The sequence below is a fragment of the Dorea sp. D27 genome (genome assembly GCF_001185345.1).
GTDB lineage: Bacteria > Bacillota > Clostridia > Lachnospirales > Lachnospiraceae > Extibacter.
On sequence record NZ_KQ236743.1, the window covers coordinates 1,136,932 to 1,252,274 of the forward strand.

The 115,343-nt window shown below is 49.4% G+C and carries 107 protein-coding genes, 1 tRNA gene, 1 pseudogene and 2 riboswitches (2 of these 111 only partly in view); of the genes and pseudogenes, 17 read left to right on the forward strand and 92 right to left on the reverse strand.

All coding sequences use genetic code 11. The features are described 5' to 3' along the window. The 8 genes from kdpA to mgtE all read right to left on the reverse strand — a co-directional run. Window positions 1–769 carry the 5' portion of a potassium-transporting ATPase subunit KdpA gene (gene kdpA, locus HMPREF0980_RS05370; protein ID WP_049728060.1) on the reverse strand. It extends 959 nt beyond the left edge of the window, so 769 of the gene's 1,728 nt are visible here — the first part of the coding sequence; the start codon lies at window positions 767–769; its stop codon lies beyond the left edge, outside the window. A 43-nt stretch (window positions 770–812) separates the two neighbouring features. Then, on the reverse strand, window positions 813–929 hold the full coding sequence (gene kdpF, locus HMPREF0980_RS20020) for a K(+)-transporting ATPase subunit F (protein ID WP_084002655.1): 117 nt from the start codon (window positions 927–929) through the stop codon (window positions 813–815). Between the two features lie 10 nt (window positions 930–939). Further along, a complete protein-coding gene (locus tag HMPREF0980_RS18865) occupies window positions 940–1,080 on the reverse strand; it encodes a hypothetical protein (RefSeq protein ID WP_157039363.1) in 141 nt (46 codons plus the stop codon). A gap of 157 nt (window positions 1,081–1,237) precedes the next feature. Next, window positions 1,238–1,417: a 50S ribosomal protein L32 gene (gene rpmF / locus HMPREF0980_RS05375; protein WP_005332600.1), complete on the reverse strand. Its 180-nt coding sequence runs from the start codon at window positions 1,415–1,417 to the stop codon at window positions 1,238–1,240. Between the two features lie 3 nt (window positions 1,418–1,420). Continuing rightward, on the reverse strand, window positions 1,421–1,954 hold the full coding sequence (locus HMPREF0980_RS05380; RefSeq protein ID WP_049728061.1) for a YceD family protein: 534 nt from the start codon (window positions 1,952–1,954) through the stop codon (window positions 1,421–1,423). A gap of 103 nt (window positions 1,955–2,057) precedes the next feature. Further along, window positions 2,058–3,248, reverse strand: a complete 1,191-nt coding sequence (locus HMPREF0980_RS05385; RefSeq protein ID WP_049728062.1) for an acetate kinase — start codon at window positions 3,246–3,248, stop codon at window positions 2,058–2,060. A gap of 35 nt (window positions 3,249–3,283) precedes the next feature. Continuing rightward, window positions 3,284–4,285: a phosphate acetyltransferase gene (gene pta / locus HMPREF0980_RS05390; protein ID WP_049728063.1), complete on the reverse strand. Its 1,002-nt coding sequence runs from the start codon at window positions 4,283–4,285 to the stop codon at window positions 3,284–3,286. 165 nt (window positions 4,286–4,450) lie between these two features. Further along, window positions 4,451–5,788 carry a magnesium transporter gene (mgtE, locus tag HMPREF0980_RS05395; RefSeq protein ID WP_198146199.1) on the reverse strand — a complete coding sequence of 446 codons (1,338 nt, stop codon included), beginning with the start codon at window positions 5,786–5,788 and terminating at the stop codon, window positions 4,451–4,453. 214 nt (window positions 5,789–6,002) lie between these two features. On the opposite strand from mgtE, the gene HMPREF0980_RS05400 reads away from it, so the two are divergent. Further along, on the forward strand, window positions 6,003–7,286 hold the full coding sequence (locus HMPREF0980_RS05400; RefSeq protein WP_049728064.1) for a nucleotidyltransferase: 1,284 nt from the start codon (window positions 6,003–6,005) through the stop codon (window positions 7,284–7,286). Window positions 7,287–7,319: 33 nt separating this feature from the next. On the opposite strand, the gene HMPREF0980_RS05405 is transcribed toward HMPREF0980_RS05400, so the two are convergent. Genes HMPREF0980_RS05405 through polA form a run of 6 tightly spaced genes read right to left on the reverse strand, consistent with a single transcriptional unit; the run spans window position 7,320 to window position 13,948 of the window. Beyond that, a complete protein-coding gene (locus HMPREF0980_RS05405) occupies window positions 7,320–8,177 on the reverse strand; it encodes a DegV family protein (RefSeq protein ID WP_049728065.1) in 858 nt (285 codons plus the stop codon). Between the two features lie 12 nt (window positions 8,178–8,189). Then, window positions 8,190–9,554, reverse strand: a complete 1,365-nt coding sequence (locus HMPREF0980_RS05410) for a PFL family protein (RefSeq protein ID WP_049728066.1) — start codon at window positions 9,552–9,554, stop codon at window positions 8,190–8,192. A 30-nt stretch (window positions 9,555–9,584) separates the two neighbouring features. Then, on the reverse strand, window positions 9,585–9,857 hold the full coding sequence (locus HMPREF0980_RS05415) for an ACT domain-containing protein (protein ID WP_049728067.1): 273 nt from the start codon (window positions 9,855–9,857) through the stop codon (window positions 9,585–9,587). 18 nt (window positions 9,858–9,875) lie between these two features. Then, window positions 9,876–10,673: an MBL fold metallo-hydrolase gene (locus HMPREF0980_RS05420; RefSeq protein ID WP_049728068.1), complete on the reverse strand. Its 798-nt coding sequence runs from the start codon at window positions 10,671–10,673 to the stop codon at window positions 9,876–9,878. 51 nt (window positions 10,674–10,724) lie between these two features. Next, window positions 10,725–11,318, reverse strand: a complete 594-nt coding sequence (gene coaE / locus HMPREF0980_RS05425; protein ID WP_049728069.1) for a dephospho-CoA kinase — start codon at window positions 11,316–11,318, stop codon at window positions 10,725–10,727. A 14-nt stretch (window positions 11,319–11,332) separates the two neighbouring features. Then, complete coding sequence (gene polA / locus HMPREF0980_RS05430; RefSeq protein ID WP_049728070.1) at window positions 11,333–13,948, reverse strand: DNA polymerase I; 2,616 nt, start codon at window positions 13,946–13,948, stop codon at window positions 11,333–11,335. A gap of 228 nt (window positions 13,949–14,176) precedes the next feature. On the opposite strand from polA, the gene HMPREF0980_RS05435 reads away from it, so the two are divergent. Then, entirely contained in the window at window positions 14,177–16,462 is a 2,286-nt protein-coding gene (locus tag HMPREF0980_RS05435; protein WP_049728071.1) for a bifunctional diguanylate cyclase/phosphodiesterase, read from the forward strand. A gap of 66 nt (window positions 16,463–16,528) precedes the next feature. On the opposite strand, the gene HMPREF0980_RS05440 is transcribed toward HMPREF0980_RS05435, so the two are convergent. The 8 genes from HMPREF0980_RS05440 to HMPREF0980_RS05475 form a co-directional block, all read right to left on the reverse strand. Then, on the reverse strand, window positions 16,529–17,164 hold the full coding sequence (locus HMPREF0980_RS05440) for a CatB-related O-acetyltransferase (RefSeq protein WP_049728072.1): 636 nt from the start codon (window positions 17,162–17,164) through the stop codon (window positions 16,529–16,531). A 140-nt stretch (window positions 17,165–17,304) separates the two neighbouring features. Next, a complete protein-coding gene (locus tag HMPREF0980_RS19655) occupies window positions 17,305–18,159 on the reverse strand; it encodes a collagen-like domain-containing protein (protein ID WP_049728073.1) in 855 nt (284 codons plus the stop codon). Between the two features lie 129 nt (window positions 18,160–18,288). Further along, window positions 18,289–18,371: transfer RNA gene (locus HMPREF0980_RS05450), tRNA-Leu, on the reverse strand. 65 nt (window positions 18,372–18,436) lie between these two features. After that, on the reverse strand, window positions 18,437–19,075 hold the full coding sequence (locus HMPREF0980_RS05455) for a hypothetical protein (protein WP_049728074.1): 639 nt from the start codon (window positions 19,073–19,075) through the stop codon (window positions 18,437–18,439). Window positions 19,076–19,146: 71 nt separating this feature from the next. Then, on the reverse strand, window positions 19,147–20,418 hold the full coding sequence (locus HMPREF0980_RS05460; protein WP_049728075.1) for a diaminopimelate decarboxylase: 1,272 nt from the start codon (window positions 20,416–20,418) through the stop codon (window positions 19,147–19,149). Next, window positions 20,415–21,131 (reverse strand): TrmB family transcriptional regulator, encoded by a 717-nt coding sequence (locus tag HMPREF0980_RS05465; RefSeq protein ID WP_049728076.1) that lies wholly within the window; start codon window positions 21,129–21,131, stop codon window positions 20,415–20,417. The genes HMPREF0980_RS05460 and HMPREF0980_RS05465 overlap by 4 nt, the downstream gene beginning before the upstream one ends. A gap of 123 nt (window positions 21,132–21,254) precedes the next feature. After that, entirely contained in the window at window positions 21,255–22,691 is a 1,437-nt protein-coding gene (gene pyk, locus HMPREF0980_RS05470; RefSeq protein WP_049728077.1) for a pyruvate kinase, read from the reverse strand. Between the two features lie 37 nt (window positions 22,692–22,728). After that, the gene (locus HMPREF0980_RS05475) at window positions 22,729–23,598 is read right to left on the reverse strand and encodes a hypothetical protein (protein ID WP_049728078.1); all 870 of its coding nucleotides are present in this window, start codon (window positions 23,596–23,598) and stop codon (window positions 22,729–22,731) included. 223 nt (window positions 23,599–23,821) lie between these two features. Between HMPREF0980_RS05475 and HMPREF0980_RS05480 the strand changes: the two genes are divergently transcribed. Beyond that, entirely contained in the window at window positions 23,822–28,063 is a 4,242-nt protein-coding gene (locus tag HMPREF0980_RS05480; RefSeq protein WP_049728079.1) for a 2-hydroxyacyl-CoA dehydratase, read from the forward strand. A gap of 105 nt (window positions 28,064–28,168) precedes the next feature. On the opposite strand, the gene gpmI is transcribed toward HMPREF0980_RS05480, so the two are convergent. The 9 genes from gpmI to HMPREF0980_RS05525 form a co-directional block, all read right to left on the reverse strand. Next, window positions 28,169–29,710, reverse strand: a complete 1,542-nt coding sequence (gene gpmI, locus HMPREF0980_RS05485) for a 2,3-bisphosphoglycerate-independent phosphoglycerate mutase (RefSeq protein ID WP_049728080.1) — start codon at window positions 29,708–29,710, stop codon at window positions 28,169–28,171. Between the two features lie 189 nt (window positions 29,711–29,899). Next, window positions 29,900–30,649 carry a triose-phosphate isomerase gene (gene tpiA, locus HMPREF0980_RS05490; RefSeq protein WP_049728081.1) on the reverse strand — a complete coding sequence of 250 codons (750 nt, stop codon included), beginning with the start codon at window positions 30,647–30,649 and terminating at the stop codon, window positions 29,900–29,902. Between the two features lie 41 nt (window positions 30,650–30,690). Beyond that, window positions 30,691–31,884, reverse strand: a complete 1,194-nt coding sequence (locus HMPREF0980_RS05495; RefSeq protein WP_049728082.1) for a phosphoglycerate kinase — start codon at window positions 31,882–31,884, stop codon at window positions 30,691–30,693. Between the two features lie 142 nt (window positions 31,885–32,026). After that, window positions 32,027–33,040, reverse strand: coding sequence for a type I glyceraldehyde-3-phosphate dehydrogenase (gap, locus tag HMPREF0980_RS05500; protein WP_049728083.1), 1,014 nt, complete (start codon window positions 33,038–33,040; stop codon window positions 32,027–32,029). Between the two features lie 137 nt (window positions 33,041–33,177). Continuing rightward, entirely contained in the window at window positions 33,178–33,981 is an 804-nt protein-coding gene (locus tag HMPREF0980_RS05505) for a histidinol-phosphatase HisJ family protein (protein ID WP_049728084.1), read from the reverse strand. Window positions 33,982–33,988: 7 nt separating this feature from the next. Next, on the reverse strand, window positions 33,989–35,074 hold the full coding sequence (gene mnmA, locus HMPREF0980_RS05510; RefSeq protein WP_049728085.1) for a tRNA 2-thiouridine(34) synthase MnmA: 1,086 nt from the start codon (window positions 35,072–35,074) through the stop codon (window positions 33,989–33,991). A gap of 14 nt (window positions 35,075–35,088) precedes the next feature. After that, a complete protein-coding gene (gene nifU / locus HMPREF0980_RS05515) occupies window positions 35,089–35,532 on the reverse strand; it encodes a Fe-S cluster assembly scaffold protein NifU (protein ID WP_049728086.1) in 444 nt (147 codons plus the stop codon). A 26-nt stretch (window positions 35,533–35,558) separates the two neighbouring features. Next, window positions 35,559–36,740 carry a cysteine desulfurase NifS gene (gene nifS, locus HMPREF0980_RS05520; RefSeq protein ID WP_049728087.1) on the reverse strand — a complete coding sequence of 394 codons (1,182 nt, stop codon included), beginning with the start codon at window positions 36,738–36,740 and terminating at the stop codon, window positions 35,559–35,561. Between the two features lie 21 nt (window positions 36,741–36,761). Continuing rightward, entirely contained in the window at window positions 36,762–37,220 is a 459-nt protein-coding gene (locus tag HMPREF0980_RS05525; protein ID WP_049728088.1) for an RrF2 family transcriptional regulator, read from the reverse strand. Between the two features lie 129 nt (window positions 37,221–37,349). On the opposite strand from HMPREF0980_RS05525, the gene HMPREF0980_RS05530 reads away from it, so the two are divergent. Then, on the forward strand, window positions 37,350–38,687 hold the full coding sequence (locus tag HMPREF0980_RS05530; RefSeq protein ID WP_049728089.1) for a polysaccharide biosynthesis protein: 1,338 nt from the start codon (window positions 37,350–37,352) through the stop codon (window positions 38,685–38,687). A gap of 345 nt (window positions 38,688–39,032) precedes the next feature. Further along, window positions 39,033–39,740, forward strand: coding sequence for a flavodoxin family protein (locus HMPREF0980_RS05535; RefSeq protein ID WP_049728090.1), 708 nt, complete (start codon window positions 39,033–39,035; stop codon window positions 39,738–39,740). Between the two features lie 395 nt (window positions 39,741–40,135). Here the strand turns inward: HMPREF0980_RS05535 and HMPREF0980_RS05540 are convergent, their stop codons facing one another. From HMPREF0980_RS05540 to HMPREF0980_RS05570, 6 genes are all read right to left on the reverse strand, one after another. Further along, complete coding sequence (locus HMPREF0980_RS05540) at window positions 40,136–40,675, reverse strand: stage II sporulation protein M (protein WP_242847343.1); 540 nt, start codon at window positions 40,673–40,675, stop codon at window positions 40,136–40,138. Window positions 40,676–40,776: 101 nt separating this feature from the next. Then, on the reverse strand, window positions 40,777–41,316 hold the full coding sequence (locus HMPREF0980_RS05545) for an NUDIX domain-containing protein (RefSeq protein WP_049728092.1): 540 nt from the start codon (window positions 41,314–41,316) through the stop codon (window positions 40,777–40,779). Window positions 41,317–41,348: 32 nt separating this feature from the next. Continuing rightward, window positions 41,349–42,545: a pyridoxal phosphate-dependent aminotransferase gene (locus tag HMPREF0980_RS05550; RefSeq protein WP_049728093.1), complete on the reverse strand. Its 1,197-nt coding sequence runs from the start codon at window positions 42,543–42,545 to the stop codon at window positions 41,349–41,351. 208 nt (window positions 42,546–42,753) lie between these two features. Continuing rightward, window positions 42,754–44,145, reverse strand: a complete 1,392-nt coding sequence (zwf, locus tag HMPREF0980_RS05560; protein WP_049728095.1) for a glucose-6-phosphate dehydrogenase — start codon at window positions 44,143–44,145, stop codon at window positions 42,754–42,756. Beyond that, window positions 44,138–45,553 (reverse strand): NADP-dependent phosphogluconate dehydrogenase, encoded by a 1,416-nt coding sequence (gene gndA / locus HMPREF0980_RS05565; RefSeq protein WP_049728096.1) that lies wholly within the window; start codon window positions 45,551–45,553, stop codon window positions 44,138–44,140. The genes zwf and gndA overlap by 8 nt, the downstream gene beginning before the upstream one ends. After that, window positions 45,553–46,623 (reverse strand): lactonase family protein, encoded by a 1,071-nt coding sequence (locus HMPREF0980_RS05570; RefSeq protein WP_242847344.1) that lies wholly within the window; start codon window positions 46,621–46,623, stop codon window positions 45,553–45,555. The genes gndA and HMPREF0980_RS05570 overlap by 1 nt, the downstream gene beginning before the upstream one ends. Before the next feature lie 195 nt (window positions 46,624–46,818). On the opposite strand from HMPREF0980_RS05570, the gene HMPREF0980_RS05575 reads away from it, so the two are divergent. Genes HMPREF0980_RS05575 through HMPREF0980_RS19580 form a run of 6 tightly spaced genes read left to right on the forward strand, consistent with a single transcriptional unit; the run spans window position 46,819 to window position 51,425 of the window. Further along, window positions 46,819–47,532: a lantibiotic protection ABC transporter ATP-binding protein gene (locus tag HMPREF0980_RS05575; protein ID WP_049728098.1), complete on the forward strand. Its 714-nt coding sequence runs from the start codon at window positions 46,819–46,821 to the stop codon at window positions 47,530–47,532. Continuing rightward, a complete protein-coding gene (locus tag HMPREF0980_RS05580; RefSeq protein WP_049728099.1) occupies window positions 47,520–48,287 on the forward strand; it encodes a lantibiotic immunity ABC transporter MutE/EpiE family permease subunit in 768 nt (255 codons plus the stop codon). The genes HMPREF0980_RS05575 and HMPREF0980_RS05580 overlap by 13 nt, the downstream gene beginning before the upstream one ends. After that, window positions 48,284–49,066 (forward strand): lantibiotic immunity ABC transporter MutG family permease subunit, encoded by a 783-nt coding sequence (locus HMPREF0980_RS05585; protein ID WP_242847345.1) that lies wholly within the window; start codon window positions 48,284–48,286, stop codon window positions 49,064–49,066. The genes HMPREF0980_RS05580 and HMPREF0980_RS05585 overlap by 4 nt, the downstream gene beginning before the upstream one ends. Before the next feature lie 45 nt (window positions 49,067–49,111). Continuing rightward, window positions 49,112–49,828, forward strand: a complete 717-nt coding sequence (locus HMPREF0980_RS05590) for a response regulator transcription factor (protein WP_049728101.1) — start codon at window positions 49,112–49,114, stop codon at window positions 49,826–49,828. Further along, on the forward strand, window positions 49,825–51,252 hold the full coding sequence (locus HMPREF0980_RS05595) for a sensor histidine kinase (RefSeq protein ID WP_049728102.1): 1,428 nt from the start codon (window positions 49,825–49,827) through the stop codon (window positions 51,250–51,252). The genes HMPREF0980_RS05590 and HMPREF0980_RS05595 overlap by 4 nt, the downstream gene beginning before the upstream one ends. Before the next feature lie 41 nt (window positions 51,253–51,293). Beyond that, the gene (locus HMPREF0980_RS19580; protein WP_255351347.1) at window positions 51,294–51,425 is read left to right on the forward strand and encodes a hypothetical protein; all 132 of its coding nucleotides are present in this window, start codon (window positions 51,294–51,296) and stop codon (window positions 51,423–51,425) included. A gap of 126 nt (window positions 51,426–51,551) precedes the next feature. On the opposite strand, the gene rny is transcribed toward HMPREF0980_RS19580, so the two are convergent. From rny to HMPREF0980_RS05620, 4 genes are all read right to left on the reverse strand, one after another. Beyond that, window positions 51,552–53,105 carry a ribonuclease Y gene (gene rny / locus HMPREF0980_RS05600; RefSeq protein ID WP_049728103.1) on the reverse strand — a complete coding sequence of 518 codons (1,554 nt, stop codon included), beginning with the start codon at window positions 53,103–53,105 and terminating at the stop codon, window positions 51,552–51,554. A 72-nt stretch (window positions 53,106–53,177) separates the two neighbouring features. After that, the gene (locus HMPREF0980_RS05605; RefSeq protein ID WP_049728104.1) at window positions 53,178–53,792 is read right to left on the reverse strand and encodes a regulatory protein RecX; all 615 of its coding nucleotides are present in this window, start codon (window positions 53,790–53,792) and stop codon (window positions 53,178–53,180) included. Window positions 53,793–53,794: 2 nt separating this feature from the next. Beyond that, a complete protein-coding gene (gene recA, locus HMPREF0980_RS05610) occupies window positions 53,795–54,871 on the reverse strand; it encodes a recombinase RecA (protein ID WP_049728105.1) in 1,077 nt (358 codons plus the stop codon). Between the two features lie 386 nt (window positions 54,872–55,257). Further along, entirely contained in the window at window positions 55,258–55,725 is a 468-nt protein-coding gene (locus HMPREF0980_RS05620; RefSeq protein ID WP_049728107.1) for a YbaK/EbsC family protein, read from the reverse strand. 166 nt (window positions 55,726–55,891) lie between these two features. Here HMPREF0980_RS05620 and HMPREF0980_RS05625 point away from each other — a divergent pair, with 166 nt between their 5' ends. Beyond that, on the forward strand, window positions 55,892–56,758 hold the full coding sequence (locus HMPREF0980_RS05625; protein ID WP_049728108.1) for a LysR family transcriptional regulator: 867 nt from the start codon (window positions 55,892–55,894) through the stop codon (window positions 56,756–56,758). Between the two features lie 289 nt (window positions 56,759–57,047). On the opposite strand, the gene HMPREF0980_RS05630 is transcribed toward HMPREF0980_RS05625, so the two are convergent. From HMPREF0980_RS05630 to HMPREF0980_RS05650, 5 genes are all read right to left on the reverse strand, one after another. Further along, on the reverse strand, window positions 57,048–58,265 hold the full coding sequence (locus HMPREF0980_RS05630; RefSeq protein WP_084002657.1) for a D-alanyl-D-alanine carboxypeptidase family protein: 1,218 nt from the start codon (window positions 58,263–58,265) through the stop codon (window positions 57,048–57,050). Between the two features lie 87 nt (window positions 58,266–58,352). After that, the gene (gene scpB, locus HMPREF0980_RS05635) at window positions 58,353–58,931 is read right to left on the reverse strand and encodes an SMC-Scp complex subunit ScpB (RefSeq protein WP_198146169.1); all 579 of its coding nucleotides are present in this window, start codon (window positions 58,929–58,931) and stop codon (window positions 58,353–58,355) included. A gap of 20 nt (window positions 58,932–58,951) precedes the next feature. Then, window positions 58,952–59,695 (reverse strand): segregation and condensation protein A, encoded by a 744-nt coding sequence (locus HMPREF0980_RS05640; RefSeq protein WP_049728110.1) that lies wholly within the window; start codon window positions 59,693–59,695, stop codon window positions 58,952–58,954. Window positions 59,696–59,725: 30 nt separating this feature from the next. Beyond that, a complete protein-coding gene (locus HMPREF0980_RS05645; RefSeq protein ID WP_049728111.1) occupies window positions 59,726–60,628 on the reverse strand; it encodes a metallophosphoesterase in 903 nt (300 codons plus the stop codon). After that, window positions 60,629–61,435 (reverse strand): HAD-IIA family hydrolase, encoded by an 807-nt coding sequence (locus HMPREF0980_RS05650; RefSeq protein WP_049728112.1) that lies wholly within the window; start codon window positions 61,433–61,435, stop codon window positions 60,629–60,631. Between the two features lie 110 nt (window positions 61,436–61,545). Between HMPREF0980_RS05650 and HMPREF0980_RS05655 the strand changes: the two genes are divergently transcribed. Continuing rightward, window positions 61,546–63,333 carry an aminopeptidase P family protein gene (locus HMPREF0980_RS05655; protein ID WP_049728113.1) on the forward strand — a complete coding sequence of 596 codons (1,788 nt, stop codon included), beginning with the start codon at window positions 61,546–61,548 and terminating at the stop codon, window positions 63,331–63,333. 155 nt (window positions 63,334–63,488) lie between these two features. Next, complete coding sequence (locus HMPREF0980_RS05660; RefSeq protein ID WP_049728114.1) at window positions 63,489–64,760, forward strand: D-alanyl-D-alanine carboxypeptidase family protein; 1,272 nt, start codon at window positions 63,489–63,491, stop codon at window positions 64,758–64,760. A 68-nt stretch (window positions 64,761–64,828) separates the two neighbouring features. Here HMPREF0980_RS05660 and HMPREF0980_RS05665 read toward each other — a convergent pair whose 3' ends face one another. Together HMPREF0980_RS05665 and HMPREF0980_RS05670 are read right to left on the reverse strand one after the other, a co-directional pair. Continuing rightward, window positions 64,829–66,535, reverse strand: coding sequence for an ABC-ATPase domain-containing protein (locus HMPREF0980_RS05665; protein ID WP_049728115.1), 1,707 nt, complete (start codon window positions 66,533–66,535; stop codon window positions 64,829–64,831). Window positions 66,536–66,579: 44 nt separating this feature from the next. After that, on the reverse strand, window positions 66,580–67,116 hold the full coding sequence (locus HMPREF0980_RS05670; protein ID WP_049728116.1) for a prolyl-tRNA synthetase associated domain-containing protein: 537 nt from the start codon (window positions 67,114–67,116) through the stop codon (window positions 66,580–66,582). Between the two features lie 135 nt (window positions 67,117–67,251). Between HMPREF0980_RS05670 and HMPREF0980_RS05675 the strand changes: the two genes are divergently transcribed. Further along, the gene (locus tag HMPREF0980_RS05675) at window positions 67,252–67,833 is read left to right on the forward strand and encodes a Maf family protein (RefSeq protein WP_049728117.1); all 582 of its coding nucleotides are present in this window, start codon (window positions 67,252–67,254) and stop codon (window positions 67,831–67,833) included. After that, window positions 67,823–68,752: a cation diffusion facilitator family transporter gene (locus HMPREF0980_RS05680; protein ID WP_049728118.1), complete on the forward strand. Its 930-nt coding sequence runs from the start codon at window positions 67,823–67,825 to the stop codon at window positions 68,750–68,752. The genes HMPREF0980_RS05675 and HMPREF0980_RS05680 overlap by 11 nt, the downstream gene beginning before the upstream one ends. A 4-nt stretch (window positions 68,753–68,756) precedes the next feature. Here the strand turns inward: HMPREF0980_RS05680 and HMPREF0980_RS05685 are convergent, their stop codons facing one another. The 31 genes and pseudogenes from HMPREF0980_RS05685 to spoIIIAA form a co-directional block, all read right to left on the reverse strand. After that, the gene (locus HMPREF0980_RS05685) at window positions 68,757–69,992 is read right to left on the reverse strand and encodes an aspartate aminotransferase family protein (protein ID WP_049728119.1); all 1,236 of its coding nucleotides are present in this window, start codon (window positions 69,990–69,992) and stop codon (window positions 68,757–68,759) included. A 186-nt stretch (window positions 69,993–70,178) separates the two neighbouring features. Next, entirely contained in the window at window positions 70,179–70,772 is a 594-nt protein-coding gene (locus tag HMPREF0980_RS05690; protein WP_049728351.1) for a putative ABC transporter permease, read from the reverse strand. Between the two features lie 99 nt (window positions 70,773–70,871). Further along, entirely contained in the window at window positions 70,872–71,048 is a 177-nt protein-coding gene (gene rpsU, locus HMPREF0980_RS05695; protein WP_004054229.1) for a 30S ribosomal protein S21, read from the reverse strand. 97 nt (window positions 71,049–71,145) lie between these two features. After that, on the reverse strand, window positions 71,146–72,510 hold the full coding sequence (locus tag HMPREF0980_RS05700; protein WP_049728120.1) for an APC family permease: 1,365 nt from the start codon (window positions 72,508–72,510) through the stop codon (window positions 71,146–71,148). A 122-nt stretch (window positions 72,511–72,632) separates the two neighbouring features. Beyond that, window positions 72,633–72,703, reverse strand: a riboswitch (glycine riboswitch). Between the two features lies 1 nt (window position 72,704). After that, window positions 72,705–72,815: riboswitch (glycine riboswitch) on the reverse strand. 97 nt (window positions 72,816–72,912) lie between these two features. Next, window positions 72,913–75,552 carry an alanine--tRNA ligase gene (gene alaS / locus HMPREF0980_RS05705; protein WP_049728121.1) on the reverse strand — a complete coding sequence of 880 codons (2,640 nt, stop codon included), beginning with the start codon at window positions 75,550–75,552 and terminating at the stop codon, window positions 72,913–72,915. A gap of 183 nt (window positions 75,553–75,735) precedes the next feature. Next, a complete protein-coding gene (locus HMPREF0980_RS05710) occupies window positions 75,736–77,247 on the reverse strand; it encodes a 4Fe-4S dicluster domain-containing protein (RefSeq protein ID WP_049728122.1) in 1,512 nt (503 codons plus the stop codon). A 108-nt stretch (window positions 77,248–77,355) separates the two neighbouring features. Continuing rightward, window positions 77,356–79,749 carry a homocysteine S-methyltransferase family protein gene (locus tag HMPREF0980_RS05715; protein ID WP_049728123.1) on the reverse strand — a complete coding sequence of 798 codons (2,394 nt, stop codon included), beginning with the start codon at window positions 79,747–79,749 and terminating at the stop codon, window positions 77,356–77,358. A gap of 28 nt (window positions 79,750–79,777) precedes the next feature. Then, the gene (locus tag HMPREF0980_RS05720; RefSeq protein ID WP_049728124.1) at window positions 79,778–80,419 is read right to left on the reverse strand and encodes a vitamin B12 dependent-methionine synthase activation domain-containing protein; all 642 of its coding nucleotides are present in this window, start codon (window positions 80,417–80,419) and stop codon (window positions 79,778–79,780) included. A 20-nt stretch (window positions 80,420–80,439) separates the two neighbouring features. Beyond that, window positions 80,440–81,309, reverse strand: coding sequence for a methylenetetrahydrofolate reductase [NAD(P)H] (gene metF / locus HMPREF0980_RS05725; protein WP_049728125.1), 870 nt, complete (start codon window positions 81,307–81,309; stop codon window positions 80,440–80,442). 35 nt (window positions 81,310–81,344) lie between these two features. After that, entirely contained in the window at window positions 81,345–82,787 is a 1,443-nt protein-coding gene (gene glgA / locus HMPREF0980_RS05730) for a glycogen synthase GlgA (protein ID WP_049728126.1), read from the reverse strand. A 64-nt stretch (window positions 82,788–82,851) separates the two neighbouring features. Further along, window positions 82,852–83,643: a sporulation transcription factor Spo0A gene (spo0A, locus tag HMPREF0980_RS05735; protein ID WP_049728127.1), complete on the reverse strand. Its 792-nt coding sequence runs from the start codon at window positions 83,641–83,643 to the stop codon at window positions 82,852–82,854. A 118-nt stretch (window positions 83,644–83,761) separates the two neighbouring features. Next, on the reverse strand, window positions 83,762–84,826 hold the full coding sequence (gene spoIVB, locus HMPREF0980_RS05740; protein ID WP_049728128.1) for a SpoIVB peptidase: 1,065 nt from the start codon (window positions 84,824–84,826) through the stop codon (window positions 83,762–83,764). Window positions 84,827–84,954: 128 nt separating this feature from the next. Next, window positions 84,955–86,646, reverse strand: coding sequence for a DNA repair protein RecN (recN, locus tag HMPREF0980_RS05745; RefSeq protein WP_049728129.1), 1,692 nt, complete (start codon window positions 86,644–86,646; stop codon window positions 84,955–84,957). 8 nt (window positions 86,647–86,654) lie between these two features. Beyond that, window positions 86,655–87,104, reverse strand: coding sequence for an arginine repressor (gene argR / locus HMPREF0980_RS05750; protein ID WP_049728130.1), 450 nt, complete (start codon window positions 87,102–87,104; stop codon window positions 86,655–86,657). Window positions 87,105–87,108: 4 nt separating this feature from the next. After that, window positions 87,109–87,942 (reverse strand): NAD(+)/NADH kinase, encoded by an 834-nt coding sequence (locus HMPREF0980_RS05755; RefSeq protein ID WP_049728131.1) that lies wholly within the window; start codon window positions 87,940–87,942, stop codon window positions 87,109–87,111. Window positions 87,943–87,965: 23 nt separating this feature from the next. Continuing rightward, the gene (locus tag HMPREF0980_RS05760; protein ID WP_049728132.1) at window positions 87,966–88,775 is read right to left on the reverse strand and encodes a TlyA family RNA methyltransferase; all 810 of its coding nucleotides are present in this window, start codon (window positions 88,773–88,775) and stop codon (window positions 87,966–87,968) included. Next, window positions 88,772–90,646 carry a 1-deoxy-D-xylulose-5-phosphate synthase gene (dxs, locus tag HMPREF0980_RS05765; RefSeq protein ID WP_049728133.1) on the reverse strand — a complete coding sequence of 625 codons (1,875 nt, stop codon included), beginning with the start codon at window positions 90,644–90,646 and terminating at the stop codon, window positions 88,772–88,774. Before dxs ends, HMPREF0980_RS05760 begins: the two co-directional genes overlap by 4 nt. 15 nt (window positions 90,647–90,661) lie before the next feature. Beyond that, window positions 90,662–91,564, reverse strand: a complete 903-nt coding sequence (locus HMPREF0980_RS05770) for a polyprenyl synthetase family protein (protein ID WP_049728134.1) — start codon at window positions 91,562–91,564, stop codon at window positions 90,662–90,664. After that, a complete protein-coding gene (gene xseB, locus HMPREF0980_RS05775; RefSeq protein WP_049728135.1) occupies window positions 91,554–91,778 on the reverse strand; it encodes an exodeoxyribonuclease VII small subunit in 225 nt (74 codons plus the stop codon). Before xseB ends, HMPREF0980_RS05770 begins: the two co-directional genes overlap by 11 nt. Beyond that, window positions 91,771–92,979, reverse strand: a complete 1,209-nt coding sequence (gene xseA, locus HMPREF0980_RS05780) for an exodeoxyribonuclease VII large subunit (RefSeq protein ID WP_049728136.1) — start codon at window positions 92,977–92,979, stop codon at window positions 91,771–91,773. The genes xseB and xseA overlap by 8 nt, the downstream gene beginning before the upstream one ends. A gap of 17 nt (window positions 92,980–92,996) precedes the next feature. Then, the gene (gene nusB / locus HMPREF0980_RS05785; RefSeq protein ID WP_049728137.1) at window positions 92,997–93,395 is read right to left on the reverse strand and encodes a transcription antitermination factor NusB; all 399 of its coding nucleotides are present in this window, start codon (window positions 93,393–93,395) and stop codon (window positions 92,997–92,999) included. Next, window positions 93,396–93,779, reverse strand: a complete 384-nt coding sequence (locus tag HMPREF0980_RS05790) for an Asp23/Gls24 family envelope stress response protein (protein ID WP_049728138.1) — start codon at window positions 93,777–93,779, stop codon at window positions 93,396–93,398. Window positions 93,780–93,879: 100 nt separating this feature from the next. Beyond that, a complete protein-coding gene (locus tag HMPREF0980_RS05795; protein ID WP_049728139.1) occupies window positions 93,880–95,481 on the reverse strand; it encodes a peptide chain release factor 3 in 1,602 nt (533 codons plus the stop codon). A gap of 205 nt (window positions 95,482–95,686) precedes the next feature. Then, a complete protein-coding gene (locus tag HMPREF0980_RS05800) occupies window positions 95,687–96,325 on the reverse strand; it encodes a SpoIIIAH-like family protein (RefSeq protein WP_049728140.1) in 639 nt (212 codons plus the stop codon). 28 nt (window positions 96,326–96,353) lie between these two features. Next, a complete protein-coding gene (locus tag HMPREF0980_RS05805) occupies window positions 96,354–96,959 on the reverse strand; it encodes a stage III sporulation protein AG (RefSeq protein ID WP_049728141.1) in 606 nt (201 codons plus the stop codon). After that, window positions 96,946–97,305, reverse strand: coding sequence for a stage III sporulation protein AF (locus tag HMPREF0980_RS05810; RefSeq protein WP_049728142.1), 360 nt, complete (start codon window positions 97,303–97,305; stop codon window positions 96,946–96,948). The genes HMPREF0980_RS05805 and HMPREF0980_RS05810 overlap by 14 nt, the downstream gene beginning before the upstream one ends. 9 nt (window positions 97,306–97,314) lie before the next feature. After that, on the reverse strand, window positions 97,315–98,541 hold the full coding sequence (locus HMPREF0980_RS05815; RefSeq protein WP_049728143.1) for a stage III sporulation protein AE: 1,227 nt from the start codon (window positions 98,539–98,541) through the stop codon (window positions 97,315–97,317). Then, complete coding sequence (gene spoIIIAD / locus HMPREF0980_RS05820) at window positions 98,538–98,924, reverse strand: stage III sporulation protein AD (protein ID WP_049728144.1); 387 nt, start codon at window positions 98,922–98,924, stop codon at window positions 98,538–98,540. Before spoIIIAD ends, HMPREF0980_RS05815 begins: the two co-directional genes overlap by 4 nt. Before the next feature lie 22 nt (window positions 98,925–98,946). After that, window positions 98,947–99,141, reverse strand: coding sequence for a stage III sporulation protein AC (gene spoIIIAC, locus HMPREF0980_RS05825; RefSeq protein ID WP_049728145.1), 195 nt, complete (start codon window positions 99,139–99,141; stop codon window positions 98,947–98,949). Between the two features lie 11 nt (window positions 99,142–99,152). After that, window positions 99,153–99,671 (reverse strand): stage III sporulation protein AB, encoded by a 519-nt coding sequence (locus tag HMPREF0980_RS05830; protein ID WP_049728146.1) that lies wholly within the window; start codon window positions 99,669–99,671, stop codon window positions 99,153–99,155. A gap of 6 nt (window positions 99,672–99,677) precedes the next feature. Then, a pseudogene (gene spoIIIAA, locus HMPREF0980_RS19905) lies at window positions 99,678–100,629 on the reverse strand (stage III sporulation protein AA). A gap of 147 nt (window positions 100,630–100,776) precedes the next feature. On the opposite strand from spoIIIAA, the gene HMPREF0980_RS05840 reads away from it, so the two are divergent. Further along, window positions 100,777–101,955 carry a metallophosphoesterase gene (locus HMPREF0980_RS05840; RefSeq protein ID WP_049728147.1) on the forward strand — a complete coding sequence of 393 codons (1,179 nt, stop codon included), beginning with the start codon at window positions 100,777–100,779 and terminating at the stop codon, window positions 101,953–101,955. A gap of 14 nt (window positions 101,956–101,969) precedes the next feature. Here the strand turns inward: HMPREF0980_RS05840 and HMPREF0980_RS05845 are convergent, their stop codons facing one another. From HMPREF0980_RS05845 to HMPREF0980_RS05905, 13 genes are all read right to left on the reverse strand, one after another. After that, window positions 101,970–102,767, reverse strand: coding sequence for an ABC transporter permease (locus tag HMPREF0980_RS05845; protein ID WP_198146171.1), 798 nt, complete (start codon window positions 102,765–102,767; stop codon window positions 101,970–101,972). Further along, window positions 102,767–103,663, reverse strand: coding sequence for an ABC transporter ATP-binding protein (locus HMPREF0980_RS05850; protein ID WP_049728148.1), 897 nt, complete (start codon window positions 103,661–103,663; stop codon window positions 102,767–102,769). The genes HMPREF0980_RS05845 and HMPREF0980_RS05850 overlap by 1 nt, the downstream gene beginning before the upstream one ends. Then, window positions 103,650–104,282 (reverse strand): TetR/AcrR family transcriptional regulator, encoded by a 633-nt coding sequence (locus HMPREF0980_RS05855; RefSeq protein ID WP_049728149.1) that lies wholly within the window; start codon window positions 104,280–104,282, stop codon window positions 103,650–103,652. Before HMPREF0980_RS05855 ends, HMPREF0980_RS05850 begins: the two co-directional genes overlap by 14 nt. Before the next feature lie 215 nt (window positions 104,283–104,497). Then, window positions 104,498–105,268, reverse strand: coding sequence for a phosphonoacetaldehyde hydrolase (phnX, locus tag HMPREF0980_RS05860; protein ID WP_049728150.1), 771 nt, complete (start codon window positions 105,266–105,268; stop codon window positions 104,498–104,500). Then, entirely contained in the window at window positions 105,268–106,377 is a 1,110-nt protein-coding gene (locus HMPREF0980_RS05865) for a 2-aminoethylphosphonate--pyruvate transaminase (RefSeq protein ID WP_049728151.1), read from the reverse strand. Before HMPREF0980_RS05865 ends, phnX begins: the two co-directional genes overlap by 1 nt. Window positions 106,378–106,408: 31 nt before the next feature. Next, a complete protein-coding gene (locus HMPREF0980_RS05870; protein WP_049728152.1) occupies window positions 106,409–107,404 on the reverse strand; it encodes an extracellular solute-binding protein in 996 nt (331 codons plus the stop codon). Then, window positions 107,322–109,043, reverse strand: a complete 1,722-nt coding sequence (locus tag HMPREF0980_RS05875) for an ABC transporter permease subunit (protein ID WP_084002658.1) — start codon at window positions 109,041–109,043, stop codon at window positions 107,322–107,324. Before HMPREF0980_RS05875 ends, HMPREF0980_RS05870 begins: the two co-directional genes overlap by 83 nt. Before the next feature lie 3 nt (window positions 109,044–109,046). Beyond that, complete coding sequence (locus HMPREF0980_RS05880) at window positions 109,047–109,823, reverse strand: ABC transporter ATP-binding protein (RefSeq protein ID WP_049728153.1); 777 nt, start codon at window positions 109,821–109,823, stop codon at window positions 109,047–109,049. 745 nt (window positions 109,824–110,568) lie between these two features. Then, window positions 110,569–111,267 carry a hypothetical protein gene (locus tag HMPREF0980_RS05885; RefSeq protein ID WP_049728154.1) on the reverse strand — a complete coding sequence of 233 codons (699 nt, stop codon included), beginning with the start codon at window positions 111,265–111,267 and terminating at the stop codon, window positions 110,569–110,571. Next, window positions 111,248–111,427: a hypothetical protein gene (locus HMPREF0980_RS05890; protein ID WP_049728155.1), complete on the reverse strand. Its 180-nt coding sequence runs from the start codon at window positions 111,425–111,427 to the stop codon at window positions 111,248–111,250. The genes HMPREF0980_RS05885 and HMPREF0980_RS05890 overlap by 20 nt, the downstream gene beginning before the upstream one ends. A gap of 30 nt (window positions 111,428–111,457) precedes the next feature. Further along, complete coding sequence (locus HMPREF0980_RS05895) at window positions 111,458–112,357, reverse strand: ketopantoate reductase family protein (RefSeq protein ID WP_049728156.1); 900 nt, start codon at window positions 112,355–112,357, stop codon at window positions 111,458–111,460. A 107-nt stretch (window positions 112,358–112,464) separates the two neighbouring features. Further along, on the reverse strand, window positions 112,465–114,552 hold the full coding sequence (locus HMPREF0980_RS05900; RefSeq protein WP_049728157.1) for a polyribonucleotide nucleotidyltransferase: 2,088 nt from the start codon (window positions 114,550–114,552) through the stop codon (window positions 112,465–112,467). Window positions 114,553–114,833: 281 nt separating this feature from the next. Beyond that, window positions 114,834–115,343, reverse strand: the final stretch of a protein-coding gene (locus HMPREF0980_RS05905) for a [FeFe] hydrogenase, group A (protein WP_049728158.1). Its footprint extends 1,173 nt past the window's final position; only the last 510 of its 1,683 coding nucleotides appear in the window; the start codon falls outside the window, past its right edge — the gene reads right to left on this strand; its stop codon occupies window positions 114,834–114,836.

The following is a 115,343-nucleotide window of genomic DNA, read 5'->3' on the forward strand; positions in this document are numbered from 1 at the left end:
TCATGGATATAAGCTCTACGATATTCGTGATGATTGTAGGGTTTTCAAACGGTGTCGTAGAGTTTGCCCCCAGGAAGCCTCCTCCGTTTGTTCCGAGATGCTTGATGATTTCCAGCGCAGCCACGGGGCCTGCCGCAAAATCCTGAAGCTTTCCCTGAATCGTCTCTACCGTAATATTGGCTCCGAATGTCTCCGGACATCCCTGCCAGATCAATATAAGGCCGAAGACCATGGACCATGGAATTAAAATACGTGTCGTTATACGCACCATATCTTCATAGAAGTTGCCGAGATCTTTCCTCTTCCCTGCAAGCCCTCTGCAGAATGCCATACACGCCGCATAACCGGATGCTGCTGAAGTGAACATCATAAAGATGATGACGAGCATCTGGCTTAAGTAGGAAAGCCCCGACTCACCCGAATAGTGCTGGAGATTTGTATTTGTCATAAAACTTATTATTGTATTGAAGGATAGAGTCGGTTCCATTCCTTCTATTCCGTTTGGGTTCAGAAACAATGCATGCTGTAATCTTAATACGAGATACCCCGCCAATACCATGACAGCATTGGTCATAAGAAGGCTTAATGCATATGTCTTCCAGCTCATTCCTTTTCTGTCGATCCGGCAGACTTTGTATATGCCATTGTCTACTCTGTCGAATAATGGATCTGCGAACGTTCTTTTATTGGTCGTGATATGGTACATATATTTCCCCATAGGTATCACGGCTAATACGAAAATCGCTAAAGTCAGCGCAATCTGTAACATGACTTTCTTGTCCTCCTGTTTATTACTCTTAACTCAGTTGATATCATAATTTCTCCGGATGAACCAGAGCATAGATCAGATATGCCGCAAGCAGCAGTATAATTATTCCCAGTAATATCATTTTGCTTCTCCTTCCTTCACGTATGTCCATCCTCTGCATCTGTTAAGCGTCATTCAGCCCGGACGTTTTCCGCGGTATCTGTATCCACTTGTCTGCTGCACCATTCGGTAAATGCCTTCATCAGTCCAAAGCATGCAAGCAGGATACCCGCCATAGCGATATCCATCATCACTTTAACCCCCTTTTCCATTGAACTGGACTCATTCTAACATGCCCTGTCTTAAAGCTGTGTTAAAACGCCGGGCCATATATTAAAATGGTGTTAAAATGGTATCAGAATCTGATAAGTTCCGGATACGCGAAAAAAGCTCCCCGGTAAACCGGGAAGCCTTTTTTGCTTTCACTTATTAGTCCTGAGCTATGATTTCTTTTTTGTTGTAAGAGCCACAAGCCTTGCACACTCTGTGAGGCATCATTAATTCACCGCACTTGCTGCACTTTACCAAGTTTGGAGCGCTCATCTTCCAGTTAGCTCTTCTTTTGTCTCTTCTTGCTTTAGAAGATTTATTCTTTGGACAAATTGACATAGGTTACACCTCCTTAAAATTCTTAAACACATCGCGGATAACTGACATTCTAGGGTCAAGACCTGGGTCTTCACAGTCACAGGTTCCCTCATTTAGGTTCTGACCACATACGCTGCACATTCCTTTACAGTCCTCACAGCATAGAACTTTCATCGGCCATCCTACTAATATCTCATTATAGAGTAATTTGTCTACGTCAAGATGATATCCGTCAATATAATTCGCTTCGTCATAATCTTCTGTCTGTCCGCTGTCCTCTTCTGACTCAGACACTTTGACCTGCTTCGTAAATTCCAGGTCAAATTCCTCCGGCACCTCTGTGAGACAGCGGTCGCACGGAATAAGCACCTTAAGCCTGCACGTACCTTCAATCAGAAGCTTTCCGCCTCTTTTGTACTCTGCAGCTATATGGACATCCGTCTCCGGCATGACCGTATACGTGCCTGCATCTCCCTGAAACGTACGCATCGTACAAGCTGCCGTCACGTCAAGCGGCTTATGCGGTTCAGACAATACTTCGGATAGGTCAATCAACATATAGTCACCCCTATTCATACCTAGACTATTATATCCGTGCAAAAGAGGTTTGTCAACCTATAATTCGTCATTTTGTATAGATATTGTGCCACCGTGCGGCTTACTATACAAGCGCAACTGTTTCACGGGCAATCGCAAGCTCTTCGTTCGTCGGTATCACCATCACCTTAACCTTGGAATCCGGAGTGGAAATCGTAATCTCTTCCCCACGCGTATTGTTTGCTTCTTCTTCAACCTCAATTCCAAGATAGCCGAGATAGCCCAGTACATCGGCACGTACCGGACCAGAGTTCTCTCCCACCCCGGCCGTAAACGCGATAACATCCACGCCATTCATGGCAGCTGCATAAGCACCGACATATTTTGCGACTCTGTAGGCGAATACCTGAAGCGCGACAGCCGCCTGCTTATTTCCTTCTTTTGCCCCGGCATCCAGATCCCGGAAGTCGCTGGAAAGGTTATTGGAAAGACCGAGCACACCTGATTTCTTGTTCAGCATGTTCATCAGACCGGCAATGTCGAGCCCTTCCTTTTTCGCTATAAATTCCATGATAGCCGGATCGATGTCACCGGAACGGGTTCCCATCACGAGCCCCTCCAGAGGGGTAAGCCCCATGGAAGTGTCCACGGATTTCCCGTCCTTGACGGCACAGATGCTGGCACCGTTCCCAAGGTGGCATACGATGGTGCGGAGTTCTTCATAAGGCCTGCCCACGATTTCCGCCGCCCTCCTGGATACGAAGCTGTGGCTTGTCCCATGGAAACCATAGCGTCTTACTTTGTATTTTTCATAATACTCATATGGAAGGCCGTACATATAAGCCTTTTCCGGCATCGTCTGGTGGAATGCAGTATCAAATACCGCCACCATCGGGGTGCCTGGCATCAGTTTCTCGCATGCATTGATTCCAATCAGGTTGGCAGGATTATGAAGCGGTGCCAGGTCATTACATTCCTCGATTGCCTGGAGCACTTCATCCGTAATCACGACAGAGCTTGCAAACTTCTCGCCGCCATGTACGACACGGTGCCCTACCGCCCCAATCTCATCCAGGCTCTTTACGACACCTGTCTGTGCATCGGTCAGGGCATCGATGACATACTGGATTGCTTCCGTATGTGTCGGCATAGGCTTGTCTGACTTGACCTTTTCCCCGCCCGCCGGCTGATAGGTAAGGCTTCCGTCGATTCCTATCCTCTCGCAGAGCCCTTTTGCCAGCACCTGCTCCGTGTCAGAGTTGATCAGCTGGAACTTTAAAGATGAACTTCCGCAGTTGATTACTAATACATTCATTTGAAATTACCTCTCTTTTATTCTTTTTTAGCCTTCTAGTTTTCAGCCATGCACTGAACAGCCGTGATTGCCACTACCCCTTCGATGTCCTTCGCGCTGCAGCCGCGGGACAAATCGTTGACCGGTGCGGCGATGCCCTGTGTCAGCGGTCCGTACGCTTCCGCTTTGGCAAGTCTCTGAACGAGCTTATAACCGATATTTCCTGCATCCAGATCAGGGAATACGAGTACGTTGGCCTTTCCTGCCACCGGGCTTCCCGGCGCCTTTGATGCGCCTATTTCTGGTACGATGGCAGCGTCAAGCTGGAATTCACCGTCAATCATAAGACCCTCTGGTGCGTGTTCCTTCGCGATACGTGTAGCTTCCACTACCTTGTCCACATCGGCATGCTTTGCGCTTCCTTTCGTGGAATGTGAAAGAAGCGCCACCACCGGCTCTTTTCCTGTCAGGAGTCTGAACGAATCCGCTGAGGACAGCGCGATTGCCGCCAGCTTCTCGGGATCTGGGTTCTGCTCAAGTCCTGCGTCCGCAAATACGAACGTCCCATCCGCCCCCATATCACAGTCCGGAACGACCATTATGAAAAATGCCGACACAAGCTTGGTACCTGGTTTCGTCTTCAGTATCTGAAGGCAGGGCCTAAGCGTATCTGCCGTAGAGTGGCATGCACCTGATACCATGCCGTCCGCGTCTTTCATCTTCACCATCATGACCCCGTAGTACAGATAATTCGTAAGGAGCAGTTCTCTTGCCTGCTCTTGCGTCATCCCCTTCTTCTGCCTCAGTTCTACCAGTTTGGCAATATAGCCATCCGTCTTTTCGCTCGTGGCCGGATCTACAATCGTCGCTTTGCTGACATCGAAAGAACCTCTGTTTTTTTCAATCTCTTCCTTGCTTCCCACAAGTACCACATGTGCCGTGCCTTCCTTTAACACAGCTTCTGCCGCTTCATATGTTCTGATATCCTCTGTTTCAGGAAGCACGATTGTTTTCATGCTTGTCTTGGCTTTTGCCTTGATTTCATCTATAAATCCCATGATTGATAGACTCCTTTCCATTTATTCTCAGTATTTCTATTATAATACAAAGAGACCTTGTAAACAAGGTCTCTTCCTGTAATCTTATGTCTATTTTTCAATACAATAAGCGTTATTTATTTAACATCTTGGTAAATATGACCAATCTATGCAAAAACGCCCCGGCTATATGGAAAATATAAGGCTGACAATCGCAAAGTATACCGTCACTGTGCTGATATCCACGAGCGTAGAAATGAGCGGAGTAGCCATTATAGCAGGGTCGAGCCCGATTTTCTTGGCAATCAGAGGAAGCGTGCAGCCTACGATCTTCGCCAGTATTATGGTGCATGCCATCGTCAGACCGATGGCAACCGCAATCATCACGTTCCCCTGTCCCATGACAAGTATACGTATTCCATTCACGGCAGACAGTATGATACTGACGAGAAGTGCCACTCTGATCTCCTTGAAAATAACTTTTACGATATCTCCGAATTCAATCTCTCCCACAGCAAGACCGCGTATCACGAGCGTAGAGCTCTGGGAGCCGCAGTTGCCGCCTGTCCCCATCAGCATCGGAATAAAGCCTGCAAGCTGGGGCATGACAGCCAGTGCAGATTCATAGTGGTTCATGATCATCTGGGTAATTGTTGCGGATAGCATAAGGAACATCAGCCACGGCAGCCTGTTCTTCACATGGCTGATGACACTCGTCCCGAAGTAAGATTCTTCGTTGGGGCTTACGCCGGCCATTATGCTGATATCTTCTGTCGTCTCTTCCTGTAATACATACATGGCATCATCGACCGTGACGATACCGACCATGCACATTTCATGGTCCACGATGGGAAGTGCTATCAGTCCGTACTTCGTTATCGTGCGGGCCACTTCCTCCTGATCATCCGTCGTATGGGCATAGAGCATATTCGTATCCATGATCTCTTCCACGGTCTTGGACTCGCTTGTCGTGAGCAGCTCTTTAACATCCACAACGCCAATCAGCCTGCGCTTTTCCGTCACATAGCATGTATATATCGTCTCCTTGTTCAGACCTACCTGTCTGATCTTCAGTATGGACTCTGCCACTGTCATCTCTTTCCTGAGCGCGATGTAATCCACGTTCATCACGCTTCCGGCACTGTCCTCCGGATACTGGAGCAGCGCATTGATCTGCTGCCTCGTCTCCTCGTCTGTCGCCATGAGAAGGCGGTCTACCACATTGGCCGGCATCTCTTCCAGCACGTCTACCGTATCATCCAGATACATCTCTTCCATGACCTCTTCCAGTTCGGAATCGGTGAGCGCGTTGATAAGCAGTTCCCTCATATCGCTGTTCATGTAAGTAAATGTCTCTGCCGCCTCTTCTTTTGCCAGGAGGCGGAATACCATCACAAGCTGCTTCTGCTCGAAATCCTCCAGGATATCTGCCAGGTCGATCGGGTACATATTATTTTCAAGCTCTTCCTTGAGCTCTTTATACTGGCGGTTTTCAAGCATTTCCAGAATACGTTCTTCTGTCAGCTCTTCCCGCTCTTCCAGATAATCTTCCGCTTCTCCCGGTACATCATACGGCGCTTCTGCATTTTCGCCAAAATCTGCATCGCCGCGGCTGGATTCTTCGCTCATCGTACCCCTCCTCTCCCAAGGCTTTCTCCCTTAAAACACGTAATTCGTTTTGCGAACCCGGTCTTTTTATAGTATAATCAATTTCAGAAGGATATACAAGGAGATTCTCATGAAAATAGTAGGTTTGATTACGGAATACAACCCGTTTCACAACGGGCATTTATACCATATAGAGAAGGCGAAAGAAATCACGGGAGCAGACGCCGCGGTCGTCGTCATGAGCGGTAACTATGTACAGAGAGGAGCGCCTGCCATCATGCCAAAGCATCTGCGCGCCGAAGTCGCGCTGGAAGCAGGTGTGCCCGTCGTGATGGAACTGCCGGTCTGCTTTGCGACAGGCAGCGCAGAATACTTTGCGGCAGGTGCCGTATCCCTGTTTGAACAGCTTGGCTGTGTCGATTCCATCTGCTTTGGAAGCGAATGCGGCGATTACGCCAGACTGGAACAGATTGCGCACGTAGTCGCGGATGAGCCGGAAGAATATAAGTTTTCACTGCAAGAAGGGCTGCGGAAAGGTCTTTCCTTTCCGCGCGCCCGCCAGCTGGCGCTGAAATCTTACCTCAGGGATGATTCCCTTGACGCCGTGCTGGAACAGCCGAACAATATTCTCGGCATAGAATATATCAAGGCACTGTATCTGAAGAAGAGCCCTATAAAGACATATACGATCAAGCGCATGGTATCCGGGTACCACGACGAATCCCTTTCTGAGAGTTACAGCTCCGCATCAGCCATACGAAAGCTCCTTGCCTATGCAAGCAACTCCATCCACCTTGAGGATGAAGGCATGTTTGACGAGCCGGTAATGTCAGAAGTGCTGACCCGGCTGGAAGGTCAGGTTCCCCCTACCTGTATAAAGCTTCTGGAGGAGACCCACCGTACGCGGTATCCGATATATTCCAACGACTTTTCTCTCTTGTTAAAGTATAAGCTGCTGACGGAGACGAAAGACACGCTCGTCAAATACGTTGATATCACAGAAGACCTGGCAAACCGCATCATGAACCATGCCAATGATTTTATCACCTTCGACCAGTTCTGCGACCTTCTGAAGACGAGAGATATGACTTACACACGAATCAGCAGAAGCCTGTTCCACATACTGCTCGGCATAACGAAATACGATATGCTCTCCTGCAGGGAAGACGGATACTGCCATTATGCACATATCCTCGGATTCCGGAAAGACGCGGCGAATGTCCTTACCCACATGAAAGCCCACTCCCGGGTCCCTCTGGTTACAAAGCTGGCCCAGGCGGATTCCCTGAGCGGTACCGGCAGCCGGATGCTGGAGCAGGACATCTTTGCATCCAACCTGTATGAAGCAATCATAACAAATAAGTTCAAGCTGCCCTTTGTAAATGAATATGAGCAGTCCATCGTCATCCTATAGATGCACGTGTGATGAGCGCCGTGCAATAAGGCTCTATAACTCTGTCACCCTGCTGCAGGCGACCGCAAGCGCTCCTGGTCCGATATGGCAGGCTACGCTTAAGGACAGTCTGTCCATGTGGACGTCATACCCCGGGAACCTTGCCTCAATCTCTTCCTTCCACGCAAGTGCCTCTTCCTCCTGGCACGTATAGGCGGCTTCCAGATTGACCCTCTTGCCTTTGAAACGCTCCTCTATATCCTTTTCCATAGCGTTCAGCATCGTACGCTTCGCTGCTTTTATACCGCGTACTTTTGCAAACGCGTCCAGCTTCTCTCCCTGAATCTGAAGCACCGGCTTCAGGTTCAGCACTGTGCCGAGCGCTGCCGCCGCTGGGGTTATACGCCCGCCTTTCCTCAAATATTTCAGCGTGTCCACCGTGATATAGATGCTCGCCTCCAGCCTTTCCCTCATGAGCACGTCCTCTATCTCAGATGCCGTCATGCCGCGGCGTACCATCTCCATCGCATCCAGCGCAGACTGGCGCTGCGTGACAGATACCCTCTGGTTATCAACGACGTGCACCTTGCCGTCAAATTCCTTGGACAGCATCTTTGCCGTCTCACAGGAACTGCTCAGTCCGCTGGACATAGGTATATGGATGATCTCATCGTACTCGGACAGCAGTTCCTCCCACAGCTCCATCACATCTGCAGGAGACGGCTGCGAAGTGGATATCTCCGCATCCTCTCCAAGCCTCTGATAGAACTCTTCCTGGCTGAGCGTTATATCCTCATAGAACAGCTCCCCGCTGATATAAAATGGCATCGGCAGTATGCGGATGCCCCGCCTTTTCCCTTCTTCCTGTGTTATTCCACTGTTGCTGTCTGTCACAACTGCTACTTTTCCCATTTATTTACCTCTCTAATTTTTGAAACTGTGTATCGGTGCCGGAATCCTCCCTTTTCGGTTCACGAACCCGCTGCAGTCAAATTCATTGACCGGCATTATCGGGGCATAGCCAAGCAGTCCTCCAAATTCCGCCGTATCTCCTACATCCTTGCCGATTACCGGTATGAGGCGGACCGCCGTCGTCTTCTGGTTGACCATCCCGATAGCCATCTCATCCGCGATGATTCCGGAGATGGTAGAAGCTTTCGTCTTGCCGGGGACGGCTATCATGTCAAGACCCACGGAACAGACGCACGTCATTGCCTCCAGCTTCTCCAGCGTTAGGGCTCCTGCATTTACCGCATCAATCATCCCCTGGTCTTCGCTCACCGGTATAAAAGCACCACTTAAGCCTCCCACATAAGAAGATGCCATAACACCTCCCTTTTTAACCTGGTCATTGAGCATGGCCAGCGCCGCCGTCGTACCTGGCGCCCCGGTCCGCTCCAGACCAATTTCTTCCAGGATCTCCGCTACGCTGTCCCCCACGGACGGCGTCGGCGCCAGAGACAGATCTACGATGCCGAACGGGACGCCCATCCGTCTGGATGCCTCTCCCGCGACAAGCTGGCCGACCCGCGTCACCTTGAACGCCGTCTTCTTGATTGTCTCGCACAATTCTTCAAATCCCCTGCCGCGCACCTGCTCGATGGCATGTTTCACTACTCCTGGCCCGCTGACTCCTACATTGATAACCGCATCACCTTCTGTCACACCGAGAAACGCCCCTGCCATGAACGGATTGTCATCTGGCGCGTTGCAGAAAATGACGAGTTTGGCGCAGCCGAGGGAGTCGTGTTCTTTTGTCGCCTCCGCCGTTTCCTTGACCATCTCTCCGCACAGGCGGACCGCATCCATATTGATTCCCGTTCTCGTAGAACCGACATTCACAGAGCTGCATACCCGCTCCGTACATGCCAGTGCCTGCGGGATGGAACGTATAAGAGCCTCATCGCTTTTTGTCATCGCTTTAGATACAAGGGCGGAATATCCGCCTATGAAGTTGACTCCCACTTCCTTAGCAGCTTTGTCCAGCGTACGGGCCAGCGCCGCAAAATCTTCCTCTGTCTTACAGGCCGCACTGCCGACCAGCGCCGCAGGTGTTACAGATATTCTCTTATTAACGATTGGTATCCCATATTCCCTCTCGATCTGCTCCCCGGTAGAGACGAGGTTCTCCGCCGTGGAAGTAATCTTCCTGTAGATTTTTTCGTTGAGCGCCTCCAGATTGGAATCCATACAATCCATAAGGCTGATGCCAAGCGTAATCGTCCTTACGTCCAAATTTTCCTGTTCTATCATCTGGTTCGTCTCATTGACTTCATATATGTTTATCATGGGCCGTCTTCCTGTCCTTTCTGCCTTTGCTTATAAACGATGCATCTTTTCAAATATCTCTTCTCTCTGACAGTGGATCGTCACTCCAATCCCAAGCCCTACTTCTTCCAGCTCTTTCGAGACCGCGGCAATCTCTTTTGTAGCAGTTGTCACGTCAACGACAGCCATCATATTAAAATACCCGTTGACAATCGTCTGGGAGATGTCGAGCACGTTGATGTTCGTCTCTGCAAGGTAAGTGCAGACTCTGGCTATGATACCCACGGTGTCCTTTCCAACTACTGTAATGATACATTTCTTCATGATCTTCCTCCTGTCTTCCTACACTGTTATGATTTCTGATACTGTATCCCGCTTGGCTACCATCACCGGAATATCTTCTCCTTTATAAGGATTGTCCCCAAGGCTGACTTCAAGTTTGACCGTCTCATAGGCAAGTTCTTCGTAATTGTTTTCCTTGCTCAGATGTCCAAGCATTACATATTTGAGATTGTCATGAAGTATATCACAAAGAAGCCGCCCTGACAATTCATTGGATAGATGCCCCTTTTCTCCCATCACCCTGCGTTTCAGCGGGTAAGGATAAGGGCCTACTTCCAGCATGTGGATGTCGTGGTTTGCCTCAAGAAGCACTGCGTCAAGCTCTTTCAGATGCGCTACCGTGTATGCGTCATATTTGCCGAGGTCAGTAGCTACCGCGACCGCCTTGTCGCCATCTTCTATACGGTAGCCGGACGGCTGCCGCGCATCGTGGGAGATGGCGAATGGCTGTATGTCCAGACTGCCGAGCGAAAATGACTCGTCTATATTAATCTCATGCAGCAGCCCTTCGGGCATCCTGCCGATACTGTTCGTGCATCGGATTCCCTCTATCGTCCCACCCGTGGCATAGATTGGCACTTCGTACTTCCTGCTGAATACGCCAAGCCCCTGTATATGGTCGATATGCTCATGGGTAATCAGGATGCCCTCAATCTCGTCGCCCTTGATTCCAAGCGTATGCAATCCCGCATCTATCCTTTTTTTACTGATTCCGGTATCTACGAGCAGATGCGTGTCGTCATCCCCCACATAGATACAGTTTCCGCTGCTCCCGCTAGCTATGCTGCATAGTCTCATGTATGTATACACTCCTGTCCTTTATATATGTCTGAACTTTAGATGTCCAGATTACCAAAGATTCCGGACCATCTCGTCCAGCTGCATCTTTGTCTCCTCGAAAAGGCCGCTGTTATCGATAACTCTGTCACAGTTCCTGAGGAAGACTTCTTTGGGAAGCTGCGATGCGATAATATCATCCACCTTCTCCGCGTCATATCCTCTTGCATAGATCAACCGCTTTTTCCGGATGGCATCCTCCACATAGACGTACCATATCTCATCGCAGATCTGCTCATAATGATCGTCTATGAGAAGGGCCGCCTCCAGGATAAAAAGGCTCGTATGCTTTCTCTCTTCTCGTTTTATTATCTTTCGTACTTCTTCTTTTACCGCAGGATGGACGATTTCATTGAGAGCGGCACGTTCCTTTTCATCGGTAAATATGATTTGAGCCAGCCTCTCCCTGTCCAGCTCTCCTCTGCTGTCCAGTATCTTCTCCCCGAAATGCCCGGCAATCGCCCTGTGGCAGTCTGTCCCCTTCTTCTGGAGCTTCCTCGCCACCTCGTCGGCCTGGCATATGGTAGCACCGTACCTGTCATTCAAGTATTCCAGTATCTGTGTCTTTCCAGCTCCCACACCGCCTGTGATGCCAATAATCTTCATATGTTATCCCTCTGCTATTTTGCTTCGTACCAGTTGTCTCCTGTATGCATATCTATTTCCAGCGGAACTTCCAGAGACGCTGCATTCTCCATCTCTTCCCTGAGTATCACCTTCACATCCTCCAGCTCCGGCCGGAACGCCTCTATGAGCAGCTCATCGTGTACCTGCAGGACGAGCCGCGACTTCATATGGTTCTCTTTCAGGCGCCTGTTCACCCCTATCATCGCTATCTTCATGATGTCTGCCGCAGTGCCCTGGATCGGGGCGTTCATTGCCACCCGCTCACCAAATGACCGCTGCATGAAATTGCTGGAAGACAGCTCCGGAACCGGACGCCTTCTCCCGAAAAGGGTCACAACGTAGCCCATCTCTTTGGCATGTGCAACCGTATCGTCCAGAAATATCTTGATACCCGGATAGGTCTTAAAGTAATCGTCAATGTATGTTGCCGCTTCTTTCCTCGTGATGCTCAAGTCCTGGCTCAGCCCGAACGAGCTGATTCCGTATACGATGCCGAAGTTGACTGCTTTTGCGTTCCTTCTCTGAAGGTCTGACACCTCCTCGAACGGTACATGGAATACCTGGGACGCAGTAATGCGGTGGATATCTTTCTGCTCTTTGTATGCATTGATAAGCTGTTCATCACCGGAGCAGTGCGCCAGGACACGCAGTTCTATCTGGGAATAGTCCGCGTCGATAAACACATAACCGTCCTCTGGTATGAACACTTTGCGGATCAGCCTGCCAAGCTCCATCCGAATCGGAATATTCTGCAGGTTCGGCTCTGTGCTGCTGATTCTTCCGGTCGCCGTAATCGTCTGGTTGAACTTGCCGTGGATCCTCCCATCCTCGCTGATATAATTCGCAAGCCCGTCAGCATAAGTCGATTTCAGCTTCGTAAGCTGGCGGTATTCCAATATCTGAGCCACGACTGGATAATCCGGCGCCAGCTTGTCGAGCACGTCAGCTGCGGTCGAATAGCCAGTCTTTGTCTTTTTGCCGCCTTTCAGCCCCATCTTGTCAAACAGGATAACGCCAAGCTGCTTCGGTGAATTGATGTTGAATTCCTCTCCGGCCGCTTCGTAGATCTCTTTTTCCAGCTCTTCAATTTTGATTCCAAGCTGCTCGCCATAAAATTTGAGTGCTTCAGCCTCAATCCTGACGCCACTGCGTTCCATATCGTACAAGGTGAATACGAGAGGCATCTCTATATCGGTGAACAGATGTCCCATCAGCTCTTCTTCCATCTTCTGGCGGAGCGGCTCCACAGCGGCGTAAGCCGTGTACGCCTCATAGCATACCTTTACATAATCGTCCACCTTCTCTTCCAGCATAAGTCCAAGCTGCTCGCGCGCGACGTCCTCGTACGTATAGTCGTTCTTCAGCGGATTTAGAAGATAGGCCGCTATCGTCACGTCAAAACATGTCAATGGGTCTGCAACCGAGACATATTTCATCGATTCTTTGATATCGAACATAGAGAACGTCTTCACGCTTCCGGACACTTCTTCTAGCTCTGCAAGCAGATATTCCATCGTGATGCCGCTGCCGGCCCTGATACAGAATATCTTGTCTTCCCCGTAGCAGAGTCCGATTCCTCCCGCAACTGCCTGTCCGGCAAAAAGCGGCAGGGTCCCCTTCGTATCTTTGAACACCGCGGCTCCTGCAAGTGCTGCATGCTTCGCCTCTTCCAATACCCTGCCGGCTTCCGCCAGTTCAGTAATCTCTCTGAAACTGTCCTCTACAGTGTTTGACGGTGCTTTCACATCAAATTTGCCGAGCAGGTTCTTAAACTGCAGCCGCTGGAACCATCCATAAGCTTCTTCTGTAAATACGTTGCCAAGCTCAGCCTCATCCAGCTTGAATTCGACCTCCGCATCTACATCTATCTCCGCCAGCTTCCTGCTCATGACCGCCATATCCCAGTGCTCCTTGAGCGCTTTGGCGGCCCGCGGCGGCTTCAGCTCATCCACATGCTCATATGCATTCTCAATGGAATGGTATTCGCTTATGATTTTTGTGGCAGTCTTTTCCCCAATACTTGGAACGCCCGGAATATTATCGGAGGAATCGCCCATCAATGCTTTCAGGTCAATAAACTCCGTAGGAGTCACCTGATACCGTTCCTTTACATCCGCGGCATAATAATCTTCTATCTCTGTTCTCCCCTGCTTCGTCTTGGGGATGCGGATCTTCACATGTTCGGTCGCAAGCTGCAGAAGATCTCTGTCCCCGCTGATGACAGCGACTTCCATCCCTCGCTCCCCACAATGCTTTGATATCGTCCCGAGAAGATCGTCGGCCTCCAGCCCTGCTTTCTCAATAATATTGATGCCCATGGCTCTGAGCACGTCTTTAATGACAGGCACCTGCTGTCTGAGTTCTTCTGCCATCGGTTTTCTTGTCCCTTTGTATTCTGCGTACATTTCATGGCGGAAGGTCGGGGCATGTACATCGAAGGCAACAGTCAGATATTCCGGCGCCTCCTCGTCCAGTATCTTAAACATAATATTCAGGAATCCATAGACGGCATTCGTGTGAAGGCCTTCTGAATTGGTCAGGTCGGGAAGGCCATAGAAAGCCCTGTTCAATATACTGTGTCCGTCTATCAATACGATTTTTTCTGCCATATATCGTTCTCCAATCTGCTAAACCTACTTTACTACTATACACCAAAGTCTTATTTTTTAAAAGGCATAACCTTTTATTTCTTTCATCCATCTGATATGATCTTTTGCTCAAACAGCTTGTCACATTTCAAACAATCTTATATAATTTATATTGCAGGCATTTTCATGATACAATATTATGAAAGACAGGTTCGGAAAATAAAAAACCGTATATAAAGAAGGATATCTATGTTGAAGCAATTAAAGTCCCAGAGTCTAAGAAAGCAAATATCAGCTGCCGGTATGCTTGGCATCGTCATCGCAGTCGTCCTGTCCGTCATCAGTATCTTTTCCTATAAGAGTCTTAAGAATACGCAGGAGCAGGAAGCGAAACAATATTTGAACGAAGTCGTGTCCCAGTACAAGAACGCGATAGATATAAAAATTGACGGCAGCCTTCAGACACTGCGGGCACTGTCAACTTTTATTGAAAAAAGCGGGGATATAGGTCTGGCTCAGATATTGGAGCAGCTTCGGGCGGAAAGCAGTCAGAACGATTTCCTGCGGATGGGTTACATCCAGTCTGACGGCACGGGGTATTTCATAGATACTGACGGCGCGGAGCATTATGGTATCGATGTCGGAAATGAATCTTTCATACAGAAGACGCTCGCAGGGGAGGACACCGTATCTGATACCCTTACGGATATATTCTCAGGCGATACGGTAAACTGCTATAGTGTTCCTGTCTATCTGGACGGCGCCGTCACAGGTGCTTTGACTGCCACCACAAGCTCGACCGTGTTCTCATCCATCATTGAGCAGAAACTTTTCGGAGGAAACGCATACACACATATCATACGAAGCAACGGAGACTATGTCGTACGCTCTTCCCACGCTGTAATCCAGAAAGACATTAAAAATATCTTTGATGACGGGAATGTATCTCCTGAAGACAGGAAATATATTGAGCAGTCCGCAAAATCCGGGCAGAGCTCCTTCTCTACTTTTGAATACAGGAATCAAAAATACTGGACGACGATCCTACCAATCGGAATCAATGACTGGAATTTATTCTGTGTCGTTCCACAAGATTACCTGAGTGAAAATTTCAGTACGCTTATGACCGTCTTCCTTGTAATCATGATCTGCATTACCGCCCTTTTTTCTGTCCTCTTTTTGTATATCTATCATATTATCAAAAAAAGCAGAGAGGAGATAACAAGGCTTGCGTACACAGATGTCCTTACAGGTTCGGACAACCGCAACAAATTTATCCTCGACATGCAGCGGCTCTTTAACGACTCCAGAAATTATGCCATGGTGCTGCTGAATATAAACGGTTTTAAATTTGTCAATGAATTTTATGGCTACGATGCCGGCAACATGCTGCTGAGGCATATCGCCGCCGTGCTTGCTGCCAACATCGGCGAGCATGAGCTCTGCTACCGGGACAACGCAGACCAATTTGGCATGCTTCTGAAATGCCGCCGCCAGAAAGAGCTGGCCAAGCGGCTGAAGTTGATTCAGGAGCAGATTCATAAGTTCAGGCTGAGCCGGAACCAGGATTATCATATCCTCTGCAATTTCGGAGTAATGATTATCGATGAGAGCGAGAGCGGAAGGTCTGCAGTGAATACCGATTTTGATAGCGTAATGAACGGCGCGCTGCTTGCGCTTGAAAGCGTAAAGGGGAATGAGATGGATTCCATCGCCTTCTACGACAGGCATCTGCACGAAAAGGCCGCCAGAAGGACAGAAATAGAGAACCGGATGTGGAATGCGGTTGAAAATCATGAATTTATCATGTATCTCCAGCCAAAATTTTCGCTGAACACAGGGCTTCTGCACAGCGCAGAGGCACTTGTGCGCTGGCTGCCCGGTGACGGGAAGATGATATATCCCGATGAGTTCATTCCGGTATTTGAACAGAACGGGTTCATCACGAGGCTGGACATGTACATGTTGGAAGAAGCCTGCCGCCGCCTGGCGGACTGGGGCAAGATGGGATACCCCGCTGTGCCCATCGCGGTGAACCAGTCACGGATCTTTTTCTATGATGCGGAATACCTGAACAAGCTGGAAGAGATTGTCCGCTCCTACGCCGTCAATCCGGCGCTTATCATCTTGGAAGTGACGGAAACCGTTGCAATGAATAATCTGGAGCGGATCAAGACAGTCATCGCCAAACTTCACGCCATGGGCTTCAAGGTGTCCATGGACGACTTCGGAAGCGGCTACTCTTCCCTCAATACGCTGCGGGAACTGCATGTCGACGAGATTAAGCTGGACCGGGAATTTCTCTCTTTCCAGGCAGAATCCGGCCGGAACGAAGCCATCATACGCAATGTCATACATCTGGCAAAGGATCTGTCCGCCGCTACCGTGGCCGAGGGAATCGAGACGGAACAACAGCTTGAATTTTTGAAGTCGCTCTCCTGCGACATCGGACAGGGGTACTATTTTTCCAGACCGGTTCCGGCAGACGACTTCTTCCGGGCTGAAAAGAGCCGGAAGCAGGTACGGGGCTGTTAGATGAGACAACATCCCCTGCCTGATTCCGGCTCTTTTCATAGCAACGTCACATCGCCCGACGCAGCTTTACGAAACTTTCATTTCTTCTATACAGCCTGACTGTATTGCGCTGATCTTAGCCTCTATTTTTTCCTTCGGCCAGTCCCACCACCTGATTTCTAGCAAGTCATGGATCGTCTCCTCGGAAAACCGCTTCCTGATAGGTCTTGCCGGCACGCCTCCGACTATCGTATACGGCGGCACATCTTTTGTCACGAGCGAACGTGTACCGATGATTGCCCCGTCTCCTATGGTGACGCCTGCAAGAATCACAGCCTCATATCCAATCCATACGTCATTGCCTACCATGATATCCCCTTTGTTGTCCCAGGAACGGGAAACGTCCCTGCGGTCAAGTCCCCATTCTTCGAAGAAAAGGGGGAACGGATACGTGGACAATGAATGCATGCTGTGGTTCGCGCTGTTGAACAAAAATCTTGCACCACACGCGATGGAACAAAATTTCCCGATTACAAGCTTATCTTCGTTGATAGGATAATGGTATAATACATTGTTCTTCTCGAACAGAACCGGGTCATTTACAAAATCATTATACATCGTGTAGCTGCCGACGTTTATGTTCGGATTGGTGATTACGTTCTCTAAATATACGGTATCTTTATCCCCCGTACGTGGATAGATGAGTTTTTCTGGAATAGCCATCTGATTAACCCTCCTGTATGCTTATTCTGCCATTTCAACTATTCCAGCCATTACAATGCAACGTTTCATAGAAAACACTCCTCCGTCTTAGTATAAGGATATTATACGCCGTATTGCCCCGAAACTCAATATGGAAGCTGTTACCTGATCTTCCAGCCGCTCCAGTTTGTACCGTCCCATCGGTTTGTCGCCAGCCCGTTATCCCGGCCAAAGAGGATTATCGTAATCTGGTCGCTCGTACGCCTCAGCACGATTCCAAGTGTATATTTGTAATACTTGTTCGGCACGTTCGTCGTATATTCCCCGGATGACACGAGGGAAAGCATATGCTGCGTCTTCAATGCTTCTGCCAGGATATCATTTGACGGCTTCAGATAGGAACTGATATTTAGCACAGCACCGTCCAAGATACTGCTTACGGCCTGCAGGTCTTCATGAAGCTTCTTCCCCTGCCTCGCATCCAGCGCAAACCCTTCTTCGTCCGTATCCAGATTGTCGGCTATATTTACCGGACCTGCAGGACCCTCATCTCCTTTGTCTCCTTTCGGACCGGCAGGCCCTGCATCTCCCCTGTCTCCTTTCGGGCCCTGTGGACCGGCGGCACCTATGTCGCCTTTTGGTCCGGTAGCCCCGGTTGGACCCTGTGGACCTGCAGGGCCGGTATCTCCTTTCGGTCCGGTTGCACCCTGTGGGCCCGTGGCTCCCGTCGGACCCTGTGGGCCCGTCAATCCTTGTGGACCTGTAGCACCTTGCGGCCCTGTGGCTCCTGTCAGTCCCTGTGGGCCTCTTGGACCCTCGTCTCCTTTGTCGCCCTTCGGGCCAGTTGCCGATACTCCAGTGTCCACATCTCCTATGTACCAGCTGCCATTTTCACCGATGTGCGGCGTGATACCGTCATCCCCTCTTGCCTTGACCCCCGTATCATAATTGTTGATAAACCAGTTGCCATTTTCACCGATGTAAATTTCCGGTATAAAGTTTACGTTTCCTTCCATGTTGTGTACCTCCTTTTTTTGATAGCTGCATCTTAACAACTTGCAGCGGGACATGGAGGGACACTTTAAAATTTAATGCAAAAAAACACCGGAAACCGTTGGAATTCGGTTCCGGTGTTCTTCGTCGGCTGCGGATGGTGGGACTTGAACCCACACGAGGTCGCCCCCGCAAGATTTTGAGTCTTGTGCGTCTGCCATTCCGCCACATCCGCTCATCCCGGCCTTCTCAAGCCGAGATTTATTGTATCATATTGTTCTGATATTTACAACAATTATTTTATAAAAGTGACGCATTATCCAATGCTGTCAAATCTTCGTCTGGTATATAGTATACACCTTCCTTATCCGGCTTAACATGGATTGTAACGATCTGCTCGTCCCCATATGCAGGGTTGGCTATCTTTTCCGCCAGAATATCGTACATTTTTCCATATACCATTTCATTGATTTTGTCTTCGGCAGGAATCTCCGCCGCGTCTGCCAGTTCAGACTGAACCGCGCTCAGGACTTCGTCGTCAAGTCCCTCAAATGCTGTCAGCGGTTTTATCTTAACATCGATGGTAAAGGAATCATCGTCCGCTTCTTTGGCATCGCCAAGCTTATAGTCCACCTGTTTTCCGATGTCGAGAAATAAATTTCTGTAGTTTTCAACCATCTCCTCTGATAATGTCGACTTATCAATACCGGCTTCCGTAAGCAGCTCGTCCAGGTTGCCTTCATACAGTTCTTTCGCTTCTTTTTCGGTAGCGTCCGTCTGCTTGATATACTCTTTAAATTCTCCTTTATACTGTGCATCGAGTACGGACTGCGCATATGCTTTTGCGTCCTCTTTGGACATTCCTCCGCAGCCGCTCAGCATTACCATGGCTAGAACGAGCACCAGTGCAAGCAGGCTTATTTTCTTTGTTTTTTTCATAGTTACCCTCCTACATAAAGTATTAATGTATCCATTATATATCAGGCCCATGGAAAAAGCAAATTTTACCATTAATCCAGCAGTTTTTTACCGATATCAAAGCAGTCAAACGTTGCAAAGTAATCTGCCGGTGTCTCAGCCCGTCTTATGAGCTGCGTGCTGCCGTCTTTCTTCAGCAGCAGCTCCGCTGATTTCAGCTTGCCGTTATAATTGTATCCCATCGAGGAGCCGTGCGCCCCTGTGTCATGGATGACGAGGAGATCTCCCATCTCTATCTTGGGAAGCATACGGTCAATCGCGAATTTATCGTTGTTCTCGCAGAGGGAGCCGACGATATCATACTTATGGTCACACGGACAGTCTTCCTTCCCCATTACGGTAACATGATGGTATGCCCCGTACATTGCCGGGCGCATGAGATTTACGGCACAGGCATCTACACCGATATATTCTTTGTGGGTGTGCTTTTCATGGATTGCTTCGGTCACTAGACATCCGTAAGGCCCGAGCATAAAACGGCCAAGCTCCGTATAGATCTCCACATCCCCCATACCCGCGGGAACGAGGATTTCCTCAAATACGCGTCGTACGCCGTCACCGATGATTCTTATATCGTTCGGCTCCTGATCGGGCGTATAAGGAATGCCAATTCCTCCTGAAAGATTGATGAATTTTATATGTACTCCCGTTTCCTTCTGCAGCCTGACCGCCTCTTCAAATAATATCTTGGCAAGCATCGGATAGTATTCGTTCGTTACCGTGTTGCTGGCAAGAAACGCATGGATGCCAAATTCTCGAGCGCCTTTGGCTTTCAGAATCTTGAAAGCTTCAAACAGCTGCTCTGTTGTCATGCCGTATTTGGAATCGCCCGGATTATCCATGATATCGTTGCTGATCTTGAACAGGCCGCCCGGATTATAACGGCAGCTTATCGTCTCAGGAATATAACCAATCGTCTCTTCCAGAAAATCAATATGTGTGATATCATCCAGGTTGATGACTGCACCTAGCTTTTCCGCATATACGAACTCTTCCGCAGGCGTATCATTTGAGGAGAACATGATGTCATCCCCGGTAATCCCGACTGCCTCCGACAGCATAAGCTCTGTATAGGAAGAGCAATCGCAGCCACAGCCATATTCCCGCAGTATGTCGATGAGAAACGGGTTAGGTGTCGCTTTTACGGCAAAATATTCTTTATATCCTTTATTCCATGAAAATGCATCCCGGAGCGCCTCCATATTCCTGCGTATCCCCTGCTCATCGTACAGATGGAAAGGAGTCGGATACTCTTTTATGATTTCGTCCAGCTGCTCTTTTTTTACAAATGTCTCTTTTTTCATGATTCTTTATTCTCCTCCCGTAGCGCAAGTAATTTTATCTCATTTCCTAATGCCCTCTTATACAGCTCTACAAAGTTCTTCTGCCCGGAATACAGGCACGTGTTCATGCTGCCCTCCCCGTACTCTCCCGTGAGCACATATTTCGAATCCGTAATCAGCCCTATCTGCATCCCTCTGTCCTCTCCCATGTATACTTTCACATTGGCAAGATGGACCGGCCGGTCCGTGATAATGACGACCTTCTTTCGCGCCGCGACAAGATCTTCCAGCTCACGTACGAAAAGAAGCAGGTAATTCCGCGTACATGAGATGTACACTCTGTTCTCCGCCTGTCCGAGCAGGTTTTTCATCTTGTCCAGTATATGGCGGGCTCCTTCTATCGTAATATATCCTTCTGCGCTGCTCTTTTCATTAGGGAGATGAGAGATAAGCCAGTTTCTCGATTCCTCCAGCATCCTTATATGATTTTTACAGAACTCTCTGAGCGGTACCGGCACATACTTCCTCGTTGTACCTTCTTCCACCAGATAAGCTCCTCCTTTTTCCGTAAGGCTTGCAAGAGAATTATAAGCATTGGATCTGGATATGCCAATTAACTTGGCAACCTCATACCCCGTCGTCTTCCCCTCTCCCAGAAGGCATTGGTATATGGCCGCTTCCTGCCTCGTCAGTCCAAATTCCAGCAGACGTTCAACAAATGTCGTACTTTCCATCTTTTTGTCCTTCTCTTTCTTCTAGTAGTTCTCCATGGGAACACTATATTACAATCCCAGCCACCTGTCAATAACAAAACCGTACAATAATAGAAAAAAGCACGGTCATACCGTGCCATTCTCCTAATCTACCACTGCTATTCTCATCATATTGCTGACGCCTTCTTTTGAGCGCTTGATATTCGGGGACGGTATGCCTGCCGTCAATACGATAATGTCCCCCGGTTCCACCACCTGCTTAGCGCTGATCAGCTCGATAGCACCGGTCAGTATATCTTCAGTCGTATTGAACTCGATTGATTTGTACGGTCTTACCCCCCAGTATATCTGCATCCTTCTCAGCGTCGCTTCGTTCGGTGTCACGCCGATGATATCTGCCTTCGGCTTGAACTTGGAGACTACCCTTGCCGTAGCCCCGGAGACAGAAGGCGTTACGATACATTTGGCGCCGAGATTATCTGCCGCTGCTACGGATGCATAGCCGATAGCACTGGAGATCCCTTTTCTCTTATGTTCTGCCGCCTTTTCCAGAATCACCTCATAGTCAAGATGCTCTTCTGTATTTTCCACAATGTGCACCATCATCTGGAGCGCCTCCAGCGGATATTTCCCCTGTGCAGTCTCTCCGGAGAGCATCACGGCGTCCGTACCGTCATAGACCGCATTTGCGACATCAGTCACCTCTGCTCTTGTGGGGCGGGGATTACGAATCATTGAATCCAGCATCTGCGTGGCAGTGATAACCGGTTTATAGTAGTCATTACACTTCTGGATGAGCATCTTCTGAAGATAAGGCACTTCTTCGGCCGGTATCTCTACGCCAAGGTCACCTCTGGCCACCATGACGCCGTCCGCGCACCGTATAATCTCTTCTATATTTTTGATACCCTCCGCGTTTTCTATCTTAGCGATAATCGGAATATAAGGCGAGCCGCATTCCTTGAGCCACGCTCTGATTTCCAGTATGCACTCTGCATTCCTGACAAAGGATGCAGCGATAAAGTCAACTTCCTGTTCAACCCCGAACTTCAGATCTTCTTTATCCTTTTCCGTAATTGCCGGAAGGCGTATCGGTACGTTCGGTACATTGACACCTTTACGTTCCCCAAGCTCCCCGCCGTTATCGACAGTACAAATAATGTCTGTATCTGTCTTTTCACGTACGGTCAGCTCTATGAGCCCGTCGTCAATCAGAATCTTCTTCCCAATCTGCACATCCTCCACAAGACCTCCGTATGTAATCGAGACCCTTGTCTTATCCCCTTCTATTTCCTTCGTCGTCAGCACAAATTTATCGCCCGCGTCCAGACTGACCTTTTTGCCGCCTTTCAATACTCCTGTACGGATTTCAGGCCCTTTCGTGTCAAGCAGGATGGCAACTGGTTTCTTCTCTTCTTCCCGGATCTTCTTAAGCATATCCATTCTGGACTTCTGCTCTTCATGGTCTCCGTGGGAGAAATTGAACCTTGCTATATCCATGCCATTCTGGACAAGCCTCCTCATCAGCCCTGCGTCATTCGTATTTGGTCCCATCGTACAGATGATTTTCGTTTTCTTCATAGTCATATAACCTCTTATATATTCTCTCTTTCCTTACTTATTTTACATGCGTGTGTGTAAACAGATGATCCTGGCAGTATTCGTAATTGCCGTTGCATTTGGAGCAGTATCTGAATTCCAGGTTCGGGTCGTCAAGTTCTGTCCGGCCGCAGACCGCGCATTTGTGCCGGGCTCCATTTTCATATACATTGTCCGGCCGTTTCGCCTGCTGAACCTTTTTATAAAATTCCTTCTTCCGTTTCACCTGCTTTGGCGAATATGGCCTCATATTCCTGGAACCGAAGAAAAATATCGCGAAATTCAGGATGGAAACAGCCGCCGCAAGGGCATTCGCCTTATAGAAGATGCCGTACAAGCCTCCGCCGTAAGCGGGCAGGAACGCCTGTATAATCGCCCAGATGAAGAAAGCCCCGTCAAGCCAGGCAAGCCACTTCACCTTCACCGGTATGACAAAAAACACGAGCAGCTGTACGTCTGGATACAGCGCGGCAAATGCAAAGAACAAGGACAGGTTCAGATACCCGGTATTCAGGGTAAGCGTCACCCCTGTTATCAGGTATACTAGAATCGCAGCAATTACGTGGAACAGTAAACCTGCAAAAAAATACAGGTTAAACCGGAATGCTCCCCATGCCATCTCAAGCTGTTTCCCTATCATGTAATACAGATACAGGAAAAGTACGGCAAACAGAATGCTGGTTGATGGCGGCTGGATGATGAAGGTTACAATTCTCCAGACCTGTCCGTGAAGGATTGCCCCGGCATTCAGGCTCAGATATTGAGAATAGAACTGAGGATTCAAAAGATTCAGCACAAAACCGGCTCCATATAAGATAATAATATAATACATCAGGTTCGGAATGGCATATCTGCCGAATTTCCGTTCAAGTTTATTCAACCAATTCATATATTTGCTCCCTGCTTTCATATGTTAGACACTGTAGACATTCTACCGTTTCACACTCTGTTTGTCAATTTATACCTATGAAGTTTAACAGCAATTTTATAAATCTATTACATTTGCGAATTGTCTTTTCGCTTTTTTTGTCGTATAATGTTACAAGTTGTAAATAGCTAACTACATTTAATAAGAAGCAATACATATTTTTCCAGTATAAGGAGTACATATCATGAGTCATAGAGAATTATATACATTGGGTATTGATATTGGCTCTACGACGGTCAAAATCGCCGTTTTAGATGACAATAGCGACGTCGTCTTTTCAGACTACGAAAGACACTTTGCCAATATCCAGGAAACCCTCACCGACCTGCTTGGCAGGGCGGTCTATAAGCTAGGACCTATACAGGTGTCGCCGGTCATCACCGGCTCCGGCGGACTGACACTTGCCAAGCACCTTGGCGTTCCTTTCGTCCAGGAGGTAATTGCCGTATCGACCTCCCTTCAGGATTATGCTCCGCAGACAGACGTAGCTATAGAGCTCGGCGGGGAAGATGCCAAGATCATCTATTTTGAAAACGGCAATGTGGAACAGCGCATGAACGGCGTATGTGCCGGCGGTACAGGTTCTTTTATCGACCAGATGGCCTCTCTGCTGCAGACAGACGCTTCCGGCCTCAACGAATACGCCAGAAATTATAAAGCCCTGTATTCCATCGCGGCCCGCTGCGGCGTATTTGCCAAATCTGACATACAGCCTCTCATCAACGAAGGTGCCTCCAAAGAAGATCTGGCTGCTTCCATCTTCCAGGCCGTGGTAAACCAGACAATCAGTGGACTGGCGTGCGGCAAGCCAATCCGCGGACATGTCGCTTTTCTGGGAGGCCCCCTCCATTTCCTGTCCGAGTTAAAGGAAGCGTTCGTCCGCACGCTGAAGCTGGACGACGAACACACGATTGCACCAAAGCATTCTCATCTTTTTGCAGCTATCGGTTCTGCCCTGAATTCCAAAAAGGACCTGGATATTCCAATCCAGGAGATGCAGAATCGGCTGGCCGGAAAGATAAAGATGGAATTTGAGGTTGATCGCATGGAGCCTCTGTTTTCCAGCGAGACAGACTATACGGAGTTCAAAGAACGCCATGATAAGCATCAGGTACCGGTGAAAGACCTTGCCACATATAAGGGCAAAGCATTCCTTGGCATTGACGCCGGATCGACGACGACCAAAGCGGCTCTTGTGGGAGAAGACGGTACTTTGCTGTACTCTTTCTACCACAATAACGAAGGGGACCCGCTCGGTACGACAATCTATGCAATCAAAGACATCTACCGCCAGCTTCCGGAAGAGGTAGAGATTGTACATTCCTGCTCAACCGGATATGGGGAAGCACTGATCAAGGCAGCTCTTCTTCTGGATGAGGGGGAGGTGGAAACAGTGGCCCATTATTATGCCGCTTCCTTCTTCGAACCGGATGTCGACTGTATCCTGGACATCGGCGGCCAGGATATGAAATGTATCAAAATTAAAAACCAGACTGTGGACAGCGTGCAGCTCAATGAAGCATGCTCTTCCGGCTGTGGTTCCTTTATAGAAACATTTGCAAAATCATTGAATTATACGGTTGAAGATTTTGCACATGAAGCGCTTTTTGCCAGAAATCCCATCGACCTTGGTACCCGTTGCACCGTATTTATGAATTCCAAGGTAAAGCAGGCGCAGAAGGAAGGAGCTGAAGTAGCCGACATCTCCGCCGGTCTTGCCTATTCGGTAATCAAGAACGCTCTTTTCAAAGTCATCAAAGTGTCCAGTGCCGCAGAACTCGGGCGCCATATCGTCGTCCAAGGCGGTACGTTCTATAACAACGCCGTTCTGAGAAGCTTTGAGAAGATAGCCGGCTGCCAGGCCATACGTCCCGATATTGCAGGTATTATGGGGGCTTTCGGTGCAGCGCTCATCGCAAGGGAGCGTTATATCGGCTGTGAAGGCACTACCATGCTCTCTATCGAAGACATCAAGGCATTGGAATACAGGACAACCATGACGAAGTGCAAAGGCTGTACGAACAGCTGCCGCCTCACGATCAACCATTTCAGCGGCGGACGCAGATTCATCACAGGTAACCGCTGTGAACGTGGTCTTGGCAAGGAGAAGAATGAAAACAAGCTGCCGAACCTGTTCGATTATAAGGCCAGGCGTTATTTTGACTACACGCCGCTCAGTGATGAGGAGGCCGTACGTGGAACTGTCGGGATTCCCCGTGTCCTGAACATGTACGAAAACTACCCGTTCTGGTTTACCTTTTTTACAAAGCTTGGATTCCGGGTCGTGCTGACGCCAGCCTCTACCCGGAAGATATATGAGCTTGGTATCGAATCGATTCCAAGCGAATCTGAGTGCTATCCGGCAAAGCTGGCACACGGACATATACAATGGCTCATAAACGAGGGGATTGAACATATCTTCTACCCCTCTATCCCTTATGAGCGCAACGAGTTCTCAGATGCCAACAACCACTATAACTGCCCAATTGTAACTTCCTACCCGGAAAACATCAAAAACAATATCGACGCTATCGCCAATGAGGAAGTGGATTTCATGCACCCGTTTATATCCTTCGCCAATGAAGACACGCTGTCCCGGCGCCTGACGGATGAGCTCGCCTCTAAGTTCCTCATACTAAAGGAGGATATCAAGGCTGCCGTTCATGAGGCGTGGAAAGAGCTGGAAGCCTGCAGGGAGGACATGAGACGTAAAGGCGAAGAGACGCTTAAGTTCCTCGAGGAAACGGGCAACCGGGGAATCGTTCTTGCAGGGCGTCCTTACCACATCGATCCGGAAGTCAACCATGGGCTGCCGGAGCTCATTAATTCCTACAATATCGCCGTACTTACGGAAGATGCCATCTCACATCTGAAGCAGGTGGAACGTCCCCTGAACGTCATGGACCAGTGGATGTACCATTCAAGGCTGTATGCCGCGGCAAACTACGTAAAGACGGTAGATAATCTGGACCTGATACAGCTCAACTCATTCGGCTGCGGGCTGGATGCTGTTACGACGGATCAGGTGGCCGATATACTGACAGACTCAGACAAGATATATACTTCACTTAAGATTGATGAAGTCAATAATCTAGGAGCCGCCAGAATCCGCGTACGTTCGCTTCTTGCAGCCATCCGTGTAAGAGAGCAGCGAAACACGAAACGCAGCGTCTCTTCCTCTGCTATAGAGAAAGTGCCGTTCACGAAAGAGATGCGCAAGGACTACACGATACTTTGTCCGCAGATGTCTCCGATGCATTTTGAGCTGCTGGAACCTGCTTTCCGCGCATCCGGGTATCATGTAGATGTGCTGCCGAACGACAACAAGCAGGCGGTCGATGTAGGGTTGAAATATGTCAATAACGATGCATGTTATCCTTCTCTGATGGTGGTAGGGCAGATTATGGAAGCCATTCTGTCCGGAAAATACGACACCGGAAAGCTGGCGGTCATCATCAGCCAGACAGGCGGAGGATGCCGTGCTTCCAACTATATCGGATTTATCCGAAGGGCGCTGAAGAAAGCGGGGTACTCTCACATACCGGTCATCTCCATCAATCTGAGCGGCCTGGAGGGCAATCCAGGGTTCAAGATTACGCCCGCTCTGGCGCTGCGCGGCGTATATGCCGCCATATTCGGGGATATCTTCATGAAGTGCGTGTACCGGCTGCGTCCCTATGAGGCTGTTCCCGGTTCTGTAAATGAAATGCACAGGAAATGGGTGAAGGAATGTGCCAGATTCGTATCTGAGGGATATCCTTCCAGACGAAAGTTCAAGAAACTGTGCCGGGAGATAGTCGAGGATTTCGACACTAATATACAGTTGCTGGACGTAAAGAAGCCAAGGGTCGGCGTCGTCGGCGAGATTCTCGTCAAGTTTCTTCCGGCTGCCAACAACCATCTCGTCGAACTTCTGGAAAGTGAAGGTGCAGAGGCCGTCGTACCCGATCTGCTTGACTTCCTGCTCTACTGTTTCTACAATCAGAACTTCAAGGTGTCGCATCTTGGATTCAAAAAATCGAAGGCGACGTTCGGCAACCTCGGCATCAAAGTGCTGGAATGGTTCCGCGCTCCTGCTACAGAAGCTTTTAAAGCAAGCCGGCATTTTGATCCTCCGGCGCGTATTGAAGATCTTGGCCGTATGGCGTCCGAAATCGTCTCCCTCGGAAACCAGACGGGAGAAGGCTGGTTCCTCACCGGCGAGATGCTGGAGCTGATCCACAGCGGCGCCTCCAACATCGTATGTACGCAGCCGTTCGCCTGCCTTCCAAACCATGTCGTGGGCAAAGGCGTCATAAAAGAGCTGAGAAGGCGCTATCCGAAGTCCAATGTCGTAGCGATTGACTTCGACCCCGGCGCGAGCGAGGTCAACCAGTTGAACCGTATCAAGCTCATGCTGTCAACCGCCAATAAGAATATGGAATGATGCAAAATAGACGGGCAGGCCGAAGGTACATATCTGCATGTACCTTCGGCCTGCCCGTCTACATAAGAATAAAAACCAGGATTCTGCTTTTATTTTGGAAGTCAATTATCCCTTTACAATCAGAGACTTGCCTGACATCTCTTCAGGCTGTTCCATTCCCATCAACTCGATAAGCGTAGGGGCGATATCCGCAAGGCATCCGCCTTCTCTCAGCTTATACGCCGGGTCGGCATTCACAAGGATGAACGGGACCGGATTTGTCGTATGTGCCGTAAAAGGCTCTCCTGTCTTATCATCTATCAGCTGCTCCGCATTGCCATGGTCGGCACAGAGGAACATCTGCCCGTCTACTTCCTCCAGTGCCGCCACTGCTCTGCCCACACATTCGTCTACTGCTTCGATTGCCTTGATTGCGGCAGCTTCGACTCCTGTGTGTCCTACCATGTCGGGATTGGCAAAGTTGATGATGATAACGTCGTATCTGTCAGACTTGATGGCTTCGACAAGCTTATCGCATACTTCATATGCACTCATCTCCGGTTTCAAGTCATACGTAGCCACTTTCGGAGACTTCACGAGTATTCTGTCTTCTCCATCATTCGGCTCTTCTACGCCTCCGTTAAAGAAGAATGTGACATGCGCGTACTTTTCCGTCTCAGCGATACGGGCCTGCGTCTTTCCATTTGCTGCCAGAAATTCTCCAAATGTATTCGTAATCTCATCTTTTACGAAAGCGACCAGCTTATTTTCAATCGTCACATCATATTCTGTAAAGCACACGAACGTCGTCTTAATGCGCCCTCCTCTGTCAAATCCTTCAAATTTGTCATCGCAGAACGTTCTCGTAATCTCTCTGGCACGGTCCGGACGGAAATTGAAGAAGATGATGGAATCACCATCCTTCACAGTTGCCACGGGTGCGCCGTCCTTCACCACGACCGTGGGTAGGACGAACTCGTCTGTCGTATCTTTATCGTAGGAAGCCTGGATGCCTTCCGGTCCGTCTGGCGCAGTTTCACCCCTGCCTTCGGCCATAGCCTCATATGCCTTCTCTACACGCTCCCAACGGTTATCCCTGTCCATAGCGTAGTAGCGCCCCATTACAGTGGCAACTTCGCCGACGCCAATCTCTTTCATCTTTGCAACGAGTTCCTCCACATAGCCTTTTCCAGATGCCGGCGGCGTGTCACGGCCGTCGAGGAAACAATGTACATATACTTTTTTGATTCCTTGTCTCTTTGCCAGTTCCAGCAGCCCATATATATGTTCATTGTGGCTGTGGACACCACCGTCCGACACAAGGCCCATCATATGAAGAGAAGAGTTGTTCTTCTTCACATTTTCACAAGCTGCCAGAAGTGCCTCATTCTCAAAGAAATCTCCATCCTGAATCGCTTTCGTAATCTTCGTAAGATCCTGATATACGATGCGTCCCGCACCCATATTCAGATGCCCGACTTCAGAATTTCCCATCTGCCCGTCCGGAAGCCCGACAGCCATTCCGCTTGCATAGCCTTTTACAAACGGGCACTCCGCCATAAGCCTATCCATAATAGGAGTCCTGCCCTCTTCCACGGCATTTCCCTTTTTGCTGTCGTTTAGCCCATATCCGTCAAGAATCATCAATACTGTTGGTTTTTTACTCATAATTCATCTCCTACTATTTACTCTTTTCCAAAATTTAATTTTACATGATATCCTGCTATCTTTCAAGGCGTCCCTTCCACTTTATAACGTTTGGCACGCAGTATCCCTCAGGAGCCACTGGCATGCCGCGTTATGCCGCCGGGAAAGGAAAAGCCGCAGGAATCTGCTTCCTGCGGCTCCCGCTGTCACTTATTTATAATTGACTATTTTTCCGAAATCAGCCTTCAGGGAAGCCCCTCCTACAAGGCCGCCGTCGATGTCTGCCTGTGCAAACAGCTCCGGTGCCGTGGCAGCATTTACAGAACCTCCGTACTGGATGCGGACGGCCTCTGCCGTAGCTTCGTCATAAATCTCAGCGATACATGCCCGAATACCTGCGCATACTTCCTGTGCCTGCTCTGTCGTGGCTGTCTTTCCAGTGCCGATAGCCCAGATTGGCTCATAAGCGATAACTGCCGTCTTTGCCTGATCTGCAGTGACACCCATGAAACCGACCTTAACCTGCTGGCGGATGAAATCCATCGTAACACCCTGCTCCCTCTGCTCAAGCGTCTCCCCACAGCACATGATCGGAGTGATCCCATGCTCGAATGCCTTCAGCATCTTCTTATTGACAGTCTCGCTCGTCTCTGCAAAATACTCTCTTCTCTCAGAATGTCCGAGGACTACGTATGTTACACCTGCGTCCGTGAGCATAGCAGGAGCGATTTCACCTGTGTAGGCACCGCTCTCTTCAAAGTACATATTTTCAGCGCCTACCTGGATGTTCGTCCCTTTGCACGCCTCTACGACAGGGATGATATCAATCGCGGGGACGCAGAACACTACGTCCACATCTTCGTTTGCCACGAGCGGCTTTAATTCTTCCACGAGCGCGACTGCCTCGCTCGGTGTCTTGTTCATCTTCCAGTTTCCAGCTATAATCTTTCTTCTTGCCATCTTTTTCTCTCCTATTTCATAAATTTGATCTGCTAAAGCATTTATTTATCGTTAGCTGCGGCTACGCCCGGCAGCTCCTTGCCCTCCAGGAATTCGAGCGAAGCTCCGCCGCCTGTTGATATATGGGACATCTTATCTCCGTACCCAAGCTGGTTTACCGCAGCCGCGGAATCTCCGCCCCCGATAATCGTCGTGGCGTCTGTGTCCGCGAGGGCCTTTGCAACCTCCTCTGTACCTTTTGCAAAGTTCGGCATCTCAAAGCAACCCATCGGTCCGTTCCATACAACGGTCTTTGCATCTTTTACCGCTTCCGAAAACATAGCGGCTGTCTCAGGACCTATGTCAAGCCCTTCCCAGTCTGCCGGAATCTCTCCCGCCTTTACCACCTTAGAATTTGCATCGTTGGAAAAATCATCCGCGATAACCGTATCTACAGGAAGAAGCAGCTTGACGCCTTTTTCTTTTGCTTTATCCAACATTTCCAGCGCGTAGCTGCAGTAATCTTCTTCAAGCAGTGATTTGCCGACGCTGCCGCCTTGTGCCTTGCTGAATGTATAGGACATGCCGCCTCCGATAATCAGGGTATCCACCTTGTCCAGCAGATTTTCGATGACGGATATCTTGCTGGATACTTTTGCGCCGCCCAGAATGGCGACAAATGGCCTCTCAGGATTGTTTACTGCATTTCCGAGGAAGTCTATCTCCTTCTGCATGAGATAGCCTACGACAGCCGTGTCGACGAACCGGGTGACTCCTACATTAGAACAGTGTGCCCTGTGCGCGGTTCCGAACGCATCATTGACAAACACATCGCACAGTGACGCAAGATCCTTGGAGAATGCCTCACCGTTCTTCGTCTCCTCTGCCCGGTAGCGTGTATTTTCAAGCAGTATGATGTCGCCGTCCTTCATCTCTGCAACGGTGGCTTTCGCATTCGGCCCTACCACTTCCGGGTCAGCGGCAAACTTTACTTCCTGTCCAAGCAGCTCGCTCAGGCGCTGAGCGACCGGGGCAAGAGAAAGAGAAGGAACCGCTTCCCCCTTCGGCTTGCCTAGATGGGAACACAAGATTACCCTGCCGCCGTCCGCAACAAGCTTCTTGATAGTCGGCAGCGCCGCCACAAGACGGTTCTCATCCGTTATCTTGCCGTCGATAAGCGGCACGTTAAAATCACATCTGACAAGTACCTTTTTTCCTTTTACATTGATATCATCCACAGATTTTTTATTAAGCATTTGATGGCCTCCTTTTCATAGGGGTCAGACCCCTTTTGGGCATAGGGGTCTGACCCCTATGAAAATTCCCTCTATATTCTGATAATTTAAAAGGAATCCGGCCCAATATAGACCGGACCCCTTTGTGAGTCTTAAAGCAGATTTATGCTAATTCAGAGAAGTATTTGATTGTTCTTACCATCTGGCTCGTATAAGAATTCTCATTGTCGTACCAGGATACGACCTGTACTTCTGTTGTTCCATTATCTAAAGGCAGTACCATTGTCTGGGTAGCATCAAACAGTGAACCATATCTCATGCCGATAACGTCAGTGGATACGATTTCGTCTGTGTTATATCCGAAGGATTCTGTAGCTGCTGCTTTCATCGCTGCATTTACATCGTCAACCGTAACTGTTCCGTCTACAACTGCTGTCAGGATAGTCGTAGATCCTGTAGGTGTTGGAACACGCTGTGCAGAACCGATCAGCTTGCCGTTCAGTTCAGGAATGACAAGGCCGATAGCCTTTGCAGCGCCTGTGCTGTTCGGAACGATATTCAGAGCAGCCGCGCGGGATCTTCTGAGATCGCCTTTTCTCTGAGGTCCGTCAAGTGTCATCTGGTCGCCTGTGTAAGCATGAATCGTGCACATGATACCTGATTTGATCTTCGCGAGGTCGTTCAGTGCCTTTGCCATCGGTGCAAGGCAGTTGGTCGTACAGGAAGCAGCGGAGATAACTGTATCTTCCGGTTTCAGAATGTCGTGGTTTACATTATATACGATAGTTGGCAGGTCGTTTCCAGCCGGTGCTGAGATAACGACTTTTCTTGCGCCTGCTTTTACATGTGCAGATGCTTTTTCTTTTGATGTATAGAATCCAGTACATTCAAGAACAACGTCCACGCCGATTTCTCCCCATGGAAGTTCTTCGGCATTCGCTTTAGCGTAAATCTTGATTTCTTTGCCATCTACGATGATAGAGTCATCGGTAGATTCTACCTTGTCAGCCAAAGCATATTTTCCCTGTGAAGAGTCATATTTTAACAAGTGAGCTAACATTTTGGGAGATGTCAAGTCATTGATTGCAACTACTTCATACCCTTCTGCTCCGAACATCTGTCTGAATGCAAGACGTCCAATACGCCCGAATCCATTAATCGCTACTTTTACTGCCATGATTAATTCCTCCTAAAGTTTGTTTGTTAACTGTTACACAGCCTTTATTTTTGAAACTCCTTAACATCGTTAAAGAATCATCAACCGTTTATAATTGTACTAAATTTGATACAAAAATTCAAGGGCTTTTACCATTTTTATGGAAGTTGCTTAAAAACAGGCTTCCTGCCGGAAAATTCTGTATAATATGTGAAGCCGCATGACTTCAGGATATCTCCCGCCTTTTGGAAATCATACGCGATGTGTTGCGGGCAGTGTCCGTCTGCCCCGACGGTGACCATCTCACCGCCAAGTTCGCGGTAACGCCTCAGCACATCCGGATGCGGATGGGCGAATGGAAGCCCGTATTTGAGGCCCGCCGTATTCAGTTCCAGCCCTTTACCGCCGGCTATGAGCGTCCGGAGTATCTCATCGATGATGTCCGCAAATGCATGATATACATAGGCCTTCTCCCTGCCTGCCCCGTAGCGGACTACATAGTCGAGATGTCCAAGCACATCATAATCCTTACAGGAACGGATATCCTTCAGTATCTCCTCAAATGCAATCCTGTATGCCTCTTCGTCTGTCCTGCCCTCAAAAAGCTTCCCTGTCGCAGGATCCGCCGCATCGACGCAGTGTACGGATCCAATCACGAAGTCGAAAGGATAGCTGGCTGTAAGTTCCCTGTAATAGTCCCCCAGATACGGGCGCAGGCCGAGTTCCACGCCGATGCGGATATCGATCCTGCCCTCGTACTTTTCCTGAAGAGGACGCAGCACCTTAAAATATTCTTCCGGGTCGAAGATGCTCTCTTCTCCCCATTCCATCTCGTCTTTATCGAAATGGTCGGTGAAGCAAATCATCTCAAGACCTTTGTCTATCGCCCCGAGGATCATCTCCTCAGGCGCCGCCTTAGAATCGTGTGAAAATGATGTATGCATGTGCACATCTGCTCTCATATTCTTCCTATTCATCTCCTATAATTGTTCCCCCGCCAAGGACATATTCTCCGTCATAGAGTACAATCGCCTGTCCGGGAGTGATGGCCCGCTGCGGCTCTTCAAAAGTACAGACTATCTCGTCAGGACCTGTCATTTCTACCGTGCACCAGGCGCCTCTGTGGTTATACCGGATTTTGGCCCACACCCTCTTTTTCTCCGACAGCTCCCCGACAGACATGAAGTTCACCTTGTCCGCCCTCACACGTCTGGACATAGATTCTTCATTGCTCCCAACCACGACTTCATTCGTCCCAGGCCGTATCTCCAGAACAAAGACCGGATGCCCGAGGGACAGTCCCAGACCTTTCCTCTGCCCTACCGTATAGTGTATGATTCCTTTATGTTTACCGACTATGGTGCCGTCTGCAGTAACGAAGTTACCCGGAAGCATGCCCGTTCCGGTCTCTTTTTCTATGAACGAGGCATAATCTCCATCCGGAACAAAGCAGATGTCCTGGCTGTCCGGCTTGTCTGCCACCGCAAGGCCAAGGCCGCAGGCAATCGTTCTAATCTCTTCTTTTTCATACATGCCGACAGGCATAAGCGTACGCTTAAGCTGCTCCTGTGTCAGGTTATAGAGCGCATATGTCTGGTCTTTTGCCGCTGTGGCCGATACTTTCAGCCCATATCTTCCGTTTGGAAGCTGGTCGATTCTCGCATAGTGGCCGGTTGCGATATAATCTGCCCCGATATCTATACTTCTTTTAAGGAGAGATTCCCACTTCACATACCGGTTGCAGGCAATACAAGGATTAGGTGTACGTCCATGTGTGTACTCCTCCACAAAATAGTCGATGACATGCTCTTTAAATTCCTGCCTGAAATTCATTACATAGTACGGAATTTCCAGGCGGGCCGCCACTCTTCTCGCATCCTCTACAGCACTCAGCCCGCAGCAGCCTCCGTTTTCTTCCTGTACCGCGCGCTCCTCGTCCTGCCATATCTGCATCGTGACACCAATGACATCGTAGCCCTGCTCCTTCAGAAGATAAGCGGCGACGGAAGAATCTACGCCGCCGGACATCCCTACGACAACTTTTTTATTTTCCATCCTGCCACCTTCGCTTAATATGCTTCTTCTTCCTCTTCTTCGTCCTCATGGATATCTGATTTCGGCTTTTCCAGTCCTTCTATCTTGATACCATTTTTTTCGGCGTAATCCCAGAGTGCGGCGTGGATCGCCTCTTCCGCAAGCAGAGAGCAGTGTACCTTTACCGGCGGCAGTCCGTCCAGCGCTTCCATGACAGCTTTGTTCGTCACCTTCAGCGCCTCTTCTATCGTCTTGCCTTTGACCAGTTCTGTTGCCATACTGCTTGTGGCGACAGCCGCGCCACAGCCAAAAGTCTTGAATTTCACATCACGGATAATATGGCTATCATCTATATCAAGATACATCCTCATGATATCACCGCATTTTGCATTTCCTACCGTTCCGACACCGCTTGCGCCGTCTATCTCGCCTACGTTGCGCGGATTCTGGAAATGGTCCATTACTTTTTCTGAATACATATCTGTCTTCCTCCTTGTTCGTACGTTTAAGAATTTTTCTTTACAAAGTCTTCATAGAGTGGGGACATCTTCCTGAGATGCTCCACGATTTCCTTTAAATGGTCAACGACATAATCGATATCTTCCTTAGACGTCTCATCACTTAACGTCAGCCTCAGCGAGCCGTGTGCGATCTCATGAGGCAGGCCGATTGCAAGCAGTACGTGGGACGGATCGAGGGAACCTGACGTACAGGCGGAACCGCTCGACGCGCAGATGCCTTTCATATCGAGCATAATCAGCAGGGACTCTCCCTCGATGAAGCGGAAACTAAAATTAGCATTGTTCGGGAGACGTTTCTTCCTGTGCCCGTTCAGTCTGCAGTACGGAATCTCCTTTTCCACGCGCTCAATCATATAGTCTCTCAGGGCACTTTCTTTTTTACTGCGTTCTGACATCGTCCTCATCGCGCGTTCTACCGCGGAACCGAGACCTACGATACCTGGAACATTTTCCGTTCCCGCGCGTCTCTTCCTCTCCTGGCCCCCGCCATGGACGAAGGAACGAATCTTAACGCCTGTACGTATATACAGGAAACCGATTCCCTTAGGTCCGTTCAGCTTGTGTCCGCTGGCACTCAGCATATCTATATGGCACTCGTCGACATCGACAGGTATCTGTCCAAATGCCTGAACCGCGTCTGTGTGGAACAGTATGCCGTGTTCATGGGCGATCTTGCCAATTTCTTTCACCGGCTGGACCGTCCCTATCTCATTATTGGCATACATGACTGATATAAGGATAGTATCCGGACGAATTGCACTTTTCAGCTCATCCAGCCTGACGATACCCTCTTCATCCACATCGAGATATGTTACGTCAAATCCTTTGCTCTGGAGATACTCTCCGGTGTGAAGAATGGCATGGTGCTCTATCTTCGTCGTAATAATATGTTTTCCCTTGTCCGCATATGCTTCCGCTGTCGCTTTCAGCGCCCAGTTATCCGCCTCCGAACCTCCTGCCGTAAAGTAGATTTCATTGCTCTTGGCGCCAAGCGCGGCTGCGATGATATCCCTCTGTGCCGTTATGACTTCTTTATTTGCCGAGGCAAATCCGTACACGCTAGATGGATTTCCGAACTTCTCTGAAAAATAAGGAAGCATCGCCTCCACAACCTCTGGCGCCGTCTTTGTCGTCGCGGCATTGTCCAAATATATAAATTGTCCCATATCTTCTTCCTCCTTAAGTTTTTATTTATTGCACTGGGGATTGGCACATTCTCCTTGTGGATTGACACGCCTGCTCTCCAGAACCAATTCATCCAATTTGATTTGATCCACCGTCCGGTTGATGTTGTCATTGATCTTCTGCCATACGTATTTCGTCACGCAGCCGTCTGACGCCATACACCCGTCTTCAGTGTAGAATGCAGCACATTTCACCGGCTCAAGGCTTCCTTCCAGTGCACGCAGCACATCACCGACTGATATATCTTCCATATCCCGCGCCAGCACATAGCCCCCTCCGGCACCCCGAATGCTTTTTACAAGTCCCGCTTTCTTCATCAGGCCGACGAGCTGCTCAAGGTATCGCTCTGATATCTCCTGCCTCGCCGCTATGCTGCTGATAGAGACAGGCTCTGTCTCCGCATATCTGGCCAGATCTATGATTGCCCGCAGGCCATATCTCCCCTTCGTTGAAAGCTTCATGCTATCACCTTCTTCTTTAATTCCTAGTATTTTACTGGGATTTATCTTTCTGTAGAATAACACTTTTAATTCTGTTCTGTCAAGCATATATCCTGAATATCTTATAACGATATCCTATAGGAGTTAATTATGTCCAGAAAACGTGCCATTATCAAAGGAACTTTCATCCTTACCCTTACCGGTTTTGCCACCAGGTTCATGGGCTTTTTTTACCGGATTTTTCTGAGCCATACTTTCGGCGAAGAAGGCGTCGGGCTCTATCAGCTCATTTTCCCCATCTATGCCCTCTGCTTTTCACTTACTTCCGCCGGAATTGAAATAGCCTTATCCCGCTGTGTTGCCAAGCGCACTACGCTTGGTCAGGAAAAAGAAGCCAGAGAATTATTGTATACGAGCATCGTATTTACTGTCATAATTTCATGCATCACTACACTGCTGCTGCAGAAATACGCATGGTTCATCTCATCGGCCTTCCTGAAGGACGACCGGTGCGCCGAGCTGCTCGTCATCCTGTCCTATGCATTTCCTTTCGCCGCGATCCACAGCTGTATCTGCGGCTACTATTTTGGTCTGAAGATGACGGGAGTGCCTGCCACGTCACAGCTCATCGAACAGGTGGCCAGAATCACGTCCGTATATCTCATCTACGTATTCGGCCAGAAAAATGGTGTCACCTTCGGCATATCCATCGCAGTGGCCGGGCTGATAGCCGGGGAAGTCATCTCCTCCCTCTTCTGCCTGAAGGCTGTCACGGGAAAATCCATGTCGTTGAGGAAGATACGGCCCGCCCTGCCCTCTTTCGGCCGGAATATGAGAGAGCTTCTCTTCCTGTCCATCCCGCTCACCGGAAGCCGGGTACTCCTCAACGTCCTGCAAAGCGTGGAAGCTATCTCGATTCCGCTGCGGCTGCAGGCATATGGGATGACGAATAAAGCAGCACTTAGTACATATGGCGTACTGACCGGAATGGCACTTCCCTGCATCTTGTTCCCTTCCGCCATTACCAATTCCATCTCCACCATGCTACTTCCGACTGTCGCAGAGATACAGGCTCTTGATAACCAGAGGGAGATGTCCGCCATTATCAAGAAAGTCGTGTCCTGCTGCGTGCTGCTCGGCAGCGGCTGCTGCGCCCTTCTGCTGCTGACCGGCAGCTGGATCGGTTCCTTCCTGTTCCACAGCCCCGCGGCCGGTAGCTTCATCGTCACCCTCGCATGGATATGCCCATTCCTCTACACAGACAACACCCTTATCAGCATCATCAACGGTATCGGCAAAACGACTCTCTCCTTTGTCATCAACGCTGTCGGCCTGCTCATCCGTATCGGCAGCGTACTCCTCCTGATCCCGGTATATGGAATCCGGGGCTATCTGTGGGGACTGCTGGCAAGCCAGCTCTGCATCTTCCTGTTCTGCATCTTCTACCTGTATTATTATCTGGCAGTTCGCAGGAAAAAGTGTGTTTGAGTAAAGTGGCTGCGGGTGTGGAACCGGATGGCATCTGCTCCGATGCGTACGAGGCTGCGACTATTTCACGTATCCCTAACCCTCCGGAATGCGCGCCGATAGCAGCTTGCATCCCGCAGGATAAGGGCTGCGGAAAGGATTCTCCGCCTCTTCCGCTTACACCTGCGCATCTCCCACCCGGCTCTCAGACTGTAGACAAAGTCTATTTATCAGTTTAACAGTGCATATATGAGAATAAATATGCATTGCTTTCCTTTTGTTCTGAAATAATGTATAATAAGCTAAATTAGAATTGCAACAAAGGTTATTTATATTTTATACTGATTGAAAGGGTGGCAAAACTGAATGAAAATAACGTTAATTCATGGGCAAAACCACAAAGGCAGTACATATCATATAGCGAGAATGACTGCGGAAAAAATCAGTGACAATATTGACGAATTTTTTCTGCCGAGAGATTTGAGCGATGGGTGTTCGGGCTGTGCGGCCTGCCTATATAAGGGTAGAGAGCATTGCCCACATTCGGAGAAGGTAGGCATTATTTTTGATTCCATGCTTTCCTCAGATGTTATAGTAATCGGTTCACCGAACTATGTCATGGGGATGACATCGCACTTAAAAGGATTCTTTGAGCATATATTTACTGCATGGATTGGCCACAGACCTGAAGAAGGTCTGCTATCAAAAATAGCTGTCGTTGTTAGCACAGGGGCAATACTTGGAACGAAAGGTGTAACAAAATCAATGGCCAAGCAGATGTTTTACTTAGGTATACCGAAGGTGTATAAGCTTCCCTTTGAGGTAATGGCAGCATCATGGGAAGGTGTTGATGATAAGAAAAAAGAACAAATTGCAATTAAAATAGATAAAACAGCATGCAAAATCAAAGCAAAAAAAGGAAATACATCACCGGGGATAAAGTATAAATTTATTTTTTTAATGTTGAGATCGTTTCATAAAAAAAATGATTTGGCTCTGTTTGCTGTAGATAAGAAATACTGGACGGATAAAAAATGGCTTGGTAATGAGAGACCTTGGAAACATACAAAATAAGCACAACTCACAGAGCGACAAAACCCAGTTTATATGGGAGGAAAATTTCAGTTTAAATATAAGTTGTCAGGACATCAGATATCCTTAATTATCTGGTGTCCTGTATTTTTATACACTACATGAATAAATCCATAACAGGAATGTAGTTTGTCTACAGTCTGAGAGCCGGAATCAGGCAGGGGATGTTATATCACATAACATCCCCTGCCTGATTCCGGCTCTTCTTCATGACAATCACTTTCAACTAAGGTTATCAACCTGCTTTGCCCCTTATCACTGTGCTGACACAGCGAAAGCTTTCCATCAGCCAGTAGCGGCACACAGCCACCCCCGCCCGTGCCAGTAAAGTAGATAGCCGCTGGGGAGCCTCCCCAGCGGCGTCTGCTTCACTAAACTCACAAAGTCTTCAGAAACATCTTCATCAGCACAGGATTGACATAGCACTCCAGGACAATGCCAAGTGCGATCAGAAGCAGGAAGCAGACCGTCTTGGTAAGATTCCACTTAGATTCCGGATAGGAAAACAGATGCCAGAGCAGCACGACATATCCCGCGATATAAAATGCAAATTGCGGCGTCATCGCAAGCAGGCACAGCACGATACCCTTGACTCCCATCTTCATGATAGCGGACGTCATTATCATACCGCAGGAAAAGCCTGTCCAAAGCAGAAATGCCACGACAATCCCTTTCCTGAATCTAGTGCATCCCAGCGCAAAGAGCAGGATGACCGGCATCATCCGAATCCGAATGATATACCAGGCATATTCTGCCATACCTATATCTGTCTGGGCATACTGGTTTAAAAAGAAATCATTGAAGATTCCCATGCTTGTTATGTAATCCTTTGACACAATATTAGCATAAAAGATTCCAATCAAAAAACCCAGCATACAAAATAAAACAAAATACTTTTTGTTTTCCCGTATCCTCACAAATACTCCTCCTCTTGTCAAGATACTTCATTATATGCCGGGTCTTCCGATATATTCTTATTTTATGTCTGCTTAGCTTCAGACGGCAGCTGCCGTTCCCTTCACAGGAGGTATCTGGACTCATATGCCAGCAGTGCCGCGACTGTTTTGGAATCTTCTATCCTTCCGTCAAAAATCATATCTTTCAGTACGCAGAGTTCATATGGCCTGACATCCACATACTCGTTTTCATCAAGGTTCTGTCTCGATGCAGTCAAGTCTCTTGCCACGAAAATCTCAATCCGCTCGTCACAGTAGGCAACCGTAGGACGTATCGTGATGAGCCAGTCGAGCTTTCCCGCCCGGTAACCGGTCTCTTCCTCCAGCTCTCTTCTGCTGCACTCGATTCCCGGCTCGCCTGCCCCATCCAGCTTCCCCGCCGGTATCTCCAGCGTATCCCTCTCTAGGGCATTGCGGTACTGCCGCACCATAAGTATTCTGCCATCGTCCAGAACCGGCACGACGGCAGCCGCCCCTGCGTGATGGATATAGTCCCACCTGGCGCTGTTGCCATTGGCAAATTCCATCGTATCCCGATACACCTCCAGGATAGCGCCTTCATACATGAGTTCCCGCTTTGTCCTTCTGACTTCTCCGCTCATAATACCGCCTGCCTCTTCCCTTTCTCCGATGTCTATAGAGAAGTTACGAATTCCTCAATCCGGTTCAGTCCCTTCTCTATGCCTTCCATAGATATAGCATAGGACAGGCGCACGAAATTGTCAAATCCAAAATCCTGGCATGGAACGACGGCCACACGGTAATCTTCAATCAGGATTTCAGCGGCACGGGACGCCGTTCCGATACGGACACCTTTATAAGACTTCTCCAGAACATTTGTAAAGTCGACAAACGTATAGAATGCCCCCTCAGGCTCCAGACAGTCCAGCAGAGGCATATTCTGGATGCGCTCATACATATATTTTCTTCTGGCGTCAAACTCTTCGCGCATGGCATCCACAGCGTCCTGAGGGCCTTCCAGCGCTTCCAGCGCTGCTTTCTGGGCGATAGAGTTGGGGTTGGATGTCTGATGGCTCTGGATGCTTCCCATAAGCTTCGCAATCTCCACGCTGGAACCGGTATAGCCAATCCTCCATCCTGTCATAGAATAGCTCTTGGACAGGCCGCTGCATGTGATTGTCCTCTTGTAAATCTCCTCGCCGAGAGAGGCGATGCTCACATGCTTCTTTTCCCCGTAGATAAGGTTCTCATACATCTCATCTGCGACGACATAAATGTCATTCCTCACCACCACGTCAGCGATGGCACGCAGCTCTTCCTCCGAATATACCATACCGGTCGGGTTGTTCGGCGTATTCAATATGAGCGCCTTCGTCTTGTTCGTAATCGCGCCTTCAATCTGCTTCGCCGTTACTTTATACCCGGACTCCTTCGTGCCATAGATGACAACAGGGATGCTGTCACACAGCTTGACAATCTCCGGATATGTCAGCCAGTACGGCGCCGGAATGATTACCTCGTCCCCCGGATTCGTGATTGCCTGGAAGATGTTCGTAAGCGAGTGTTTTCCGCCATTGCTCACGACAATCTGATTCGCTGCATAATCAAGCCCGTTAAAGTCGCGGAATTTCCTGCTCACCGCCTTTTTCAACTCTTCCGTCCCGGACGCGGGGGTATATTTCGTGAATCCAGACCGGATGGCATGTATCGCAGCCTCGTTAATATTATCCGGTGTATTAAAATCCGGTTCCCCTGCTCCAAATCCTACTACATCAATGCCTTCCGCCTTCATCGCTTTCGCTTTCGCGGTGATTGCAAGTGTTGATGACGGCTTTACTCTAGCCGCCTTTTCTGATAATGTTAACGCCATTGTTCCATCCATCCTATCTTTTTCTTATTTTATAACACGTTCTAGTAGATTATTATAGTATAAGACACATCGTTTTGCAAGATTAATTTCCATAATATTCTTTTTATTATTTACAACGGCATTATTCCGAGTCTCAAATACTGTTTTTGCAATTTTACTTCTCCAATCCTGCATTATCCACAAGTCCTGCCTAAGCTCCCCCGTCCGGTCAATCGAACCATGCATGGCCATAACGCTCCAGCATCCTATCCGCCTCGTCCGGTCCTGCATTGCCGGGTTCATACGCATATACGGGAAGTCTCTGTCCTACGTAACGTTCCCGCAAAGCATCTACATACTTCCAGCTCGTCTCCACCTGATCCCATTGGGAAAACCAGGACCTCTCCCCGCGGATACATGCGCCCAGCAGCCTCTCATATGCCTCCGGCGTATTCATCTGGTTGATATATGAACAGCTCTGGCAGAAGTCCATCTTCGCCTGGATAATCTCATCCAGCTCACCGGGCCTCTTTATATTGAACTGCAGATATACACCTTCCGTCGGCTGTATCTTAATATTCAGGATGTTCTGCGGCACGCCCGGCACAGAGCTTTTAAATACGATTGCCACCTGCATCTCCCGCTTCGTAAGCTTCTTCCCCGTCCGGATATAAAACGGCATCCCTCTCCACCTGTCGTTCTCCAAGAAGAGACGCAGCGCTGCATATGTCTCCGTGGCAGAATGGGCATCTACCGCCTGCTCGTTCCGGTACCCTTTGTACTGTCCGAGCACAGTATTTCCGGCAGCATCCTCCGGCATGGCGAGTGCTTCCAGTACCTTCATCTGTTCCCGGTGCATCTCTTCCACGCCCGGTCCCTGCGGACGCTCCATCGCAACAATTGTGAGTATCTGGAACAGGTGGTTCTGCATCATATCTTTCAATGCACCGCTGTGATCGTAATAACCGCCCCGCGTCTCGACCCCAACCTCCTCAAGTGCAGATATCTGAACGCACTCGATATGCTCCGCATCCCATATATTACTGAAGATAGGGTTGGCAAAACGAATCGTCTGGATATTCCTGACCATCTCCTTGCCGAGATAATGGTCAATTCTGTATATGTGGTCAGGCTGGAAAAATGCCTCCATCATGATATTCAGCTCTTCTGCCGCCTCCAGATTCTCCCCGAAAGGCTTCTCGATGACGACCTTGCCGCTGCCGGCTCCATGGACAGCCTTAAGCCCTTTTACTATCGTGCTGAAAAAGCGGGGTGCCACTGCAAAATAGAAAATATGGCCGCCGGCACCGGATGCTCTGTAAAATTCGTCCAGCCCTCTAAACTCTTCTTCATCCGTAAAATCCATGCGGTAATAGACGATACGCTCCGCCAGCTTGTTATAAATCTCTTCTCTGTACGAAAGACGGGCAAATTTCTCAACCCATTCCCCCGCAAGTTTCCGATATGCCTCGCTCGTGTAGTCTCTTCTTCCTATAATGACAATCTGACCGTTGAGCTGCTCATTACCTGCAGCCGCCATGTTATAAAGCGCCGGAATCAGCTTGCGGAACGTCAGATCCCCGGTACCGCCAAAAATTGTAAATGTCTGCTCCTTATGCATTGTCCTGCCCCCAGTCATGGTGGAAGATTCCTTCCCGGTCTGTTCTTTCAAATGTGTGGGCCCCGAAACAGTCCCTCTGGGCCTGGATAAGATTCGCTCCCACCGGCATCCCTCTGAATGCATCGATGTAAGCTTCCGCCTGGCTCATAGCCGGCAGTGGAATTCCGTTCTGGATGCCAAGGCACAGAATATTCTGAAGGCTCTCCTTCCCCCGGTTGACGCCTTCCAGAAAATATGAATCCAGCATCAGATTCGTAAGGTCCGAATCATTGTCAAATGCATTTGTTATCTCATCGAGGAACTGAGCCTGTATGATGCACCCTGCACGGAATATGGCGGCTATCCTGCCATAGTTGAGATTCCATCCATATTCCGCAGAGGCATGTCTGAGCAAGTCAAATCCCTGGGCATACGCGACAATCTTCGCCGTGTACAGGCCTCTTCTGACCATCTCGGCAAACTCCCTTTTATCCACGGCAGGCCTACGGAGAGAACCGCTGATCAGCGATTGCGCCGCCTTTCTCTCTTCCATCCTGTTGGACATGATCCTCGCATTGCAGGCCGCAGTTATCATCGATACGTTCACCCCCTGCTTCAGCGACTCCAGGCTGGTCCACCGTCCGGTGCCCTTCTGTCCGGCACTGTCTAGTATATAGTCCACCAGTTCTCCCTGGGCATAGTCATCTGATTCCCGGAATATCCTGGCCGTAATCTCAATGAGGTAGCTCTTCAGCTCCCCTTCGTTCCACTCTTCAAATATAGCAGCGAGCTCCTCATTCGTATAGCCTCCGGCATATTTCAGCAGCAGATACGCTTCCGCTATGAGCTGCATATCCGCATACTCTATCCCGTTATGCACCATCTTTACATAATGCCCGGCACCGTCAGGGCCCATGTAGGCACAGCACGGTTCCCCTTTGGCCCTGGCTGCGACTGCTTCCAATACCGGGGCGACGTGGCTGTAGGCAGACTCATCTCCCCCCGGCATGATGGACGGTCCGAAACGGGCGCCGTGCTCTCCCCCTGATACGCCGGTGCCAAAGTAATAGATGCCCTTCGCCTTCAGTTCTCTCTCACGCCTTCTCGTATCCTCAAAAAATGAGTTCCCTCCGTCCAGTATCATATCCCCATCATCCAGCAGCGGAACGAGCTGTTCAATCACCATATCGACCGGCTTTCCCGCTTTCACCATAATCAGAAACCGTCTCGGACGATCCTGAGACGCCACGAGCGACTCCATATCATAAAAAGGTATGAGGTTCTCATGGGGGTACTCTCGTACCACCGTGTCTGTCACCTCACGGCTCCTGTTATATCCTCCCACTCTAAATCCATGATCCGCCATATTAAGGGCAATGCTTCTTCCCATAACTGCCAGGCCGATGACTCCAATCTCTGTCTTCTGCATCATATTACCTCCTTCTTCCATTCGCTGCCTTGCCGTATCGCCAGAGAAACTCCCTCGGGCATGCCGATACGGCTTCGGATTCCTATAATCCTGCCGTTCATCCTGTCTCTTTCCAAACTGACTACCTCTCCCGAAAAACGGTTTGCCACAAGCAGATACTTCTCATTCTCCGTCAGGACAAAATCTCTCGGATGTTCTCCGCCACATGGTACGTGTTCCAGCACCTTGGCGCTGTTCCCGGTGACATCCACAACAGCCAGCAGATCCAGCCCTCTTATGGATATATACAAAAACCGTTCATCTCCCGTAAGGCGTATCGCCGCAGCAGACGCATCCTGCTTCTGTCTCCCGCTCTCCGCCTCTTCGGGAAGTATAGATATCTGCTGGCGCAGTAGAAACGTATTGTCCTGCACTTCAAAGATAAACAGCTCATTGCTCCATTCGCTCACTACATACAGCAGCGTATGTGATGTGTTGAATACCCCGTGTCTTGGTCCGCTCCCATTCGGGAACCGGACATCACCGCAGGAGCGGAAGCCATCTGTCCGGTCAAACAGCCGGATACGATGCTGCGTCAGGCAGGGAACCATCACATAGGACCCGTGGATCATAATCTGGTGGCAGCCTGCCTCCCCTCCATTTTCAATCCTGCCGGCCGCTTCAGGTCCTTCTTTTCCCATATGATATATCATTACCGTGCCATCGTGGTAGTTGGCTGTATATACGTACGCCCCCTCCTGCAGGATGAAACAAGGCGTGTCTTTTTCTTCCAGTATCTCTCCCACAAGACCTGCCCCCTTATCCGTGAGGCGTGCAAAGCATGTTCCTGCCCTGCCTTGCCGCTCTGTCGGAAAAGCAAGCATATCCCCTGCCAGGGACACCCATTTTGCATTATGTGCTTCGTAGAGGAGCTCTGGTTCTGTCATGCAACCGCTTTCGATATTGACTGAAAATTGATAGACCCCTCTGCTCTTTTCAGACGCATAGGTTCCGATATATCCCTCTCGCCAGCCGTCTGATGTCTCATCCACGTTTGTTTCGTATTGTCGCTTCTTGTTTTCTTTTTCCATCGCAGCCTCCACATCCCATCACTCATATTTTAACCATTATGCTGCCGCATACTGTAATTATAATTATTACAGTATGAAATGTCAAACGTTACTTTTTTAACGCTGATAATCCGGAACGTTATAGAAATGTTATTCTTTTGTGCTAGTATTCATCATACAGCACAATTCAACTTATAAAAGAAAGGATGTTCAGACATGAAAGATTTCATTCTGGAAACAAAAAATTTATCAAAAAGATTTGGAAGCCAGCAAGCCGTAAGCAGCATTTCCCTGGAAATCGAGCGCGGCAGCATCTATGGACTTCTCGGACCGAATGGCGCAGGAAAATCTACGACACTCAAAATGCTTGTCGGCCTCCTCCGGCCATCCGCCGGACAGATTCTCTTCAACAGGAAGCCCTGGGAGAGAGCTGTATTAGGAAGAATCGGCTCTCTGATTGAATCCCCCGCTTTGTACGGCAACCTCACGGCAAAAGAAAACCTTCTTGTGCATACAAAGCTTCTCGGCATACCAGAGGTAAAAATCGATGAAGTGCTGGATACCGTCCATCTGCAAGGTACGGGCAAAAAACGGGCCGCACAATTTTCCATGGGAATGAAACAGCGGCTCGGATTGGCCGCCGCCCTGCTTTGTGAACCAGAGCTGCTTATTCTGGACGAGCCGGCCAACGGGCTTGACCCTTTTGGTATCCAGGAACTGCGCGGGCTTATTGCCTCGTTACCGGATAAGGGGATTACCGTACTCTTATCCAGCCACATACTCTCAGAGGTCGCACAGATTGCAGACACGATTGGAATCATCGACAAAGGGCGGCTCTTGTTCCAAGGCACGCCGGCACCCGGCAAGAATCTGGAGCAATTCTTCACAGATGTCATTCTCAAAGGAGGACAGGAAAGATGCATGGACTGAAATCAGAAATGCTAAAGTACAAAAGAACATTTATGCGCAGGCTGGTTGTCTTTATTCCCTTATTTTTCACAGTATATGCAGTGATAATGCATGCCACGCTTATGAAACATCCTCTGTCTGAGAACAGCAGATGGATGTGGCAGAGCCTGCTCGCTCTCGTATACAACTGGTGGCCATTGGCATTCCTGCCCCTTGGGTTCGCGTTATTTGCCACACTGGCTGCCGCACAGGAAAAAAAATCCGGCAATTACCGCTCCCTTCGTGCTCACGATGTACCGCCTGCGGCACTCTGGGCAGATAAGATTGCCGCTATGTCCATCCACAGCCTGTTTTCTACACTTGTATTGACCATTTCAGCCGTCATGGCGGGTGTGCTGTCCGGATCCGGCTCTGTTCCTATCGGGCAGATTATTGCAGCCGGCGCGCTCTGCTGGATTACTTCTCTCGTACTTATTCCGCTCCAGCTGTGGGCTGCTACAAAGGGAGGCATCTTCCTGAGCATAGGTATCGGTTTTGCAGGAATGGCTGCGGGTATCTTAGCCGCTCCGCATCCATACTGGATTGCAGTGCCATGGAGCTGGGCAACGAGGCTGATGTGCCCTGTCATCGGAGTACACCCAAACGGTATGGTATTAGAAAGCGGGAACCCTCTGCTGGATGCTTCCGTCATACCAGCTGGAATCGCAGTCTCAATCACTGCATTTCTTGTCGTCTCGTTTCTGACTGCGGCATGGTTTAAAAGGAGGGAAGAATGATGTGGATGCTCTTTTCATCAGAATGGCTTAAGACGAAACGGACAGCCATCCGCCGGTTTACCTTTTGCATGCCTGTCGTGTTCTCATCTTGCGCTGCTGTCTACCTTTCGGTCCGCTCCGGATTTACCCCGGAATTTGCCTTTGAGGGCTTTTTTACGCTGTGGACGGTATTCATCATTCCAATAGGCGCCGGCGTCCTGTCAGGTGCTGTTGTCCACTCAGAAGAACTGGCCGGAGATTTTAATGGATTTTTAACGACAGGGGTTCCAAGAGCCAGATTATATCTCGGAAAATTTCTTTTACTACTCTTCTGCCTGTCTACGTGTACATTTATCGCAGTGCTGACTTTCTGCGTGGGAATGAATATAGAGTCGCCAGTCTATGCTTCGCCCGGCCTGTTCATAGCCGCAGCAGCCCTTTCAGTGGCCGGCTCTCTTCCACTGCTGGCACTCCATCTGTGGGTTAGTTTCTCATGGGGCATGGGCGCGTCTGTCGGCATGAGCATATGCGGCCTCTTAATGGCGGCATTGCTCGGACTCACACGTCTAGGCTCGGACGCATGGCCGCTTGTCCCGTGGACGTGGCCCGTTAAGCTCGGAATGCTGCCTGGAGCCTGCTTCCTCAAAGACGGGGGAACCATGCCGTCCTCGGCAGTCATATCCGGGATGGTAAGAACCGGGGCCGCCGCACTGGCTGCAGTTTCGGCTGGCCTCGCATTATCCTTGATACTCGGGATCATCTGGTTTAACATATGGGAAGGAAGGAAAACATATGGGTAAGCAGATGCTGCTACATATGCCATCCAGCAAGAAAGGAGTTCTGTTTTGAGCACAATATTAATCATAGACGATGAAGTGGACCTTGTAACGCTTCTTGAAGAAGAGCTGCAGGCCAAAGGCCATGAGGTGCTGGCTGCCTATGACGGGCAGACAGGGATAGCACTGTCCAAAATGCAGCCGGATCTTATCATTCTCGATATTATGATGCCGGGAAGGGACGGCTTTGACGTCTGCAGGGCAATCCGGGACGATGTGCTGTGCCCGGTCATCTTTCTGAGTGCAAAACAGGCAGAGGCCGATAAGGTCAAAGGGCTGACCATCGGCGCAGATGACTATATCACAAAGCCCTTTGGACTGCGAGAACTGATGGCCCGCATCGAGGCCAGCCTGCGCAGGGAAGCGCGGTCCCAGTATATCAACGCAGAGGGCAGACGTTCGAAGCTGTATTTCGGAAACCTGAGCATCTGCATAAAGGAACGGGAGGTCATCGTAGATGGAAAGAGCGTGCCCCTTACGAAACGGGAATATGATATCGTTGAACTTCTGGCCCTCCATGCAGGGCAGGTTTTTTCAAGAGAACAGATCTATGAAAAAGTCTGGGGGTTTGATTCCGACGGCGATTCCGCAACCGTTGTCGAACGGATCAAAAGAATCCGGTCAAAGCTTGCCACCGCCGCACCAGGCAGCGGGTATATTCAAACAGTCTGGGGGATCGGATATAAATGGAACAAAACGCAGTACCAAGGAGGTGACTTAAGATGAGAAACGAATCATTTGCTCCCCTGTTCCGGCGCACCCTCATCATGATTGCAGCTGCCAGCGCAGCAGCGTCCGCGCTTACCTGCGCCCTCGCTTATCACCTGTTCACGAAGTCGCTTGGCAAAGATATATACCCGGCCGATTACTATGAACGGCAGATTCCCGGCATCGAAGCATATGTCCAAGAAAAGAGCACAGAGCTCCTGATTCAGGAGGGCGGGGCTGATCTGGCAGATGTCATACGAGGGGAGGATATGTCCTATCAGGTCGTAGATAATGACGGCAATATCCTGTATGGTACCCATTTGCAAAAGCTGTTTGATACGAGAGACGAATTATTTGACAGCTTCCTGAATACAACCATCTTCCGAGACGGATATTATATCCATACCGTCCCTATTACAGAGGCCGGCGGGAATATAGAAGGAGCCGTGCTTCTCTCCTATCAGATCAAAATGACGTTTGCCAATGACCGGGGACGTCTGACCGCTGTAGTTATTGGCATTGCTCTATTTTCACCGTTTATGTATATTATCGGCTTTACATTTCTGTTTTCCAGGATACTGGCTGAGAAAATCAATTACCCGCTTCGGCTTCTAACCGGCGCCGCCAAGAACATACGGGAGAAGAACCTTGACTTTGAGATCGACTATCATTCAGATAATGAGCTGGGCAGGCTCTGCAGTGCATTTTCTGAGATGAAAGAAGAATTGAAAAGCTCGTTATCCGCCCAATGGCACATGGAACAGGAACAAGTCTTCATGACAGAGGCTCTGGCCCACGATTTGAAATCTCCTCTTTCTGTCATTCTGGCATATACGGATGCGCTGCTGGACAGCACTCCCGATGACAGCGAAAAATGGCACCGTTATCTTTCCGTCATAAAGGCCAACACAGAAAAAAGTGCCTCTCTCGTCCAGAGGATGCAGGATGCGGCGGATTTGGAGCGGCCGGATATCCAGCCACAGCCCACTGCCATAGATATACGGGAACTGCTGTCGCAAAAGGTACAGGATTATCGATTACAGTCCTGCTGCAAAGACATCGAGCTGGCATTGGATATACACGGCGACTTGCTCTCCCCCGTCAGGACGGATGTGGAAATGCTGTCACGTATCATCGACAACATCATATCCAACAGCATACAGTATACACCCCGAGGCGGCAGGATTACGATGGATGTATCGCTTGAAAAAGAACGGGTATGTTATAGGATCTGTGATTCCGGACCTGGATTTGGCAGCCAGGACCTGCAGAAAGCGTTTGACAAATTTTACAGAGGGGATATCGCCCGCAGGACGAAAGGCGGACATTCGGGGCTTGGACTTTATATCGTAAAGCAGCTTGCAGAACAGCTTGGAGGCTCCGCCGAGATTGAAAATTCCAGTTCAGGCGGAGCGTGCGTGATATTTTGGCACAGCGTTTAATTTCTAATGTTCTGCCAATACTAACTGTGGAGGTGATTCCCATGGAGCATGAATATGAGATTGCCCATATCTCGTCTGACTGTATAAAAGAAATCAACGAACTGCAGGAAAAGCTGAAGCAGCAGACAGAGGAAGACATCGTATTGATTGCATATGCACCGGCCGAAAAGTAGATGCTCGAGGGCAGAACTAAGGGTAAATAATAACCAGATTAAATGATCAACGAAGTTTCCTATGATACAAAAAAAGAGCTGTCCCGCTGATTGCTCAGCGTGACAGCTCCCTTCAACATTTATCTTCTACTTGGCATAGTCAGTAACACGTGACTCACGGATTACATTGACTTTAATCTGCCCAGGATATTCTAGCTCATACTCTATCTGCTTTGCTATATCTCTGGCCATCAATACCATGTCTGCATCAGATACCTGCTCTGGAACTACCATTACACGAATCTCTCTACCTGCCTGAATTGCAAAAGACTTATCAACACCTTTAAATTGATTGGTGATATCTTCTAATTGTTTTAACCTGTTTGTATATGTTTCAATTGTTTCTCTTCTCGCACCTGGTCTTGCCGCAGATATCGTATCTGCCGCCTGTACTACGCATGCAATTAAAGTTTCCGGTTCTACGTCGCCGTGATGAGCCTCTACCGCATTGATGACCGTGGCGGATTCCTTGTATTTTCTACAGAGATCCACTCCAATCTGAATATGTGAGCCTTCCACATCATGATCAATAGATTTTCCTACATCGTGCAGAAGCCCTGCCCTTTTCGCCACTCTGACGTCAAGGCCGATTTCTCCCGCCAGAAGACCGGACAGCTGCGCAACTTCGATAGAATGCTTGAGTGCATTCTGCCCATAGCTTGTTCTGAATTTCATCCGTCCCAAAAGCTTGATGAGTTCAGGATGAATTCCATGTACGCCGACTTCAAGTGCTGCCGCCTCTCCCTCTTCACGAATCATCGTCTCTACTTCTTTCTGCGCTTTCTCTACCATCTCCTCAATTCTTGCCGGATGAATACGTCCGTCAACAATCAGCTTCTCAAGCGCTATCCTTGCGACCTCTCTCCTGATTGGATCGAAGCCTGACAAGACAACGGCCTCCGGGGTGTCATCGATAATAAGCTCTACGCCCGTAAGCGTTTCAAGGGTGCGGATATTACGTCCTTCCCTTCCGATGATTCTCCCTTTCATTTCATCACTTGGAAGCTGTACAACCGAAATTGTAGTTTCCGCCACATGATCTGCAGCGCATCTCTGGATGGCGGTGACGACATATTCCTTTGCCTTCTTGTCCGCCTCTTCCTTCGCCTGCGTCTCCAGTTCTTTGATCATCTTAGCGGTATCATGTTTAACATCTTCTTCAACAGTTTTTAACAAATATTCTTTTGCTTGTTCGGAGGTAAGTCCTGAGATTCTTTCTAGTTCCTGTACTCGCTGCTTACTCAGCTCTTCCACTTTCGTTTCGCGCTGCTTAAGCTGTTCTTCTTTTGCTGCAAACCCTGACTCACGCTTTTCGATAGCCTCTGACTTCTTATCCAGTGCCTCTTCTTTGGAAAGGACTCTTTTCTCGTAACGCTGCAATTCTGCCCTGCGTTCTTTTGTCTCTTTTTCAAGCTCGTTCTTATTCTTGATAGACTCTTCCTTAATTTCCAAGAGAGACTCCTTTTTCTTGGCCTCGGCTGTCTTTACCGCGTCGTCAATAATTTCTCTGGCCTTGCTTTCCGCATTCCCAATCTTAGACTCTGCATTCTTCTTCAGATTGGAGACCGTAACAAAATGACTGACTGCCGCTGTTAATATGACAAGTACCACGGCTACAGCAATAACTATTCCTATCGGCACAGGAGCACCTCCTTATTTAATTTTCATTGTACAAATACAACACTTAAATTTTATACTGTTTTCACAAAGATGTCAAGCATTCCACTCAGAAACTTGTATTACTTGACGGATGTCATCATAGCTGAATCCTTTGCGTGTCAGATAGCCCATGATTCTGCGCTTTTCAGCGTCTTGAGCAGTAGCGGGGTCATACTTTTTCTTTTCCAGAATCTTCCGTATGGCTGCATGAGAATCTTCCTTCCCATAACATTCTTCCATGGCAGCGTCTATCTGTTCTTTCGGTATCCCTTTCTGGCAGAGTGCTCCGGATATCTCTCTTTTGCTCTTTCTCTCTTTCCTGCCCATTATAAATCTTCTTACATAAGCATCGTCATTGACATAGCCAAAAGACTTTACATAGTCTACGGCCGCATCTACCATATCCTCCGTATAGCCGCCCTGCCTGAGCTTTGTCCTGAGCTGTCCCTCTGTGCGGTCCATGTCGTTCAGCAGATGCATGGCTTTAAGCCTGGCTCTTTTTAATATCACTTCCGTCCTGATTCTCTCAAACGTCTCTTCTGTGATTTCCTCCTCTTCCGAGATAAGATAACGGGACAGTTCGCCTTTATACAATATAAAGGCGAACTGTCCGTCCACATATATCCGGTATCTCGTCTTTGTCACACGTTCAATCTTCGTGACCGTCATGTTTATTCATCCTCGTCCTTTTTCCTGGATTCTTTTTTCTTGCTATCCTGCTGGCCGGCCTCTTCCGCCGCTGCGTCCGCATCCTCTCCCAGATGATAATGCGCCCGGATGCTGGCCTCTACTTCTTCCAGCATATCCGGATGCTCCGCCAGATACATCTTGGCATTTTCACGCCCTTGTCCAATCTTATCGCCGTTGTAAGCATACCAGGCGCCGCTCTTATTGATTACATTGATACCTGCGGCCAAATCCAGGATATCCCCTTCGCGGGAAATTCCTTTTCCGAACATTATGTCAAATTCAGCTTCTTTAAACGGCGGCGCAATCTTGTTCTTCACAATCTTAACTCTCGTCCTGTTGCCGACCATCTCTCCGCCCTGCTTCAGCGTCTCTATCCTTCTGACATCCATACGGATAGACGCATAGAACTTAAGCGCACGGCCGCCGGTAGTCGTCTCCGGATTGCCGAACATGATTCCTACTTTCTCCCTTAACTGGTTGATGAAGATTACGACACAGTTTGATTTGCTGATTACAGGCGTCAGCTTCCTCAGTGCCTGGGACATGAGTCTTGCCTGAAGTCCTACATGGCTGTCTCCCATATCGCCTTCAATCTCCTGTCTCGGCACGAGCGCGGCCACGGAATCGACGACAACGATGTCCATCGCGCCGGAGCGCACCATCGTCTCAGTTATCTCAAGCGCCTGGTCTCCGCTGTCCGGCTGTGATATGTACAGTTCATCAATGTCGACGCCTATGTTGCCCGCGTATACAGGATCCAGCGCATGCTCAGCATCTATAAAACCCGCTATCCCTCCGCGCTTCTGCACCTCAGCTATCATGTGGAGCGCCACTGTCGTCTTACCGCTTGACTCCGGCCCATATATCTCTATCACACGCCCCTTCGGTACGCCGCCGAGCCCCAGGGCCAGGTCAAGGCTAAGGGAACCTGTCGGTACCGTCTCAACCTGCACCTGAGCTGCCGGATCGCCCAATTTCATGACAGTGCCTTTCCCAAAATCTTTCTCTAGTTTCGATATCGCCGCATCGAGCGCTTTCTTCTTATCATCACTTACCATAACATGCTCTCCTTCTCATTGCCGAACGAATGTTCGTTCCTCGATTAATATAGTATTATACTTGCCGGGAAATGTCAATATTAAAATCAACAAAATCTCGGCAAAAGACCGAAAGAATATTCCTGCTTTTCTTTCTCCAAGAATTTAGTCGTGGATTCTGCCAGAAGCGGCTGCGATTCCATCAGAAAAGGCCTGTAGCCCTATCAGGACAGCGGAGCAGATGTACTGCTCCGATACGTCAGAATTGATCAGATCAGCTGTTCCCTCCTTTCCGTTAAGTCGTACGAAGAAAAGGCCAGCTTGTAAAATACTCTTCCTTTCAGATATTATAAAAGAATTCCTTTCCTTTTGCAACAACGGCATGTATCTTTTTCAAGGGTCCTGTCTCAGCGTTCCCTGCACACATCGACCCATCCGCTGCTGCCTCCGTACCGCTCCAGTTCATCTATGCAAAGCTCTATCATGCTGTTTCCGCTTCCGGCCGCCGGGAACACGGTATCGAACCTTTTCAGCGACACATCCATGTATACGTCTATGCCGTCATTTATACCGAACGGGCATACTCCGCCCACGCCATGGCCAACGAGCGGTTCCACCTCTTCCGCCTTCAGCATCTGGGCTTTGCACCCGAACCGTAATTTGTACTTCTTATTGTCTATCTTCATATCGCCAGCTGTCACAATAAGGATGATATCTTCACCCGCCCGGAACGACAGCGTCTTTGCGATTCGTTTCGGTTCACATCCAAGCGCTGCGGCCGCCGTCTCAACGGTAGCACTTGATGCATCCACCTCCCTTATCCGTTCTTCCATACTATACTGCCGAAAATAATCCCTCACTCTTTCTATCGACATCTTCTCTCCTCCTTCCCCCTCTGGACGGGGCTTCTATCTTTTCCGTATACTGTAGATTATACATGTATCGGCAGAAAAATCTACCCTTAAAACTTTCTTTTCCGGCCCCATCTGTTATATAATTAGAATAGGTACATGCAGACGAAAGGGAAAGGAGAAAGGGATAATGGATTTGAAAAAATGTGAAGTGCTGCTGACGGCCATCCATCTCGGCAGTTTTACAAAGGCTGGTGAAAAGCTCGGCTATACGCAGTCCGGAATCACACAGATGATGAAGTCGCTTGAAACCGAAGTCGGCTTCCCACTGTTCTATAAAGGCCACAAGGGCGTCTCCCTTACACCGGAGGGCGAGGCCCTGCTCCCATCTATCCGGGCCCTGCTCTTTTCCAACGAGACCGTCAATCAGGAGATTTCTTTCTTGAAAGGGCTGAAAAAAGGAACGTTACGTATCGGGACTTATGTCAGCTGTTCTATACACTGGCTTCCCCATATCATCCGCCGGTTCCAGGCCGACTACCCGGGTATCATATTTCAGATTATGGAAGGAAGCGGCGGCGAAATCTCCAGATGGCTGGAAGATTTCACGGTAGACATCGGCCTTACAAGCTTTCAGAAAGACAAAAGCTATGACTTCATCCATGTAGAGCAGGACCCTCTCCTCGCGGTCCTCCCAAAAGGGCACCCATACACAGAGCTTGACAAAGTGCCGATTGAGCTGTTTGAAAACCAGCCCTTTATCATATATGACCGGGTCAATGACGCAGATATACATCCGCTGCTTGAAAAGGCGGGGATTACGCCGGACATAAAATTCACCGGAAAGAATGATTATTCTATTGCCTCCATGGTAGAACATGGGCTTGGAGTCAGTATCATGCCTCAGCTTTTTCTATCTTTATATCACGGGGATTATGTGACCCGTCCACTTCTGCCAAAGTCTTACCGCAACTTGGGAATCGCCCTGCGCTCGGCCAAAGACCTTTCGCCGGCCATGAAGCTCTTCCTCCACTACGTCAGGAAGAACCTCCTCTGATATAAAACGGCTGCATCCTGTCTGATCACCGAAATCAGCATACAGGATGCAGCCGTCTGTTCATAACATGTCTTCCGCCTAGAAGTGCCTTTTTTTGTCAGATAATACGATATATATTCCATATAGCGCCGCTACAGCTACGATAGTCCATCCTATAATGTTTCCCATAATGACACCTCCTTCACATGAACTCCATCCCTCTTTCTTCACTTATATAGTATCATTCCTGCAGGATTTTGTGAAATTACCGTTCATTATGGAGATATAAGATTTCGTAATGGATAGATGCCTATTGCATCAGAAGTTTCCTCACAAGAACCTTCGCGCACCATCCGGCATTTTTTCTGTCCGCGGGTTCTGTAGTCACGACCGGGTATTCCCTCAAGACCTCGCCGTCCAGCGTATATGTAACCGTGCCGACTTTTTCTCCTTCTTTTACCGGCGCGGCAAGTGTCTGTTTCACATTACAGTCCACCTCTACTTTTTCTCCTTCTTTGAGCAGCACTTTGAAGTCTTTGTCTGCGTCTGCAATCTTGACCGGAATCTCTGCATCGCCGCCAAATTCATCGCCTCTTTTTATTCCACGCTCCGTCCTTACGTCTTTGAGCTCTATATCCTCCCAGACCGTCTCGTATTGGTAATTGGTGATGCCATACTCCATCAGCTTTCTCGTGTCTTTCCATTTATATCCTTTGTTGTTCGGCCAGCCGCAGGCGAGCAGAGCCACGATAAATGTCCGGCCGTCCCGTTCGAGCGCCCCCACGTAACAGTATCCGGCATCTCCCGTAAACCCTGTCTTTCCCGACAGAGCCCCGTCCATCATCGTCAGGAAAGCATTGTGGTTGCTGCACGAAAAGCTCCTGTCCCCTTTTACATTTGTAAAACTGTACTCCTTCGTGCGCGTCACTTCTAGGAATTGTTCCTTCTTCGGCGATTCCTTAATGCAGTACCTCATGATAGCCGCCAGATCTCTTGCGGTCGTAGAGTGTGTCCCCCCATCGTCATAGCCGTCCAGCCCATTCGGGGTAACAAAATATGTATCGCTGCATCCAATCTCAGCTGCTTTCTTATTCATCATGCCGGCGAATTCCTCTACCGACCCCGCAATTCCTTCTGCAATCACTACCGCACTGTCATTATGGGATTCCAGCATAAGGGAATATAGAAGGTCCTTCATCCGGAACTCCTCTTTTCCCTTCACTCCAAGCCGGACTTTCGGCTGGCTCGCAGCGTAATCCGATGCTGCCGTCACCTCGTCTTCCTGCATGTTCTCAAGCGCAAGGATACAAGTCATAATCTTCGTAGTACTGGCCATCGGCCTGACTACATCTTCCTCTTTGCCAAATAAAACACGCCCGCTGTCAGCATCCATAAGAACTGCGGACCGGGCGTATAGCTGCGACAGCTCTTCCGGGACATCTTCATCCCCGGCACGAGTACCGAAGGAAGGAAAGCCAGAGAGAACTATCATCATTATCATACCTATCATCCAGTATTTCTTTTTCATATACAGCACCGCATATAATCTGTGTTACTGTAATCTATGTTCTGTACATGGATACTATGAACATTTTTCATCCTGAGTCAGTGGCCGTTATACATCCAGCTTGAGCTGTATCTCTTCCTCCGCTTCTGTTTTGAAGTTCTCCATCTGTTCAGGGTTAAGGCTTGGAAGCTCTTCTACCGACTGGATGCTGAACCTGCGCAGGAACTCTTCCGTCGTCCCGAACAGAAGGGGACGTCCCGGGGCGTCCAGCCTGCCCACCTCGCACACAAGGTTATACTCTACGAGCTTATTGACCGCATGGTCTGATTTGACCCCTCTGATCTTCTCGATCTCCAGCTTCGTGACCGGCTGCTTGTACGCCACGATCGACAGCGTTTCCAGCAGAACATCCGTCAGGACGAATTTGCGCGGCTGTTTTGCTATCTTGATCAGGTATTCGTACATTTCCCTCTTCGTACACATCTGAAAACAGCCTTCCAGTTCAATGATACGTACTCCACGGTCCTCCTCATCATACCGGACCATCATCTGACGGATAATCTTTCTCGTCGTATCTTCATCATGTTCAATGGCAGATGCTATCTTGCCGAGCTCCACCGATTCTCCCATGGTAAATAAAATGGCCTCTATCACGCCTTCTAACTTACGAATCTCCACTTCTTCCATACTACCTTTCCCACTCACATCTATAACACGGATGTTATGATTATGTCATCAAACTGCTGCTCCTGCTCGATGAAGACCGTTCCGACTTTCATCAGTTCCAGGACTGCAAGAAATGTTACGATAAGCTGCACTTTGGAACACTGTTTCTCCAGAAGCTCACGAAAGCTGAACTTCTTATGTATCCTGGCATAATCCGTCACATAGTCCAGTTTCTCGGGAAGCGTGACTTCTTCTTTTTCAATCTTCCCGAACGTGCTGCGGACCGGATCGATCTTGTCTACCTGCCTGCGCATCACATCTTTGAATATACGGTTCAGCTTCACCAGCGTCAGATCCCCGAGCAATGCATCCATATCTACCGGCTCTACATACTCCAGAACTTCTTCCGGAATAGTCGGATCTTTATAGAGCACCATCTCACCGTCAACCTGCCTGTCCTTCAGCTCATAGGACATATACTTGTACATTTTATATTCCAGCAGCTGTTCAACGAGCTCCTGTCTCGGGTCCTCTTCTTCGCCCTCTTCATTTACTTCTTTTGGAAGCAGCATCCGGCACTTGATATCGAGCAGCGTTGCCGCCATCAGAAGGAATTCGCTCATCACATTCAGGTCTTCCTTCTCCATGGCCCGGATATATTCCATATACTGGTTCGTTATCTCTACTATCGGAATATCATATATGTCGATTTTATTCTTGTCAATCAGATGCAGCAGAAGGTCCAACGGCCCCTCGAACACCTGCAGCTTAACTGGTATACCCATATATACTCCTTCTGTCCTATTCTGTCACAACTAATTTATTATACAGTCTGGAGGCCGTTTGCACAAGTTTTCTTTGCAAAATTCCAAAACCACTGCTTCGGCAGGATTAAACAGCCTGACCGGCAGCGTGTGGCTGCCAATCCCTTTGCTCACTATGATGGTCGAATCCCCTTCTATATATTTTCCACCCGAGTGCTCTGGAAAGAGAAAGAAACCGGGGGCGATGATTCCTCCCAGACCGGGAATGCGGACGATTCCTCCGTGATAGTGTCCTGACAATATGAGGTCTGCCCCCCACGCTTTGTATACATCGGCATAGCCAGGATTATGTGCAAGCAGTATATTATAGCATCCCCTGCCACGCCTCCCAATCATGTTCGTCATGTCTTCCGTCCGAAGCGCTGCCTTTTTGAACCGCCCATAGCAGCGGCTTGGCAGAGAGAGGCCATAGATGCGGATTGGTATGCCCGCCGGCTCCATGCACACAAATTCGTTTTCCAGGAAATGCACTCCCGCTTCCCTTAGTTCCTTAACATATGCCCCCATGTCCATGCCATATTTTCCGGGACTCTCTTTTACGCGCTGTTCGTGGTTGCCGTCGGCATAGTATACCGGACAGATATGTGCAAGCTGTTTTATGAAGTGAAGCGCCGGGCGAAACCCTGCCCCCCTCTTTCCGACGAGCATATCGCCTCCTATGAGAATCAGATCCGGATGCTCCTTGCGCACCGCGTCCAAAAGCCTGCTGTTGCCCGGTCCGTATGTCTTATTGTGCATATCGCTCAAGAATACCACTCTGAGGGCTCGCGAAAGGCCGCTGAACGCAGGGGATGCCACTTGATATCTTGTCATTCTGAACGTATGCGTTTCCCGCCAGATTTCCAGCAGGGTACCTAGCAATATCACGATTCCTGTAAATAGTATGACAGTCACTTATGTTGTTCTCCTTTGCCTGATGAAGTCTTCGTATAGCTGCCGGATATCCTTGTATACATAATCCGGTCTGAATTCTGTGCCGTCAAGATCTTCCTCCTGCGCTTCGCCGGTAAGCACGAGAGCGGTCTCCACCCCTGCCCGAATGCCGCAGGCGATATCCGTGTACAGCCTGTCCCCCACGACAAGCACTTCCTCAGGCACAGCGCCCACTTGTTCCATGCACATGGTCACAATCTCTTTGTTCGGTTTCCCCGCATAATAAGGCTTTCTGTCCACCGTCACATCGAGCATCTCACATATTCCCCCGCAGTCCGGGACGAAGCCGAAGGATGCAGGGCACCGGTAATCGGGGTTCGTGCCTACATAATCCACTTCAGGACGGAACAGCAGCTTGCAGGCCTCTTCTACCTTTTCATAACAAAGCGTCCTGTCAAATCCGACCACCACGCACGCGGTATCTTCCTCTGCCTGCTCTGTTACTGCAAACCCACAGCCCTTTACCTCCTCTACAAAGGACGGGGTTCCCATGATAAAGAGCTTCTTGCCGGAGTAGTGCTCCTTCAGATACCGGCAGGTGGCATATGATGCCGTGATAAACTGGTCCTCGTCTGTCTGGATGCCCCATCGCTGAAAGCCGGCCATATAATCTTTTCTGCTTTTTGTGGAATTGTTCGTAATATAGAAGGAACGGCCGCCAATAGATGAGATATGCCCAATCAGCTCTCTGCTCCCGTCAAACAGGACGTCATCTACAGCCAGTGTTCCGTCTATATCAAACAAGAAATACTTTTTATCTTTTAACATGTTTTTCTCCTTTTATATCGTGATAATTATATAATTATTCCTTTGAATTTGCAAACATATATGTTAGAATTTTATACTAGAGACATTTATAACAAAAGGGAGGTTTTAACATGAATATACGAGAAAGGCTCACTGCTCTGCGTACACTGATGGCAGAAAAAGGCTTCGACATCTACATGGTGCCGACGGACGACTGCCATCAGAGCGAATATGTTGGGGAACATTTCAAGGCAAGGGCATTTATCACAGGCTTTACAGGTTCTGCCGGGACGGCTGTCATCACGCCGACCGAAGCAGGCCTGTGGACCGATGGCCGATACTTTATACAGGCTGAAAAGCAGCTGGATGGAAGCGGCGTCAAACTGTTCAGGATGGGGAATCCTGGCGTTCCTTCTGTAGAAGAGTTTATTGCGGAAGCGCTGCCTGAAAACGGGACATTGGGGTTTGACGGTCGTGTCGTTGCTATGGGGGAAGGACAGGCCCTTGAAGCTGCTGTCGCTCCTAAGAATGGAAGGATTGATTATTCCGAGGACCTGGTTGACAGGATATGGGAAGACCGTCCGCCGCTGTCAGAGGAGCCTGCATTCGCGCTCGAGGAGGCGTATACCGGAGAATCTACCGCGTCCAAGCTCATCCGCATCCGTGAAGCCATGAAGGCTGCAGGGGCCGGCATACACGTTATCGGGGCGTTGGACGACGTGTGCTGGACGACGAACCTGCGCGGCAATGATATCGAATATTTCCCACTTCTTCTCTCCTACGCTGTCATCACCATGGAAGACATGAAGCTTTATATCGATGAGAGAAAGCTGACGGAAGATATGAAGGCAAAGCTGGCCGCAGACAACATTTCCATCCATCCTTACGACGCGGTGTATGAGGATGTGAAGTCATTCAAAGAAAGCGACGCCGTGCTGGTAGACCCTTCCAGGCTCAACTATGCTTTGTATAACAACCTTCCAAAGGGTACTAAAGTGGTGGAGCAGATTAATCCGACGATTCTTATGAAAGCTATGAAAAATGATACGGAACTTAAGAATATTGTCAATGCGCATGTTAAAGACGGTGTGGCTGTCACAAAGTTCATGTACTGGCTGAAGAAAAATATCGGCAAGATCGAGATAACCGAGCTCAGCGCGGCAGATAAACTGGAAGAGTTCCGAAAAGAACAGGAAGGCTACCTCTGGCAAAGTTTTGAGCCAATCTGTGGGTTCGGCGAACACGGAGCCATCGTCCACTATACATCCACGCCTGAGACAAACGTACCGCTGAAGGAAGGTTCTCTCTTCCTTACGGATACGGGCGGAGGATATTACGAAGGTTCCACTGATATCACCAGAACATTTGCCTTTGGCAATATCCCGGACAACATGAAAGAAGACTTTACGGCAGTCCTCAAGTGCAACCTGCACTTGGCCGCAGCAGTGTTCCTCTATGGTACTACGGGCTATAATCTGGACGTGCTCGCTAGGCAGCCGCTCTGGGAACGCGGTCAGAACTTCAATCACGGAACGGGTCATGGCGTGGGTTATCTGATGAATATCCATGAGGCCCCGACCGGCTTCCGCTGCGCTATCCGCGAGAAAGAAAAGCATCCGCTGGAGCCCGGCATGGTAATCACAAATGAGCCCGGACTGTATATCGAAGGTTCCCATGGCATCCGCACCGAGAATGAAATGGTCGTAAGAAAAGGCAACTGTACAGAATACGGGCAGTTCCTGTATTTCGAGCCGATCACATATGTGCCGATAGATCTGGACGCCATCAAGCCGGAGCTGCTGTCGCAGGCAGACAAAGACGAGCTGAATGCATACCACGCCAAAGTATACGACATCGTCTCACCACATCTGGACGAAGACGAAAAGGAATGGCTGAAAGAATACACAAGAGCAATTTAAATTTCTTAAGGTAATTGGGGACGGAGGTTTTTTAAAAAACCTCCGTCCCCAATTCGTTTTAACGTGTCCCTTTTTATTTTTACCCTGTCCCAGGTCATATTTTCTCTCCTTATCCACTACACTGGTAATAATAGAATCTATATGGAGAGTTGCCAATGAAGCGATTCTTTGCTCTACTAATATGCGTATTTTTATGTACCCAGTCTGTCGCTCTTGCCGCGCCGCCGGACAACATCCTCCTCTACGAAGAGGACACCGGCCAGAGCGAGGAACCAAACAGTGATGCCGGCGCGGATGAAAGCACGGACACCGAATCGGATTCCGGCGCCGGGCAGGATACTGCTTCCGGCCTCACCGTCTCCGCGCCGTCGGCTATCCTGATGGAAGCTTCGACCGGACAGGTAATCTACGAGAAAGAAGCAGATGAGCAGCGCCCGCCTGCCAGCGTGACAAAAATCATGACACTGCTGCTCATATTTGACGCTCTGAAGGACGGAAAAATCAAGCTTGAGGATTCTGTGTCTACATCGGAATTTGCTGCTTCCATGGGAGGCTCTCAGGTATTCCTGGAGCCTGGTGAGACTCAGACCGTCGACACGATGATCAAATGTATCGCTGTGGCATCGGCCAACGATGCCTGCGTAGCAATGGCGGAATACATATGCGGAAACGAAGAGGAATTTGTAAAAAATATGAATGAACGCGCCAAAGGGCTTGGCATGAACAATACACATTTCGTAAACTGTAATGGCCTGGATACAGATGGACATCTCACGACAGCCAGGGATATCGCGCTGATGTCCCGCGAATTGATTACTACATACCCGCAAATCCGGGACTATTCCATGATATGGATGGAAAACATAACACATACAACCAAAAAGGGAACTACAGAATTTGGGCTGACTAACACTAACAAGCTCGTGCGCCAGTATGAATACGCGACAGGCCTGAAGACAGGGTCAACAGACAAAGCAAAATACTGTGTCTCAGCCACTGCAGAAAAAAACGGCATGGAATTGATTGCTGTCATAATGGCTGCCCCCGACCATAAAGCCCGCTTCAGCGATGCAACCACGCTGCTGAATTATGGGTTCGGGAAATGCAACAAATACGAAGAAGAAAAAGTCGCCTCTATCAAGCCCGCCCCACTCACCCGGGGAGTGAAAAAGAAAATCAAGGCAGAACAGATAGAGCCATTTGCCTACATAGACACAACCGGGGCTGACCTGAACAGCATTGAAAAGAAAAAAATATTGAAAAAGAACTTGAAAGCCCCGATTAAAAAAGGAACTAAAATCGGAGAGATGAAATACTATCTGGCAGGAAAAGAAATCGGCAGCAAGGATATCATTGCCGGAGAAACGGTCGACGAAGTAAGTTATCAGAGTGCGCTGAAAGACGCACTGAATGATCTGCTGCTATAGGCAGTGGGGACACGTTAAAACGAATTGGGGACGGAGGTTTTTAAAAAACCTACCGTCCCCAATTCGTTTTAACGTGTCCCCAACCGTCTGTAACGGTTCAGGCAAGCGTAGATTTCCTGTCTTCTCGGCAGTGCCAGATTGCCCGGAAGATATGACTCGTCGCAGACTGCTTTGAGTCCCATTTTATCCAAATCGGATGCCAGCTGTTCTACAAGCTGCCGTATCGTTGTCTTTCCGTCCATCATGCACTCTTCCATATGTTTTACGATGTAGCCAAGGCACGTCAGCTGTTCTGTATCAGCCAGCTGCTCCACATAACGCAGGTCAATCGTGTCATGATTCAGCTGCACGCCGTCTTTTCCAAGCGTCTTTATCTTGATACGCCCTTTCTGCTTCAATCCCGGATTGTTTTTGACAAATCTGTTGAATCCAGGCATTTGAGGCTTGTCCGCCGGCAGCTCCAGCCTCGGATATTCTTCGGCTGCCGCCTTTGCCGCCTGCGTAATCTCTTTCGGCACATACCGGTCCATCTGGATGATATCATCTGCCACCTGAAAATAAGCCCCGGAACTTCCCGCTACGATGACAGTAGAGATACCATACATCTCATACAAATCCCTTACCCGCTCTATAAACGGTGTAATCGGTTCCATGTCGCGGTGAATCACCTGCTGCATCAATTCGTCCCGGACCATAAAGTTCGTGGCGCTCGTGTCTTCGTCTATGAGAAATACTTTCGCCCCTGCCTCCAGGCTCTCCACTACATTGGCTGCCTGGGACGTACTGCCGCTGGCATCTTCCGTGTAAAATGCTTTCGTATCTTTCCCGTTCGGCAAGTCATTGATGAACATGGAGATATCCGTATGTCTGATGCTCCTTCCGTCTTCCGCTCTGAGCTTTACCGCAGAGCAGTCTGTCACGACATACTCCCTGCCATCTCCGGCTATATGTGGATATACCCCGGATTCCAGCGCTTTGAGAAGCGTGGACTTTCCATGATAGCCACCGCCTACGATAAGCGTAATCCCTTTTCGGACTCCCATCCCGGAAATCTTACCTTTAAAAGGCAGCTCAAGCGTAACCTCCAGCGATGCTGGCGAGACGAATGCGACAGCTTCCTTCATCGGTTTCTGTGACACACCTGACTCTCTTGGAAGTATAGAACCGTTAGCGACAAACGCTGCAAGTCCAAGCCGGTCCAGTTCACCAAGAATAAATTCCCGGTCCACGCTGAGTTCCATAACCTTTTCTACCATCCGGGCGTTTAAATTCCCATACAGCATTGATTTTTCCACGCAGGCCGGCAGATAATCATAAAGGATCTTAATCAGCTCTTTTGCGTTAATCGTCCGGCCGTTAGCCGGGAAACCAACTTCAAAACGCACGGTGACATCCCCGGTCTGCCCGTCTATTGTGCAGGCCGTGCGTTCCAGAACTTCCTGGCCGCAGCGTGTCACTGAGATAATTCCACTTTTTCCCGAGCCTTTGGCCTGAAACGTATAGCGCGCCGCCTGTGCCGCAAACTGCCTGGTCACATAATCCTGCAGTGCAACGCGTTTGTGCATTTCATCATACAGCCTTACCGGGAATCCTGCCATGCGGCCATGTACTCTGACACTCAGCCTGGACGGAGCCGCAAAGGGGTCTCCCTGGACATGGTCTATAGACAATTCATACTTTCCAAAACGGTAGCTTCCCCTCGTCCCCTTATACGCCGGATAACCTTTGTGATCTATACTATATAACAACTGTTTTAAATCTGATTCTGACTTCATACTCTTCTGTTCCTTACCCATATGATTGATGATCCATGCTGCCTTTACAACTCAACGATTCTTGCCCTGTGATGCACGTGTGGCAGGAATTTAGTGAGCAGATCCTTCGTCTTGAACTTCAGATGGCTCGTATTGATGCCGGGGTTGCAGCCAAACCATTCGCTCTCCGCCACTTCCTTATCCACAATCACCTGCACATAGTCGTCCTCGTCGTTGAGAAGACCTGCCACGCTTGCGGAACCCGGAGTCGTGCCCAGATGTTCCATCATCTTTTCCGGCGGTGCAAACGACATGTGCGATACGCCGAGCTTCTTGCTGAATGACGCCGTGTCAAACGCTTTATCCGCAGGCATGACAAGAAGGAAAAATGTAGTCTTCTTCTGGTTGCAGAGAAATACATTTTTACGGATTTCCGTGCCAATCGCCCTGTCCACAGCCGCACATTCTTCCATAGACGCCGCCGGATCATTATCCACACGCTCATACGGAATCTTCAGTTTGTCAAGCGTCTCATACATTTTGCGCTCCAGCGGCATCCTCTCGTCGTCCGGGGCCGTCGTCGTAATCTCACTGATGTACATATTCATTCCTCCATTATTTCTATTCTCTTTCAGATTGTCATCACGAGTTACATTATAGAGCAAATCTGTAAAAAAATAAACCCGTATTGTGATATAATAAATGCAAATTCAGATTTCAAAGAGGAGGTATGCGTTGTGAAATATGTTCTTGCTTCGGCTTCGCCGCGCAGAAAGGAATTATTAACGCAGGCCGGCTTCATCTTTGACGTTATGCCGGCCGATATAGAAGAAAAAATATCCGGAGGCAATCCCCCGGATATTGTCATGAACCTGGCCCGCCAGAAAGCGCTGCACGTATTCAAGGCACTGCCGGGGGAGGCGTGCACTGTAATCGGTGCAGACACGGTTGTCGTATACAATGGCGAGATACTTGGGAAACCTTCCGGTGCTGAGGAAGCCTATGACATGCTTTCCCTGCTGGCGGACCGTACCCATCAGGTTTATACCGGGGTATCCCTCTTAACGGGCAGCGTCAATGCACCGGATATCCGAACTTTTTATGAAAAGACGGATGTAACGTTCTATCCTGTTACCCGCCAGGAGCTGCAGTCCTACATCATGACAGGAGATCCATTTGACAAAGCAGGAGCCTATGGCATCCAGGGGCCTTTTGCCATCCATGTAAAATGTATCAGCGGTGACTATAACAATGTGGTCGGTCTGCCGATAGCGCGTCTGTACCATGAATTATCCAGGAGTATATGCCATGAGCACTGATATGCACAGGCAGAAACATGAAAAATCAGCCTTGAAAATCTCACTGGCCGGCGGAACTGTCTTTGTCATACTGGAGTTTATCATGGCTGTGTACACAAGTTCACAGGCCGTACTTCTTGACGCACTTTACGACGGCGTGGAACTGCTTATGATATTCTTCTCTCTGTTCCTCGTGCCGCTGCTTTATAAGCCGTCAAGCGAAAAAAGGCCCTTCGGCTATATGCAGATAGAGTCTTTGTTCATGGCTGTAAAGGGCACCATCATGGCCTCGGTGACCGTAGGCCTGATTGTAAATAATATACAGATTATGCTGCACGGAGGACGCCATGTCAGCTTTTCTACCATCGCATATTTCGAACTGTTTGCCTCCGTCCTGAGCGTCGCTGTCATCGTCCTGCTGCGCCGTATGAACGCCAGGCTTTCTTCTCCGATTGTCAGCATGGAGATTCAGGAATGGAGGATTGATGCGGCTGCTTCGCTTGGAATGACATTTGCCTTCTTCCTGCCTGCGGTTATCACCTCAGACTCCTTTGCAGCGGTCACCCCTTATCTGGATCAGATCATAGCAGTCGTACTTTCCCTCTTCATGCTGCCTGTGCCTGTCCGTACTGTCATAACAGGGCTCAGAGACTTGTTCCTGCTTCCCCCCGAGGAAGAGACAGTCTGCCGCATCAAAGAGATTATCACACCGGTTCTGGACGCGTACGGATACGACAGGCTGTACTTTGATATCGTCCGGACAGGCAGAAAGCTGTGGATCAGCGTATATATTACATTTGACCGGGACGAGATATCCATCTCCCGCTTTAAGATTGTACAGAATCTTATTAATCAGGCACTGGCAAAAGAATTTCAGGACTTCTATTTTGAACTCCTACCAGATATTGAAATTACAGAGGACAGAGGGCATGACGCCTAGCTGCTTAACCCGCTTTGGCCGTCTGTCCTCCTGCCGCCTCTTCAATGGCTTCTATCATAATGTCCGTGAGTTTATCCACATCCCTCTTTGTGGCTGTCAGCGGTGGAATCATCCTGTTGACGCTGTCACCGATGGCTGTAATCAATGCCCGTCTTTTCAGAGCTGCCCGTTTCACTTCCCCGGCAATCGGAATATCGTATTCACATCCTGACAGCAGTCCACGTCCCCTCACTTCTATTACATGCGGCAGGGCTGCAAGCTTCTTCTGCAGGTATTTTCCTACCTTTGCCGCATTTGCGCTCAAGTCATTATCCAGAATCTCTGATATGGAAGCCAGCGCGGCTGCGCATGCAAGCGCATTCCCTCCATAAGTGGAACCATGGCTTCCTGTGCCGAGGGCCTCGGCAACTTCCTTCCTTGCACAGCATGCTCCGATAGGCATGCCGCCTCCCATAGCCTTTGCCATGGACACCGCGTCCGGCCTGACACCATACCCCATATATGCCATCACTGTCCCTGTCCGCCCCCAGCCTGTCTGTACCTCGTCAAACAACAGAAGCATCTCATGGTCGTCACAGAGCTTCCTGAGCCCTGTCATGAATTCCTGCGTCGCAGGATGCACGCCTCCTTCTCCTTGTACAGGCTCTATCATGACAGCTATCGTATCTGGAGTCACCTTAGAGGCAAAATCGTCCAGATTGTTGAATTCTGCATAAGTAAAACCAGGTACCACAGGCATAAACCCCTGCTGTATGGCACTATTGGGCTGTCCGGTCGCCGACATGGCTCCATACGTCCTCCCGTGGAATCCATTTTTTGCGGTGATGATATGATAACGGTTCTTTCCATATTTATCCGTACCGTATTTTCTTGCCATCTTGATCATACACTCATTCGCTTCCGTACCCGAATTCTGGTAAAATATCTTATCCATTCCTATCGTGTCGCATATCTTCCTGGCAAGCAGCGCCTGAGGCACTGTATATGGATAGTTAAACGTATGTACGATATCGTCTGCCTGCTCCTTGATTGCCTGTATAACCTTCTCGTTTCTGTTGCCGGCGCTGTTGACTGCCACTCCTCCGTAAAAGTCAAGGTAGGCATTCCCTTTTTCATCATAGAGGTACATGCCTTCTGCCCGCTCTGCGACAAAATCATATCTTGGATAAGTCTCTACCATGTACTTGTCTGTCAGAGCTTTCAGTTCTCTGGCCGTAAGTCCCGTATCCCTCAGTCTCATACTAATCTCCTCACTTTCATATGCCGGGCCGTTTCTATTGTTTCCTGCAGGCCAAATACCTGCAGCCACGCAAAAAGACGCCGTATTTAAAATACGACGTCTTCGTCTGTGACATTATCAGTATATACCTTCCCTGGCTTTTCGTCAATAGCGGTTTCTAAAGCAGCCATAAGTGACATATTTCCATCATTCTTTAGACAGCTTGTCCAGCAGCTTGTCTTTTACCTGCCATACACGGTCAGGTATATCTTCTTTCTTCTCCCGGTATAAGGTGATGAAGAAATCTGCCGCATAGACGACAATAACGATGGTTCCGCCTATTTTTCCTATCATAACAGGGATTACATCCACAATCCCGACTATCATGTTCTGGAGGAACGCAAATAACGCAAGCGTGTAGAACCCCCAGGCGATAGAGCTTTCCAGACATATGATTCCTTTATAATTAAACGGTTTCCTGCGGTAATCCCACCATATCTCGCCGAATATCTTGTTCATGATACCTGCTGTTATAAATTCTATGGATGTAGCAAGCAGCATTCCCATGAAAAACAGCTTCACCGGATGCTCGCTGTATGGCTGCAGCATGAAAAAAACGGTCAGCGCGCCGACTCCATAGATGGGGCAGACCGGGCATCTAGCGAAACCGCGGTTTGTAATTTTACGGTTGCACAATGACATATAGACCGATTCTACAAACCATCCGAGTATACTGTACACGAGGAACCACAGCACGACATGATACGCACTCCAGCCAAATATCACTTTGTTCCACCACATCTTTACCACCTCACTGTTCTTCCTGAGTATTTCTACCGACATGTTCCATCAACGTAAAAATAGAGTGTTGTACCCCAACACTCTATTTATCTGCACATATTAGTTATACTTACGTTTTCTAGCAGCTTCAGACTTTTTCTTACGTCTTACACTTGGCTTTTCGTAATGTTCTCTTTTACGAATTTCCTGCTGAATGCCAGCTTTGGCGCAGTTTCTTTTGAATCTGCGTAAAGCGCTATCTAACGTCTCGTTTTCTTTAACGATTACATTTGACATAGACTCACACCTAACCTCCCTCCAGTCCTATATTGTGCACCATACGACTGTTCGGGTATATTTATTGCACTACATAAGATTATATCACATATTTCTACTACGTCAATATTTTTTCCGCATTTGCTGTAGTTTTTTTCTTATCCTTATTTTTCTTAACTACAGCATATACCGGAAGTCCCACCAGCATGATGATGATACTGCCCACGGAAAGTACCGTAGACTGCAGGCCTGACATGAACAGCTGGTTGACGATGACGTACACTCCGCTGACAACCGCAATAATCGGTACAACCGGATATAGCGGAACCTTGTAGGTCCTCACCGCATCCGGACGGTCCTTTCTGAGCTTCATTACGCCGATGAAAGTCAAGGTGTAGAACGTCCAGCTTGAAAATACCGCAAGGTCCGTGAGCAGGTTGAACTGTCCGCTGATAGCATAGACACAGCCGATTCCCCCGACAAGGATGATGGAATTCGTTGGAACCTGTGCGTTGTTCAGCCTTGCAAGGTTTTTGCTGAATGGGAAATTGCCTTCCGCCGCCAGGGAATACGCCACCCTGGAACCAGACAGGACAAAACCGTTGCAGGCGCCGAATACGGATATCATGATTCCTACCGATATGATCTTCCCGCCGATGTCACCGAAGACCTTCAGAGCTACCGCTGATGCAGGTGCCGTAAGGGATGCCAGTTCGCTTGCCGGCAGTACCCACAGGTACGCGATGTTGATGATGAAATATACGCCCATGATTACGGATACTCCTCCGACAATCGCAATCGGAAGGTCTCTGCTTGGATTCTTCATCTCTCCGGCAATCGCGCCGACACCGGTCCAGCCCTCAAAGGCAAATAATATGGCAACCATAAGCTGTCCTAGTACGACTGCGGGACTCAGACCATCTCCTACCATAGGGCTGAAAATCGGATTGGCGCCGCTGCCCTTTACAAATCCAAAAACCATCAGCAGAACGAGAGGGATCAATTTGCATACCGTAAATACGACCTGTATGCTCCCGCCGACTTTGGAGCCAAGATTATTCAAAAATATAATCAGTATGATGATGCCTATTGCGAGCGGCACGGTAAAGCCATCCCCGATAAAAAGCCCTGCCTGCTGCGCGCAAACGACTGCAAGTGCCGATATCATGGCCGGATAAAAAAGAATCGTCTGCACCCATCCCGCCAGAAACCCGACAACCGGATTATAAATTTCTTCCAGATACGCCACCATACCCCCCGTCTTCGGTATCATGATTGCCACTTCCGCAAAGGTAAGGGCAGCCGCAATACTCGCAAGACCCGTAATGACCCAGGCAATCATGCCAAGACCCGGTGCTCCTCCTGTAGCCGTATAAATCGCCTGTGGCTTAAAGAACACGCCGGATCCGATAACACAGCCGACAACCAAAGCCATGGCAGTCGCCACACCTAAATTTCTCTTCAATTCCCTTTTCTGCTCCATAATCATTCTCCTTAAATTTTCATAGGGGTCAGACCCCTTTGTCCACAGGGGTCTGACCCCTATGAAGATTCTCACACTATTCAGACAATACAAAAGAGGGTATAGGCATACTTATAGTGTATCCTATACCCTCTGTATTTTTACCTGAAAGCTTTACTTCTACGGTGGCCTTTAAAGGCTCTTTCCAGAGTTCCATCCACGGCGGGTACCTGAACCTGAAAGTTTCTTGGAAAGATTAGGTGGCTTTCCAATTGCTTCATCGGTTTTCTGCTGAAAAACAGACAGAAATCTTCCTCGCCGTTTCACTTGGCTTTATTCTTTTATCAGTATATGTGTACCATTTGAATTTGTCAACCATAGTTATTTTTATGACGTTAATCTTCTGACAATGAAGTCTGCAATCTATGATAACTGCCCTTCCAGCACTTCACCTGCTTTGGCAATTGCGTCATCGATGCCGCCCGGATTCTTGCCTCCGGCCTGAGCCATGTTCGGCCGGCCGCCTCCGCCTCCGCCTACAAGTCCCGCGATTGCCTTGATGAGATTGCCTGCATGGGCGCCTTTGTCTATGGCTCCTTTTGTGGCGGTAGCCATGAGATTTACTTTTCCATCACTGGCGGACGCTATCACTATCACCCCGTCTCCAAGCTTCTCTTTCAGCTGGTCACCCAGGTCGCGGAGCCCGTTCATATCCACCCCTTCTACTTTAGTCGCAAGGAGCTTCACACCATTCACTTCTACAACCTGATTCATCACGTCTCCCATGGCATCCTGGGCTAATCTGCTCTTGAGACTTTCCACTTCACTGTGAAGCGCTTTATTTTCCGCCTGGAGATGCGTAATCTTTTCCGCCAGCTTATCTGGAGCAGCCTTGACAAGCTTTGCCGCCTCCACAAGTCTTCTCTCAAGTTCATCATAGTAGTTCAGCAGACCCTTGGATGTCAATGCCTCAATCCTCCGAACCCCTGCTGCAACTCCTGTCTCGGAAATGATTTTGAATGCGGTGATGACGCCGGTATTCTCCACATGTGTTCCCCCACAGAACTCTACTGAAAAGTCTCCCATGCTTACGACACGGACGATGTCACCGTATTTCTCCCCGAAGAGTGCTGCTGCGCCTGTCTTCCTCGCCTCTTCAATCGGCAGGTTCTCCACCTTGACTGACAGCGCGGCCATTATCTGGCGATTGACGATATCCTCTACCTGCCTCAATTCTTCTTTTGACAATGCAGAGAAATGGGTAAAGTCAAAACGGAGCCGCTCTGCGTTTACAGAGGAACCGGCCTGCTCTACATGCGTCCCAAGAACCGTACGAAGCGCCTTATGAAGCAGATGTGTCGCGCTGTGGTTTCTTGCAGACAATGCCCTGACTTCCTTATCGACCTCAAGCGTAACCGTATCGCCCGTTTTAATCATTCCCTTTGCCACATAGCCGACATGTCCTATTTTTCCGCCGAGAAGCTTTACGACATCCTCTACGCGGAATTCCCCGTCTGCAGTACGTATATAACCTTTATCAGCTTCCTGGCCGCCGCTTGTGGCATAGAAAGGCGTCTTTTCTGTAAATACAGTTCCCTTCTCTCCGTCAGACAATGCATCCACAATCTCCGTTTCCGTCGTGAGAACGGTCACGCCAGACTCAAACGACAGATTGTCATAGCCGACAAACTCTGATGTGACACCCGGATCGATGGACTCATACACCGTTGCATCCGCGCCCATATAGTTTGTCACTTCTCTTGCCTCTCTCGCTGTCCTTCGCTGTACTTCCATAGACGCCTTGAAACCGTCTTCATCAACGGACAATCCTTTTTCCTCAAGAATCTCTTTTGTAAGATCCAGTGGAAATCCATACGTATCATACAGCTTAAAGGCATGTCCGCCGGACAGTGTCTTTTCTCCCTTTTTATCCATCTCGGCCTCCATCTCGGCAAGGATGGTCAGCCCCTGGTCGATCGTCTTGTTAAACTGTTCCTCTTCTTTGGCAATCACCTTGAAGATAAAGTCTTTCTTCTCTTCCAGTTCCGGATATCCGTCTTTGGAACCATCAATTACAGTCTGTGCCAGCTCTACGAGGAATTCTCCTTCCACGCCCAGCAGCCGTCCGTGACGGCATGCACGGCGCAGCAGGCGGCGCAGCACGTAGCCTCTCCCTTCATTAGACGGCATGATTCCGTCTGATATCATAAAGGTCACCGAACGTACATGGTCGGTGATAACTCGCAGGGACACATCGGTCTCATCGTCCTGCCCGTATTCCGTCTTTGTGATACGGCACACATAGTCTCTCAGCGCTTTGATCGTATCAATATCGAACATGGAATCCACACCCTGCACGACACAGGCCAGACGTTCCAGCCCCATGCCGGTATCTATATTCTTCTGTTCCAGTTCTGTATAATTATTGTTGCCGTCATTGTCAAATTGGGTAAATACATTGTTCCAAATCTCCATATAGCGGTCACATTCACATCCCACCGTACAATCCGGACTGCCGCAGCCATATGCCGGCCCCCGGTCATAGTACACTTCCGAACAAGGTCCGCATGGCCCGGAACCATGTTCCCAGAAATTGTCCTCCTTGCCAAAACGGAAAATCCTCTCTGGTGCAATCCCAATATCCTTATTCCAGATTTCCCATGCCTCATCATCGTCCAGATAGACAGACGGATACAGCTTGTCCGGTTCAAGACCAACCACCTCTGTCAGGAACTCCCACGTCCATCGGATAGACTCCTTTTTGAAATAATCGCCGAATGAGAAATTTCCAAGCATCTCAAAAAACGTCCCATGCCTGGCAGTCTTGCCTACGTTCTCAATATCGCCTGTACGGATACACTTCTGACATGTAGTAACTCTTTTTCTCGGTGGAATCTCCTGCCCCGTAAAATATGGCTTGAGCGGCGCCATACCCGAATTAATCAGCAATAGACTTTTGTCATTGTGAGGTACGAGCGAAAAACTCTTCATTATCAGATGTCCCTTGCTCTCAAAATATTCCAGGAACATTTTCCTCAATTCATTTACTCCGTATTTCTGCATATATGCCCTCCTGCTTCTATATCCAAAATACCCGTCAGCCACAGGCATCCGGGACAATTTGATACTTAAGTCTTAATTATAAAGAGAACCCGGCTGTTTGTCAACGGGCGGGGACAGGGCAAAATGAGTTTGGGACGGGGAAAATTAATTTTCCCCCGTCCCAAACTCATTTTGCCCTGTCCCTTATTTCAACTCTATCTCTTCTAATTCTTTCGGCGGCAGCCGTTTTGACGATGCTGATACGAATTCTTTTATCTTTTTCTGCGCCTTGGCGACCTGGATATTGGTTCCGGCCCCGGCCACGCAGCCGCCCGGACAGCCCATCCCCTCGATGAGGCAGCCATTCATCTTACCGGCCTTGGCAAGTGCAAGTGTCTTTTTGCACTCCGCCAGCCCTTCCGCATGTTCGATGCTTACGTCCACGCCCGGATAGTATTCCTTTACGCATTTCTCTATCGCTTCTGCCACACCTCCGGCAACTGCATAGCCTCGCCCTGCTCCGGTCGCATTGTGGAAGGACGACTCTGCTTCGTATTTTGACAAGTCAATATCCCTGGCATCAAACATTGCCTGAAGCTCTTCAAAGGTGACGACAAAGTCTACGTCACTGCGGACGGTCCTGCGCATCGCCTCAAGCTTCTTCGCCGCGCACGGGCCGATGAATACCACCCTCGCTTCCGGATGTTCCTGCTTTATCGTCCGCGCCGTGGCAACCATCGGCGTCAGCTCCTGCGACACCTGGTCTATCAGGTCCGGAAAATACTTCTTCGCAAGCATAGCCCATGAAGGGCAGCAGGAAGTGAGAAGGAAAGGAAGTTCACCTGTCGTCACTTTATTGACATAGTGATGCGCCTCTGCCACCGCTCCGATGTCCGCGCCGAGCGCCACCTCGTATACCTCTGAGAACCCAAGTTCCTGAAGTGCCGCCTTTAGATTCCTCGGCGTAATGTTGTCGCCGAACTGACCGGCAAATGCAGGGGCAATCTCCGCCACAATCTCATCGCCTTCCGTCAGAGCGCGGGCCAGCTGGAATATCTGCGACTTGTCGGATATGGCCCCGAACGGACAGCTTACCATACACATGCCGCATGATACACATTTGTCATTGTTGATGCGGGCCCGCCCGCAGTTGTCCGACTCAATCGCTCCGACTCCGCAGGCTTTCTGGCATGGACGCTCCTTCCTGGAGATGGCATCATACGGACAGACAGATTTACATTTCCCGCATTTGATGCATTTGTCCTGATCTATGTAGGAACGGCCTTTTATCATGGAAATGGCTTCCTTCGGACAGACTTCCATGCACGGATGGGCCAGGCAGCCTTTGCACATATTGCTGACCTCATACCCCCGCTCTTCACATGCCTCGCACGCGGAAGGTATCACCTGCATGAGAGGAGGTTCATAATACTTGTCCGAAATATTGCTCGACTCCACGCCTGCCGTCAGATGGACCGGCTTATTTTCCGGCCGCAGCGAAAGCCCCATAGCCAGCCTCAGCCTCTCCCTGACTACCGCACGGGCCCTGTATACGCTCTCCCTGTACTTTGCCGTGTCCTCGTTCACCATCTTATAAGGAATCGCCTCCATATCGTCGTTCAGCGTCTCGGCATTCGCCTTGAACCCAAGCCTGGCAACCTCCTCGAATACTTTTCTTCTAAGCTTCCTGACCGTCGTATCCAGTCCTCTCATCATAAAGCAGTTTCCTCCTGAATATCTTCCACTAATTTACTCCTGCCAACACTATACTGAATCGTTAAAAAGCTGTCAATATGAAGGCTTGTATTAAATCAAAAACATCTGTCATTCCTTGCTGTTCAGGACATCCTGTGCGTAATATACAGACTGCATTGCATCCCTGCCATAGAAATCCGCCCCTATCATGTCCGCGTATTCCTCATTCAATACAGCCCCGCCAACCATAACCTTGCAGTCCGGCTTTTTCTGTCTGAGCTGCCGGATCGTCTCCTCCATGCTTACGACCGTCGTCGTCATAAGTGCGCTTAAGCCCACGAGATGCACATCATCCGAGACTGCCCGTTCAACTATCGCCTCCGGCGCCACGTCTTTACCAAGATCAATCACATCAAAGCTGTAATTCTCAAGCAGCACTTTTACAATGTTTTTGCCTATGTCGTGGATATCCCCCTTAACGGTAGCCAGAATGACCTTCTCCTTCTTCCCCGCAGATTCTCCGCTTTTCGCCAGCTCATCTTTAAGCACCCCAAAAGCCAGCTTGGCCGCATCTGCGCTCATAAGCAGCTGTGGAAGGAAGATGATTCCTTTTTCAAAACCTTTCCCCACAACGTCAAGAGCCGGTATGAGGTGTTCATTGATAATGTCAAGCGGCGCCTTCTCTCTCACAAGCCGGACGGCCGCCTTGTACGCCTCTTCCTTCAGCCCCTTTTCTATAGCCGCTTTGAGCGGCATCTCTCCGGAAGGCTGTACGGATGAGACCGCCGCTTTCTGATTGCCGTACTGGGCGATAAACTGCTCGCAGTTCTTGTCATAATTCATGAGCGCGCAGAAAGAGTAATAAGACCTCATCATATCTTCAGAGGACGGATTGATAATACCTGCGCTGAGTCCGCACTGCATCGCCATCGTATAGAAGTTGGCATTGACCGCAGGGCGGTAAGGCAGGCCGAACGATATGTTCGAAACACCGAGCACCGTACGGACACCGTAGTGCTCTCTCACCTTCCGAAGCGCATCCAGCGTAATCTTTGCACCTTCCGGCTCTGAACTGATGGTCATGGCAAGTACATCTATTACAATATCTTTACGGTCAATACCGTATTTTCCCGCTTCCTTTATTATCTTGCCGGCAACCTTGAGCCTTCCATCCGCCGTGTCCGGAATGCCGCCCTCATCAATCGTCAGTCCGATTACCACGCCGCCGTACTTCTTGATGAGCGGGAACACAGCGTCCATGGATTCCCGCTTCCCGTTTACCGAATTCACCATCGGCTTGCCGTTATATATGCGCATAGCTGCCTCCATGGCAGTTATATCTACCGTATCAATCTGGAGCGGAAGGCTTGTGACGCTCTGCAGCTCACACACCACCTCTTTCATCATAGATACTTCGTCAATATCCGGAAGCCCCACATTGACATCCAGAATATGGGCCCCCTTATCCTGCTGCGTGATGCCTTCCCTCAGGATATAATCCAGATTGTGTTCCTTCAGCGCCTGCCTGAATCTGCTCTTTCCTGTCGGATTGATGCGCTCTCCTATGATGACCGGCCGGTCACCGAGAAGAACACCCTGCCCATAAGACGATACAATCGTATCTCCTTTTTTTACCGGTGCCTTCGGCGCCATTCCCGAACATCTTCCGGCCATCGCTTTGATATGTGCGGGTGTCGTTCCACAGCATCCTCCAATCATGCAGGCGCCCTTTTGCACGACCAGATGCATCGCCTCTGCAAAATGCATTGGGTCCACGTCATAATATACCTCCCCATCCTTCTGTTTCGGGAGACCCGCGTTCGGCTTCACGATAACAGGAATGGAGGTGTACCGTATTATCTCATCCAATACAGGCATCATCTGCTCCGGCCCCATCCCGCAGTTGATACCGAGGGCATCCACCCTAAGCCCTTCCAGCAGGGCGACGACAGACAACACATCGCCCCCTGTCAGGAGCTTTCCTCTCTCGTCAAAAATCATCGTTGCGAATACCGGAAGCTCCGTGTTTTCTTTCGCTGCCAGCACGGCCGCTTTCACTTCATATGTGTCGCTCATCGTCTCTATGTGGACGAGATCGGCACCGGCTTCCTCCCCATAACAGACGACCTCTTTAAAGGCTTCATAAGCATCCTCAAATGCCAAATCCCCCATCGGCCTGAGCAGCCTGCCCGTCGGTCCTATGTCAAGTGCAGTATAGATCTCCCGCCCGTCAGCAACGCCAAGCTCAGCAGCTTTCTTGACGTTACTGACGGCAGCCGACACGATTTCTTTTAAATCGTACTTTGTATCGTGGAACTTCAGTGCATTTGCACCAAATGTATTCGTCAGCACGATATCGCTGCCGGCTTCAAAATACTGCCGATGGATGTCTATGATTTCTTCCGTGTGCAACAAATTCCACGTCTCCGGGAGTTCCCCCGGCCTCAGCCCCTTTGATTGGAGCAGGGTGCCCATACCACCGTCAAAATATAATAATTCTTTTCCAAGTCTCTGTGATAACATCCACTTTCTCCTTTGCCATTGTCTTCCTTCATCTTCTATAGGGACAGTCTGTCATCCCGCACATCTCACAGCCCTTTCTGTGGCACGGTTCCTTGATCCTGCTCATCCCTATGACCGCTGTGACAGACTTCGTCGGTGTCAGCATGCTGCTTCCGGTCATCGTCAGTCCAATCTTCTTGGCGGTGTCCAGCATCCTCAGGATTTGTTCCTGATGTTCTATCGGAAAATCTCCGTAACCCGGGCTGAAGCGCGGGCGGAGATACAGGCCCCGTTCCTTCGCCTCCTGCTCAATCTCAAGCTGGCAGCTGTCCACATATTCTTCCAGCAGAGCGGCGGCGCACGACTGTACGATAACCGCCTTGGCCATGTTTGTGATGCTCAGCTTCTTCATATACATATCTATCTCAATGCCGAGAGTCGCCCCTAGTACGGCCGCCATGTCGCAGCCTTTTAAATTTTTGGAAAGGCTTCTGCTCCTGATGCATAAATCTCCTATCACTACACAGTCCTGCTCTTTCAGTGTCAAGCCAAAAATGCGGTAGACGATTCTCTTGGCTGCCATCAGGTCCAGCTCTTCAAATGCTTCCCCTATCAGCGCAAGTGTATGATCATCTACCGCATGTCTGCCATAACCCAAGTAACGAACTGCTTCTTTCGTCCTTGTATCCATGTTTTCCCCTTATGCTTCGCTTATACTTTTACTATTTCCGACAGATTATACATGATTGCCTCTGCGACTTCCGGCTTGTTCATCGAATAGATATGTATGTTGTTGATCCCATTTGCAATCAAATCGATTATCTGGTCGGTTGCATATGCGATTCCGGCCTGCTGCATAGCCTTCGGATTATCTCCAAAACGGTCAACAATGGCACGGAACCTCTCCGGCAGCGCCGTTCCTGACAAAGAGCATATCCGCTTCATCTGCTTGGAATTCGTTACCGGCATGATGCCCGGAAGCACTGGTACAGTGATTCCTTTTTCGCGGATACGGTATAGAAAGTTATACAGGATATTGTTGTCAAAGAACATCTGCGTCGTGAGAAAGTCAACCCCGCATTCCACCTTGTTCTTCAGATTCTCAATATCGTCTTTCTTGTGTTCCGTTTCCACATGCCCCTCAGGATAGCAGGCCGCTCCTACGCAGAAGCTGCCCTGAGACTTTATATCCTGAATCAGTTCAAATGCATATTTATACTGGTTTGATACAGGAAACTGCACATCCTCGGGTATGTCTCCGCGAAGACCCAGTACATTTTCAATTCCCTCGTCTTTCAGCTTTCCAATCACCTGCCGTACTTCATCCTTTGTGGACGACGCGCATGTCAGGTGCGCCAGGCTTACTACTCCTAAATCATTCTGTATGTGGGATGCGATGTTTACTGTATTCTTGCTCGTGCCGCCGCCTGCACCATAGGTAACACTTATAAATGACGGTTTTAATGCTGCTATTTTTTCTGTCGCAGACAGCACACTTTCATATCCTGCATCCGTTTTCGGAGGAAACACCTCAAACGAAATGTGCGGCTCCTCATCCTTCAGTATCTCTTTTATCTTCATCTGTTCTCCTCTTGATGTAATCTTATCCACTGCTGTTAACAGAGTATGCTTTCGTATAAATCTTCATATTGCTTTGCAGAATTCTTCCACGAGAAATCCTTCTGCATGCCTCGTTCCACAATCTTGTTCCAGTCCCTCTTCTTATCGTAATAGATACGTTCTGCATAGCGGATCGTGCCGAGCATCTCATGGGCATTGTAGTTCATGAAGCTGAAGCCGGTTCCGGTCTTTTCAAACTCATTATACGCCTCGACCGTATCTTTCAGACCGCCCGTCTCTCTTACAACCGGAACCGTCCCGTAGCGCAGGCTCATGAGCTGGCTCAGTCCGCACGGTTCAAACAGGGACGGCATCAGGAATGCATCGCAGGAAGCGTATATCTTATGGGACATCGGTTCTGAATAGAATATATTTGCAGATACCTTATCCGCATACTTCCAGGCGTAGTGCCGGAACATGTTTTCATATTTCTCTTCCCCTGTCCCAAGTACCACCAGCTGTACCGCGTCCTGGCACAGTTCATCCATGACATAAGATATGAGATCGAACCCCTTCTGGTCTGTCAGCCTTGACACGACTCCAATCATCATCACGCGGTGGTCAGCTTCCAGTCCCAGCTCTTTCTGAAGCGCAATCTTATTCTTTACCTTTTCCTTGCGGAAATTGTCTACCGAATAATTCCTCTCAATGTGCTGGTCATCCGCCGGATTATAGTCTTCATAGTCAATACCGTTCACGATGCCGGACAGGCAGTTGGCTCGCGCGTTCATAAGCCCGTCCAGCTTCTCTCCGTAAAACGGAGTCTTAATCTCTTCTGCATAGGAGCTGCTCACCGTGGTAATCCGGTCAGCGTATACGATGCCACCTTTGAGATAATTGGCATCTTTATACGCTTCCAGCTTATCCGGTGCAAAATAATATCTCGGCAGCCCGGTTATATCCATTACTCTCTTCGTATCCCATGTTCCCTGAAACTTCAGGTTATGTATGGTCATGATTGTCTTTATGCCCCTGTAGAATTCATTTCCATATCGGAAATTATCCAGATATACCGGGACGAGACCGCTCTGCCAGTCATGGCAGTGCAAAATGTCAGGTCTGAAATCAATCAGCGGCAGTGCGCTGAGAACTGCTTTTGAAAAAAATGCAAACTTTTCAATATCCGAATACATATCCCCATATGGCGTAAATCCATTAAAGTAGTATTCATTATCTATAAAATAGAACGTAATTCCATCGTATTCTAATTCCAGTATCCCAACGTATTGTGTCCTCCAGTTCAAGTCCATATAAAAGTGGGTACAATACGTCAGTTTCTCTTTCCATTCATCCTTCATGCACATATACTTCGGTAACATCACTCGTACGTCATACGTTTCTTTATCAAAGTACTTTGGTAAAGAACCGACTACATCGGCCAATCCCCCAGTCTTTATAAAAGGTACTGCCTCAGAAGCCGCAAATAATATTTTTTCCATCAGATTTTCCTCCCAACCTCACGATATGTATTATTATACCGTATTTTTTTTCAGAAGGAAAGTCTTATCTGTTTTTATATTCCAAGCGAATCGTGTCAGCTATCAATGCGATAAACTCTGAATTCGTTGGTTTTCCCTTTCCGTTGCTTACCGTGTAACCGAACAAATCGTCCAGCGTATCCAGTTTTCCTCTGCTCCACGCAACCTCGATTGCGTGTCGTATTGCTCTTTCCACCCTGCTTGCTGTCGTCTGGTGCATTTTCGCTACTGTAGGATACAGAACCTTCGTTATGGCATTCAACACATCCATATCTTCCACTGCCATAATGATCGCATCCCTCAGATAATGGTATCCTTTGATATGAGCCGGTATACCAATCTCATGTATCATGTCTGTTACTCTCGTTTCCAGATTCACTTCCGGCTGACGGCTTAAAGTTGTTTCCCCCGGGGACATCTGTTTCATCTCATGTCTTATCACATGGTTCGCATGTTTTATCCTGTTCAGTACCATATCGTTGTTAAACGGCTTCATGATATAGTAATTCGCGCCTTTTTTAAAAGCGTCTTCTGTAATTCTTTCCTGACCTACCGCTGTTACGACAATAAAGTCCGGGTGTTTCTTGATTTCCTTATCTTCGTTGACAAGATCCATTACACTCAGACCGTCCATTTTCGGCATTATCAGGTCCAACAGGACAACATCCGGCTGTTTCTGCCTAATAAGCTCATACATGTCCTCCCCATTATTCGCCTTACCGACAAGTGTCAGTTCCTTGTCATTGCTTATGATATCGCCAAGCAAATCCAAGATTCTCTCATTGTCGTCGGCTATCGCTACGTTTATCTCTCCCATTTGGCGTAAAGCCTCCCTTCCTCATATAAAAACCGTCAGAATTTATTATATATTTCGGCATATAGCAAAGCAAGAAATTACTGTCGTAAAAACTTGACACCAATCGACAGTTTACAGACTATTCTACATAATCCAACATATTCTCTATGAAAATGCCATACCCTTTCGTGGAATCCTGAACGAACACATGGGTAACCGCCCCGATTAATTTGTTATTCTGGATTATCGGGCTTCCGCTCATGCCTTGTACGATTCCGCCGGTTATTTTAAGGAGCTCGGAATCCGTCACTTCAATGACAATTCCCTTGTTCACTTCTTTGGCGTTTTTGTCGATTTTTGTAATACGAATATCATAATCTTTTACTTTGCCGTCAACGGAACACCGTATGACAGCATCTCCCTCTTCGATATCATCTTTGCTGCCGACTTCTATCGGCGTCTGGTCTGAAAAAAGCGCATCAATCCGCTCAATACGGCCGAATATCCCAGATTCCGTATTTTTCTCGATGCTGCCGAGCACATTGTAATTATTGTAGATGATAATGCCCTCCATGCCGCCCGGTACGCCATTCTCACCCTTCTGTATGTCTTTGATGCTCGTCGTGTAAAGTGTGCCGTCATTGATTTCCAGGAGTTCGTTCGTATCCACGTCGTGGATTCCGTGCCCAAGGGCTCCAAATTGGCTGTCCGTATTCAGAAAGGTAATCGTGCCGAGACCCTGTGCATTGTCGCGCACCCATATGCCTAGCTTATAATCCCTCGTGCCGCACTGTACCGGCTTCAGTTTGATATTGATGTACTTGTCCGTGCGGCGTACCTTCAGCACAACCTCGTCCTCATCCAGCTTCTTCATCGCTGATATCAGTTCAGATTTGCTGTTTATCTCTTCGTCGTCCAGCCCCACGATATAATCGCCCGACTTCACAAGGTGTGCCGCCGGTTCATAATCCATCCCGTCCACGGACGTGACCGCATCCGTACCGAGAACCATCACTCCCTCCGTCTCCAGATAGATGCCGATGGGCATCCCTCCCGGAATCACCATCCGCTTGGACTCAGCGCTCGCGCTCACCTCCTGTCTCAGCTGGCTGTGCTGGTCCTCGATAAGATAATAGCTGCCCCCCACCGCAATCGTAAAAGTAACAATAATGATAAGTATTTTCTTGTACCAGTATCTCCGCATACCAAACCCTCCTGAAATTGTATAGAATTGTCATAGGGGTCAGACCCCTGTCGCGACAGGGGTCTGACCCCTATGACAATATCGAAAAAAGACAGACACTTTCATGTCTGTCTTAGTATATGATTTTTTCACGATTTCACTCTGGATTTTTTTGTCTGTTTTGCAAGTTCCCGCATTTCTTTTGCATTTTTCATTACAGTATCTGTTATTTTGGCACCGCCGAGTATCCTTGCCAGCTCATCTGTCGACTCTTCCTCTGTCAGTGGCCGGATACCTGTCTTTGTGCTCTCTTCGGTCACCGTCTTTTCTATGACGAAGTGGCAGTCCGCCATCGCGGCTATCTGTGCAAGATGGGTGATGCAGATTACCTGATGCTTCCTTCCAATGACCGCCATCTTCTCGGACACCTTCTGTGCGGTCCGTCCGCTGATTCCGACGTCAATCTCGTCAAAAATCAGTGTCTCTATGTCGTCCCGGTCTGCCATGACCGTCTTGATTGCCAGCATGATTCTGGACAGCTCGCCGCCTGAGGCCACGTTGATGAGCGGCTTAACGGGCTGTCCAGGATTGAGCGATATCATAAATTCCACATCATCCGTACCCTGGACCGTATAGTCAGCCAGCTCCTCAAACTGTATCACAAAGCTGACATCTTCAAAATTCAATTCCAGCAGACCTTCTTTGATTGCTCTCTCCAGAATCGCCGACTGTTCTTTCCTCAGGCGGCTCAGCCTGCCCGCCTGCTTCTTCAGCTCTTTTTCAGCTCTGTCACAGGATTTTTTTAACGTGTCTATATACTGTTCATAATCCTCAAGCTTCTGAATCTTATCCTGCTGTTCCGTACAATAAGCCAGAATCTCATCTATAGTATTCCCGTATTTTTGTTTTAAATGATTCATTTCATTCAAGCGGTTCTCCGTCTCGATAAATTCTGCTTCAGAAAACTCGCACGATTTGCTGTAATCGGACAACTCTCTGTTAAAATCATTCAGCAGACTGTCCACTTCCACCAGCTGCCCGTATAGCTCCTCCGCACGCCTGTCATATTCTGAAGCCTCGGATAGCGCGCGTATCGCCCTGCTGAGCGCTTCGCTCGCGCTGGATTCTCCTTCGCTCGTCAAGGTATATGCCTCCGCAACACCATCGGCAATCTTCCTGCCGTTTGCCATGCGGCGGTATAAAGACTCCAGCTCCTCATCCTCTCCTGGCTTGAGCTCCGCCTTCTCTATCTCCTCCACCTCGAACTTAAGGAACGCAAGCTCCTTGGCACGCTGCGCCTCATCCATATCTGCCTCTTCCAGCTCTTTTCTGCGCGCCATGTAAATATAATACGCCTGGGCCGTCTCTTCCTTCACGGAGCCGACATAATCTCTTGCAAATGCGTCTACAATTTCCAGATGATTCTTCTTGTAGAGCAGCGACTGATGCTCGTGCTGCCCATGGATATCAATCAATACAGAAGACACTTCTTTTAAAAGTCCCATCTGTACCGTCTCGCCGTTGATTCTGCTCACACTTCTCCCTGCCATGAGACGCCTGCTCAGTACAACCATCCCATCCTCCGGAAATACGTCGAGCGCTTTGAGCTTTTCCGTCTGCCGCTCATTCTCCACAACAAATGCAAGCTCCACGAATCCATAATCGGCACCTGCACGTATGATGTCTTTCGTGTAACGGCCGCCGAGCGCAAGGCTGACTGACCCGAGAATAATAGATTTTCCAGCCCCTGTCTCTCCTGTAAGTATATTCAGCCCTTCTTTGAAGTCTACTTCAATTTCATCAATCAGGGCAAGATTTTTCACATGTAAATTTTGTAACATACTGCCTCCTACAAGACAATTTTGCTTATTTTGTCCATAACACGGACCGTATCATCCACACTGCGGATCGCGCACATGATTGTGTCGTCTCCCGCGATGCTTCCCACCACTTCATTCCACTTCATAGCATCAATCGCAGCACACACGGCCATAGCCATGCCCGCCACCGTCTTGATGACAAGTATGTTCTGAGCCATGTCCATAGATACATAGCCGTCTTTGAGCACGCGCATATACTTTTCGCTCATGCCGCTCTGGGCACTCTGGTGAACCGCGTAGCGCTGTTTTCCGTCTTCAAAGGGAACCTTTGTAAGCTTAAGGTCACGTATGTCTCTGGAAACGGTAGCCTGCGTAACCTTGAATCCTTCGTTCGTGAGATAGTCCGCCAATTCTTCCTGTGTCTCAATATGGTATTTGTTGATAAGCTCAATAATCTTCGCATGTCTGTTTACTTTCATGATGTTAGTTTCCTTTCATCTTTCTGCGCAGCGTTTCTAAAAAACTCATCTGGCTCAGTTTCACAATCTCCGTGACGGCTTCTGACTTCCTGATCGTCACGCTGCTGCCTGTCTCCAGATTCACCGTATCTGCCCCGTCGAACGTTACGAACACTTCCTCCGTCGTATCATGCCTGCCCCTGCCAATCTCAATCTCAATCTCATCCTCGGCAGACAGCACGATACTCCTCGTATTGAGCGCGTGGGAGCATATCGGCGTAATCACGATCATAGAAGCCGTCGGCTCGACGATAGGCCCGCCGGCCGACAGGTTATAAGCAGTGGATCCTGTCGGCGTGGAGATAATTACCCCGTCCGCCTCATAGGCATTGAGCAGCTCCCCGTTCACATAGAGTCTGAAATGGATGACCCTCAGCTCACCTTTTCTGGATACGACGATATCATTGAGAGAGACATCGCTGCTCCCGTCTTCAAATATCCCCTCCAGCATCATTCGTTCTTCCTTTGCGTAGTCGCCCCGCAGAATCTGCTGCACCGCATCGTCCAGATGGCAAAGCTCCACTTCGGTCAGATAGCCGAGCGTCCCCATGTTGATGCCGAGAACCGGAACATCCCGGTCTCTGAAAAGTCTTGCGACCTCAATGAGGCTTCCGTCCCCACCTATGACAACCGCACAGTCAATCGCATCCGGCACGCTCTCCGGAATAATAACTTTCTGCTCATCTTTCTCACACAATATACAAGTCTTCCCGCCATCTTCCAGCAGCCGCTTTACTTTTCCCGTCACCTGGCGGTCCGGATCCTTTCCGTCATTCGTCACAATATAAAATCTGTCCATACGCATCCTCAAGCATTCTTTTATTAGCCTTTGGCCAGCAGGCCAAAAGCCTGTCCCACCGTCTTTTCAATATCTATCGTATCAGAGATCCTGTCTGTTTTCCCACACTTTTCAAGATGGACAAGATATTCAATATTACCTTCCGGCCCTTTGATAGGAGAAAAATCCAGATTCAGCACGGCAAATCCTATGGACATCGCATAACGGATTACTTTGCCAATCACCTCGATGTGCGTGTCTGGATCTCTCACAACTCCTTTTTTTCCGACTTTGTCTCTTCCCGCCTCAAACTGAGGCTTGATGAGGGCGACAATCTGTCCATCGTCCAAAAGATAATTACGGATAGGCTCCAGCACCTTTGTCAAAGAGATAAAGGACACATCGATGGATGAAAACGCTATCGGATCACCGATGTCTTCCGGCGTCACATACCGGATATTCGTCTTCTCCATGCAGACGACCCTAGAGTCTTGTCTGAGCTTCCAGTCGAGCTGCCCCCTTCCGACATCGATGGCATATACTTTCACCGCGCCGTTTTGAAGCATACAGTCCGTGAAGCCGCCGGTGGAAGACCCGACATCCGTACAGACCCTGCCATTTACGCTCACATCAAAGTGCTGAAGTGCCTTCTCGAGCTTCAGCCCACCCCTGCTCACATACGGAAGCGTGCTGCCTCTCACCTCTATCTGAACCTCTTCCGGAAATGTAGTGCCGGCCTTGTCTTCCCGCTGGCCCTCCACAAACACGCTGCCCGACATAATAATTGCCTTCGCCTTCTCCCTGGACGCCGCCAGGTTCCTCTTTACAAGTAATACATCCAACCGTTCTTTCATATACCTTCTGCAACTCCCGTGTATGCTTCTATGATACGCTCCGCTATCGACTGCCCGTCGATTCCCGTCTCCTTGCGCAGTACGTCGATATTGCCGTGTTCCACATAATCGTCCGGCAGAGCGGCCGTCAGCACGCGAAGAGGAATCTGCCTCCTGGATACGGACTCGAGGACGCGTTCGCCAAAGCCCCCGCTTTTAACATTTTCTTCTATCGTGACGAGCATTCTGTGCTTCCTGCCAAGCTTCTCCACCATCTCTTCGTCCAGAGGCTTCACGAACCTTGCATTGACAAGCGTGCACCGGTACCCCTGCTCTTTCAGCGCCTTCCATACGCCCACGGCTTCCTCGAACATATGTCCCACACTCATGATTGCTATGTCTTCTTCTTCATATATCATCTCGCTCCTGCCATATACGACGGGCTCACGGAATTCTTCGTACCGGTCATAGGCTGTCCCTCTTGGGTAACGTACCGCTATAGGGCCGTCATACGAGACCGCAAAACGCAGCATATCAGCCAGCTCCCACTTATGCTTCGGCGACATGACGACCATATTCGGTATGCTGCTCAGATAAGAAAGGTCAAATACTCCCTGATGCGTCTCACCGTCATTTCCGACGAGCCCTGCCCTGTCAACCGCAAATACGACCGGCAGATTCTGGAGCGCGACATCATGGATGATCTGGTCATAGGCTCTCTGGAGAAAAGAAGAATAAACCGCAAATACCGGCTTTACCCCTCCCGCCGCCAGGCCCGCAGCAAATGTCACGCCGTGGGCCTCCGCGATTCCAACATCGAAGAACCTCTTCCGGAACATTCTTCGGAACCTGTCAAGCCCGGTGCCGTCCGCCATGGCTGCTGTTATGGCAGCCACATCCGGATTGTGCGCCGCTATGTCACAGATTACCTTTCCAAATACGTCCGTGTAAGTATCCTTCTTCTTATCTGACAGCACGTCTCCCGTCTCGATATCAAAAGGTCCTATTCCATGGAATTTCTCCGGGAATTCCTCTGCGGGGCCATAGCCCTTCCCTTTTTCCGTCAGGACATGAAGAAGTACAGGACCGTTAATCTTACCTGCCTCTTTAAGCGCCTTGCACAAAAGAGGCAGATTATGTCCCGGCACCGGCCCCAGATATGTGATTCCCATATCTTCAAAAAACATTCCCGGAACAACGAGCTGTTTGATGCTGCTCTTCGTCCTGCGGATCTTTTCAATCACAGAGTCCCCCACGACGGGCACTTTGTGAAGCGTGTTCGTAACCCCTCTCTTCAGACCGGTATAGAAATCTGCCGTACGCAGCTTCGCCAGATACTTCGACATGCCACCGACATTTTCGGATATGGACATGTGGTTATCATTGAGCACGATGATAAAGTTCGTCTTCAGATGTGAAGCATTGTTCAGCGCCTCATAGGCCATGCCTCCAGTCAGCGAACCGTCGCCGATGACGGAGATGACACTATAGTCCTCTCCCCTGATGTCCCTCGCCTCTACATAGCCGAGGCCGGCTGAGATGGATGTGGAGCTGTGGCCGGTGTCAAAGGCGTCACATTCACTTTCCTTCCGCTTCGGAAAGCCGCTCATCCCCCCATATTTGCGCAGCTCATCAAAACCGGCCTTCCGCCCGGTGAGCAGCTTATGCGTATAGGACTGATGTCCCACGTCCCAGATAATCTTATCTTTCGGAAGATCGAACATCAGGTGCATGGCCATCGTCAGCTCCACCACCCCAAGGTTGGACGCAAGATGTCCTCCCGTTTTGCTGATCTTCTCTATGAGAAACCGGCGGATCTCGCCGGACAGCTCATATAGTTCCTCTATATCAAGCTCTTTGATATCGTTTTCCTTCTGTATGCGTTCTAACATAATCAGGCACCCTCTCTATTTGTCCCTGTGGATCAGCTGCATGAGCAGCTGCTCCAGATAGGCATTCTCACCCGGAAGCTGGTGCAGCAGCCCTACCGCCTTCTGTGACAGCTCTTCCACGATCTTAGCCGCCTCCTCTATTCCAAGCAGCGTGACATACGTCGTCTTTTCATTCTTTTCATCACTGTGCACCGGTTTGCCGAGCACCTCGGACGAGCTCACCACATCCAGGATATCATCCTGTATCTGAAACGCGATTCCGACATTTCTTGCTATCTGTTCTACCGCCTTTACTTCCTCCTCTGATGCTCCTCCCAATATAGCACCGATCATCATGGCACTTTCGATAAGAGCAGCAGTCTTAAGCTCATAAATCGTATCAAGCACTTCTTTAGCTATCTTGTGCCCCGTCTCTTTGACATCGATTACCTGGCCGCCTATCATTCCGTAGATGCCGGCCTTCTCCCCGAGCACGCCAAGCGCTCTTCCTATGAGCAGGCTGTCCTCCGGCTCCGTGACGAAAGCCTTGAACGCTGTCTCAAATGCATAATTCAGCAGAGCATCCCCTGCCAGGATGCCCATATCTTCCCCGTAGACTATATGGGTCGTCCTGCGTCCTCTCCGATACTCGTCATTGTCCATGGCCGGCAGATCGTCATGTACGAGAGAATACGTGTGAATCATCTCAATCGATGCCATGAACGGCTCCAGCGCCTTCGACTTGCCGTCAAACAGGTCATACGTCTCTTTCATGAGCATAGGACGAAGCCGTTTCCCGCCCGCAAGCAGGCTGTAAGACATCGCCTCCATGATAATGCTCTGGTACCCTTTCTGCTTCGGAAGGAAGTTCTGAAGCATCGTCTCTATCTCCTGCACCTTGCGTGCACTCTTCCTAGTAAAATCATTTTTAGAAGTCATGCGTCTCTCCCTCTTCGTCCAGGACGAGCATCTGTTTCTCAATCTTATCCACTTTATCGCTGCATCTTTTCAGCATGTCCATGCCGCTGTGATACAGTCGGAAGGAATCCTCAAGCGATACGTCTTCTGCTTCCAGCCCTTTTATCACTTCCTCCAGCTCCCCGAAGATTTCATTCAACGTCTGGTCCTTCCTCTCCTTCTCTGCTTTAGCCATGTTCCTCCTCCTTCACCTCGTCCACGACCGCTCGTATGATACCGTCTGTCACATAGATGGACAGCCTGTCGTCCTTTTTCACGTCCCGGATAGTCTTAACCGCTCTGCCGGCCGTACTCTGCACATAAGAATAGCCCTGGTTCAGCTTGCCGACCGGCGACAGCCCTTTCATCGTCTCCACATTTACGGCAAGCCGGTGTCTGGCTTCCATAAGCTTACTCTGCATGAAGGCGCGAAGCCTGTCCTCCATATCGGACAGCCACTGCTGCTGCTCTCTGAGCTTATGCTCCGGGTGCAGATACTTGAGCTTCGTCTGGTATTCCCTCGTCCGCAGCCTTTCCATCTGGATTTTCTGCCTCATAAGCCGGGACAGCCGCACCTTGGCTTCTGCAAGTTCACCGCTCAGCTTCCTGTAATCATATACCGCCAGCTCCGCCGCGGCCGACGGAGTAGGCGCTCTAAGGTCCGCCACATAATCGGCTATCGTCGTATCCGTCTCATGCCCTACCGCAGATATGACCGGTACAGGACAGTCGAAGATCGCCCGCGCCACTTCTTCTTCGTTGAATGCCCATAAGTCTTCAATCGAGCCGCCGCCCCGGCCGACAATCATCACATCCACTCCGGCCTGCTGGAGCATCCGGATGCCGCGTACGATGCTCTCTTTCGCACCCTCTCCCTGTACCTGTGCAGGGTACAGGATAAGCTGTACATATGGATTGCGCCGCCTGGCGATGTTCATGATATCCCTCACCGCGGCACCGGTCGGTGCGGTGACAACCCCGATTCTCTGTGCATAGTCCGGAATCGGCTTCTTATATTCCGAAGCAAACATACCCATCTCTTCCAGCTCATGCTTCAGCATCTGGAACTTCTCATACAGGACACCCTCTCCGTCGAGACGAATCTCTTTTGCATAGAGCTGATAGGAACCGCTTCTCTCGTACACGTTCACTGCCCCCATAACAATCACCTGCTGACCTTCGCTCATACGAAAAGAGAGTCCGCCTCGCTGCCCTGCAAACATGACACAGGCAATCGTTCCAGACTCATCCTTTAACGAAAAATATATATGTCCCGAAGTGTGATATTTACAATTAGAGACTTCACCCTTCACATAAATGCGGCCGAGCATGTAGTCCTGGGTAAACATATTTTTAATGTATGCGTTCACTTGCTTTACTGTATATACATTCTGCATCGTCCACTTACTCCCGGTTAATCAGCCAGCTTGGCAAGCACGCCATTGACAAACGCGGGCCCCTCTTCGCCGCTGTATTTCTTCGCAAGCTCTACCGCCTCATCGATGGCGACTCCGGTCGGTACATCCTCATCCCATTTCATCTCATATACGGCGAGCCGCAGGATGGTGAGGTCAACCTTGTTCATCCTGCCTGTCTTCCAGCCCGTGGCATGCGCATTGATAAGGCTGTCGATCTCTTCTGTCCTTGCCGCAATTTTTCGGGATTTGCCACTGATGTATTCTAAGTCTTCTTCTCCGGCACTCTCAAGCTGTCTTGTATAGAGTGCAAGCTGTTCCGGCATCTCCTCTTCTTTGCAGAAATCCATGCAGAACACTATCTTGAAGATATGTTCTCTCAACTGTGTTCTTTTCACTTATGCTTCCTCCGGCATCTGCACTCCGGCCACGCGGATATTGACATCGGCCACGTCAAGCCCTGTCATGTTTTCGATTGCAGTCTTTACCTTGTCCTGTACCTTGCCTGTAACGTCTTTGATGCTGTATCCGTACTTCAGGTTCAGAGCGAGGCTTACCGTCACGATTCCCTCCAGCACATCCACCTTCACGCCTTTGGAAAGAGACTTCATGCCAAGCTTCCCTATCAGCTCTCTCGTGGCATTGCCCGCCATGGACGCCACGCCTTCCACCTCCATGGCAGCGAGGCCTGCGATGATTGCCACTACTTCATCGGCAATCTTCACTTCGCCCAGATTCTCATCTGCTCTTATCGTATATGCATCTCTCTCTTCTTTTCCCATAATCCATAAACCTCCTGTCTGGTTTTCCGCTTCTTTTTATTATAACAAATTTGCACTTATTTGCAAACTATATTGATCATTTACAGCTGAACAAGCATGCTTAGCGGCCAAATTCGGACAGAATCAGCCCTTCGTTGCGCTCCTGCGTCATGCGTATGCTCCATTCGTTGACGAACAAAAGCAGCGGCCGGTCTCTTAAGTCCTTGACCTTCTTCATGTCTGATGTCCCCGTCAGCTTCGCCATATCTACATCCTCATTTTCAATCCAGCGGATATATTCGTATGGAAGGCTGTCCATGCGGATTTCTACATTGTATTCGTTCTCAAGCCTGTACTTGAGCACATCAAACTGCAGCACTCCGACGACCCCTACGATAATCTCTTCCATACCCGTATTATATTCCTGGAATATCTGGATAGCGCCTTCCTGGGCAATCTGGCTGATTCCTTTGATAAACTGCTTACGCTTCATCGTATCCACCTGACGCACCCGTGCAAAATGTTCTGGCGCGAACGTCGGTATGCCTTCATATGCAAAACGTTCCGCGGATGCGGTCAGCGTATCTCCGATAGAGAAGATACCCGGGTCGAACACACCAATGATATCTCCGCCGTAGGCTTTATCGATTATCTTGCGTTCGCTTGCCATCATCTGCTGCGGCTGAGAAAGACGGACCTTCCGGCCTCCCTGCATATGGTATACTTCCATGCCTGCCTCGAACTCCCCGGAGCAGATACGCATAAACGCAATCCTGTCACGGTGCGCTTTATTCATATTCGCCTGAATCTTAAAGACAAACGCCGAGAAATCTGGCTCCTCCATCGGGTCTATCCCCCCTTTGTCCGCATTCCTCGGAAGCGGTGGGGATGTCATCTTAAGAAAATGCCGAAGAAATGTCTCGACACCGAAGTTCGTAAGAGCGGAACCGAAAAACACAGGCGAGAGCTCTCCCCGGCTCACAAGCTCCTGATCAAATTCCGCACCGGCACCGTCCTGCAGCTCAATCTCCTCTTCCAGCTGCACTCTCTGGGAATCCTCTATGAGCCATGCGATCTCCGGGTCATTGAACTTTACTTTCCGCACTTCACCATGTGTCGTCCCCTTCTTCGTGTCAGAAAACAGCTCCACTTCCTTTTCCGCACGGTCGTACACTCCTTTGAAGTTCTTCCCGGAGCCTATCGGCCAGTTGACCGGGCAGGTGGCGATTCCAAGCTCTTGTTCGATATCATCCAGAAGCTCAAACGTATCCATGGCTTCCCGGTCCATCTTATTGATAAATGTAAATATCGGGATATGACGCATCGTACAGACTTTAAACAGCTTTCTCGTCTGTGCCTCCACGCCCTTTGACGCGTCTATGACCATAACGGCTGAATCAGCAGCCATAAGCGTCCGGTAAGTGTCCTCCGAGAAATCCTGATGTCCCGGCGTATCCAGTATGTTGATGCAGTATCCGTCGTAATTGAACTGGAGTACAGACGAGGTGACCGAGATTCCCCTCTCCTTCTCGATTTCCATCCAGTCAGAAACCGCATGTTTCGAGGTCGCTTTCCCTTTCACGCTTCCGGCTGTGTTGATTGCTCCGCCATACAAGAGAAACTTTTCCGTAAGCGTAGTCTTGCCCGCGTCCGGATGTGAGATGATTGCAAACGTCCGTCTCTTTTTTATCTCATTTTTAATTTCATTGCTAATCTGTGGCATATAAACACTCCTAATTTTAATCCGTTCCATATAGATATATCGTAAGTATATCCCATTCAAACACCATTAGTCAGTATAACATACCCGCTTTTGATCTACAATTGAAATTTTCCGCTTCTTTCCTAAGATACGGACAGCAAAATGGCATAGCCATGACCGGCTATGCCTCATGCTGCGGCAATATGTGTTATTACCATGCCACCGGCTATTTGCCGTCAGAGCGTACCGGTGTTATGACTATGTTCTGGGCGTCTATTCCCGTCTTGCGGGATACTATGTCTTCAATCTGTGCCCTGTTCGCATCGCTCAATTCTTCCGCGTTGACGACGACGTCAGCACTTTCTGCCGTAAGGCTTACAACCGCCTCGTTAAATCCCTTGGATGCCAGAAGGGTCTCAGCTGCCGCTTCTTTTTCTGCCAGATCCGTCATCTGAACCATCTGGTTCACAGCATCTTTTTTCTGCTCGTCGCTCAGCTTGTCATTGTCGATAATCTCCATGAGAGATTCCTTGTTTTTGGCACGCACCTGTTCTCTTGTCACTTTTGCCTCGGCTACTACCGCACTGGCGTCACCGTTTGTGAGAACAGCCTCTCCGGGAGTGCCGTCTACGCTGCCGTCTTTCCCTTCGCTGTCACTGTCCTGGCTCTGGATGTCTCCCGACGCGCTTGCCAGGTCCTCATCTGAGATGTCCAGAAGCTCTTTATTAGCCAGCTCTCCACTCGTCTCTGTGGTCTTATCCTTGTCATTGAATAGTCTGCCGGAATAGTTCAGATATCCTGCAGCGGCAATCATAACAGCAAGAGCAGCAATAATCACCTGGTTTTTCCTAAATATTCGTTTCACTGTTCACCCTCCTAATTCACCACTTCTTTTAATTCTTCTTCATTATCTTAATTTTATGCGTGTCTATGCCAAATAATGCTTGAACCGCCTCAGTTATATTCTGAACGACGACCGCATTGTTCCCGCCCGATGCCAGCACTACCACCCCCTCCACCTGCGGGCTTATCTCTTTGCTTATATAAGGAGACCCGTCCTGAGAGCTGCCGCCGTCGTATACGGTCGTCTCACCGCGGGTCGAATTCTGTGTCGTCCTGCTGCCGCCCTGGCTGTCCGACTCCGTCACCGACTCCGACTCTCCCTCTACATCCTTCTCCACCACCTTCTCAGAAGAAGTTTTGAGCGTAATCATCACCTTCACGTCACCTACCCCCGCCATCTGCGACAGCACTTCCTCCAGATGTGCCTCCATATCCCGCGCGTAGGAATCTCTCGCGGCATCCGAGCCGGACGAGGCCGTATCTGCGCTTCCCGACCGGCTGCTGCCCTTCTCCCTGCTTCCGGAGCCGGACGGGATGGCAATCACGAGCAGCAGTATGCCGGCCAGTAGTATGATGAGAATCTGGTCTTTCTTAAGCTTTCCTCCAGGAATCAGCTCCTTGAGCTTCACCATCCATTTCTTTTTATCTTCCAACATGAATCTCCTCCACTTCTACCGTTCCCTTTCCGGCGTCCTCATCTTCTTCCTCTTCCTCTCTCGTGCCAAGATAATCGGATGCATCTACATCCTCCAGATATCTTGTGGAATCTTCTATCCGTTCTATCTCTTCTTTATAGGCTTCGTTGTTATATACGTCTGCCAGCCTCTCATCCATTCCAAAAATTTTGAATATCGGTGTCGCAAGCATCAGTATGAGCACGAGCCCTGTAAAGAACCGTATGTACTTCTTGTAGCCCGTATTGGGAAGCACCTGTACGGCCGCCATGACTAGCACCATATAAAATGCGATATTCTGGATCCATTCATATAAATACTGAAACATAATGCCTCCTTACACTCCGCTCGTCACTGCCGACACGATGGCTATCGTCAGGAGGAACAAAAGCCCGACCGTAAATACGACCCGCATCAGTATCTGGCATCCGTCCCCGACGCTCTCTACACATCCCACGATCCGTTTGTCTGACACCGGCTGGATCAGAGCCGCCACAAGCTTATACATGATGACGACGATGCCGGTTTGAATCAGAGGAGCGACGCAGAGCGCGATGCAGATGACTGCCCCTGTCATCCCGATGCCGTTCTTTACGAGGACTGCCGTCCCGAGCACGACTTCGGTCACGCCTCCTATGGCATCCCCTATCCCGGGAATCGCCTCGGCTCCCCGCGTGACGACGCTCCGTTTTACCGTGTCGATGGCAGGACTTATGAGTCCCTGTATCACATTCAGACCTATGATGCACGCGAGCAGCGTCTTGAGCGTCCATACGATGACAACCTGCAGCAGCTCCGCCAGCTTGCTCAGATAATCTTCTGACGACAGATAATTGATCACCTTGACCATGATATATATGTGGACAGCCGGAAGCAGAAAATTCACAATCACCATTTCAACGAGATATATGAGAAACAGCACAAGGTTGAAAAATGCGATGGACGTCACGCTCCCTTTGGCAATTGCAACAGCCAGAAAGTAAAGCGGACAGAATACGCCCATAAACGAGGTCAGATTTTCGATTCCGCCCTCCACCCAGTCTATGACGATTTCAAACGAATTCAGGCAGAGCGCGATCAAAAGCAGGTACAGCATATAAAAGCTCACCTCTGATATCTGCCTGTTCTGGAATACGTTGGAAAAGTTCGTAAACACGGCCGCGATAATGGCAATAAGCAGGATATGTATGAGATTGGATTTATTGCTGCGCACTACATAGGTAAGCTGATCTGACACGAGCCTGTTCAGCAGGTCCGCCGACAGGGACATGTCCCCGGATATGACAGCCATAAGCGTCTCTTTAAAATCGAGCCGCTCTTCCGGAAACAGTTCGTTCAGAGAGTCATCGATTTCATCAAAATCAAACTGGCTGATAATCTGCTTCTCGACCACTCCCGGATCTTCCTGCTCCTCACTGCCGGCCTCTCCCTCTTCCTTCTTAACCGTACCTTCCTGCCCGTCCTGGCTGTCCTGGGCCTGTACTTCTTTTATGCTGCCGGTACCGGCCAGGCCGGAGGCTGACAGCAGCAGCACAGCGATAACTATATATATGCATTTTTTCATGACAGAAATTCCTTTATCGTCTCGAGCAGAGCCATCAGAACCGGCATACTCAGCACGAGCACCGCCAGCTTCCCGAATATCTCTATCTGCACTGCAATCGTCTGGTAACCTGCATCCTTGCATATGCCGGAGGAAAACTCTGCTACATATGTGATGCCGAGCATCTTGATCAGCGTCCCGATGTAGGCAGTGTCCATATTGATATAGCTGCCGATCGTCCGCATCATATCTACGATGATGTTCAGCCTGCTGATGATGCAGAAAAAGATGAACAGGCTCAGTACCACGCTGATATAGATACCATATTCTGATTTGCCGCTTTTGAACTGTATGGCAAGCAGCGTCCCTACCACACCTATGACTCCTATCTGAACCATATTCATAAGGCAACCCCTCTTTATTTATTTAAAGTGAAAATAATTTCTTGATCGACTCGAACAGATCGTAGATATACGGTACGATCCAAAACAGCACGAGAAGCAGTCCTGCAAGGCTTGTCAGAAAAGCCTGCTCTTCCCTGCCGCTGTGCTTCAATACCTGGCTCAGTACCGATACCAGTATCCCGACAGCCGCAATTTTAAATATCAGATTAACACTCATACACGCCTCCTCTATACAAGCAGGACTGTCAGAAATATGCCGCCCATGACTCCAAGGCAGCGGCATAATCTCATCTTCGTCCTCATTCCTTCTCTTTTTTCCGACATGGAAACAGCCAGCTGTTCCTGATAAAGCTCCAGCGTCTTGACCTGCATATCCATGTCTGCCGCCCCAAGTCTTCCCCCAAGGGCCGCCAGTCTTTTTCTCTCTTCCTCCGGGAGCCCGGCTTCTGACAGATATGCTTCCGTCCCGCTCTCCCATATATCTGAGAACATTCCGCCTTCTCTGCTGTCCATGCTCCTGCTCATCTGCGCAAGCCAGCCTGCATACGGTTCCCGGACCTGTTCCTTGATATGTAGGAACGCCTCTCCGAGATAAGCTCTACTGTATCGTATCTCGCTCTGCAGCAGATAGATGATCTGCTGCAGATACTGCATCTGCCTGTACTCATCCTGAATTCCGGAGGCTGCCCTCATCCCCATCAGCGTTGTTCCCGCAATGAGCAGCAGTCCGCCTGCTATCTTCAACATCACTGGCTACACCTCTTGTCCCGCCGGCTGTTCTTCATACAGAAGCGTTCCCCGGCCGTCATATATTCCTTCTATCTGTCCGGGATGCAGATGGCTGCCAAGCACGATGTACCGTTCAAACCGTTTTTCCTGTACGAGCCTGCCAAGCAGCGGCTTCTTCCTGATCTCCTCCATGGAGGCGCCGTGTATGCTGGCAAGCATCTTGCATCCGCAGTGCATTGCATATTCGACAGCATGTACATCTTCCGCGGCCCCGATTTCATCTACCGCCAGCACCTCAGGGCTCATGGACCGTATGAGCATTATCATGCCTTCTGCCTTAGGGCAGCAGTCCAGTACGTCCGTGCGCATCCCGAGATGATTCTGAGCCACCCCCATATAACAGCCTCCGATTTCAGAGCGCTCATCCACCACTCCGACCGACATCCCCCTCACCCACGCATTTCCGTCTGATATCTGGCGTATCATATCTCTTAGAAGCGTTGTCTTACCACACCTGGGGGGGCGATATGACGAGCGTATGGCACAGTTGCCTGTTGCATGAGACATACGGGAATACTGCATCCGCACATCCAATCACTTCATGTGCAATCCGCAGATTTACGGAAGATACGTATTTGATGTTTTTTACTTTTCCGTCCTCTATGATCGCCTGTCCGGTCATTCCCACTCTGTGTCCTCCTTCAATCGTTATGAAACCCTGTTTCATCTCCTGTTCATATGCGTACAGCGAATAGTTGCTGATATATCCCATCATCTCTCTGATATCCTCCTTTGTAACAATGTAGGGTCCGCCACGCCCCGGCCCTGTCATAAGCTCATCTCCCCGGTAAACCATAAGAAGCGGCTTGCCTGTCCTCAGTCTGATCTCCTGCAGATAGTCGAACTGGAGCTGTTCTTCTTCGATGAGCCGGCGTACTTTCATGGGCAGCACCTTCAATATCCTGTCTCTTTGCATCTTTGTCCACCTCTTTACACAATATATGTACAGCCTTTCAATTTATTACCAAATATGTTACAATCTTAATGCCCTCAGAGGGCAGAGGATTCGTACCTTTACCGGCTGGGGGCATTCAGACTAAAGATAAAGAGAGGTTCTCATATTATGATTGCTGTTTTTCTTGCTCCGGTCTATATACTTCTGAACATATATGTATTCCGCTGGCTCATCCGCTGGATGAGCGCCTGCACCCACCATTTCAAAAAGCGTCCGGTCCGCGCTGCTGTGCTCGTCGTCTACAGCTTCTTTGCCCTTTCCATCCTCATATCCTTTTTCTGGCCTGTGAGATGGCTCAAGACGCTCACGAACATCTGGTTTGGAACGGTGTGCTACATCCTGCTGACCGTAGCTGCAGCCGACCTTATCCGCATCATGCTGAAATATATTATCAAAGTCGACCGGCAGCGGCTCTCATCCCGCCGGACTTTCGTCGCGGCCGGCGCGGTATGCATCGCAGCCATATTGTCCGTCAGCGTATACGGCTTCCTGAATGGGAAACATATCCGTACGACAGAATATGACGTGTCGATAGATAAAGATGCCGGTAATATCCATTCCATGAAAGTCGTGCTGACCGCTGACCTGCATCTTGGATACAACACCGGTAATCATGAGATGAAGCAGATGGTGCAGAAGATAAACGCGCAAAATCCCGATCTCGTCGTCATAGCCGGCGACTTCTTCGACAATGACTTCGATGCCCTGGATGACCCGGACAAAATAGCAGCGACGCTGCGGGGCATCAAAAGCTCCTATGGCGTATATGCCTGCTATGGCAATCACGATGTACAGGAGAAGATTCTTGCCGGCTTCACGTTCAACCATGACGAGAAGAAAGTAAGTGACCCGCGGATGGACCGGTTCCTCACAGACTCCGGCATCACCCTGCTCAGGGACGAGGGGATATTGATCGAGGATTACTTCTACCTGTATGGCAGGGCCGATGAAGAGAGGCCCGGCAGAGGAATCGATGTACGCAGGACTGCGGAAGAGCTGACAGAAGGTATGGATTTGGACAAGCCTGTCATCGTCATCGACCATGAGCCGAAGGAACTGGATGCGCTTGCACGAGCGGGGGTGGATCTGGATCTGTGCGGTCATACGCACGACGGACAGATGTTCCCCGGCAATGTAACGATAAAGCTTATGTGGGAAAATGCATACGGATACTTGAAGAAAGGTAAGATGCACAATATTGTCACCTCCGGTGTCGGCGTATTCGGTCCGAATATGAGGGTCGGCACGAAGAGTGAAATATGCGCCATAAATGTATCCTTCCGATAGAAGAGACCTGCCGCTTAAAGCGGCAGGTCTCTTCTGCTGAATCTTTCTATGCCTGCAGCCATCAGTACAATTCCCGCCCCATACAGGGCTGCGCACATCAGCCATGCCTGGCCGTCCCCCGCGCTCAGACCGTCGATATCGAACAACGTCAGAGGGGTAGCATATTTCAGGCTTTCAAACTTCTCTCCCACCCTTGATATCATCTGCAGCAGCAGGGAGTATACTACGACAGCCGTACTTATGGCGGAAGCATTCTTCGATTCATTGCAGAAGCAGGAGGCACACATGCCTGCACCGCCGAAGAATACGAGCAGTCCCAGAAGGCCTGTGTTGAGCCGCAGGAATGCTTTCATATCCATCTCTCCGGGAAACAGCACTTCGCTGACGATAAGAATCAGGCCGGTCGCAAACCCTACCATGATGACAAGGCACAACAGAAGGAACAGCGCCTGCGTCAGCATAATCTTCCATCTCTTCACCGGAGCCGCCAGCAGATATGCCATGGAGCCGTTGTCTACATAACGTGCCGCCAGCCTGTTTGCCAGAATTATGATAAAGACGCCTGGGAACGCGACATACAGCACGCCATACAGATAGCTTGATACGAATTCAAGCAGGGTGGCTCCCACATTTGTCATTCCGAATGCCGCGAACATGCCTGGCATGCTGTCTGCCATCGCCCGGAGGCCGTCCCCCATCTTTGGGTCGAACATCATGGTAATCATGCTGCCGTACATGCCGAGCACCGCCAGAAAGATGGCGAGCAGTATCCAGTTGGATTTGATCTCTTTTTTAAATAACGTCGTATTCATTATTCCGCCGCCCCCTCTCCGTAGAAATGCAGGAAGAATTCTTCCAGGCTCTGCGTACGCACGTTCAGATCCGTCACCGTATACGTACCGGCTTGTTTTACAAAGGAATCCAGATTCCGTCCGACTCGCGCAGTCACTGTCCTGGACCCGTCCTGGCATACCGCCTTCGGAAAAGCGGAAGCAAAATCTGCCGCCATCGCAGCCGCCAGAAAGGTAATCTCCACCGTCTTCTGCCTGCCCTCTCTCAGCTTATCCATATCTTCCACCGCGACAAGCCTGCCGTCACGGATGATTGCCGCCCGGTCGCAGGTACGCTCGACTTCCTCGAACATGTGAGAAGACATGAGGATTGTCCTGCCTCGTTCCTTTTCCGCAAGTATCAGTTCCACGAACCGGTTCTGCATGAGCGGATCCAGGCCGCTCGTCGGCTCATCAAGAATCAGGATATCCGCCCCCGTGTCCATGAAGGCGCAGACGATGCCTATCTTCTGCTTCATCCCTTTGGACATCTTTTTCAACTTCCCCGACGCGTTCAGTTCGAACAGCTCCATAAGCTCGTGTGCCCGATCCATCCCCTTCATCTTCTTCATCTTCGCCACAAATCTTATGAACTCCATACCGTTCATAGAATCTATGAATGCAATCTCTCCCGGAAGATACCCGACTGATTTCTGAATCTTATCCGCTTTTTTAAAACAGTCCATCCCCTGGATTGACAGACTTCCGCTGTCAGGTTTGATGAACCCCATGAGCTGGCGGATCGTCGTAGTCTTGCCTGCCCCGTTAGGACCGAGGAAGCCGAGGACTTCTCCCTTCTCTACAGAGAAGCTCACATCAAAGACTCCGCGTCCTCTCCCATAGTCTTTTGTTATATTGCTGATCTCAATCACGCCCATCCAAGTATTCCTCCTTATATACGAGCTTTCTAAACATATCCATCCATCGGTCAAACTCCTCCAGCAGCATATCCACATACATCGGTTTTCCCGACATCCTAAGATCATGCAGGTAGCCGTCCGCCATCCATATGAGCATCTTCATCACCATATATGGTTCTACATCTTCCTTGAACTTATAGGCGTCGATATTGCCAAAATACATTTGATACATTACTTCTATCTGGGATAGGTTGATCTGCTTCAACTCGTCAGACACATCTTCCTTCTCTGAATAGAACGCCCGCATGGCGAAGTCCGTTATGTACGGATTCTTGTTCAGCACTTTCACCTTCTTTTGGGATGCATAGGAAAGCAGTCCGAAGAAATCGGTTATCTCATTAAATTTCTTATCCACCACCTGTTCCTTCATCACATCCATCACATAGCCATACAGGTATAGATACAACTCCTTCTTATTATGAAAATAATAAAACAGAAGCCCTTTGGACACACCCGCCTTCGACGCTATCAAGTCCGTGGAGGCACGTTTGTACTCATTCTGGGAGAACACCTCCATGGCCGCATTGATGATGCTTTGCCGCTTCTCTTCCGAAAGCGTATAAAACTTCTCATTCATCTTCTCACCCCTTACATTGTCCAGACCGGTTTGACCGCTTCGGTCATCCCTTATCTATAACAATACCCTATTGACTATATTTTACAACCCCTTGCCGCAAAAGTTTCAAGATAAAGCAAAAGGGCCAGACCCCTCTACAAGGTCTGTCCCTTTCGCATAGGGGTCTGTCCCTGCTTGAAGGGGTCTGTCCCCTTTCTACCATAGGGGTCTGTCCCCTATGCGATGATGTCTAGCAGCCCGCGCATATCTTTTATGATAAAGTCTGCTCCTGCCTCATTATATATGGCTTCTGCCCTTCTGCACCGTTCCAGCTTTCCGCTGTCATCCAGTGCCTCATATTCTGTCCGGGAGAGTCCCATGACGGAACTCCCTTCCACAATCCCGACTGTCGTTACGCCTGCGTTTTTCCCTTCCTTGATATCTGCCACCGTATCGCCTACTTTGATGACGCCGCTGACGGAAGACGCCTGGAGGGTCTCCATATTGCGGAAAATCATGTACGGATATGGCCTTCCCATATTCTTGACAGAATTCGGGCTGACCCACATATCCGGCACATAGCCATCTGCTCTTGCGGCAGGGACTACGATTTCCATCATCTCATCCGTATAGCCTGTCGTGGAGCCGATTTTGATTCCCAACGACCTGAGCTCTTCCACGACCTCCAGAACGTACGGTTTGACTTCGGCAAATTGTGGAAGGATTTCAAGCGTCCGCCGCTCCATATTCTTGTAGACAGCCTCCACATCCTCCTCGTTCCACCCCCGACCCTGGCATTCTTTCCAGAGACCGGATATCCTCGGCATCTCAAGCATCGTGCGGATATGGTCTATCTTAAGCATCCCCATCGGCTTTCTCACTTCTTCCATCGCAGGCTCTATCCCGTACGTCCGGAATGCTTCTACGAACGCCTGCACCGGTGCAAAGCATCCGTAATCGACCGTCGTCCCGGCCCAGTCAAATATCACCAATTCCGTCTTCTGCATTATTCTGTCACCTCCAATCCATGTTCCTGAAAGAACTGCCGGAAAATATCTGCAAGCTTTATGATATCCGTCTCATATATCTCACCGATATTGCCGATGCGGAACGTATCCGCCTCTGTCACCTTGCCCGGATAGATGGCGTAGCCTCTCTCTTTGATATAATCATACATCTCCTGAAAGGAAAAGCTGCTGCTTTCCGGATAATAAAATGTAGTAATTATCGGACCTTGATTCTTCTCGTCTATATAAGGCTTCACTCCAAATTCCTTCATCTTTTTAATGAGAAGCCGGTTACTGCGTGCATAACGCTTTGCCCTGGCGGGTATGCCGCCTTCCTCCTCCAGCTCTTTTAACGCCTTGGAGAAGGCGAGCACCACATGTGTCGGTGATGTGAACCGCCATTTCCCATCCTTATCCATCGTCTTCCATTGGTCATACAGGTCGAGCGACAGGCTCCTGGCCTTGCCCCGGCTCTCCATGAGCTTGTCTTTTCTGCAGATGACAAAGGAAAATCCCGGTACGCCCTGGATGCACTTGTTGGCGCTGCTGACGAGAAAATCGATTCCAATCTTCTCTACATCCATGTCTACGCCCCCAAAGCTTGACATGGCATCGACAATGAACGTTTTCCCCTCTGCTTTTACTACTTTCGCTACTGCTTCTATATCATTCAGTATTCCCGACGTCGTCTCGCTGTGCACCATGGCAACATGCGTAATGTAAGCATCGTCCTTCAGCATCCGCTGAACAGCATCCGACGAAGGAACCTTGTCGTAATGCTCACGATACACGGTATAAGATAGCCCGCTGTGGTCTGCAATATCCGTCATCCGCTCACCATAAGCCCCGTTGGCCACGATGAGAAGCTTCTCATCCTTGCCGATGATGCTGGTCAGGACAGACTCTACGCCGAATGTACCGCTCCCCTGCATGAGCACAACCGTATGATCCTCTTCCTCCACATGTGCCAGAGACAGCAGCTCTCTCCTGATATCAAGCGTGATTTTCTTATAATCGTCATCCCATGTACAATGGTCAAACAGCATTTCTCCTTTCACCGACTCTGTCGTCGTGAGCGGACCTGGTGTCAAAAGTTTATAATCATTCATTTTCTTGTTCCCTCTCTTTAATGTCCTTTTTCTATTTGCATTCTTCAGATAGTGCCTGATGCTTTTCCAGCAGGTCAACAGACAGCTTCTCGGAAAATACTTTTGGATTGCCTGATTGATTGGCATCGTCAGCCTTTTCTCCGTCATAGAGTGGAATCGGATATGTCTCAAGCAGCTCTTCCCTTCCATATTTGATAATACATTCTGCCATTTCCATCGACAGGTCTTTTTTACCGCTGTCTTTCTCTACGACAGCCACAGACTCTGTAAGTGTAAAGTTGCCTTCTGAGGGGTCTGCGTAATCAATAGGAAGCCCTTCTTCTTTATCCGCTACGGCCTGATGCCTGAGTCCAAATCCGATTGCCACTTCTCCCGCACGTACCTTCTTGATCGGTCCAGATCCGGAATCTTCGATATGCGCTCCTGCATTGGCATAGATATCTGTAAGAATACCCTTTGCCCCATCCTCGCCATATTCATTTACGATCGCCTGGATCAGCAGCCAAGCCGTAGATGAACTCTGGATGTCTGTCACGGAAATCATATCCTTGTAAACCGGATCTGCAAGGTCTTTGATTGATCCAGGAACTGGCAGGTCATTTTCCTTCAGCATCTCGGTGTTATAGATAATCGCCCCTTCCTGTGCCGTAATCGGCGTATAATAGGCTGGATATTCCTCCATCGCCCCTGTCTCAAATGTGAGATCTGCAAACATCTCATGTTCTTTCTGTGCGCTTTCCAGATAGAAAGAGCTCATGGTAATCAGGTCCGCCTCGATGTCATTTCCCTCTGCAAGCAGCTTGCCGCCCAGTTCAGACGTACCGAAGGTCTGTACGATGTATTTCCCTTCAAAGCCATGATTATCGAGGGCGTTCTTCATAGCTTCTACAGCCTCGTCGTCTGCGTTTGTATATAACACCACCTCGTTGTCTGCCGCCTCTGCCTTATTTTTGCACCCTGTGAGCGTCATGCCGGATAAAAGCCCCAGAGCCAGCACCACAATTAATATTCTTTTTATTCTCTTCATGTTCAACTCTCCTTCTCTCTTTCCATTTTTGGCCTGCAAGCAGGCGGATTATCAGCTTGGCTGCCAGATTGGTAAACAATATGAGCAGCGATAGTACAAATATCTCGTTAAACTTTGCAAAATGCTGTAGTTCTTTGATCTTCGTCGTTATGACCATCGTCCTGGCACCGGCAAGGAAGATCACTGCACTTACCGTCACCATTGCATTGATAAAATAGTAGCCAAAGACTTCAACCAGGGTGGACAAGGCATTTGGCGTCACAATCCTGGCTAGCGTCTTAAGCCAGCTGTCTCCCATGAGCTTTGCCGTCTTTTCCCAGGACAGATTCATCTTTGCCAGAGAATTCTTCATCATCATGTAAGGTGTGGCAAAGAAATGTATCAGGTTGCAGAGGATAAGTATGGCAAATGTGCTCTGCAGGCTGCTTCCAGTAAACGCCAGCATAAATGCTATGCCGAGCACCATGCCCGGTAACGTGTTCGTCACCGAGGCAATGCCCTCTATCACGCCTTTGAATCTGCTTGAAATCGTGCTTCTTGCCGTCACGACCGCCGCTCCGTATGCGAGCAGCGTGCCGAGCACCGCTGTAGCTGCGGCCACATACAGGGAATTCCCATACACTGCCGTGAGCGCGCTGTCTGCGAACACGTTCCGGACATTGTCCAGCGTAAAGCTCATATCATAAGGCCATCCTTTGACAAATGGCACGATGAAGATTACTGCAAACACCGCGGCGACGAACAGCAAGACGGCAGACGTAACAGCGGCACATGCCGTATCCCTCACTTTGTTCTTCTTGATCTCTATCTCTGACAGCTTGCTGTAACGAATATTGTAGCGTTCCAGATAATGAATGATCCATATGCTGACGACAGACGGCAGCAGCATTACCATCGCCACGACCGCTCCGTTCTGGAAGTTCGGTACGCTTCCCAGCATCTCTTTATACAGCACGACTGCCACGACTTCAAACCGTCCCCCAACAGACGCCGGTATGCCGAAGTCTGTAAAACAGAGGAAGAAGCATTGTATAAAAGAAACGGCCAGAGTTCCGACCAGCGGCCGTGCCACCGTCCCAAGGAAGGAAGACAGCGCATCGTCTCCCATCACGCGGGATACGACCATGAATTTCCTGTCTATATATCCCATCGTATTGTGGATGAGCATGAACGCAACCGGAAGCGTATAGATGACATAGCCGATGAGCAAGCCTGCAATACCGTATATGTCAAACAGCTGTCGTCCGAGCAGCTTCGTAAACAGCCCCTGCTTCCCGAAGGAATAGATAATAGCAAATCCGTACGTGATTGTCGGCAGCAGCATGGGCAGCACGGCCAGCGTCCGCACCCCTTTCTTAAATGTGCGGCTAACGTTCGTATAATTTACCGTATAGGCCAGCACGAACGCCAGACATGTCGTAATGACCGATCCCCCTGCGGATATGGCAAAACTGTTGCGAAGCGCTCTGGCAAATCCTTTCGTCCCGAACACTTCCGCGTAGTTCTGGAAGGAAAAGCCACTTTCTCCCCTAAAAGATTCCACAAGAAGCAGGATGGCCGGGTATGCAAGAAAAGCCGCAAACATTATACAAACCAATAGCCAGATAATCCTGGCTTCTGTATTCTTTTTCCTGACCATGGCTTACCCCGCCTGCCATGCAGGCTCAGAGACGAGAGGACCGTCAAACAGAGAAAATATATTATTTCTTTTGATTTCAAGCTGGTTCAATATAAATTCCTTCACAAAACTGTTGCCAGGGCGGCTGATGATTTCTTCCGGCCTCCCGTACTGTGAGATGGCCCCTTCATTGACTATAAGCACACGGTCCGATAATGTCAGCGCTTCTTCCGGGTCATGGGTCACGATAATAGTCGTCAGATTATACTCTTTGGCTATCGTCTTGATTCTGTCTTTGATGGATTCTTTTATCACTCCGTCCAGTGCGCTGAGTGGTTCATCCAGCAATAATATCTTCGGCTTCATCACCATCGTCCTTGCGAGTGCCACACGCTGTTTCTGTCCACCGGAGAGCTGATCTATGCGTTTGTCCAGATGTTCCCGCAGCCCGAGCAAATCGATAAGCTCCTCCACCTCCTCTTTCGACGAGATGTCCGGCTTATTGCGGAGGCCATATGTAATGTTCTTATATGCGTTCAGATGGGGAAACAGCGCATAGTCCTGAAATACGATATTGAAGCCCCTCTCTTCCATCGGCGTCTTCGTAAGGTCATTTCCGTCATACACAATCCTCCCCCCGTCCACGTCCGTAAGTCCAAGAATCAGGTTTAAAAGCGTCGTCTTGCCGCTGCCTGACGGACCAAGGATGGATACGATCTCGCCCTTCTCGATCTCCAGGCTGATATCTTTTAGTACAGGCACGCCGTCAAATGATTTACTGATATTTTCTAATCTCAACATTACCTTTATAACTCCTTTCATATGTCACTTAGCACATGGACCACTTTACAGCATGAACCCCACTGATATGATGAGATCTGTGTTAAACTTACGTAAAAATGGGAGTTTAGTGAAGTTGACGCCGCTGGGAAGGCAGGGGCATCTGCTGCGATGCGTCCGGGACTGCGACTATCACACAGATTCCTAAGCCTGTGGAATGTTCGCCGATAGCGGCTCACACCCCACGGGCCAAGGAATCTGGTGAGGATTCTCCGCCCCTTCCGCTTATACCTTCGCATCTGTCCCATACCTCCCCGGCGGCTATCTACTTTACTGGCACGGGCGGGGGTGGCTGTGTGGCGCTGTCGGCTAACGGTAGGGCATTGCTATGTAAGCATAGTGATATAGGGCTTAGCAAGCTAAAGCCCTTTGATGAAAAGAAATCCTAATATAAGAAGAGCCGGAATCAGGTACGGGGATGTGATATGATACCCCTGCCTGGTTCCGGCTCTTCTTGCAGCAACGACGTGCACGCCTCGCTGCAGTCGCTATACAACGACTAATTTGTTCTCTATGCTGCACATGTTAAGCTTGTAATATTTTCACTCATCTCACGCAGCCAGCGGTCATCCGCTGGCCAGTAACGCCACACAGCCGCCCTCGCCCTTGTTAGTGAAGCAGATGCCACCCGGCTCCCTGTCCGCGGTCTGGCTTCATAGCATTCCTCCTATATAAAAGGTATATACCTTTTTCTACTCGTAATCTTTTATGTCCCTTCCTGCATATCGCTGGCCGAAGTAGCCCACTGCAGATCCAGCAGCCACTGCACCATCCAATCTTCGGGCCTGTCACTATCGGTAAATAAAGCATCCATGACATTCATGCCGCTTTCCAGCGGATCTGCCAGCATTCGGCTTGCCGCCGCTACTATCTTGGGATTTCGGGGACGGCTTGCGAAAAAGTAGTTAAACACAGGCTTTGGGAAATCCATGAGCGTACTCTGGAACAGGTTCCAGTCCTCCTGGGTTATACCAGATCTGGCCAGCTCCGGGGGCATAGGGCCGAACCTGCCATCCCTTTTCTGCCGTTCATATGCCTGGCTGTTCTGCACCTGTACTCCGGCAAGCGGTATCGTACCGTCACTGTCACGGTGGTACAGAGGTTCTGACAGATCCACCGAACCGGCGCCGATATCCGTATCCATATAAATGCCGCCATGTATGCTGCCTGCCACTCTTGCCATGTATCCAGGTCCAGCCATATCGGTTATCTTTGTCATGCCCGACAGCAGTTCGCCTGCGTCCATGACCCTGACTCCACTTGCTCTCAGTTGTTCCAGCTGGCCCTCCAGCCCGTCTGCCCTCAACTGATTGATGTCCCTCACGGTCCAGAGGATCTGCTTCCATTTTTCCTTCCAGAGTTTCCGCCTGTCCGACCGGTTCTGGTCATTGATTCTTTCCTGCATTGCCAAGATGTTCCCGAAGGACTGCCTGCTCATCGCTCCGCCGGCCCAGAACCTGTGTATGATCTTTGGATAACAGGTTCCCGTCTCTGTCCCGCGTGCATCTCCAGCCTTCTGCTTCTACCGGTGTGCTTGCTCTTCTGTTCGTATTGGTACATATCATCCGCCTCCGCCGTTGCCTGCGGCCTAGTACCTATGCGTACTCTTCTTCTACCGCCTTCACCATCTCATACAGTTTCCTGTTGGCAGGCGCCGGTATGCCATGCCTTTCGCACACAGGGATGACTGTCCCTGCAAACATCTCTACTTCTGATGGCCGTCTTGCTACTCTGTCCTGTGCCATCGACGGATAGCCGTCCGGATCCAGCTTCTTCAGAAGGCCTACGTAGAACTCCAGGTCCTCTTCTCCAAGTGCTATCCCCTCTGCATTCGCGGCAGATATCACTTCACGCATGGCCTGAAGCATCATGTCGTGGGCCTCCCCCGGCTTCAGCACGCCTTCATATGTCGTACCATATGCCATGCAGGTCTGGTTCACACCGACATTCAGCATGAACTTGCCCCAGATTCTGTGCATGATGTCTTTATCTGTCGTATATGGCATACCGATGCTTTCAAAATAAGCTGCCACCTGCTCTACATTGCGCTCTTGCATCTTCTCCCTGCTTCCGATGCACAGCTCGCCCATCTGCGTATACTTGAGCCTGTTTCCTGCCTTCATGGCATCCATGCCCTGGGCTACGGTATAAATCAGCTTTTCGCTCCCGTATGTTCCCGCTATGATATCCTCGCTGCTTATTCCATTCATGACAGACATGATAATCGTATCCTTCCCGATACAGTTCTTCATCGTCTGTATGGCAGACTTGATGCCATTGTACTTGACAGCCACGATTACAAGGTCTGCCGCATCTGCCTTTTCCTCATCCACCATAGAAAATACCTGTTCCCTGCCGTTACAGACAACCGGCTTATCCTGGTATCTTAAAAGCCGCTCCTCGTTCATGACGAATGACACGTCACCGCCGTGTTCCTTAATATAGTCTGCATACATGACGCCGAGGGCGCCCATCCCTACGATATATACTTTCATCTTGCATATCCTCCTTCTGGATTATGATGTCTGCTTATGGCAAGCAGGCCCTTTATGTAAAGAAAACCACAGAAACAGTTCCCTGTATTCTGTGGTTCTTCCTGCATCTATTTTGCGACATCTTTCATGCTGAAAGAGATACGTCCCATCTTGTCCTTGCCAAGGCACACGACCGTGACAATATCACCAAGCGTCAGTACGTCTTCTACATGATTGATCCTCTCCTTTGAAATCTTGGAAATATGAACCATGCCTTCTTTGCCCGGTGCAAATTCGAGAAAAGCGCCAAACTCTTTGATGCTGACTACCTTTCCTTCGAGAATCTGTCCGGCCTCAAAGTCCGTGACGATAATTTCAACGAGCCGCTTCGCCTCAGCCATGCTGTCTGCTTCCACGCCGCAGATGGAGACTGCGCCGTCATCCGTAATGTCAATCTTGACGCCTGTCTGCTCTATAATCGCATTGATTGTCTTACCGCGCTGGCCCACTACATCGCCAATCTTCTGCGGATCGATCTGCATCTGGATAATCTTTGGTGCATATGGACCCACCTCTGCCCTCGGCTCGGCAATCGTCTTATTCATCACTTCGTCCAGGATAAACGTTCTTGCTTTCTTCGTCGTCGCGATAGCTTCTTCAATTATCGGTCTTGTCAGGCCATGGATCTTGATGTCCATCTGGATAGCCGTGATACCTTTATGCGTTCCCGCAACTTTGAAGTCCATGTCGCCGAAAAAGTCCTCCAGCCCCTGGATATCGGTCAATACAAGATAGTCATCATCCGTGTCTCCTGTCACAAGTCCCGCCGAGATGCCTGCAACGGCAGCCTTGATTGGGACACCGGCAGCCATGAGGGACATGGAGGACGCACAGATGCTCGCCTGGGACGTGGAGCCGTTCGATTCAAATGTCTCCGAAACCGTACGGATAGCGTAAGGAAATTCTGTCTCGCTCGGCAGCACAGGTATGAGCGCTCGCTCGGCCAGCGCCCCGTGACCGATTTCACGGCGGCCGGGTCCTCTTGACGGTCTTGTCTCGCCGACGGAGTATGATGGGAAATTATAATGATGCATATATCTCTTGGATGTCTCTGCCTCATCCAGTCCGTCCAGCCTCTGCGCTTCCGCCAGCGGCGCCAGTGTCGTGACGGTACATATCTGTGTCTGTCCGCGTGTGAACATGGCAGAACCATGTACTCTCGGAATCAGGTCGGTCTCTGCCGCAAGCGGCCTAATCTCATCGATAGCTCTGCCGTCCGGACGCTTGTGATCTTTTAAAATCATCTTGCGGACCGTCTTCTTCTGGTACTGGTATACTGCTTCACCGAGCACCTCCAGCCACTCTTCCTTGTCTGCAAATGCTTCTTCTAACTTATCTGTGATGACACGGATATTTCCCTCACGTGTCTGTTTGTCATCCGTAAATACCGCCTCTTCCATCTCTTGTGGAGGAACGAGTTCCTTTATCGCATCGAACAGTTCCGCCGGAACTGCACAGCTTTCATATGAATGCTTCGGCTTACCGCACTCAGCTACGATAGTATCGATGAATGCAATCACCTTCTGGTTCAGCTCATGCGCCGCAAAGATGGCTTCAAGCATCTTGTCTTCCGGAACCTCGCTGGCACCGGCTTCGATCATGATTACTTTATCTTTTGTGGACGCCACGGTGAGCGCCATATCGGAAGCTTCCTTCTGGGCAGCAGTCGGGTTGAATACGAGCCCGCCGTCCACAAGTCCTACCTGAGTCGTAGATATCGGTCCGTCAAACGGAATGTCTGAAATCGTCGTAGCAATCGCCGCACCAATCATGGCCGTCAGCTCTGGGCTGCAGTCCTGATCCACTGACATGACAAGGTTTTCAAGCGTCACGTCATTACGGTAATCCTTTGGAAACAGAGGACGCATCGGACGGTCGATGACACGGCATGTGAGTACCGCATTTTCGGAAGCCTTTCCCTCTCTCTTGTTAAACCCTCCCGGAATCTTGCCTACAGAATACAATCTCTCATTATATTCCACGCTTAACGGGAAGAAGTCGATTCCCTCCCTCGGCTTTTCAGAAGCCGTGGCTGTACAGAGTACCGTCGTATCTCCGTAGTGCATGAATACTGCTCCGTTGGCCTGCTTTGCAACCCTGTCCACATCAACGCGGAGTGTCCTTCCGGCCAGTTCCATCTCAAATTTCTTATACATATTGTTCTCCTTTTATCTCATACCTTATTGAACATCAGCGGTTCAACAAGTATACATTTCTGTGTGACAGGAGACGCCGAAACTACTGAAAAACATACTTTCAGTTAAAAATATACTTTTCAGTGGTCTCGGATCTGTCAATCCTGTCCACAATCTATGATATTATATCACACTTGCCGTAATTGCGCCACTGCTTTTTCTCTTTTCCACAAATCAACTTTTTCCGCAAAACCAGGCAGGGCCTCCGGTCTCCGGCGCCCTGCCCGTCCATCGTACACTGCTTATCTTTCGTTGTGAAGCAGCTTATGCTCTTTTCCTTTCAGCAGGCCGCTGTAAAGCGACTGAATGATAGGGTTTTCGTTGGACAGCTTAATCTGTGCCACCGTGTCTATCTTATACAGCGCTTCCAGCCTTGCCTTCTTCGTCCGCGCCCCTATCGGCACCGGCTGTCCCCCGCCGGTGATGCAGCCGCGCCTGCATGCCATGACTTCCACGAAGTCATAATATAATTCGCCGGACTGAATCTTGCCCATCACCTCGTCGGCGCACTTAAGCCCGTTAACTACTGCAATCTTTACCTCCCTCTCTCCGAGGGTCACTGCTGCTTCTTTGGTTCCCTCTATCCCTCTCACTCCGGTAAAGCTGATGTTTTCAAGATCCTCCTGCCTGCTGTTTCCGACGAGCCTGCGCAGGACGGCCTCCGTCACACCGCCGGTTACGCCGAATATCGCGCCGGCGCCCGAGGACAGTCCAAATGGCATATCCAGCGCTTCGGAAGGCATCTGGGCAAG

Bases quoted from the DNA above. Each gene is read 5' to 3' on its own strand.
- kdpF (WP_084002655.1), bottom strand. From the start codon at position 929: ATGCAGAGGATGGACATACGTGAAGGAAGGAGAAGCAAAATGATATTA.
- HMPREF0980_RS18865 (WP_157039363.1), bottom strand. From the start codon at position 1,080: ATGGAAAAGGGGGTTAAAGTGATGATGGATATCGCTATGGCGGGTATC.
- rpmF (WP_005332600.1), bottom strand. From the start codon at position 1,417: ATGTCAATTTGTCCAAAGAATAAATCTTCTAAAGCAAGAAGAGACAAA.
- HMPREF0980_RS05380 (WP_049728061.1), bottom strand. From the start codon at position 1,954: ATGTTGATTGACCTATCCGAAGTATTGTCTGAACCGCATAAGCCGCTT.
- HMPREF0980_RS05385 (WP_049728062.1), bottom strand. From the start codon at position 3,248: ATGAATGTATTAGTAATCAACTGCGGAAGTTCATCTTTAAAGTTCCAG.
- pta (WP_049728063.1), bottom strand. From the start codon at position 4,285: ATGGGATTTATAGATGAAATCAAGGCAAAAGCCAAGACAAGCATGAAA.
- HMPREF0980_RS05400 (WP_049728064.1), top strand. From the start codon at position 6,003: ATGAAAATAGTAGGTTTGATTACGGAATACAACCCGTTTCACAACGGG.
- HMPREF0980_RS05405 (WP_049728065.1), bottom strand. From the start codon at position 8,177: ATGGGAAAAGTAGCAGTTGTGACAGACAGCAACAGTGGAATAACACAG.
- HMPREF0980_RS05410 (WP_049728066.1), bottom strand. From the start codon at position 9,554: ATGATAAACATATATGAAGTCAATGAGACGAACCAGATGATAGAACAG.
- HMPREF0980_RS05415 (WP_049728067.1), bottom strand. From the start codon at position 9,857: ATGAAGAAATGTATCATTACAGTAGTTGGAAAGGACACCGTGGGTATC.
- HMPREF0980_RS05420 (WP_049728068.1), bottom strand. From the start codon at position 10,673: ATGAGACTATGCAGCATAGCTAGCGGGAGCAGCGGAAACTGTATCTAT.
- coaE (WP_049728069.1), bottom strand. From the start codon at position 11,318: ATGAAGATTATTGGCATCACAGGCGGTGTGGGAGCTGGAAAGACACAG.
- polA (WP_049728070.1), bottom strand. From the start codon at position 13,948: ATGGCAGAAAAAATCGTATTGATAGACGGACACAGTATATTGAACAGG.
- HMPREF0980_RS05435 (WP_049728071.1), top strand. From the start codon at position 14,177: ATGTTGAAGCAATTAAAGTCCCAGAGTCTAAGAAAGCAAATATCAGCT.
- HMPREF0980_RS05440 (WP_049728072.1), bottom strand. From the start codon at position 17,164: ATGGCTATTCCAGAAAAACTCATCTATCCACGTACGGGGGATAAAGAT.
- HMPREF0980_RS19655 (WP_049728073.1), bottom strand. From the start codon at position 18,159: ATGGAAGGAAACGTAAACTTTATACCGGAAATTTACATCGGTGAAAAT.
- HMPREF0980_RS05455 (WP_049728074.1), bottom strand. From the start codon at position 19,075: ATGAAAAAAACAAAGAAAATAAGCCTGCTTGCACTGGTGCTCGTTCTA.
- HMPREF0980_RS05460 (WP_049728075.1), bottom strand. From the start codon at position 20,418: ATGAAAAAAGAGACATTTGTAAAAAAAGAGCAGCTGGACGAAATCATA.
- HMPREF0980_RS05465 (WP_049728076.1), bottom strand. From the start codon at position 21,131: ATGGAAAGTACGACATTTGTTGAACGTCTGCTGGAATTTGGACTGACG.
- pyk (WP_049728077.1), bottom strand. From the start codon at position 22,691: ATGAAGAAAACGAAAATCATCTGTACGATGGGACCAAATACGAATGAC.
- HMPREF0980_RS05475 (WP_049728078.1), bottom strand. From the start codon at position 23,598: ATGAATTGGTTGAATAAACTTGAACGGAAATTCGGCAGATATGCCATT.
- HMPREF0980_RS05480 (WP_049728079.1), top strand. From the start codon at position 23,822: ATGAGTCATAGAGAATTATATACATTGGGTATTGATATTGGCTCTACG.
- gpmI (WP_049728080.1), bottom strand. From the start codon at position 29,710: ATGAGTAAAAAACCAACAGTATTGATGATTCTTGACGGATATGGGCTA.
- tpiA (WP_049728081.1), bottom strand. From the start codon at position 30,649: ATGGCAAGAAGAAAGATTATAGCTGGAAACTGGAAGATGAACAAGACA.
- HMPREF0980_RS05495 (WP_049728082.1), bottom strand. From the start codon at position 31,884: ATGCTTAATAAAAAATCTGTGGATGATATCAATGTAAAAGGAAAAAAG.
- gap (WP_049728083.1), bottom strand. From the start codon at position 33,040: ATGGCAGTAAAAGTAGCGATTAATGGATTCGGGCGTATTGGACGTCTT.
- HMPREF0980_RS05505 (WP_049728084.1), bottom strand. From the start codon at position 33,981: ATGAGAGCAGATGTGCACATGCATACATCATTTTCACACGATTCTAAG.
- mnmA (WP_049728085.1), bottom strand. From the start codon at position 35,074: ATGGAAAATAAAAAAGTTGTCGTAGGGATGTCCGGCGGCGTAGATTCT.
- nifU (WP_049728086.1), bottom strand. From the start codon at position 35,532: ATGTATTCAGAAAAAGTAATGGACCATTTCCAGAATCCGCGCAACGTA.
- nifS (WP_049728087.1), bottom strand. From the start codon at position 36,740: ATGGGACAATTTATATATTTGGACAATGCCGCGACGACAAAGACGGCG.
- HMPREF0980_RS05525 (WP_049728088.1), bottom strand. From the start codon at position 37,220: ATGAAGCTTTCAACGAAGGGGAGATATGGCCTGCGGGCAATCATAGAT.
- HMPREF0980_RS05530 (WP_049728089.1), top strand. From the start codon at position 37,350: ATGTCCAGAAAACGTGCCATTATCAAAGGAACTTTCATCCTTACCCTT.
- HMPREF0980_RS05535 (WP_049728090.1), top strand. From the start codon at position 39,033: ATGAAAATAACGTTAATTCATGGGCAAAACCACAAAGGCAGTACATAT.
- HMPREF0980_RS05545 (WP_049728092.1), bottom strand. From the start codon at position 41,316: ATGAGCGGAGAAGTCAGAAGGACAAAGCGGGAACTCATGTATGAAGGC.
- HMPREF0980_RS05550 (WP_049728093.1), bottom strand. From the start codon at position 42,545: ATGGCGTTAACATTATCAGAAAAGGCGGCTAGAGTAAAGCCGTCATCA.
- zwf (WP_049728095.1), bottom strand. From the start codon at position 44,145: ATGCATAAGGAGCAGACATTTACAATTTTTGGCGGTACCGGGGATCTG.
- gndA (WP_049728096.1), bottom strand. From the start codon at position 45,553: ATGCAGAAGACAGAGATTGGAGTCATCGGCCTGGCAGTTATGGGAAGA.
- HMPREF0980_RS05570 (WP_242847344.1), bottom strand. From the start codon at position 46,623: ATGGAAAAAGAAAACAAGAAGCGACAATACGAAACAAACGTGGATGAG.
- HMPREF0980_RS05575 (WP_049728098.1), top strand. From the start codon at position 46,819: ATGAAAGATTTCATTCTGGAAACAAAAAATTTATCAAAAAGATTTGGA.
- HMPREF0980_RS05580 (WP_049728099.1), top strand. From the start codon at position 47,520: ATGCATGGACTGAAATCAGAAATGCTAAAGTACAAAAGAACATTTATG.
- HMPREF0980_RS05585 (WP_242847345.1), top strand. From the start codon at position 48,284: ATGATGTGGATGCTCTTTTCATCAGAATGGCTTAAGACGAAACGGACA.
- HMPREF0980_RS05595 (WP_049728102.1), top strand. From the start codon at position 49,825: ATGAGAAACGAATCATTTGCTCCCCTGTTCCGGCGCACCCTCATCATG.
- HMPREF0980_RS19580 (WP_255351347.1), top strand. From the start codon at position 51,294: ATGGAGCATGAATATGAGATTGCCCATATCTCGTCTGACTGTATAAAA.
- HMPREF0980_RS05605 (WP_049728104.1), bottom strand. From the start codon at position 53,792: ATGACGGTCACGAAGATTGAACGTGTGACAAAGACGAGATACCGGATA.
- recA (WP_049728105.1), bottom strand. From the start codon at position 54,871: ATGGTAAGTGATGATAAGAAGAAAGCGCTCGATGCGGCGATATCGAAA.
- HMPREF0980_RS05620 (WP_049728107.1), bottom strand. From the start codon at position 55,725: ATGTCGATAGAAAGAGTGAGGGATTATTTTCGGCAGTATAGTATGGAA.
- HMPREF0980_RS05625 (WP_049728108.1), top strand. From the start codon at position 55,892: ATGGATTTGAAAAAATGTGAAGTGCTGCTGACGGCCATCCATCTCGGC.
- HMPREF0980_RS05630 (WP_084002657.1), bottom strand. From the start codon at position 58,265: ATGAAAAAGAAATACTGGATGATAGGTATGATAATGATGATAGTTCTC.
- scpB (WP_198146169.1), bottom strand. From the start codon at position 58,931: ATGGAAGAAGTGGAGATTCGTAAGTTAGAAGGCGTGATAGAGGCCATT.
- HMPREF0980_RS05640 (WP_049728110.1), bottom strand. From the start codon at position 59,695: ATGGGTATACCAGTTAAGCTGCAGGTGTTCGAGGGGCCGTTGGACCTT.
- HMPREF0980_RS05650 (WP_049728112.1), bottom strand. From the start codon at position 61,435: ATGTTAAAAGATAAAAAGTATTTCTTGTTTGATATAGACGGAACACTG.
- HMPREF0980_RS05655 (WP_049728113.1), top strand. From the start codon at position 61,546: ATGAATATACGAGAAAGGCTCACTGCTCTGCGTACACTGATGGCAGAA.
- HMPREF0980_RS05660 (WP_049728114.1), top strand. From the start codon at position 63,489: ATGAAGCGATTCTTTGCTCTACTAATATGCGTATTTTTATGTACCCAG.
- HMPREF0980_RS05665 (WP_049728115.1), bottom strand. From the start codon at position 66,535: ATGAAGTCAGAATCAGATTTAAAACAGTTGTTATATAGTATAGATCAC.
- HMPREF0980_RS05670 (WP_049728116.1), bottom strand. From the start codon at position 67,116: ATGTACATCAGTGAGATTACGACGACGGCCCCGGACGACGAGAGGATG.
- HMPREF0980_RS05680 (WP_049728118.1), top strand. From the start codon at position 67,823: ATGAGCACTGATATGCACAGGCAGAAACATGAAAAATCAGCCTTGAAA.
- HMPREF0980_RS05685 (WP_049728119.1), bottom strand. From the start codon at position 69,992: ATGAGACTGAGGGATACGGGACTTACGGCCAGAGAACTGAAAGCTCTG.
- HMPREF0980_RS05690 (WP_049728351.1), bottom strand. From the start codon at position 70,772: ATGTGGTGGAACAAAGTGATATTTGGCTGGAGTGCGTATCATGTCGTG.
- rpsU (WP_004054229.1), bottom strand. From the start codon at position 71,048: ATGTCAAATGTAATCGTTAAAGAAAACGAGACGTTAGATAGCGCTTTA.
- HMPREF0980_RS05700 (WP_049728120.1), bottom strand. From the start codon at position 72,510: ATGGAGCAGAAAAGGGAATTGAAGAGAAATTTAGGTGTGGCGACTGCC.
- alaS (WP_049728121.1), bottom strand. From the start codon at position 75,552: ATGCAGAAATACGGAGTAAATGAATTGAGGAAAATGTTCCTGGAATAT.
- HMPREF0980_RS05710 (WP_049728122.1), bottom strand. From the start codon at position 77,247: ATGATGAGAGGACTGGATACGACGGTCAGGAAGCTTAGAAGAAAAGTA.
- HMPREF0980_RS05715 (WP_049728123.1), bottom strand. From the start codon at position 79,749: ATGTTATCACAGAGACTTGGAAAAGAATTATTATATTTTGACGGTGGT.
- HMPREF0980_RS05720 (WP_049728124.1), bottom strand. From the start codon at position 80,419: ATGGATACAAGGACGAAAGAAGCAGTTCGTTACTTGGGTTATGGCAGA.
- metF (WP_049728125.1), bottom strand. From the start codon at position 81,309: ATGAAGATAAAAGAGATACTGAAGGATGAGGAGCCGCACATTTCGTTT.
- glgA (WP_049728126.1), bottom strand. From the start codon at position 82,787: ATGGAAAAAATATTATTTGCGGCTTCTGAGGCAGTACCTTTTATAAAG.
- spo0A (WP_049728127.1), bottom strand. From the start codon at position 83,643: ATGGGAGAGATAAACGTAGCGATAGCCGACGACAATGAGAGAATCTTG.
- spoIVB (WP_049728128.1), bottom strand. From the start codon at position 84,826: ATGCGGAGATACTGGTACAAGAAAATACTTATCATTATTGTTACTTTT.
- recN (WP_049728129.1), bottom strand. From the start codon at position 86,646: ATGTTACAAAATTTACATGTGAAAAATCTTGCCCTGATTGATGAAATT.
- argR (WP_049728130.1), bottom strand. From the start codon at position 87,104: ATGAAAGTAAACAGACATGCGAAGATTATTGAGCTTATCAACAAATAC.
- HMPREF0980_RS05755 (WP_049728131.1), bottom strand. From the start codon at position 87,942: ATGGACAGATTTTATATTGTGACGAATGACGGAAAGGATCCGGACCGC.
- HMPREF0980_RS05760 (WP_049728132.1), bottom strand. From the start codon at position 88,775: ATGAAAGAACGGTTGGATGTATTACTTGTAAAGAGGAACCTGGCGGCG.
- dxs (WP_049728133.1), bottom strand. From the start codon at position 90,646: ATGTTAGAACGCATACAGAAGGAAAACGATATCAAAGAGCTTGATATA.
- HMPREF0980_RS05770 (WP_049728134.1), bottom strand. From the start codon at position 91,564: ATGACTTCTAAAAATGATTTTACTAGGAAGAGTGCACGCAAGGTGCAG.
- xseB (WP_049728135.1), bottom strand. From the start codon at position 91,778: ATGGCTAAAGCAGAGAAGGAGAGGAAGGACCAGACGTTGAATGAAATC.
- xseA (WP_049728136.1), bottom strand. From the start codon at position 92,979: ATGCAGAATGTATATACAGTAAAGCAAGTGAACGCATACATTAAAAAT.
- HMPREF0980_RS05790 (WP_049728138.1), bottom strand. From the start codon at position 93,779: ATGGGAAAAGAAGAGAGAGATGCATATACGATAAGAGCAGATGAGAAT.
- HMPREF0980_RS05795 (WP_049728139.1), bottom strand. From the start codon at position 95,481: ATGCCACAGATTAGCAATGAAATTAAAAATGAGATAAAAAAGAGACGG.
- HMPREF0980_RS05805 (WP_049728141.1), bottom strand. From the start codon at position 96,959: ATGTTGGAAGATAAAAAGAAATGGATGGTGAAGCTCAAGGAGCTGATT.
- HMPREF0980_RS05810 (WP_049728142.1), bottom strand. From the start codon at position 97,305: ATGTTTCAGTATTTATATGAATGGATCCAGAATATCGCATTTTATATG.
- HMPREF0980_RS05815 (WP_049728143.1), bottom strand. From the start codon at position 98,541: ATGAAAAAATGCATATATATAGTTATCGCTGTGCTGCTGCTGTCAGCC.
- spoIIIAD (WP_049728144.1), bottom strand. From the start codon at position 98,924: ATGAATATGGTTCAGATAGGAGTCATAGGTGTGGTAGGGACGCTGCTT.
- spoIIIAC (WP_049728145.1), bottom strand. From the start codon at position 99,141: ATGAGTGTTAATCTGATATTTAAAATTGCGGCTGTCGGGATACTGGTA.
- HMPREF0980_RS05830 (WP_049728146.1), bottom strand. From the start codon at position 99,671: ATGTTGAAGATAGCAGGCGGACTGCTGCTCATTGCGGGAACAACGCTG.
- HMPREF0980_RS05840 (WP_049728147.1), top strand. From the start codon at position 100,777: ATGATTGCTGTTTTTCTTGCTCCGGTCTATATACTTCTGAACATATAT.
- HMPREF0980_RS05845 (WP_198146171.1), bottom strand. From the start codon at position 102,767: ATGAATACGACGTTATTTAAAAAAGAGATCAAATCCAACTGGATACTG.
- HMPREF0980_RS05850 (WP_049728148.1), bottom strand. From the start codon at position 103,663: ATGGGCGTGATTGAGATCAGCAATATAACAAAAGACTATGGGAGAGGA.
- HMPREF0980_RS05855 (WP_049728149.1), bottom strand. From the start codon at position 104,282: ATGAATGAGAAGTTTTATACGCTTTCGGAAGAGAAGCGGCAAAGCATC.
- phnX (WP_049728150.1), bottom strand. From the start codon at position 105,268: ATGCAGAAGACGGAATTGGTGATATTTGACTGGGCCGGGACGACGGTC.
- HMPREF0980_RS05865 (WP_049728151.1), bottom strand. From the start codon at position 106,377: ATGAATGATTATAAACTTTTGACACCAGGTCCGCTCACGACGACAGAG.
- HMPREF0980_RS05870 (WP_049728152.1), bottom strand. From the start codon at position 107,404: ATGAAGAGAATAAAAAGAATATTAATTGTGGTGCTGGCTCTGGGGCTT.
- HMPREF0980_RS05875 (WP_084002658.1), bottom strand. From the start codon at position 109,043: ATGGTCAGGAAAAAGAATACAGAAGCCAGGATTATCTGGCTATTGGTT.
- HMPREF0980_RS05880 (WP_049728153.1), bottom strand. From the start codon at position 109,823: ATGTTGAGATTAGAAAATATCAGTAAATCATTTGACGGCGTGCCTGTA.
- HMPREF0980_RS05885 (WP_049728154.1), bottom strand. From the start codon at position 111,267: ATGCAGGAAAGAATCAATGACCAGAACCGGTCGGACAGGCGGAAACTC.
- HMPREF0980_RS05890 (WP_049728155.1), bottom strand. From the start codon at position 111,427: ATGATATGTACCAATACGAACAGAAGAGCAAGCACACCGGTAGAAGCA.
- HMPREF0980_RS05895 (WP_049728156.1), bottom strand. From the start codon at position 112,357: ATGAAAGTATATATCGTAGGGATGGGCGCCCTCGGCGTCATGTATGCA.
- HMPREF0980_RS05900 (WP_049728157.1), bottom strand. From the start codon at position 114,552: ATGTATAAGAAATTTGAGATGGAACTGGCCGGAAGGACACTCCGCGTT.